Origin of the sequence: Vibrio sp. STUT-A11, from assembly GCF_026000435.1 — a bacterium.
GTDB lineage: Bacteria > Pseudomonadota > Gammaproteobacteria > Enterobacterales > Vibrionaceae > Vibrio.
Window position 1 is genome coordinate 1,209,091 of the sequence record NZ_AP026763.1, and the last position, 115,343, is coordinate 1,324,433.

Annotated in this window: 114 protein-coding genes, 4 tRNA genes, 1 pseudogene and 1 other annotated feature (1 of these 120 running past the window's edge); of the genes and pseudogenes, 75 read left to right on the forward strand and 44 right to left on the reverse strand. The window is 45.6% G+C overall.

Translation table 11 applies throughout. The features are described from left to right. Positions 1-25: 25 nt before the first annotated feature. Positions 26-1,294 carry a dicarboxylate/amino acid:cation symporter gene (locus OO774_RS05665; protein ID WP_264905434.1) on the reverse strand — a complete coding sequence of 423 codons (1,269 nt, stop codon included), beginning with the start codon at positions 1,292-1,294 and terminating at the stop codon, positions 26-28. Positions 1,295-1,836: 542 nt separating this feature from the next. Between OO774_RS05665 and OO774_RS05670 the strand changes: the two genes are divergently transcribed. Next, positions 1,837-3,378, forward strand: a complete 1,542-nt coding sequence (locus OO774_RS05670; RefSeq protein WP_264905436.1) for a long-chain fatty acid--CoA ligase — start codon at positions 1,837-1,839, stop codon at positions 3,376-3,378. 82 nt (positions 3,379-3,460) lie between these two features. Here the strand turns inward: OO774_RS05670 and OO774_RS05675 are convergent, their stop codons facing one another. The 8 genes from OO774_RS05675 to OO774_RS05710 form a co-directional block, all read right to left on the reverse strand. Further along, positions 3,461-4,153 (reverse strand): Crp/Fnr family transcriptional regulator, encoded by a 693-nt coding sequence (locus OO774_RS05675; protein WP_264905438.1) that lies wholly within the window; start codon positions 4,151-4,153, stop codon positions 3,461-3,463. A gap of 274 nt (positions 4,154-4,427) precedes the next feature. Continuing rightward, positions 4,428-5,234, reverse strand: coding sequence for a tryptophan synthase subunit alpha (gene trpA, locus OO774_RS05680; protein WP_264905440.1), 807 nt, complete (start codon positions 5,232-5,234; stop codon positions 4,428-4,430). Continuing rightward, the gene (gene trpB, locus OO774_RS05685; RefSeq protein ID WP_264905442.1) at positions 5,234-6,424 is read right to left on the reverse strand and encodes a tryptophan synthase subunit beta; all 1,191 of its coding nucleotides are present in this window, start codon (positions 6,422-6,424) and stop codon (positions 5,234-5,236) included. Before trpB ends, trpA begins: the two co-directional genes overlap by 1 nt. Before the next feature lie 40 nt (positions 6,425-6,464). Next, complete coding sequence (gene trpCF, locus OO774_RS05690) at positions 6,465-7,904, reverse strand: bifunctional indole-3-glycerol-phosphate synthase TrpC/phosphoribosylanthranilate isomerase TrpF (protein ID WP_264905444.1); 1,440 nt, start codon at positions 7,902-7,904, stop codon at positions 6,465-6,467. 13 nt (positions 7,905-7,917) lie between these two features. Next, on the reverse strand, positions 7,918-8,916 hold the full coding sequence (gene trpD / locus OO774_RS05695) for an anthranilate phosphoribosyltransferase (protein ID WP_264905446.1): 999 nt from the start codon (positions 8,914-8,916) through the stop codon (positions 7,918-7,920). 19 nt (positions 8,917-8,935) lie between these two features. After that, a complete protein-coding gene (locus OO774_RS05700) occupies positions 8,936-9,526 on the reverse strand; it encodes an aminodeoxychorismate/anthranilate synthase component II (protein WP_264905447.1) in 591 nt (196 codons plus the stop codon). 6 nt (positions 9,527-9,532) lie between these two features. Beyond that, positions 9,533-11,113, reverse strand: coding sequence for an anthranilate synthase component 1 (locus tag OO774_RS05705; RefSeq protein WP_264905448.1), 1,581 nt, complete (start codon positions 11,111-11,113; stop codon positions 9,533-9,535). Between the two features lie 124 nt (positions 11,114-11,237). After that, positions 11,238-11,341, reverse strand: a sequence feature (Trp leader region). Beyond that, complete coding sequence (locus OO774_RS05710; RefSeq protein WP_014232405.1) at positions 11,288-11,413, reverse strand: trp operon leader peptide; 126 nt, start codon at positions 11,411-11,413, stop codon at positions 11,288-11,290. (Overlaps the previous feature by 54 nt.) A 95-nt stretch (positions 11,414-11,508) precedes the next feature. Here OO774_RS05710 and OO774_RS05715 point away from each other — a divergent pair, with 95 nt between their 5' ends. Next, complete coding sequence (locus OO774_RS05715) at positions 11,509-12,378, forward strand: PHP domain-containing protein (protein WP_264905450.1); 870 nt, start codon at positions 11,509-11,511, stop codon at positions 12,376-12,378. Between the two features lie 38 nt (positions 12,379-12,416). Then, positions 12,417-13,037: an L-threonylcarbamoyladenylate synthase gene (locus OO774_RS05720; protein ID WP_014232403.1), complete on the forward strand. Its 621-nt coding sequence runs from the start codon at positions 12,417-12,419 to the stop codon at positions 13,035-13,037. Positions 13,038-13,124: 87 nt separating this feature from the next. On the opposite strand, the gene OO774_RS05725 is transcribed toward OO774_RS05720, so the two are convergent. Then, positions 13,125-13,835: a calcium-binding protein gene (locus OO774_RS05725; RefSeq protein WP_264905452.1), complete on the reverse strand. Its 711-nt coding sequence runs from the start codon at positions 13,833-13,835 to the stop codon at positions 13,125-13,127. A gap of 343 nt (positions 13,836-14,178) precedes the next feature. Here OO774_RS05725 and rluB point away from each other — a divergent pair, with 343 nt between their 5' ends. Beyond that, complete coding sequence (gene rluB, locus OO774_RS05730; protein WP_264905453.1) at positions 14,179-15,117, forward strand: 23S rRNA pseudouridine(2605) synthase RluB; 939 nt, start codon at positions 14,179-14,181, stop codon at positions 15,115-15,117. A 340-nt stretch (positions 15,118-15,457) separates the two neighbouring features. Here rluB and OO774_RS05735 read toward each other — a convergent pair whose 3' ends face one another. Continuing rightward, positions 15,458-15,778: an HI1450 family dsDNA-mimic protein gene (locus OO774_RS05735; protein WP_014232400.1), complete on the reverse strand. Its 321-nt coding sequence runs from the start codon at positions 15,776-15,778 to the stop codon at positions 15,458-15,460. 2 nt (positions 15,779-15,780) lie between these two features. Next, positions 15,781-16,347, reverse strand: a complete 567-nt coding sequence (gene yeiP, locus OO774_RS05740) for an elongation factor P-like protein YeiP (protein ID WP_264905455.1) — start codon at positions 16,345-16,347, stop codon at positions 15,781-15,783. 192 nt (positions 16,348-16,539) lie between these two features. On the opposite strand from yeiP, the gene OO774_RS05745 reads away from it, so the two are divergent. After that, positions 16,540-17,307, forward strand: coding sequence for a nucleotidyltransferase domain-containing protein (locus tag OO774_RS05745; protein WP_264905457.1), 768 nt, complete (start codon positions 16,540-16,542; stop codon positions 17,305-17,307). 13 nt (positions 17,308-17,320) lie between these two features. Here OO774_RS05745 and OO774_RS05750 read toward each other — a convergent pair whose 3' ends face one another. Next, positions 17,321-19,684 (reverse strand): DNA polymerase II, encoded by a 2,364-nt coding sequence (locus OO774_RS05750; RefSeq protein ID WP_264905459.1) that lies wholly within the window; start codon positions 19,682-19,684, stop codon positions 17,321-17,323. Positions 19,685-20,415: 731 nt separating this feature from the next. On the opposite strand from OO774_RS05750, the gene uvrY reads away from it, so the two are divergent. The 10 genes from uvrY (at position 20,416) to nspC (ending at position 30,523) form a co-directional block, all read left to right on the forward strand. Then, entirely contained in the window at positions 20,416-21,060 is a 645-nt protein-coding gene (gene uvrY / locus OO774_RS05755; protein ID WP_237316149.1) for a UvrY/SirA/GacA family response regulator transcription factor, read from the forward strand. A 1-nt stretch (position 21,061) separates the two neighbouring features. Then, positions 21,062-22,894, forward strand: coding sequence for an excinuclease ABC subunit UvrC (gene uvrC / locus OO774_RS05760; RefSeq protein ID WP_264905461.1), 1,833 nt, complete (start codon positions 21,062-21,064; stop codon positions 22,892-22,894). A gap of 46 nt (positions 22,895-22,940) precedes the next feature. After that, entirely contained in the window at positions 22,941-23,498 is a 558-nt protein-coding gene (gene pgsA / locus OO774_RS05765) for a CDP-diacylglycerol--glycerol-3-phosphate 3-phosphatidyltransferase (RefSeq protein WP_264905462.1), read from the forward strand. A gap of 430 nt (positions 23,499-23,928) precedes the next feature. Next, positions 23,929-24,002, forward strand: a tRNA-Cys gene (locus OO774_RS05770). A 37-nt stretch (positions 24,003-24,039) separates the two neighbouring features. Then, positions 24,040-24,115, forward strand: a tRNA-Gly gene (locus OO774_RS05775). A gap of 79 nt (positions 24,116-24,194) precedes the next feature. After that, positions 24,195-24,281: transfer RNA gene (locus OO774_RS05780), tRNA-Leu, on the forward strand. Between the two features lie 7 nt (positions 24,282-24,288). Further along, positions 24,289-24,364 (forward strand) — tRNA-Gly (locus OO774_RS05785). A gap of 761 nt (positions 24,365-25,125) precedes the next feature. Then, positions 25,126-28,002: a pyridoxal phosphate-dependent class III aminotransferase gene (locus OO774_RS05790; RefSeq protein WP_264905463.1), complete on the forward strand. Its 2,877-nt coding sequence runs from the start codon at positions 25,126-25,128 to the stop codon at positions 28,000-28,002. 18 nt (positions 28,003-28,020) lie between these two features. Beyond that, positions 28,021-29,274: a carboxynorspermidine synthase gene (locus OO774_RS05795; RefSeq protein ID WP_264905464.1), complete on the forward strand. Its 1,254-nt coding sequence runs from the start codon at positions 28,021-28,023 to the stop codon at positions 29,272-29,274. Between the two features lie 115 nt (positions 29,275-29,389). After that, positions 29,390-30,523: a carboxynorspermidine decarboxylase gene (gene nspC, locus OO774_RS05800; RefSeq protein ID WP_264905466.1), complete on the forward strand. Its 1,134-nt coding sequence runs from the start codon at positions 29,390-29,392 to the stop codon at positions 30,521-30,523. Positions 30,524-30,622: 99 nt separating this feature from the next. Here nspC and OO774_RS05805 read toward each other — a convergent pair whose 3' ends face one another. Both OO774_RS05805 and OO774_RS05810 read right to left on the reverse strand, forming a co-directional pair. After that, positions 30,623-31,135 carry an ACT domain-containing protein gene (locus tag OO774_RS05805; protein ID WP_264905468.1) on the reverse strand — a complete coding sequence of 171 codons (513 nt, stop codon included), beginning with the start codon at positions 31,133-31,135 and terminating at the stop codon, positions 30,623-30,625. A 211-nt stretch (positions 31,136-31,346) separates the two neighbouring features. Beyond that, the gene (locus OO774_RS05810; protein ID WP_264906071.1) at positions 31,347-32,249 is read right to left on the reverse strand and encodes a DUF3943 domain-containing protein; all 903 of its coding nucleotides are present in this window, start codon (positions 32,247-32,249) and stop codon (positions 31,347-31,349) included. Positions 32,250-32,614: 365 nt separating this feature from the next. Here OO774_RS05810 and OO774_RS05815 point away from each other — a divergent pair, with 365 nt between their 5' ends. Then, a complete protein-coding gene (locus OO774_RS05815; protein ID WP_264905470.1) occupies positions 32,615-33,847 on the forward strand; it encodes a CinA family nicotinamide mononucleotide deamidase-related protein in 1,233 nt (410 codons plus the stop codon). 84 nt (positions 33,848-33,931) lie between these two features. On the opposite strand, the gene yfaE is transcribed toward OO774_RS05815, so the two are convergent. The 4 genes from yfaE to ubiG all read right to left on the reverse strand — a co-directional run bounded on the left by yfaE (position 33,932) and on the right by ubiG (position 38,917). Then, positions 33,932-34,213: a class I ribonucleotide reductase maintenance protein YfaE gene (yfaE, locus tag OO774_RS05820; RefSeq protein WP_264905471.1), complete on the reverse strand. Its 282-nt coding sequence runs from the start codon at positions 34,211-34,213 to the stop codon at positions 33,932-33,934. Next, positions 34,213-35,346, reverse strand: coding sequence for a class Ia ribonucleoside-diphosphate reductase subunit beta (nrdB, locus tag OO774_RS05825; protein ID WP_264905472.1), 1,134 nt, complete (start codon positions 35,344-35,346; stop codon positions 34,213-34,215). The genes yfaE and nrdB overlap by 1 nt, the downstream gene beginning before the upstream one ends. Before the next feature lie 92 nt (positions 35,347-35,438). Further along, on the reverse strand, positions 35,439-37,721 hold the full coding sequence (gene nrdA / locus OO774_RS05830) for a class 1a ribonucleoside-diphosphate reductase subunit alpha (RefSeq protein ID WP_264905473.1): 2,283 nt from the start codon (positions 37,719-37,721) through the stop codon (positions 35,439-35,441). A 488-nt stretch (positions 37,722-38,209) separates the two neighbouring features. Further along, entirely contained in the window at positions 38,210-38,917 is a 708-nt protein-coding gene (gene ubiG / locus OO774_RS05835) for a bifunctional 2-polyprenyl-6-hydroxyphenol methylase/3-demethylubiquinol 3-O-methyltransferase UbiG (protein ID WP_264905474.1), read from the reverse strand. Positions 38,918-39,227: 310 nt separating this feature from the next. On the opposite strand from ubiG, the gene gyrA reads away from it, so the two are divergent. From gyrA to OO774_RS05885, 10 genes are all read left to right on the forward strand, one after another. After that, positions 39,228-41,852, forward strand: a complete 2,625-nt coding sequence (gyrA, locus tag OO774_RS05840; protein ID WP_264905476.1) for a DNA gyrase subunit A — start codon at positions 39,228-39,230, stop codon at positions 41,850-41,852. Positions 41,853-42,525: 673 nt separating this feature from the next. Next, positions 42,526-42,702 (forward strand): hypothetical protein, encoded by a 177-nt coding sequence (locus OO774_RS05845; RefSeq protein WP_264905478.1) that lies wholly within the window; start codon positions 42,526-42,528, stop codon positions 42,700-42,702. A gap of 219 nt (positions 42,703-42,921) precedes the next feature. Then, positions 42,922-43,569: a GTP cyclohydrolase II gene (gene ribA, locus OO774_RS05850; protein ID WP_264905480.1), complete on the forward strand. Its 648-nt coding sequence runs from the start codon at positions 42,922-42,924 to the stop codon at positions 43,567-43,569. A gap of 175 nt (positions 43,570-43,744) precedes the next feature. Further along, a complete protein-coding gene (locus tag OO774_RS05855; RefSeq protein WP_264905482.1) occupies positions 43,745-45,007 on the forward strand; it encodes an imelysin family protein in 1,263 nt (420 codons plus the stop codon). 93 nt (positions 45,008-45,100) lie between these two features. Further along, the gene (locus OO774_RS05860; RefSeq protein ID WP_264905484.1) at positions 45,101-46,501 is read left to right on the forward strand and encodes a di-heme oxidoredictase family protein; all 1,401 of its coding nucleotides are present in this window, start codon (positions 45,101-45,103) and stop codon (positions 46,499-46,501) included. A 10-nt stretch (positions 46,502-46,511) separates the two neighbouring features. Continuing rightward, positions 46,512-47,549, forward strand: a complete 1,038-nt coding sequence (locus OO774_RS05865) for an imelysin family protein (RefSeq protein WP_264905485.1) — start codon at positions 46,512-46,514, stop codon at positions 47,547-47,549. After that, on the forward strand, positions 47,530-48,612 hold the full coding sequence (locus OO774_RS05870) for a DUF1513 domain-containing protein (RefSeq protein ID WP_264905487.1): 1,083 nt from the start codon (positions 47,530-47,532) through the stop codon (positions 48,610-48,612). Before OO774_RS05865 ends, OO774_RS05870 begins: the two co-directional genes overlap by 20 nt. Before the next feature lie 152 nt (positions 48,613-48,764). Continuing rightward, positions 48,765-50,306: a L,D-transpeptidase family protein gene (locus OO774_RS05875; protein WP_264905489.1), complete on the forward strand. Its 1,542-nt coding sequence runs from the start codon at positions 48,765-48,767 to the stop codon at positions 50,304-50,306. 173 nt (positions 50,307-50,479) lie between these two features. Beyond that, on the forward strand, positions 50,480-51,028 hold the full coding sequence (locus OO774_RS05880) for a YcbK family protein (RefSeq protein ID WP_264906072.1): 549 nt from the start codon (positions 50,480-50,482) through the stop codon (positions 51,026-51,028). 121 nt (positions 51,029-51,149) lie between these two features. Then, positions 51,150-51,806 carry an MBL fold metallo-hydrolase gene (locus OO774_RS05885; RefSeq protein ID WP_264905491.1) on the forward strand — a complete coding sequence of 219 codons (657 nt, stop codon included), beginning with the start codon at positions 51,150-51,152 and terminating at the stop codon, positions 51,804-51,806. A gap of 57 nt (positions 51,807-51,863) precedes the next feature. Here the strand turns inward: OO774_RS05885 and OO774_RS05890 are convergent, their stop codons facing one another. Further along, positions 51,864-52,544: a DUF2982 domain-containing protein gene (locus OO774_RS05890; protein WP_264905492.1), complete on the reverse strand. Its 681-nt coding sequence runs from the start codon at positions 52,542-52,544 to the stop codon at positions 51,864-51,866. 335 nt (positions 52,545-52,879) lie between these two features. Here OO774_RS05890 and OO774_RS05895 point away from each other — a divergent pair, with 335 nt between their 5' ends. From OO774_RS05895 to OO774_RS05920, 6 genes are all read left to right on the forward strand, one after another. Further along, positions 52,880-53,281 carry a hypothetical protein gene (locus OO774_RS05895; protein WP_014232370.1) on the forward strand — a complete coding sequence of 134 codons (402 nt, stop codon included), beginning with the start codon at positions 52,880-52,882 and terminating at the stop codon, positions 53,279-53,281. Between the two features lie 533 nt (positions 53,282-53,814). Further along, positions 53,815-54,903 carry a TRAP transporter substrate-binding protein gene (locus OO774_RS05900; RefSeq protein ID WP_264905493.1) on the forward strand — a complete coding sequence of 363 codons (1,089 nt, stop codon included), beginning with the start codon at positions 53,815-53,817 and terminating at the stop codon, positions 54,901-54,903. Between the two features lie 129 nt (positions 54,904-55,032). Then, complete coding sequence (locus OO774_RS05905) at positions 55,033-55,572, forward strand: TRAP transporter small permease subunit (protein ID WP_264905494.1); 540 nt, start codon at positions 55,033-55,035, stop codon at positions 55,570-55,572. A 12-nt stretch (positions 55,573-55,584) separates the two neighbouring features. After that, on the forward strand, positions 55,585-56,871 hold the full coding sequence (locus tag OO774_RS05910) for a TRAP transporter large permease subunit (RefSeq protein WP_264905495.1): 1,287 nt from the start codon (positions 55,585-55,587) through the stop codon (positions 56,869-56,871). Between the two features lie 97 nt (positions 56,872-56,968). Next, a complete protein-coding gene (locus tag OO774_RS05915; RefSeq protein ID WP_264905497.1) occupies positions 56,969-58,324 on the forward strand; it encodes a cache domain-containing protein in 1,356 nt (451 codons plus the stop codon). Next, the gene (locus OO774_RS05920; RefSeq protein ID WP_264905498.1) at positions 58,317-58,955 is read left to right on the forward strand and encodes a response regulator transcription factor; all 639 of its coding nucleotides are present in this window, start codon (positions 58,317-58,319) and stop codon (positions 58,953-58,955) included. Before OO774_RS05915 ends, OO774_RS05920 begins: the two co-directional genes overlap by 8 nt. A 37-nt stretch (positions 58,956-58,992) precedes the next feature. Here the strand turns inward: OO774_RS05920 and cosR are convergent, their stop codons facing one another. Then, positions 58,993-59,481: a MarR family transcriptional regulator CosR gene (gene cosR, locus OO774_RS05925; protein ID WP_264906073.1), complete on the reverse strand. Its 489-nt coding sequence runs from the start codon at positions 59,479-59,481 to the stop codon at positions 58,993-58,995. Positions 59,482-59,871: 390 nt separating this feature from the next. Between cosR and OO774_RS05930 the strand changes: the two genes are divergently transcribed. After that, a complete protein-coding gene (locus tag OO774_RS05930; protein WP_264905500.1) occupies positions 59,872-61,443 on the forward strand; it encodes a BCCT family transporter in 1,572 nt (523 codons plus the stop codon). Positions 61,444-61,653: 210 nt separating this feature from the next. Further along, positions 61,654-63,537: a methyl-accepting chemotaxis protein gene (locus tag OO774_RS05935; RefSeq protein ID WP_264905501.1), complete on the forward strand. Its 1,884-nt coding sequence runs from the start codon at positions 61,654-61,656 to the stop codon at positions 63,535-63,537. A 72-nt stretch (positions 63,538-63,609) separates the two neighbouring features. Here OO774_RS05935 and OO774_RS05940 read toward each other — a convergent pair whose 3' ends face one another. Together OO774_RS05940 and OO774_RS05945 are read right to left on the reverse strand one after the other, a co-directional pair. Continuing rightward, on the reverse strand, positions 63,610-64,329 hold the full coding sequence (locus tag OO774_RS05940) for a 3'-5' exonuclease (RefSeq protein WP_264905503.1): 720 nt from the start codon (positions 64,327-64,329) through the stop codon (positions 63,610-63,612). Positions 64,330-64,337: 8 nt separating this feature from the next. Next, the gene (locus tag OO774_RS05945) at positions 64,338-66,227 is read right to left on the reverse strand and encodes a DUF294 nucleotidyltransferase-like domain-containing protein (protein ID WP_264905505.1); all 1,890 of its coding nucleotides are present in this window, start codon (positions 66,225-66,227) and stop codon (positions 64,338-64,340) included. A gap of 208 nt (positions 66,228-66,435) precedes the next feature. Here OO774_RS05945 and OO774_RS05950 point away from each other — a divergent pair, with 208 nt between their 5' ends. Continuing rightward, positions 66,436-67,077, forward strand: a complete 642-nt coding sequence (locus tag OO774_RS05950; protein ID WP_264905507.1) for a porin family protein — start codon at positions 66,436-66,438, stop codon at positions 67,075-67,077. 74 nt (positions 67,078-67,151) lie between these two features. On the opposite strand, the gene OO774_RS05955 is transcribed toward OO774_RS05950, so the two are convergent. Both OO774_RS05955 and OO774_RS05960 read right to left on the reverse strand, forming a co-directional pair. Next, positions 67,152-68,342 carry an amino acid aminotransferase gene (locus OO774_RS05955; protein ID WP_264905509.1) on the reverse strand — a complete coding sequence of 397 codons (1,191 nt, stop codon included), beginning with the start codon at positions 68,340-68,342 and terminating at the stop codon, positions 67,152-67,154. A 696-nt stretch (positions 68,343-69,038) separates the two neighbouring features. Beyond that, positions 69,039-69,299, reverse strand: a complete 261-nt coding sequence (locus tag OO774_RS05960; protein WP_264905511.1) for a hypothetical protein — start codon at positions 69,297-69,299, stop codon at positions 69,039-69,041. A gap of 174 nt (positions 69,300-69,473) precedes the next feature. On the opposite strand from OO774_RS05960, the gene OO774_RS05965 reads away from it, so the two are divergent. Further along, entirely contained in the window at positions 69,474-70,871 is a 1,398-nt protein-coding gene (locus tag OO774_RS05965) for a PLP-dependent aminotransferase family protein (protein WP_264905513.1), read from the forward strand. A gap of 86 nt (positions 70,872-70,957) precedes the next feature. Beyond that, a complete protein-coding gene (locus OO774_RS05970; RefSeq protein ID WP_264906074.1) occupies positions 70,958-71,176 on the forward strand; it encodes a hypothetical protein in 219 nt (72 codons plus the stop codon). A 73-nt stretch (positions 71,177-71,249) separates the two neighbouring features. On the opposite strand, the gene asnS is transcribed toward OO774_RS05970, so the two are convergent. After that, the gene (gene asnS, locus OO774_RS05975; protein ID WP_264906075.1) at positions 71,250-72,650 is read right to left on the reverse strand and encodes an asparagine--tRNA ligase; all 1,401 of its coding nucleotides are present in this window, start codon (positions 72,648-72,650) and stop codon (positions 71,250-71,252) included. A gap of 512 nt (positions 72,651-73,162) precedes the next feature. On the opposite strand from asnS, the gene queD reads away from it, so the two are divergent. After that, entirely contained in the window at positions 73,163-73,525 is a 363-nt protein-coding gene (gene queD / locus OO774_RS05980; protein ID WP_264905515.1) for a 6-carboxytetrahydropterin synthase QueD, read from the forward strand. Positions 73,526-73,658: 133 nt separating this feature from the next. Here the strand turns inward: queD and OO774_RS05985 are convergent, their stop codons facing one another. The 4 genes from OO774_RS05985 to pabB all read right to left on the reverse strand — a co-directional run bounded on the left by OO774_RS05985 (position 73,659) and on the right by pabB (position 79,091). After that, positions 73,659-75,020: an L-serine ammonia-lyase gene (locus tag OO774_RS05985; protein ID WP_264905517.1), complete on the reverse strand. Its 1,362-nt coding sequence runs from the start codon at positions 75,018-75,020 to the stop codon at positions 73,659-73,661. Between the two features lie 97 nt (positions 75,021-75,117). Then, positions 75,118-76,371, reverse strand: coding sequence for an aromatic amino acid transport family protein (locus tag OO774_RS05990; RefSeq protein WP_264905519.1), 1,254 nt, complete (start codon positions 76,369-76,371; stop codon positions 75,118-75,120). A 365-nt stretch (positions 76,372-76,736) separates the two neighbouring features. Next, positions 76,737-77,336, reverse strand: coding sequence for a CoA pyrophosphatase (locus OO774_RS05995; protein ID WP_264905521.1), 600 nt, complete (start codon positions 77,334-77,336; stop codon positions 76,737-76,739). Positions 77,337-77,729: 393 nt separating this feature from the next. Further along, positions 77,730-79,091 carry an aminodeoxychorismate synthase component I gene (gene pabB, locus OO774_RS06000; protein WP_264905524.1) on the reverse strand — a complete coding sequence of 454 codons (1,362 nt, stop codon included), beginning with the start codon at positions 79,089-79,091 and terminating at the stop codon, positions 77,730-77,732. Positions 79,092-79,379: 288 nt separating this feature from the next. Here pabB and OO774_RS06005 point away from each other — a divergent pair, with 288 nt between their 5' ends. From OO774_RS06005 to OO774_RS06040, 8 genes are all read left to right on the forward strand, one after another. Continuing rightward, a complete protein-coding gene (locus OO774_RS06005; RefSeq protein WP_014232348.1) occupies positions 79,380-80,897 on the forward strand; it encodes a fumarate hydratase in 1,518 nt (505 codons plus the stop codon). 174 nt (positions 80,898-81,071) lie between these two features. Further along, on the forward strand, positions 81,072-81,257 hold the full coding sequence (locus OO774_RS06010; RefSeq protein WP_140359279.1) for a hypothetical protein: 186 nt from the start codon (positions 81,072-81,074) through the stop codon (positions 81,255-81,257). A gap of 190 nt (positions 81,258-81,447) precedes the next feature. Further along, positions 81,448-82,824 carry a YcjX family protein gene (locus OO774_RS06015; RefSeq protein ID WP_264905528.1) on the forward strand — a complete coding sequence of 459 codons (1,377 nt, stop codon included), beginning with the start codon at positions 81,448-81,450 and terminating at the stop codon, positions 82,822-82,824. After that, the gene (locus OO774_RS06020; protein ID WP_264905530.1) at positions 82,821-83,861 is read left to right on the forward strand and encodes a YcjF family protein; all 1,041 of its coding nucleotides are present in this window, start codon (positions 82,821-82,823) and stop codon (positions 83,859-83,861) included. Before OO774_RS06015 ends, OO774_RS06020 begins: the two co-directional genes overlap by 4 nt. Before the next feature lie 100 nt (positions 83,862-83,961). Then, positions 83,962-85,506 carry a transcriptional regulator TyrR gene (tyrR, locus tag OO774_RS06025; protein WP_264905532.1) on the forward strand — a complete coding sequence of 515 codons (1,545 nt, stop codon included), beginning with the start codon at positions 83,962-83,964 and terminating at the stop codon, positions 85,504-85,506. A 36-nt stretch (positions 85,507-85,542) separates the two neighbouring features. Then, positions 85,543-86,127 carry a ribosomal protein S5-alanine N-acetyltransferase gene (rimJ, locus tag OO774_RS06030; RefSeq protein ID WP_264905533.1) on the forward strand — a complete coding sequence of 195 codons (585 nt, stop codon included), beginning with the start codon at positions 85,543-85,545 and terminating at the stop codon, positions 86,125-86,127. Between the two features lies 1 nt (position 86,128). Further along, entirely contained in the window at positions 86,129-86,716 is a 588-nt protein-coding gene (locus tag OO774_RS06035) for an HD domain-containing protein (protein ID WP_264905535.1), read from the forward strand. Positions 86,717-86,729: 13 nt separating this feature from the next. After that, complete coding sequence (locus OO774_RS06040) at positions 86,730-87,203, forward strand: DUF2947 domain-containing protein (protein ID WP_264905536.1); 474 nt, start codon at positions 86,730-86,732, stop codon at positions 87,201-87,203. 53 nt (positions 87,204-87,256) lie between these two features. Here OO774_RS06040 and OO774_RS06045 read toward each other — a convergent pair. From OO774_RS06045 to OO774_RS06100, 12 genes and pseudogenes are all read right to left on the reverse strand, one after another. Beyond that, positions 87,257-87,361: pseudogene (locus OO774_RS06045) on the reverse strand (integron integrase); the annotation flags it as partial. Positions 87,362-87,413: 52 nt separating this feature from the next. Further along, the gene (locus tag OO774_RS06050; RefSeq protein ID WP_264905537.1) at positions 87,414-88,649 is read right to left on the reverse strand and encodes a site-specific integrase; all 1,236 of its coding nucleotides are present in this window, start codon (positions 88,647-88,649) and stop codon (positions 87,414-87,416) included. Continuing rightward, positions 88,649-88,879, reverse strand: coding sequence for an excisionase family protein (gene xisR / locus OO774_RS06055; RefSeq protein WP_262582478.1), 231 nt, complete (start codon positions 88,877-88,879; stop codon positions 88,649-88,651). Before xisR ends, OO774_RS06050 begins: the two co-directional genes overlap by 1 nt. A gap of 103 nt (positions 88,880-88,982) precedes the next feature. Next, positions 88,983-89,198 (reverse strand): hypothetical protein, encoded by a 216-nt coding sequence (locus OO774_RS06060; protein ID WP_264905540.1) that lies wholly within the window; start codon positions 89,196-89,198, stop codon positions 88,983-88,985. Continuing rightward, positions 89,191-89,796: a 3'-5' exonuclease gene (locus tag OO774_RS06065; RefSeq protein ID WP_264905542.1), complete on the reverse strand. Its 606-nt coding sequence runs from the start codon at positions 89,794-89,796 to the stop codon at positions 89,191-89,193. Before OO774_RS06065 ends, OO774_RS06060 begins: the two co-directional genes overlap by 8 nt. Positions 89,797-89,805: 9 nt before the next feature. Continuing rightward, positions 89,806-90,048, reverse strand: coding sequence for a hypothetical protein (locus OO774_RS06070; protein WP_264905543.1), 243 nt, complete (start codon positions 90,046-90,048; stop codon positions 89,806-89,808). A gap of 3 nt (positions 90,049-90,051) precedes the next feature. Continuing rightward, positions 90,052-90,255 carry a hypothetical protein gene (locus tag OO774_RS06075; RefSeq protein ID WP_264905545.1) on the reverse strand — a complete coding sequence of 68 codons (204 nt, stop codon included), beginning with the start codon at positions 90,253-90,255 and terminating at the stop codon, positions 90,052-90,054. A 1-nt stretch (position 90,256) separates the two neighbouring features. Then, complete coding sequence (locus OO774_RS06080; protein WP_264905547.1) at positions 90,257-90,634, reverse strand: hypothetical protein; 378 nt, start codon at positions 90,632-90,634, stop codon at positions 90,257-90,259. 50 nt (positions 90,635-90,684) lie between these two features. Next, on the reverse strand, positions 90,685-91,503 hold the full coding sequence (locus OO774_RS06085) for a YfdQ family protein (RefSeq protein ID WP_264905549.1): 819 nt from the start codon (positions 91,501-91,503) through the stop codon (positions 90,685-90,687). Between the two features lie 40 nt (positions 91,504-91,543). Next, on the reverse strand, positions 91,544-91,936 hold the full coding sequence (locus OO774_RS06090) for a hypothetical protein (RefSeq protein WP_020335506.1): 393 nt from the start codon (positions 91,934-91,936) through the stop codon (positions 91,544-91,546). Positions 91,937-92,279: 343 nt separating this feature from the next. Next, the gene (gene bamE, locus OO774_RS06095) at positions 92,280-92,663 is read right to left on the reverse strand and encodes an outer membrane protein assembly factor BamE (protein ID WP_264905552.1); all 384 of its coding nucleotides are present in this window, start codon (positions 92,661-92,663) and stop codon (positions 92,280-92,282) included. A gap of 152 nt (positions 92,664-92,815) precedes the next feature. Continuing rightward, positions 92,816-93,616: a helix-turn-helix transcriptional regulator gene (locus tag OO774_RS06100; protein WP_264905553.1), complete on the reverse strand. Its 801-nt coding sequence runs from the start codon at positions 93,614-93,616 to the stop codon at positions 92,816-92,818. Positions 93,617-93,895: 279 nt separating this feature from the next. Here OO774_RS06100 and OO774_RS06105 point away from each other — a divergent pair, with 279 nt between their 5' ends. From OO774_RS06105 to OO774_RS06150, 10 genes are all read left to right on the forward strand, one after another. Further along, a complete protein-coding gene (locus OO774_RS06105) occupies positions 93,896-94,405 on the forward strand; it encodes a phage regulatory CII family protein (RefSeq protein ID WP_264905555.1) in 510 nt (169 codons plus the stop codon). Continuing rightward, entirely contained in the window at positions 94,402-94,593 is a 192-nt protein-coding gene (locus OO774_RS06110; RefSeq protein ID WP_020335499.1) for a hypothetical protein, read from the forward strand. Before OO774_RS06105 ends, OO774_RS06110 begins: the two co-directional genes overlap by 4 nt. Positions 94,594-94,772: 179 nt before the next feature. Further along, positions 94,773-94,946 carry a hypothetical protein gene (locus tag OO774_RS06115; protein ID WP_020335496.1) on the forward strand — a complete coding sequence of 58 codons (174 nt, stop codon included), beginning with the start codon at positions 94,773-94,775 and terminating at the stop codon, positions 94,944-94,946. Beyond that, positions 94,946-95,143: a hypothetical protein gene (locus tag OO774_RS06120; protein WP_264905556.1), complete on the forward strand. Its 198-nt coding sequence runs from the start codon at positions 94,946-94,948 to the stop codon at positions 95,141-95,143. Before OO774_RS06115 ends, OO774_RS06120 begins: the two co-directional genes overlap by 1 nt. Beyond that, positions 95,143-96,684 carry a DNA cytosine methyltransferase gene (locus OO774_RS06125; protein WP_264905557.1) on the forward strand — a complete coding sequence of 514 codons (1,542 nt, stop codon included), beginning with the start codon at positions 95,143-95,145 and terminating at the stop codon, positions 96,682-96,684. The genes OO774_RS06120 and OO774_RS06125 overlap by 1 nt, the downstream gene beginning before the upstream one ends. Continuing rightward, positions 96,684-97,670 carry a helix-turn-helix domain-containing protein gene (locus tag OO774_RS06130; RefSeq protein ID WP_264905559.1) on the forward strand — a complete coding sequence of 329 codons (987 nt, stop codon included), beginning with the start codon at positions 96,684-96,686 and terminating at the stop codon, positions 97,668-97,670. Before OO774_RS06125 ends, OO774_RS06130 begins: the two co-directional genes overlap by 1 nt. Before the next feature lie 159 nt (positions 97,671-97,829). Further along, positions 97,830-98,024, forward strand: coding sequence for a hypothetical protein (locus OO774_RS06135; protein ID WP_264905561.1), 195 nt, complete (start codon positions 97,830-97,832; stop codon positions 98,022-98,024). Further along, positions 98,021-98,329, forward strand: coding sequence for an endonuclease domain-containing protein (locus OO774_RS06140; protein ID WP_264905562.1), 309 nt, complete (start codon positions 98,021-98,023; stop codon positions 98,327-98,329). Before OO774_RS06135 ends, OO774_RS06140 begins: the two co-directional genes overlap by 4 nt. After that, positions 98,326-98,631 carry a DUF4406 domain-containing protein gene (locus OO774_RS06145; protein WP_264905564.1) on the forward strand — a complete coding sequence of 102 codons (306 nt, stop codon included), beginning with the start codon at positions 98,326-98,328 and terminating at the stop codon, positions 98,629-98,631. Before OO774_RS06140 ends, OO774_RS06145 begins: the two co-directional genes overlap by 4 nt. Before the next feature lie 11 nt (positions 98,632-98,642). After that, the gene (locus tag OO774_RS06150) at positions 98,643-99,614 is read left to right on the forward strand and encodes a DUF968 domain-containing protein (protein ID WP_264905566.1); all 972 of its coding nucleotides are present in this window, start codon (positions 98,643-98,645) and stop codon (positions 99,612-99,614) included. Between the two features lie 54 nt (positions 99,615-99,668). Here the strand turns inward: OO774_RS06150 and OO774_RS06155 are convergent, their stop codons facing one another. Together OO774_RS06155 and OO774_RS06160 are read right to left on the reverse strand one after the other, a co-directional pair. Continuing rightward, the gene (locus OO774_RS06155) at positions 99,669-100,298 is read right to left on the reverse strand and encodes a hypothetical protein (protein ID WP_264905568.1); all 630 of its coding nucleotides are present in this window, start codon (positions 100,296-100,298) and stop codon (positions 99,669-99,671) included. 185 nt (positions 100,299-100,483) lie between these two features. Beyond that, positions 100,484-100,858 (reverse strand): hypothetical protein, encoded by a 375-nt coding sequence (locus OO774_RS06160; RefSeq protein WP_264905570.1) that lies wholly within the window; start codon positions 100,856-100,858, stop codon positions 100,484-100,486. A 94-nt stretch (positions 100,859-100,952) separates the two neighbouring features. Here OO774_RS06160 and OO774_RS06165 point away from each other — a divergent pair, with 94 nt between their 5' ends. From OO774_RS06165 to OO774_RS06255, 19 genes are all read left to right on the forward strand, one after another. Continuing rightward, positions 100,953-101,642 (forward strand): hypothetical protein, encoded by a 690-nt coding sequence (locus OO774_RS06165; RefSeq protein ID WP_264905572.1) that lies wholly within the window; start codon positions 100,953-100,955, stop codon positions 101,640-101,642. Positions 101,643-101,712: 70 nt separating this feature from the next. After that, positions 101,713-102,003 (forward strand): hypothetical protein, encoded by a 291-nt coding sequence (locus OO774_RS06170; RefSeq protein WP_264905575.1) that lies wholly within the window; start codon positions 101,713-101,715, stop codon positions 102,001-102,003. A gap of 52 nt (positions 102,004-102,055) precedes the next feature. After that, positions 102,056-102,343 (forward strand): D-Ala-D-Ala carboxypeptidase family metallohydrolase, encoded by a 288-nt coding sequence (locus OO774_RS06175; RefSeq protein ID WP_264905577.1) that lies wholly within the window; start codon positions 102,056-102,058, stop codon positions 102,341-102,343. Positions 102,344-102,384: 41 nt separating this feature from the next. Then, positions 102,385-102,564: a hypothetical protein gene (locus OO774_RS06180; RefSeq protein WP_020335482.1), complete on the forward strand. Its 180-nt coding sequence runs from the start codon at positions 102,385-102,387 to the stop codon at positions 102,562-102,564. A gap of 254 nt (positions 102,565-102,818) precedes the next feature. Then, positions 102,819-103,334: a hypothetical protein gene (locus OO774_RS06185; protein WP_264905579.1), complete on the forward strand. Its 516-nt coding sequence runs from the start codon at positions 102,819-102,821 to the stop codon at positions 103,332-103,334. Positions 103,335-103,435: 101 nt separating this feature from the next. Further along, positions 103,436-103,978, forward strand: a complete 543-nt coding sequence (locus tag OO774_RS06190; RefSeq protein ID WP_020335480.1) for a terminase small subunit — start codon at positions 103,436-103,438, stop codon at positions 103,976-103,978. After that, positions 103,950-105,845 carry a terminase gpA endonuclease subunit gene (locus OO774_RS06195; protein ID WP_264905581.1) on the forward strand — a complete coding sequence of 632 codons (1,896 nt, stop codon included), beginning with the start codon at positions 103,950-103,952 and terminating at the stop codon, positions 105,843-105,845. Before OO774_RS06190 ends, OO774_RS06195 begins: the two co-directional genes overlap by 29 nt. A gap of 250 nt (positions 105,846-106,095) precedes the next feature. Next, positions 106,096-107,538, forward strand: coding sequence for a phage portal protein (locus OO774_RS06200; RefSeq protein ID WP_264905583.1), 1,443 nt, complete (start codon positions 106,096-106,098; stop codon positions 107,536-107,538). Further along, the gene (locus OO774_RS06205; RefSeq protein ID WP_264905585.1) at positions 107,516-109,339 is read left to right on the forward strand and encodes a phage major capsid protein; all 1,824 of its coding nucleotides are present in this window, start codon (positions 107,516-107,518) and stop codon (positions 109,337-109,339) included. The genes OO774_RS06200 and OO774_RS06205 overlap by 23 nt, the downstream gene beginning before the upstream one ends. A gap of 71 nt (positions 109,340-109,410) precedes the next feature. Continuing rightward, positions 109,411-109,587, forward strand: coding sequence for a hypothetical protein (locus tag OO774_RS06210; protein ID WP_020335472.1), 177 nt, complete (start codon positions 109,411-109,413; stop codon positions 109,585-109,587). A 5-nt stretch (positions 109,588-109,592) separates the two neighbouring features. Beyond that, entirely contained in the window at positions 109,593-109,892 is a 300-nt protein-coding gene (locus OO774_RS06215; RefSeq protein ID WP_264905587.1) for a hypothetical protein, read from the forward strand. A gap of 17 nt (positions 109,893-109,909) precedes the next feature. Beyond that, a complete protein-coding gene (locus tag OO774_RS06220; RefSeq protein ID WP_264905588.1) occupies positions 109,910-110,332 on the forward strand; it encodes a hypothetical protein in 423 nt (140 codons plus the stop codon). 3 nt (positions 110,333-110,335) lie between these two features. Further along, entirely contained in the window at positions 110,336-110,860 is a 525-nt protein-coding gene (locus OO774_RS06225) for a phage tail tube protein (RefSeq protein WP_264905589.1), read from the forward strand. A 49-nt stretch (positions 110,861-110,909) separates the two neighbouring features. Beyond that, positions 110,910-111,338, forward strand: a complete 429-nt coding sequence (locus tag OO774_RS06230) for a phage minor tail protein G (RefSeq protein WP_264905591.1) — start codon at positions 110,910-110,912, stop codon at positions 111,336-111,338. 38 nt (positions 111,339-111,376) lie between these two features. Then, positions 111,377-111,670: a hypothetical protein gene (locus tag OO774_RS06235; RefSeq protein ID WP_264905592.1), complete on the forward strand. Its 294-nt coding sequence runs from the start codon at positions 111,377-111,379 to the stop codon at positions 111,668-111,670. A gap of 32 nt (positions 111,671-111,702) precedes the next feature. Continuing rightward, positions 111,703-111,960, forward strand: coding sequence for a hypothetical protein (locus tag OO774_RS06240; protein WP_264905593.1), 258 nt, complete (start codon positions 111,703-111,705; stop codon positions 111,958-111,960). 58 nt (positions 111,961-112,018) lie between these two features. Beyond that, positions 112,019-114,370 carry a phage tail length tape measure family protein gene (locus OO774_RS06245; protein WP_264905594.1) on the forward strand — a complete coding sequence of 784 codons (2,352 nt, stop codon included), beginning with the start codon at positions 112,019-112,021 and terminating at the stop codon, positions 114,368-114,370. After that, positions 114,360-114,833, forward strand: a complete 474-nt coding sequence (locus OO774_RS06250) for a hypothetical protein (protein WP_264905596.1) — start codon at positions 114,360-114,362, stop codon at positions 114,831-114,833. The genes OO774_RS06245 and OO774_RS06250 overlap by 11 nt, the downstream gene beginning before the upstream one ends. After that, on the forward strand, positions 114,833-115,343 hold the beginning of the coding sequence (locus tag OO774_RS06255) for an SGNH/GDSL hydrolase family protein (RefSeq protein WP_264905598.1). It continues 2,177 nt past the right edge of the window; only the first 511 of its 2,688 coding nucleotides appear in the window; the start codon lies at positions 114,833-114,835; its stop codon lies beyond the right edge, outside the window. Before OO774_RS06250 ends, OO774_RS06255 begins: the two co-directional genes overlap by 1 nt.

Consider the following 115,343-nt stretch of genomic DNA (forward strand, 5'->3'; position numbering starts at 1 on the left):
ACTTTGAAAAATAGCGTAAAGAAAATTAAGCTTCTTGCTTACTCAGCTCAACTTCTTTATTTGCTTGTACTTCTTCTTCTACAAGTGCGTCAACAATAACTGCACATGCCGCATCACCAGTGATGTTAAGCGCGGTACGAATCATATCGAAGATACGGTCAAGAGCGAATAGTAGTGGCAGGCCTTCAATTGGAATGCCAGCCGCTAGCAGAACCGCAACAACCAAGAATGATGGGCCTGGTACACCAGCCTGGCCAACCGCACCAAGCGTAGAGGTAACGATGATAGCGATGTAAGCGCCCATGCCTAGATCAATGTTAAATAATTGAGCGAAGAAGATGGCTACTAAGCCGTAGTAAATCGCGTTACCAGACATGTTGATCGTTGCACCAAGAGGCAGAACAAACGAAGCAGTAGAGTTTCTAACGCCCAGATCTTTTTCACAAGTGTCCATCGTTACTGGCAGTGTCGCCATTGAAGAAGCTGTTGAAAGTGCAACCGCTTGTGGCTTCTTCATTGAAGAAAGGAACTTCTTCGCTGAGGTCTTAGTGAAAATGTGAACCATTGCGGGGTAAACAACGAAGCCGAAGATTAGGATTGCTGCAACGTAGACCACGAATAGTTTGAATACCACCATTAGTGCGCCAAAACCAAACGTACCAACCGCTTCAGCCATTAGGCCAAATACACCAATAGGCGCAATGACCATCACTTTGTTGATCATCCAAACCATCGCGTCAACAATGCAGTTTACACCGTTGATGATAGGATCGCGGCGCTCTTTAGCTTGTTGAGAAATCGCAATACCGAAGAACATACAGAATACTAGGATCTGCAGAATGTTCGCATCATTTAGTGACTGGAAAACGTTGGTTGGGATCATACCAGTGATGGTTGCCCAGAAAGATGGTAGTTCACCTTTAGATGCGTATTCAGCAGAGAACATGCCTTCAACACCTGAAACGTCGATGCCGATGCCCGGTTGGAATACTTCACCCATAAATAGAGCAAGTGCTACTGCAAGAGCAGATGTTAGACCAAAGTAACCTAGTGTTACTAAGCCAACTTTGCCTGCAGATTGACTGTTACCAAGACCAGCAGCACCAGAAATCAAAGCGACAGCAACCAGTGGGATTACTAGCATTTTGATAAGGTTGATAAAGATAGCACCAAGTGGCGCGAAGACCGTAGCGTCGTGACCCATTAGAGCACCAGCGGCTGTACCCACGATCATTGCAATGACGACTTGCACGCCAATGTTATTTAGTAAACTCTTTTCTTTTAACACTTCCATAACCTCTGTGCTAATAAAATTTAAAATCCTAAAATTACCCACTATTTATCAGTAAATGAGTGGGTAATAATTTCGCCCTTGTTTTTACACTTATCATTCACAATTGGCAATATGTGCAGCAGGGTTATTGATGAAATAATCGATATTTTATTGACGAATGCTAATTTTTTGCCCAATAGCAAACGTTTGCTATTCAATATTGAAATGTAAGCATGGGCTTTTTATTGCTTTGGTTGATGCTTTTGGCGTTTGATGATTAAGTGTTTGTTAACACTTTGTTTACCGATTCTTGGTTGGGGAAGATCTTATTTATTGTCTGATATTTCTGACAATAAATAGGACGCAAGCTCACATTTTAGTGAATTCACGCTAAAGAATGTTAAATATTTTACATTCTTAGCATGACAACTCTTGTAAATATAATGTTAACAAGTGGCAGGTTAAAGATGCAAAGAACCGTCGAAAGCCACTCTATCGTTAACTTTTTGTTGTTGAATACTTAAGAACAACGTGAATGCCTATAATCTAGAGGTGGAGTCATTATGATGAATCTTGCTGCTGCGTTGCAGCGAAATGCTGCCAGTAAGCCTGATAAGACAGCGCTGATATGCGGTGACTTGGAAATTTCTTATTCTCAATTTGATGCGATCGCAGGCAAAATTGCTGCGTCGTTGATTAACCATGGCGTCAAACCGGGAGACCGAGTCGCATTGTCTTGTCCGAATCTGCCTTTCTTTGCGTTTATTTATTTCGCTGTGCAGAAAGCGGGTGCCGTTGCGGTACCGCTGAATGTGTTGTTGAAAGCGAGAGAAATCAAGTATCACCTAGAAGACTCAGACGCTAAGTTTTATTTCTGCTTTGAAGGTACGCCAGAGTTGCCCATGGCCAGAGAAGGTGTCAAAGCCTTTAAAGAAGTGGACACGTGTGAAAACATGGTGGTCATGACCCAGTCACAGGCTGAATTAGAGTGGGGTAGCGTACCAACCCTAAATGCGTTTATTCGTGATGTTGAACCGTTGGACGATTACGTGCCACGCAATGCGGATGACACCTGTGTTGTATTGTATACCTCGGGTACGACCGGCATGCCAAAAGGAGCGGAATTAACGCAACAAAACATTGTCATGAACGCGATTGTTGGGCAGAACATCATGGCTGCTCAAGCTGACGATGTACACCTGGTGACTTTGCCTCTGTTCCACACATTTGGTCAAACCGTACATTTGAATGCGAGCGTGTTGAGTGGTGCAACTCTCGTTCTTGTCCCTCGATTTGAACCGTCTCATGTCCTTGAATTAATCGAAAAACACAAGGTCACCATTTTTGCTGGTGTACCAACAATGTATATCGGACTGCTTCATGCGGACACAAATTATGATATCTCGTCGTTACGCGTGGCAGCAAGTGGTGGTTCATCGTTACCGACTGAAGTGTTCCGTGCATTTGAAGAAAAGTTCAACGTGCCTATTTTGGAAGGTTACGGTTTGTCTGAAACCAGCCCTATTGCTTGTTTCAACCATTTAGACCAAGAGCGAATTCCTGGCTCAGTTGGTCAGCCTATCCAAGGTGTTGAGGTGAAGCTTGTCGATTTAGAAGGTAATCAAGTCCCTGTCGGTGAAGAAGGCGAAATCATTGTACGTGGCCACAACGTTATGAAAGGTTATCTCGGTCGCCCAGAGGTAACAGAGTCTGTGCTGAAAGACGGCTGGTTCCATACCGGAGACGTTGGTCGTTTTGATGAAGCTGGCAACCTGTTCATTGTGGATCGAATCAAAGACTTGATCATTCGTGGCGGTTTTAACGTTTACCCTCGTGAAATCGAAGAAGTGTTTATGACACACCCTGCAGTTGCCATGGTCGCGGTCATTGGTATTCCTCATCAAGAGTACGGTGAGGAGATTAAGGCTTACGTGGTCCTTAAACCCGATCAGTATATTGAAGCGTCAGAGCTTCAGATTTGGGGAAGGGAGCATCTGGCAGCATTTAAATACCCTCGATTTGTTGAGGTACGAGACCAACTTCCGATGAGTGCAACGGGTAAGATCTTAAAGCGCGAATTGAAAGCAGAACTCAAAGTTGCTTAAACACGTATAGCAAGTATCAAGCCAGCTGACTCATCGCTGGCTTTTTTCTCTTCTGATACATGGTATGATGCAGCAGTCAGGTTTATTCGAGTTGTTTTAGATACTCTTCCATCTTAAGCGGATTAAGAATCGTAATACTGCCATAGCTTAGATTGAGAATGTCTAAGGCTTCCATTTTCTTTAATACTTTGTGTACGCTTTGTCTTGTCAGCCCCATCATATTCGCGATGTGTTCTCGTGTTACGCGAACAACACAAGGCTCTGCGCTTATTGCCCGATTAGTCTGATATGTCGCGAGCAAAAGCAGCCGGCGACCAATGCGCTCTTCAATGCCTCGAATCGCATCATCTTCTATCACGGATATGGCTGACCATAGCCTTCGACTCATTAGATCCAGAATGACCGGATAGCTTTGCGGATACTTAGCTAACAACTGACGAAACTTATCCCCTGGCAGCTCCAAAAGTGTTACATCGGAATGAGCCGTTGCGCCAAATATACGCGGCATACCGGGAGAAAACACATTGTCACCGAACCAGCCGCCAGCATCGAAAATCATTAGCGTGACTTCCTTTCCTTTTGTACTTATCGAGTTGACTCTTACTGCGCCTTTGGCAATCACCATCAGCGATGAATGCTTGTCCCCTTTATTGCAGATGAGCGCTTTTTCATCGAAATGTCGAGTTCTTACAATTTGTACCGCGTCATCAATGCCCTCAGTAGGCAGTCCAGATAACACTGGGCATTGAAGCAACAGCTTTTTTAACTCTTCCATGTCGGTACCTTAGTGCTGCACTGTAAAGATCGATATTTTAACATTTTCTAATTCGGTGCTCTCAAGGAGCACATCTTGTGAAGGTGTTATGATCTGAAATTGTGATGCGTCTCTATTTGAATGAGCAATTTTTGTTTAACAAGTGGTTTATTTGGGAACCGGTTTAGCTGAGAAGTTATTGGCCAGAATAGACAGCTTCCTCATTTATCCGTCAAACAAAAAACGCCCACTGTTCGTCGAACTGTGGGCGCTTATTTACCATATAGGAGAGAGATTATTTTTGAGTTGCTGCCTTCATTGCCGAAACAAACTCACTAAGCTTGTCCAGCATAATTTGTGGCTGCTCAACATTGGTCTCGATAATTTTAACCACTGCAGAACCAGAAATTGCACCCGCAGCACCAGCCTCTATTGCCTGTTTCACTTGTTCTGGCTCAGAGATACCGAAGCCAAGTAATGCTGGTGGAGCATCGAACTGGTTCAGTCTCTCTAACAACTGTCCAACAGGCATATTTGCCTTCGTTTCTGTCCCTGTCACACCCGCGCGTGAAAGCAAGTAGGTATACCCGCCACTCAATTCTGCAACTTGTTCTAAGGTTTCATCACTGGCTGTTGGCGGCGCAATAAAGATCGGATGAATGCCAAACTTCTCTGCTGCTGCGACGAACTCTGCGCTTTCATTGGTTGGTACATCAGCAATCAGAACAGAGTCGATACCCGCTTTGGCACAGTGTTCGTAAAAGTTCTCAATACCACGCGAGTAAACTAAGTTCGCGTACATCAATAGACCAATAGGCAGTTCTGGGTATTGGGCGCGAATCTTGCCGATTTGCTCAAAGCAGATACTTGGGGTTGCACCAGACTCAAGTGCGCGTTTATTTGCTCCCTGGATTGTCGGGCCATCTGCAAGTGGGTCGGAGAATGGAATACCTAACTCAAGCGCGTCAGCACCTGATTCAACCAAGGTCTCCATAATCTTGTATGACTGCTCAGCATTTGGATCACCTACCGTTACGAACGGTACAAACGCGCCTTGCTTCTTTTCGTTCAGGCGAGCAAACATCTTCTCATAACGACTCATTAGATCACTCCTTTTTCTTCTAGGATGGCGTTTACGGTGAAGATGTCTTTGTCACCACGACCGGATAAATTGACGACTAAAAGCTGCTCTTTTTCTGGATTTTCGCGAGCCATACGCAACGCGTGTGCAAGTGCGTGAGACGATTCAAGTGCCGCAATGATACCTTCACTACGCGCAATTTCCTGGAAAGCATCCAAGGCTTCATCATCGGTTACATTGGCGTATTCCGCGCGGCCAATGGAATTCAAGTAAGCGTGCTGAGGCCCGACAGATGGAAAATCAAGACCAGCAGAAACGGAGTAGGACTCTTCGATCTGTCCGTTTTCATCTTGCATGATTGGCGCTTTCATACCGAAATAAATACCTGTCTTACCGTGTTTCAACGGCGCACCGTGTTGGTCGGTATCGATACCTTTACCGGCAGGCTCTACACCAATAAGGCGAACACTTTTTTCTTCAATGAAATCAGCAAACATACCAATGGCGTTAGAGCCACCGCCAACACAAGCGATAACTGCATCTGGAAGACGTCCTTCACGAGCCAGAATCTGGTTCTTGGTTTCTTCACCAATCATGCGTTGGAATTCGCGAACGATAGTTGGGAACGGGTGAGGGCCCGCTGCCGTACCAAGCAGGTAGTGCGCTTCTTCGTACGTTGCTGACCAGTCACGCAGAGCTTCATTACACGCATCTTTAAGTGTTGCCGAACCAGAATGAACCGGAATGACTTCAGCGCCCATGAGTTTCATACGGAATACGTTTGGGCTTTGTCGCTCAACGTCTTTCGCACCCATATACACACGGCATTTAAGACCAAGTAGTGCACATGCAAGTGCGGTCGCAACCCCGTGTTGACCCGCACCGGTTTCAGCAATAATTTCTTTCTTGCCCATGCGCTTAGCGAGTAGAGCTTGGCCTAGCACCTGGTTAGTTTTGTGTGCGCCGCCGTGGAGTAAGTCTTCACGCTTTAGGTAAAGTTTGGTTTTTGTACCTTTAGTTAAGTTGCGAGTAAGCGTCAGCGCCGTAGGGCGACCTGCGTATTCCTGCAGAAGTGTCATGAATTCGCTACGGAACTCTGGATCTTCCTGTGCATCAATAAACGCTTGCTCTAGTTGCTCCAATGCAGGAACCAGGATTTGCGGAACGTACTGACCGCCATATTCGCCAAAGTAGGCATTCAGTTTTGCCATCGTGATAGTCCTTCTCGTAATTTTTTTGCTACGAATAATTCTAGTAGTTGCGAATTGCGTTAAACGCGGCCTGCAACTTCTGTGCATCTTTTTTACCTGGCGCGCTTTCTACACCAGAGTTTAAATCTAATCCCAAGCAACCTAGTGACGCTGCTTGTTGAGCATTCTCAGGCGACAGTCCACCTGCTAACATGATTTGACTTGGGTCGCCGATAAGAGACCAGTCGAAAACTTGTCCGGTACCACCAGATTGATTCCCTACTTGTGCATCCAATAGGTGGCGATCAACGTTTTCAGCAAGCAAAGTTGGCGCGCTCTCTTTGACGCCATACGCTTTCCAAACTTCAACGCCAGCAGGAAGTTCAGCTTTTAACTGGTTGACGTAGCTTTGATCTTCAGCGCCATGCAATTGAACGGCTTTTAAACCAAGCGATGTCACAATGGCAGCCACAAAATCAATCTCATGATTTTGGAACACGCCTACGTATTGAAGTGGTGCGCCACTCATTGTCAGTCGAGCCGTCTCTAAATCCACCGCTCGTTTAGACTGTTCGACAAAAATCAGCCCGCCGAATACCGCTCCCGCTTTATAAGCTTTTGCTGCATCGTCAGGGTGGGTTAAACCACAAACCTTATTTTCACCCAATGTGACTTTACGAACTGCGAGATCCAGATTGTCTTCGGACATAAGCGAACTGCCAATCAGGAACCCGTCTGCGTAAGCTGCTAAATCTCGAACCTGTTGGTGTGTGTAAATGCCTGACTCTGAAATCACGGTGGCTTTTGGCGCGAGTTTTCGAATCAACGGTGCTAACTCTTTGGTACGGTTAAGATCAGTACTCAAGTCACGTAAGTTACGGTTGTTGATACCGATAACCAGGGCTCCCAAATCAACCGCACGGTGCAGTTCTTCTTCGTTGCTGACTTCTGTCAGAATGCCCATGTTGAGGCTGTGTGCCACTTCGGCTAACGCTTTGTACTCTTCATCATTGAGCACAGACAGCATCAATAAGACAGCGTCAGCCCCGTAGTGACGTGCCAGGTAAACTTGGTACGTGTCCACCATGAAATCTTTACATATCACCGGCTGAGTGACCTGATTGCGCACTTGCGGAATAAAGTCGAAGTTGCCCTGAAAGTATTTCTCGTCAGTTAAAACGGAAATGGCATCAGCATGATTGTTGTAAACCGATGCGATGTAATCCAGGTCAAAGTTATTTCTTATAAGCCCTTTTGAAGGTGAGGCTTTTTTACACTCAGTAATAAACACGGTTTTATCACTACTAAGCGCATCGTAGAAGCTACGATCTGAAGGTTCTAAATCGGATTGGAAAGTACTCAAATGCTGAGAAGCTTTGCGTTCTGCGACCCACTGATATTTGTCGCGAACGATCTTAGCGAGTACTTCCGCCATTTCTGCTTCTTTTTTTGACACGTGCTCAGAAAGGTTGTCAGCTTTTTGAGTGTTGAAATCCGTCATCTTGATTATGTCCTTAAGCGTGTGCGGCAAGCTGCTGAACTAACTGGTAAGCCTTGCCTGAATTCATTGCCTCAATCGCTTGTTGCGTGTTGGCTTTTAAATCTTCGTGACCGAACAGACGCATGAGCAATGCAACGTTCGCAGCGACAGCACCTAGCTGAGCATCGGTTCCTTTTCCTGTGAGAATGTTAGTGATGATTGCTTTGTTCTCTTCAGGATCGCCACCTTTGATCGCTGCTAGTGGGTGTGTCTCTAAGCCGAAGTCGTCAGGGCTCAGTGTGTACTCGACAATTTGACCGTCTTTGATCTCTGCCACTGTGGTTGGTCCATGAATAGCAACTTCATCCAAACCACTACCGTGCACCACTGCTGCGCGCTTCATACCCATTTGTAGCATGGTTTCTGCGATAGGACGAACTAGTTCTTCGCTGTAAACGCCCATTAATTCAATATTAGGGTGCGCTGGGTTAATCAATGGGCCGAGAATATTGAAGATCGTGCGTGTTTTCATCGTTTGACGTACTGGCATCGCATGACGCACGCCACCGTGGTATTGAGGGGCAAACAGAAATGCCACGCCAATTTCGTCCATGGCTTTACGCGTGTCTTCAGGGCTCATGGCAAGGTTGATGCCGAAAGAGTCCAATAGATCAGAAGAGCCTGACTTACTGGATACACTGCGGTTGCCGTGTTTGGCGACTTTCAAACCGCAAGCCGCAGCGACAAATGCTGCCGTGGTGGAAATGTTGATAGTATCGTGACCATCGCCACCAGTGCCGACAATATCGGCAAAGTCATACTCAGGACTCGGAAACGGCTTTGCGTTGGCGAGCAGGGCTTTTGCTGCGCCGGAAATCTCGTCAGGCGTTTCGCCTTTAATCTTGAGTGCCGTTAGCGCTGATGCCATCAAAATTGGGTCGAGTTCACCACGAATAATGGTGTCGAACAGTTGCTGACTTTCTTCTTGAGTCAAAGCCTGTTGGTCATAAAGTTTGTTGATAATCGCTTCCATAATTCCTCTCCCTATTTCTTTATGCATTGTTTTTCTCAAGCGCCCATTCGATAGCATTGGCTAATAGGGTTGCTCCATAAGTGGTCATGATTGATTCCGGGTGGAACTGGAATCCGCAAACTTTATCTTGCTCGTGTACCACTGACATGGTTAATCCATCCACTTCAGCGGTAATGGTCAGCGTTTCTGGAACAGAGGTTGCGACCAATGAGTGATAACGGGCAATGGCCAGTGGTGATGGCAAATTGGCGTAAGTGGCGTGATTGTCATGTTCCATCATCGACACTTTGCCGTGAATGATCTCACCTGCGCCCGCAACCGTGCCACCATAGGCTTCAACGATAGCTTGATGGCCAAGACAGATGCCGATCATTGGTACTTTGCCTTTCATGCGCTGAATTAAGTCTGGCATTGAGCCCGCTTCAGAAGGAGCCCCCGGACCTGGAGAGAGCAGAACAACTGGGTTTTCTAGCTCATTGACCGCGTCTTCTATGGTCTCGGCAGCAATGTTATTACGGTAAATGGTGACGGAATGACCAAGCGACCGAAATTGATCAACCAAGTTATAGGTAAAAGAGTCAAAGTTATCGATAAATATAATGTTAGCCATGCTCTGCTACTCCTCCTTCTTTGTAGGTTGAGAATGGGCTGCTTGAATAGCAGAAATAACGGCTTGTGCCTTACCACGGGTTTCGTCCGCTTCCGCTTGTGGATCTGAATCGAAAACTACCCCTGCACCTGCTTGTACTTGGGCGATACCGTTTTCAACATACGCAGAGCGAATCACGATACAAGTATCTAGCGTGCCTTCTCCGGTTAGGTAGCCAACCGCACCGCCATAGCTTCCGCGGCGAACACCTTCCACGTCACGAATTAACTGCATAGCACGAATTTTTGGCGCGCCTGTCAGTGTGCCCATATTCATGCTTGCCTGATAAGCATGCAGGGCGTCTAAATCTTCGCGTAATTGACCGACGACGCGTGAAACTAAATGCATCACGTGGCTGTAACGGTCTACCTTGAGTAGATCAGCCACATAGCGGGTGCCAGCCGTAGATATACGTGCGACGTCGTTACGTGCCAGGTCAACTAGCATCATGTGTTCTGCGTTTTCTTTCATGTCGGTACGCAGTTCAAGTTCGATACGGCTGTCGAGATCGAAATCGATTTCTCCATTCGGGCGCTTACCGCGGCGGCGAGTGCCTGCGATTGGGTAAATCTCAACCTGATTGGTGTCGGTTTCGTACTTCAAAGCACTTTCTGGCGAAGCGCCAAATAGAGTGAATAACTCATCTTGCATGTAGAACATGTATGGGCTCGGGTTGCTCTTCTTCAGCTCTTTGTATGCCGCTAGTGGGGAAGGGCACGGAAGTGTGAAACGGCGAGAAGGAACAACCTGGAATATATCCCCTTTCACTACGTACTCTTTTAAATCACTGACAATCTGACAGAAGTCTTCATCCGAGATGCTTGGTTGAGCTGTCACATCAGTCAGTTTAGCCGCACTAGGCAGATGCTTAGGTGCGCTACACTGTTCGCCGATTTCTGCAATGCGAGCTTCTAAGGTTGCTTGTTGTGAGTTATCGACAAATAGCGTTGCTTGCAAATGACAAGACTCAGTCTGATGGTCAACGACGAGTAGAGTCTCGGCTACGTAAAAAACGTAATCTGGACATTGATTGGTCGCATCTGCATGACCCAAAGGTTCGAAACTTGCCACTAAGTCGTAAGCGAATAAACCACCGAGGAAAATCGCGTGCTTATCTTTATCTGCTAGATCAAAACTGTGTTGAACCAAACGCAGTGCATCAAACGAAGATGCTTCACGTAAACGCGAATCTTCATCCAGAGAGTCGCATGGATGGGCAAATTCTAGGGTGAGAGTCTCACCATCAAATTGAGAGCTGACGTCATCGCGTACGTTCTTGTAAAGATGATCAAGCAAGTTTTTACCGTTGTCGGTCAACGCATGCATGGTCACGGTATGGTCAAAACAAACGATGCGAACCGCAGAGTCGACAATCAACAGCGACTTTAGATCCTGTTTCGATTCGATTTCCGCAGATTCCAGAAGTAAGCTATCCGTCTTGTTTTCACATAGGGTGTGAAACAAGCGGGTTGGGTCTTGAGTGTAAGGAACAGAAGCCGTTAACACTTCCAGTTGTCCAAGATTCTTTATTTCAATGGCCTTGTTCACAAGACCTCCTTATAGCTATTTTAATCTTCCTGCCGAACATAGTGGCATAAACCAGGCATAGGCCCAATTAAGAGTTTACGAGATCCGGTTAATGTTTAAGCAGTTGAACGTAAAAAGGGCGAAAAATAAAAAGCCCGCTTTGGCAGCGGGCTTTTAAACGTTTGAATTTCTTAACTAGAAGTACACGTTTGCCCACCAAGAACTTGTCCAAGTGCGCCACCAAGCAACGTCTGCCGAGCTTGTCTTATTCAGACAAACTGCAACTTTCGCTTTTTGGTTTTGCTTCAATTCTTGTAACATAGTGAGCCTTGAATAATGTGTTCTGTATTTGTGTACTAGTTAACTAGTGCGGAGATAAAAAGTCAACCCCAAAACAGCATTAAAACGATAAAAATATGAGAATTGATTTACATAGCCATACCACAGCCTCTGATGGCCGACTGGAACCGAAAGATTTAGTGGATAGGGCACTGAGTTTTGATATCGAAGTTTTGGCGATTACAGACCATGATACCGTTGACGGTTTATTGCCTGCGAAACAGTATGTAGAAGAGAATCAGTTGCCGATACAAATCATCAATGGCATCGAAATCTCAACCGTTTGGCAAAATAAAGATATCCATATCGTGGGTCTGAATATTGACCCCGATAATCCAGCATTGAAGACGCTCATTGAACAACAAAAACAGCATCGAATCACTCGTTCAGAGTTGATCGCATCGCGTCTGCAGAAAGCAACCCGTGAAGGCGTTCTGGAAGAGGTACAGCAGATTGCAGGTGATGCGCCAATTACACGTGCCCATTTCGCGAAATGGTTGGTGGACAATGGCTTCGCTAAAAATATGCAAATGGTGTTCAAAAAGTTCCTAACGCGTAACAACCCTGGTTATGTGCCACCGAATTGGTGTTCGATGAAAGATGCGATAGATGCCATTCACGCTGCTGGTGGCCACGCGGTGTTAGCTCATCCGGGTCGATATCAGTTGACAGCAAAGTGGATTAAGCGTCTTCTTGCGGCATTCGCGGAAGCAAATGGTGACGCGATGGAAGTCGCTCAGCCACAACAAGCACAACAAGAAAGACGCAATCTGGCGGATTATGCTATACAATACAAACTATTAGCGTCCCAAGGTAGCGACTTTCACTATCCGTCTCCTTGGATGGAGTTGGGTCGAAACCTCTGGTTGCCGTCAGGCGTAGAACCAGTTTGGAAAGATTGGGGCATTGACCCTTCGTTGGATCGCAACGAAGTCCATGCTCCATAAGGATATAGAGCCGAGAGGCTCGATAATGAGGAATTACAATGAGCCAGTTTTTTTACGTTCATCCAGAAAACCCACAGGCTCGCTTGATTAATCAAGCAGTAGCAATCATTCGTAACGGCGGTGTCGTGGTTTACCCAACCGATTCGGGTTACGCACTTGGCTGTCAACTGGAAAACAAACAGGCGTTAGAACGTATCTGTCAAATTCGTCGCTTGGACGATAAGCACAACTTCACGTTGTTATGCAGAGATTTATCCGAGATTTCGCTGTACGCACGCGTAGACAACGGCGCATTTCGATTACTGAAAAATAATACTCCGGGGCCTTACACATTCATCTTCAAAGGTACAAAAGAAGTGCCTCGTCGTTTAATGAATGCAAAGCGTAAAACCATCGGTATCCGTGTTCCTGATAACCAAATCGCGCTTGATCTTTTGGAAGCATTGGGTGAGCCTTTGATGTCTACGTCGTTGATTTTGCCTAACAGTGACGTAGCTGAATCTGATCCAGAAGATATCCGTGACAAGTTAGAACATGCGGTTGACGTAATACTTAACGGCGGTTATTTAGGTGAACAACCGTCAACGGTTATCGACTTTAGTGAAGGTGACCCTGTCGTGGTTCGTCTTGGTTCGGGTGACCCTGCGCCATTTGAATAAGTGTGGTGGTAGCTTGATGTGATAAAGGAGGCAGAGGTGCCTCCTTTTTTGTGTCTAGTGTATCGATTCGAAAACGAAGTAAATTCTTTAAGCGAACTCGAAAAGATCGATACCTTTGTGCTCCGCATAGTCAATATAATTTGATGTGATTCCGTTTAACGTCACTTCAACATTGTATTCATCGCTGGAGAATACCGCCCAGCCGCATTCGTTGTATGAAAGCGTCAGATCATCGGCGGAATCGAGGAACGTATCGCGAATGCCGTCATCATTGGTATCACGCCCGAAATCAAACACCAATTTATCGTGGAAAATATTAAAATCCAGAACTTCTGCTTTCACATCGATGTCATTGGAAGAAACGGGTTGGTCGGGAACACCAATCGCCATACGGTTGGTAAAAACAAAGGAATCTTTGCCAAGCCCCCCACTTAGAACGGACTCACCATCACCGATAACAATGGTGTCACTTCCCCAACCGCCGCTGATGAAGTTATTCCCTGAATAATCAAAAATAATGTCGTCTCCGAATCCACCATATAGAGAATCATTTCCTAAACCACCCGATAGGTAGTCATCACCGAAACCACCAGAGACAAAATCATTTCCCCGCCCACCAAATAAGCGATCTTCATTCCAGCCGCCGAAGATATAATCATCACCATCGAAGCCGACAAAATTATCTTTACCGCCAAAACCGAAGAAGATGTCGCTCGTATCCGAGCCATTTGTTCCCTTTATATTGTCATCGTCGCAGGTACCAAATATCCAATTGAGGGTAATCCCTATGTTTGACATTTTGTTGTCCTTTTATCTGATTATCGTCGCAGGTAAGTCAGTAGATTGTTGATCTAGCAACCATGATAATTTTATCAGCTGAAGCTTCTGTTCTACGGGCAATAAAGTTCTAAATTAGTGTGGTTATTGGACTGAATGTCGACCAACAGTAGGAAAAAAGTGGTAAATAGGAGGATGGATTAAGTTAAATTTATCAGGCTGAGAATAGAGAGGATTTCGCTTACATTAAGCCATAAAGTTACGTATAATGGCCGACTGAAAAAATCCCGTGAAGATGGGTAGATTGCATAATACAGACCAATCCTGGTCTAGACGTCTGTGAAGACGACACATAGGTAAATAAATGAGCGAAAAGTTACAAAAAGTATTAGCACGTGCTGGTCACGGTTCTCGTCGAGAGATTGAATCGTTAATTAAATCCGGCCGCGTAAGCGTGAACGGTAATGTCGCTAAACTTGGTGAAAGACTTGAAGATGAGAGCAGTGTCGTTCGTATCGATGGTCACATTGTATCTGCGAAGATACAAGAGGAAGTGGTCTGTCGTGTGCTGGCATACTACAAACCTGAAGGTGAACTGTGTACTCGTCATGATCCGGAAGGTCGCCGTACTGTGTTTGATCGCCTGCCAAAAATTCGTGGCTCGCGTTGGATTTCAGTAGGTCGTCTGGATGCAAACACTTCAGGTCTGTTGCTTTTCACTACGGATGGTGAACTGGCAAACCGCCTAATGCACCCAAGTCGCCAGGTTGAGCGTGAATATCTAGTACGTGTGTTCGGTGAAGTAACTGAACAAAAAGTTCGTAATCTAGTAAAAGGCGTTGAGCTAGAAGATGGTATGGCACGTTTTGAAGACGTTGTTTACGCTGGTGGTGAAGGTATGAACCACACCTTCTATGTTGTAATCAATGAAGGTCGTAACCGAGAAGTCCGTCGTCTATGGGAATCTCAAGATTGTACCGTAAGCCGTCTGAAGCGTGTTCGTTACGGTGATATCTTCCTGGACAAAAAGCTGCCACGTGGCGGATGGATGGAACTCGATCTGAAAGAAGTCAACTATCTGCGTGAGCTCGTAGAACTTCGTCCAGAAAAAGAAACCATGCTTGATCTGGACAAAGATAACACTTCTCGTAAGCGTGAACGCGCACGTAGCCAAAAAATTCGTCGTGCAGTTAAGCGACATGAAGAGCGTGTAAATACGCCGAAAGGCCGCAGCAACAATCCTGCTCGTCGTAAGCCAAAGAAAAGTGCTGGTGAGCAAGGTGTTCGCAACAAGCATCGTTAAGCGTTGTTAAAAAATCAGAAAGGCTTGCCAAATTGGGCAAGCCTTTTTCTTATCTGAAAAACGGATAATGGGAGTAATGCAGTTCACTTAACAGCCTGCAGAATATTCCAGTCAACCGTCATCCTGGACCGCGACGAAGGAGCGTGATTCAGGATCTTCTATCCGAGCACTTTGTTATCAAAGGTATTTCTAGCTATTCTCAGCGCGCTGATACTAGATTCCTAGTCTCGCTATGGCTCGCTGGAATGACTCTATAAGAGCTGTTAAGTAATGGGAATCTCTTTAGAAATAAAAAACACCAGCGTGAAGGCTGGTGTTTTTACTTGTGATAGGGGAGGCGTTAGTCGCGCTTCCAAAGCATATGACAGAACTTATGGTCTGGGTCTCGGCTGATTAGCATACGAGCAAATACGTCATCCAGTACGTCATTTTCCTCGTTCACTAAGCCAATTCGCACTTCTGCGTACACTTCTTTGTCGATCTCGAAGCCCACATGTTCAACCCAGTCTTCACCGGTTTCGACAAGTTCTGCGGCACCACGATCTTCAAACTGTGCAGTAAACAGAATGACATCAGCTGGCTCTAGATTATCCGGAGCCATTTCAAGAAAAATGTCGTACGCTGCGTCGATAACATCGTCGTAAGAAATCAAATCAGACATACTTATGCTCGGCTCATGTATTTACGTTCTGCAGTGTTAATCACTACTCGGTCACCCGTCGCGATGTATTCTGGAACTTGAACAGTAAGACCAGAAGCGAAGCGCGCTGGTTTAGTACGTGCAGAAGCTGACGCGCCTTTGATTGAAGGGTCAGTTTCTTCTATGACTAGCTCAACAGAAGATGGCAGTTCAAGGCCAACAGCTGAACCGTCTACCAAGATAACGTGGATACCTTGCGTGTCTTCGTTAATGAACAGCATATCATCTGCTACATCATTCTCTTTAAATGTGTATTGTGAGTAATCTTCGTTATCCATGAAGATGTGCTCATCACCGTCTGCGTATGAGTACACAACGGCACGCTTGTTCATTTCTACTGTTTCTACAACGTCATCAGACTTATAACGCTCGTCTACACGTGCACCTGTTGTTAGATCAGTACAACGCATCTTGTAGATTTTCGCGCCACCACGGCCGCCTGGTGTCGTTACTTCGATGTCTTTAACGAGAAGAGTTTTACCATTAGACTCGATTGCGAAGCCTTTTTTGATTTCACTTGCCTTTGGCATTGTATTTTCCTATTGATACTTATTACGCAAAACTTGATGATTATAGCGTTAAGTTGTCTTGCTGGCATCAAAATTCATCGCTGAAATTGGCTTCATCTCTCATGAATAAACGCGTTATTAAGCTTGATCCAAATTCAGTGCTGGTAGATCATATTGTTCTTGAATCTTAAGCTTTAGATCGCGTTACTTTCAATGTCTCTTCCTGTTATCGACTCAAAACAACCTTTTCAAACCGAATTCGAACCTCTGATCAGAGAAGTTCTTATGTGCCTTAAAAGTGGGCTAGGGCAAAACTTACATAGTGTCTATGTCTATGGCAGTGTTGCGCGTAAAACGGCGGTGGCAGGTAAGTCGAACCTCGATTTAGTGGTTGTAACCAAAGCGGCATTTGAGTCTAACCGGGCCACGTTATTGAACACTATCAAGTGGCGTGCACAGCAAGGCTACCCGCACGTAAATGGCGTTTCAGTACGAACCGCGCTGGTGAGTGATGTGGCGAATCTCGACAGCATTTTCACCTGGGGATTTATGCTCAAGCATTGCTGTGTCTGTATTTATGGTGATGACTTAGCGGACTGCTTTGGCGATTATGTTCCAAGCTGGGAGATTGCTAAACATTGGAACATGGATGTGGAAGAGTGGCTCTCTGTCTATCGAACGAAAATTGCGCAGGCAAAAAGTGTTGAAGAGCAAACTCAAGCTCAAACGGTAATAGCCAAAAAGTTGTTGCGGGCGTCGTATTCTCTGATTATGTACCGCGATAAACGCTGGTTTGACGACCCTGTGGAATGTGGTCAGGTATTTTTGACCTACCATCCAGAAAAGCACTTGGAGATCGAACGTCTGAGTATATTGCTTGCGGGACGGGCTATCCCAAAACGCTCGGTGATAGGCCTTTTAGATAGCTTTGGCAGTTGGCTAGTCAAGCAGTATCAAAAAACAGAGTTTCGTATTGGCTAGCTAAAGCCGATTGTTAAAACAAGCCCATCTGCGGCGCAGATAACGTCTCAAAATCAGTGCCAATAAACGGCAGAATGGCATCAGCAACGGGCTTCAGCTGTTTATCAATATAATGTTGATAATCAATGAGGCTATTACGATATTCATGTGGCTCCGGCCCATTGACGGTAATCACATATTCAATTCGACCACGGTTCTGATACTGTAATGGTCGACCGAGTTTGGCATTGATTTCGTCAGCCAATCGAGCGGCACGCACTTGGGGCGGAATGTTCTTTTGGTATTCGTGCAGTTTGCGACGCAGGCGTTTCTGATAAACCAGCTGATCGTCGAATTCACCGCTATTGGTTTTCTCAACCATTTCGCGTACGTAGTCACTTGGATCTTCGCCATGGAAGATCATGCTATAAAGCTTGTTTTGGAATCTTTGCGCCAGTGGCGTCCAGTCTGTACGAGCGCTCTCTAACCCTTTGAAAATAATCCTCTCTTGCTCACCTTCTCCAATTAAGCCCGCGTAGCGTTTTTTCGAGCCTGTTTCAGCACCACGAATGGTTGGCATCAAAAACTTTCGATAGTGAGTTTCGTACTCTATTTCAAGCATTGAAGTGAGGTTGTATTCCGAACGAAGATGCTCTTGCCACCAAGTGTTAATGTGTTCGACTAGCTGATTCCCGACTTTATCGGCTTCTGTCTGAGTGTAGGTGCGGTTTAACGACACAAAGGTGGAGTCCGTATCACCGTAAATGACCTGATAACCTTGTTTTTCAATCAGCACTTTGGTCTGTTTCATGATCTCATGACCACGCATGGTGATACTGGATGCCAGTCGGGTATCAAAAAATCGGCAACCGGAGGAGCCTAATACGCCGTAAAACGAGTTCATGATGATCTTAATCGCCTGAGAGAACGCTTTTTCGTTGTTCTTCTTAGCAACATCACGTGCTGCCCAGAGCTTTTCAATCATCTCGGGTAAAAAATGTTTTGTGCGATGAAATTGGCCACCACGAAATCCGGGAACAGCCTGATAGTCTTCTTTTCCTAGCTCGAGCTGAAGCCCTTCAACCAGACCCATTGGGTCAATCAGAAAGGAGCGGATGATAGAAGGGTAGAGGCTCTTAAAATCCAGCACTAAAACTGAGTCGTAAAGGTTGGGAATTGAATCCATTACGTACCCGCCGGGGCTGGCTATCCAGTTTTCCGGGTGTAAGTTGGGGGCAACATAACCCGCGCGGTGAATTTGCGGCAGATAGAGGTTAGTAAACGCGGCGACCGAGCCACCAACTCGATCCAGCTCTACACCGGTTAATCGTGAGCGTTCAATCGCGAATGCGAGCAGGTGAGTATGCTCAAAGATCTTATTAACCAGCACGCAGTCCTGAAGATTGTATCTAGCCAAAGAAGGCTTGTCAGAGCGATACATTCGATTGATCTCATCCATACGATCATGCACATTGTGAATTTCTTTACCTTCGCCGAGTAATTCCTGGGAGACGGATTCCAAAGACCAAGAGCGAAAGTGATAAGTCGCAGTTTTGAGCGTGTCGATACCATCCATCACCACGCGGCCGGGAATAGAAATGAACCCCTGTTGGCTTTGTGAAGAACTGCGAAAGAAACTCGCCTGGTCCGCTCTGCCAAGTTTGAGTTTCATCTTGTGCCATTCGGCTCTTTTGTGCAGTAAACGGAAATCGAAGTCAATCACGTTCCAGCCGACAATGACGTCAGGGTCGAATTGTTTAAACCAGGTTATCAGAGCGTCCAGTAACGCTTTCTCGTCTGGTACCCACTGGATAGGAGTGTCCGCGGGTTCGGCTTCACCAATCATGATGACGCGCGAGTCCATTGGACTGTCTAAACCGATAGAGTAGAGAATGCCTTTCTCGGAACACTCTATGTCTAAAGAGACCACATGTAATCTAGGTTCAAAGTGACCGGAACGACATTTGGCGTTTTGAATGCGTTGAAATCCGCTCCGAGCTTGATGGTTCCCCGTAAACTCGATGCTGCCTCTAATAAAGCGCTCCATCAAATAACGATCTGCAAGCCGGATATCGCCTTCGTAAGTGGTAACATCGCATTGTGAAAGGTGACCTTGTAACGCAATGGCATCTCGAGTCGTTCGTGTATAACAAGCGACAAGAGCCGTGTGCTCGAAGGTTTTCATGTCCAGCACACGGAACTCGGCGTGAATGTTGTTTGACTGAGCGATCTCTCTGGTTTGCTCTGCGTCTGATTGGGCAATAAAGAATACAGGTTTTTCTGCGTGAATGAGCAACTGGGTAGGGCCAGCTTCTGTTGACAGCCATAGTTCAATCTGAGTTTGACCCTGGATATCTCGCGCCTGACGAGTGAGTAAGAATCCTTGCTGGATGTTCAAATGAGAAAAACCTTATCGATAACTTAAGCCCTGTATTCTAGCACCATGCGATAAGAAGAAAACGTGCGGTGATGATGGTTGTTGTTTTTGTCATCGAGCCAGTTTTGCTTCAGATCCGGGCTCTGAAAAATAAAACACACCAAAGAGTGTAATACCAGTCACTTAAGGACTCCTATACGGTCATTCCAGCGAGCCTTAGCGAGACTAGGAATCTAGTAACAGCTCGCTGGAATATAGAGAAATACACTTGAAAACAAAGTACTCGGATAGAAGATCCTGAATCATGCTCCTTCGTCACGGTTCAGAATGACGGATGACTGGAGTATCTGCTTACTGTTAACTGATTAGCATTACGCCAAAGTGTGGCCTAGATCTTAAACGTAAACATTCTTTGGTACGGTAACACGAGAATAAGTGGCCAGACTAAGGTTGCTTGTCTAAAGGTTAATCATTTGACGGGGGATATTGGTTTGCTCTAGGAAATATAAAACCTAGTTGCTTGATTTATTACAATTAATGTTGTTAATTAGCTTGTATTATATTTCGGTTCTGCAAACGACTCTGTGAAATTACGGAGTGGTTTATGAATAAGTTCTTGCTAAAGTTTGCGTTTGAGCACATATTCATAGAAAGCAATTTTTCGTCAAATACGTTAGTATTAGACGTCATACTGATACCCACGTTGAATATCATGTGGGTGCAGAACCAATAGAAAGTGTGGAGATACAAGTTTGATAAATGTTTTCCTTGTAGATGATCACGAGCTGGTTCGCACAGGGATACGACGTATTATTGAAGACGTCCGTGGAATGAACGTAGCAGGAGAAGCTGACAGCGGTGAAGAAGCAGTAAAATGGTGTCGCAGTAATCATGCTGACGTCGTTTTGATGGACATGAACATGCCGGGAATCGGTGGTTTAGAAGCCACTAAAAAGATTCTACGCTTGAACCCAGATGTAAAAATCATCGTACTTACCGTTCATACGGAAAATCCGTTTCCAACCAAAGTGATGCAGGCAGGTGCTTCTGGTTATTTAACCAAAGGTGCAGGCCCGGACGAGATGGTAAATGCGATTCGTGTGGTAAATAGTGGTCAGCGTTACATCTCTCCAGAGATTGCGCAGCAGATGGCATTGAGTCAATTCTCACCAGCCTCTGAGAACCCGTTTAAAGATTTATCTGAACGTGAATTGCAGATTATGTTGATGATCACTAAAGGTCAGAAAGTAACGGATATTTCTGAACAACTTAACTTGAGTCCAAAAACGGTGAATAGTTATCGCTATCGATTGTTTAGTAAGTTGGACATTAATGGCGACGTTGAGTTAACGCACTTAGCGATTCGTCACGGAATGCTGGACACCGAGACGCTTTAGTGTGAATCCTCCTTTTGATTCGGCTTCCTTTCTCAAGACAGTAACTCATCAGCCCGGCGTGTACAGAATGTACAACGCCGACGCTGTTGTTATTTATGTCGGAAAAGCCAAAGACCTCCAAAAGCGCCTTTCGAGTTACTTTCGTAAAAAAGTCGACAGTGAAAAGACTCGTGCGCTTGTGCGTAATATTGCCAAAATTGACGTTACGGTCACTCATACCGAGACCGAAGCGCTGATCCTTGAGCACAATTACATCAAGCAATACTTACCAAAATACAACGTACTGTTACGTGACGATAAGTCCTATCCCTATATCTTTATCAGCGGGCACAAACACCCGAGATTATCGATGCATCGCGGGGCTAAAAAACGTAAAGGCGAGTATTTTGGTCCTTACCCCGATTCTGGTGCAGTGCGGGAAACGTTACACCTACTGCAAAAGATATTTCCGGTTCGTCAATGTGAAGATACCGTTTACTCTAACCGAACTCGTCCCTGCTTGATGTACCAGATTGGGCGCTGCGCGGGACCGTGTGTTAGCTCAATCATATCAGATGAGGAATACGCTGAACTGGTGGGTTTTGTTCGCTTATTTCTCCAGGGTAAAGATCAGCAAGTGCTTAAGCTGCTGATTGAAAAGATGGAGCAGGCTAGCCAGCAGCTCCGCTTTGAAGATGCGGCCAAGTTCCGCGATCAGATTCAGGCAATTCGCCGGGTTCAGGAACAGCAATATGTATCTGAAGACAGCATGGATGACATGGATGTACTCGGGTTTGCTCAAGAGAGCGGTATTGCGTGTATTCACATTCTGATGATTCGCCAAGGTAAGGTGCTCGGTAGTCGCAGCCACTTCCCGAAAATCCCACAAAATACCAGTCAGCAAGAAGTGTTTGACAGCTTCTTAACTCAGTATTATTTGAGCCACAACGAAGCACGTACCATTCCTGCCCGGATTATTCTCAATCAGGAGCTGGCAGAGGATATTGAACCAATTCAAAAAGCGCTGATCGAAGTAGCGGGACGCAAGGTTCATTTCCATACGTCTCCAAGTGGTGTTCGAGGTCGCTACCTCAAATTGTCTAATACCAATGCACTGACGGCAATTACCACTAAAATTAATCATAAGATGACCATCAATCAGCGTTTTCATGCCTTACGTGAAGAGTTGGGTATGGAATCGATAACGCGCATGGAATGTTTTGATATCTCCCATACGATGGGAGAGAGCACCATCGCGTCGTGCGTGGTCTTCAATAATGAAGGTCCGGTTAAACAAGAATATCGTCGCTACAACATCACAGGCATTACCGGTGGTGATGATTATGCCGCAATGGGTCAAGTACTGGATCGCCGATACTCAAAGCAACTGGATGTGGAGAAGATCCCAGACATCATTTTCATCGATGGTGGTAAAGGCCAGCTAAACCGAGCTCATGAAATCATTTCGCAACATTGGGGAGATTGGCCAAAACGACCAATTTTGATCGGTATAGCGAAAGGCGTCACGCGTAAGCCCGGGTTGGAAACCTTAATTACTGTGGATGACCATGAGTTCAATTTGCCAAGTGATGCTCCAGCGCTTCACCTTATTCAGCATATTCGTGACGAAAGCCATAACCATGCGATTGCCGGACATCGAGCGAAACGTGGTAAAACTCGCCGCACGAGTGCCTTAGAAGGGATCGAAGGCATTGGACCGAAGCGACGCCAGGCTTTGCTAAAATATATGGGCGGATTACAGGAACTTAAACGTGCAAGTGTCGAAGAAATCGCCAAAGTACCGGGGATTAGTCACTCTTTAGCAGAAATTATTTTCCAAGCATTGAAACAATAAGGAAAATCCCGCAACATTAGCACGCAATGTGTAAGAGAATAATAAAATGCGATTGAATATCCCGAACATTCTGTCTCTTCTTAGACTGTTCTTAATTCCAGTTTTTGTGGTTGTTTTTTATCTGCCTTATTCATGGGCACCGTTTGCTGCGGCAATGGTGTTTTGGGTCGCGGGCTTTACCGACTGGTTAGACGGTATGCTGGCTCGTAAACTTGGCCAAACTTCTCGGTTTGGTGCGTTTATCGATCCTGTGGCTGATAAAGTATTGGTTGCGACAGCGTTGATTTTAATTACCGAATATTACCATTCTATTTGGGTAACGATTCCTGCGGTCACCATGATTGCCCGAGAAATTATCATTTCCGCTTTAAGAGAGTGGATGGCTGAAATTGGTAAACGCGCTAGTGTTGCCGTCTCGTGGGTAGGTAAAGTGAAAACTCTGGCACAGATGTTCGCTCTCTGGGTGCTAATTTGGCACTATGATGATTGGATGGTGTGGCTTGGTTTTGCAGCACTATATATCGCGACATTCCTAACGTATTGGTCAATGATTCAGTATCTTGCTGCTGCCAAAGACGATTTACTCGACGAGCAGCATCATTAATAAATTAAGTATTTATACTAAGCAGGCGCTCAAAGCCTGCTTTTTTCTACCCGTCGTATATCTACATTAATTCTAGCCATTGTTATCACAGACCGGGTGGTATAGAAAATTAGTGTGACATGGATCTTGTTTTTCTCGCTGTTGCTTATCTGGCAAAGCAGATAACGCGATTATGAACGGTTGATATGGGCTGACTATCCGGTTTCTTTGGCTGGTGAGTAGTCAAAGTTTCATGATAAACAAGTGTATTTGAGCAAGTTTTCGTATTAAAACTAAGCAATCTTCCGTGTTTCGCACAAAATCTAGTCAAACGATTTAAAAAAATAAAAATAGTGTTGACTCGATCGCTCGAATCCGTAGAATGCATCCCGTACCCAAGAGAGCATGGCTCAAAAGGGTGGTGAGGAAAGGTTAACTTTTCTTGCAATGAGGCGCCTTGGCAGAGTGGCTATGCAGCGGATTGCAAATCCGTGGACCTCGGTTCGACTCCGGGAGGCGCCTCCATTATTCTTTAGAGAGAAAGCAACTTTCGAGAATAAATGCGACACTAGCTCAGTTGGTAGAGCGCAACCTTGCCAAGGTTGAGGTCACGAGTTCGAACCTCGTGTGTCGCTCCAAAATTTAAAGATATGGCTGATAAGCGGTATCAGATGGTGTTTTACTTTTCTGTAAAGGCATCACAAAGAATATTTGTGTGCCCTGGTGGTGGAATTGGTAGACACAAGGGATTTAAAATCCCTCGGCGTTCGCGCTGTGCCGGTTCAAGTCCGGCCCGGGGCACCATCTCAATGCGACACTAGCTCAGTTGGTAGAGCGCAACCTTGCCAAGGTTGAGGTCACGAGTTCGAACCTCGTGTGTCGCTCCAAAATTTTAAAACCCAGCATGTTTATGCTGGGTTTTTTCGTTTCTATCGTGGGTCAATGTAACCTGTTTATACGTTTACACAAATCTGGCACATTCCAACAGAACTTCTCTGCTTACATAGGGACGCGCATCTGAATCCAGTTCTCTTGCTGTACAGGATGAGCTTTCAGTGAGGTTATTTTCTTGATATTTTCAGCTTGTTGCGTGTTTTTCATTCAGACTCATTACCTTATATAGAAGATGGTTACAAGTTCTGTGGCTATTAGAAAAATATAATTGCGTTTGAGATCAATAAATCAATGATGAAAAATCATTGCCAGAAGATTTTATTTTGTGATAAATTCGCGCGCAATCTCGGAGCGTAATTTACGCCTTTGGTTCTCTGGGGGATACGCGTAGTGACCATTCAAGCTGATTGTGACACTACGTAGGGTAGGTATCGGCAAAGCCTTTTGTTGATAGACGGGATACTAATGCTGTAAGTGCAGCATATTAATGGGAAACCCAACATTGAAACCTTTGAATAAACATACACTAATCAGCTTCATACTGCCGAAATGTCCTGTTTTACAAAACAGATGCATTACGGAACCTTGATTACGTCCCAGCGCATATAGAAGTCACGAATGTCGTGACAGGATTATCTGTGTTTGTCATCTAGGCTATGGCAAATGCGGAGGTTTACTTATTTCTCCTGTAACTTTTTTCTAATGATAATTAATACAGGATGAAGAACTAATATAATTCAAGGGATTACCTAGTATGACCACTGCCTTTGAAGTCGATAACAATATCGCAAACATTTTTTCATCACAGGTTCCAGTTGTTGAGGGAACGTACGACTTAACTCCAGACCAAGTGTTACTTGATCAGGCTGAGCACGAATCTGCGGTTCGCTCTTACCCTCGTCGCTTGCCGATCGCGATTAAACAGGCTTATGGCTGTTTAGTTGAAGATACTCGAGGTCAAATCTTTTTGGATTGCCTTGCGGGTGCGGGTACTTTGGCACTGGGTTATAACCACCCAGAAATCAATCAAGCATTGAAAGATCAGCTAGATTCTGGCTTGCCTTATCAGACTCTTGATATCGCTACCTCGGCGAAAACGCATTTTATTCAGTCTGTGAAGTCTTTTCTTCCTCAAGAGCTAGGTGATAACTGTGTGATTCAGTTCTGTGGACCATCTGGTGCCGATGCAGTTGAAGCCGCGATCAAACTGGCAAAACAGACGACTGGCCGTAACACCATGTTCGCATTCCGTGGCGCTTACCATGGTATGACTAACGGCACGATGGGCATGATGGGTAACCTAGGTACTAAGGCTCGTCGTACAGGTCTGATGTCTGATGTGCATTTTATGCCATTCCCGTATAACATCCGCTGTCCGTTTGGCCTTGGTGGTGATGACGGTGCTAAAGCGAGTATCCGTTACATCGAACGTCTATTAAACGATGACGAATCTGGCATCATGAAACCAGCAGCTATCATCGTTGAGCCTGTGCAAGGTGAAGGCGGTGTAATGCCAGCGCCTGCGTTCTGGTTGCGTGAATTACGCCGCATCTGTGATGAGCACAGTATTCTGTTGATCTTCGATGAAATTCAGTGTGGTGTAGGTAAAACTGGCTACAACTTTGCTTTCGAAGAAGCGGGTATTGTTCCTGATGTGTTGTGTTTGTCGAAAGCGATCGGTGGTGGTATGCCGATGTCGCTTCTTGTTATCAACAAGCAGCACGATACCTGGAATCCGGGCGAGCACACCGGTACGTTCCGTGGTAACCAGCTCGCTATGGTGAGTGGTGCTAAAGCGCTGGAAATTATTCAACGAGACAACCTTGTTGAGCATGCGAACATTGCTGGTCAATACCTACGTTTTGGTTTGGAAGGGATTCAGAAGCGTGTTAATTGTATCGCAGAAGTTCGCGGCAAAGGTTTGATGCTGGGTGTTGAAATCAAGAACCCTAATGGCGAATTGAACAAGTTCGGCGAGCCTCTAGCTGACGGTGAACTCACGCTTGCGATTCAACGTGCGGCGCTAGAGAGTGGCTTGATGGTAGAGAAAGGTGGTCGTGACGGCTCAGTGATTCGTTTCCTTCCACCACTGATTATTTCATTTGAGCAAATTGACTTCGCTCTACGTGTGCTTGAAGAAGCCATCATTACTGCTGGCGGTAACCATGTTGAAGCTGCACCACAAGAAGAGTGGAAAAAGCACTTCGTTCACACTGGTGAATTGGGTAGTACTGAGTTTGCATCAGTGATGAACCACACGACTGCAGCGATGAAGTCTGTATTCGAACAAGTGAGTGCGCCATATTCCGGTATGGACCCTAAAGCGTTAGAAGAAGCGATTAATGCTGTCGACCTAGACAACAAAAATGCGCCTCTTAAATCAGTAATTGACGACGCTGCAGAGCTTGTTGCAAAAAATGCTATCTTTACACAACACCCTGATTGTATTGCACACTTGCATACACCACCATTGATGCCTGCGATTGCGGCTGAAGCGATGATTGCGGCTCTGAACCAGTCTATGGATTCTTGGGATCAAGCATCTTCTGCGACTTACGTTGAGCAGAAAGTGGTGAACTGGCTTTGCGATAAATACGAGCTAGGCGAGCAAGCTGACGGTATTTTCACTAGCGGCGGTACTCAAAGTAACCAAATGGGCTTGATGCTGGCGCGAGACTGGATCGCAGACAAACTAAGTGGTCACTCTATTCAGAAGCTAGGTCTTCCAGAGTATGCTGACAAATTGCGAATCGTATGTTCGAAGAAATCACACTTCACGGTTCAAAAGTCAGCGTCTTGGATGGGACTGGGCGAAAAAGCAGTCATGACTGTTGATGCTAACCACGACGGCACGATGGATGTAAACAAACTGGATGACGTGCTGACTCAGGCAAAAGCTGAAGGTTTAATTCCATTCGCGATTGTTGGTACAGCTGGTACAACCGATCACGGTGCGATTGATGATCTAGACTTCATTGCAGACATGGCTGAAAAACATGAACTGTGGATGCATGTCGACGGCGCATACGGTGGTGCTTTGATTCTTAGCAGCCAAAAAGCTCGCCTGAAAGGTGTTGAGCGTGCGCAGTCTATCAGCGTTGACTTCCACAAGTTGTTCTACCAAACAATCAGTTGTGGTGCGCTTCTTGTTAATGACAAGTCAAACTTCAAGTTCCTGCTTCATCATGCAGATTACTTGAACCGTGAACACGACGAACTACCAAACTTGGTAGATAAGTCTATCGCAACAACTAAGCGTTTTGATGCTTTAAAAGTGTTTATGACAATGCAAAGCGTAGGGCCAAAAGCTCTAGGCGACATGTACGACCATCTGCTTGATCAAACGCTAGAAGTAGCAGATATGATCCGCGATAACGACAACTTTGAGTTGTTGGCGGAACCATCACTATCTACGGTTCTGTTCCGTACGACACATAAGTCCGCAGATCTTGATGAATTGAATAAAGCGTTGCGTTTAGAGGCGCTGACTCGCGGAACCGCAGTACTGGGTGAAACCATTGTTGACGGTAAAACCGCACTTAAATTTACGATTTTGAACCCGTGTCTAACGACGGCGGACTTTGAATCTTTGCTCTCAAAAATCCATATGCTAGCAGTTGAGCTAGTTTAACAAAGGTAACGGAAAACTATGGCAATTCTACAGATTGGTGCAGGCGGCGTTGGCTGGGTAGTTGCACACAAAGCAGCACAAAACAACGACGTTCTGGGTGATATCACAATCGCATCACGTACCGTAGGTAAGTGTGAGAAAATCATCGAATCTATTCAAAAGAAAAACAACCTGAAAGATTCAACTAAGAAATTAGAAGCTAGAGCAGTTAATGCTGACGACGTAGATTCTCTTGTTGCTCTGATTAAAGAAGTGAAGCCTGATCTTGTGATCAACGCTGGTCCTCCATGGGTAAACATGCCAATCATGGAAGCATGTTACCAAGCGAAAGTGTCATACCTAGATACATCAGTAGCAGTTGACCTGTGTTCTGAAGGTCAGCAAGTACCTCAGGCTTATGATTGGCAGTGGGGTTACCGTGAGAAGTTCGAACAAGCGGGCATCACAGGTATCCTAGGTGCTGGTTTCGATCCAGGCGTAGTATCGGTATTTGCAGCGTACGCAGTTAAGCATCTGTTCGATGAAATCGATACTATCGACGTCATGGACGTAAACGCTGGTGACCACGGTAAGAAGTTTGCGACAAACTTTGACCCAGAAACCAACATGCTAGAGATCCAAGGCGACTCTTTCTACTGGGAGAATGGCGAGTGGAAACAAGTACCTTGTCACTCTCGTATGCTTGAGTTTGAATTCCCTAACTGTGGTTCACACAAAGTGTACTCAATGGCGCACGATGAAGTTCGTTCAATGAAGGAATTCATCCCTGCAAAACGCATTGAATTCTGGATGGGTTTCGGTGACCGTTACCTAAACTACTTCAATGTAATGCGTGATATCGGCCTATTGAGCCCAGACCCGCTAACGCTGCACGATGGTACAGTAGTACAGCCTCTGCACGTATTGAAAGCGCTACTACCAGATCCAACTTCTCTTGCACCAGGCTACACCGGTCTAACGTGTATCGGTACCTGGGTACAAGGTAAGAAAGACGGTAAAGAGCGCAGTGTCTTCATCTACAACAATGCTGACCACGAAGTGGCATACGAAGATGTAGAGCACCAAGCGATCTCTTACACCACAGGTGTACCAGCGATCACTGCGGCACTACAGTTCTTCCGTGGCAAGTGGGCAGATAAAGGCGTGTTCAATATGGAACAGCTCGACCCAGATCCGTTCTTGGAAACCATGCCTTCTATTGGTCTGGATTGGCATGTTCAAGAGCTTGAAGCAGGTCAGGGACTTCCGGTTATCCACGAACTTAAAAAGTAACTATTTAAGCTCGTAGCAAATCTGGAAATAACTTAAATCTAAGCCGATGCGATTGCGTCGGCTTTGTTCGATTTTATAGTGCCTTCGTTTAGGCGAGGGGACTCAAGGTATTACAATGCAACACAACGAACTAAAAACCCCGTACTTCATGATCAATGAAGACAAGCTGGTAGAAAACCTGGAGAAAGCGAAACAGCTGAAAGAGATCTCAGGTGTTAAGCTGGTTCTTGCACTGAAGTGTTTCTCAACTTGGGGTGTTTTCGACATCATCAAACCTTACCTAGACGGAACAACAAGTTCTGGCCCGTTCGAAGTCAAGCTTGGTCATGAAACGTTTGGCGGTGAAACGCACGCTTACAGTGTGGGTTACAGTGAAGACGACGTACGTGAGGTTGCTGACATTTGTGACAAGATGATCTTTAACTCACAATCGCAGCTTGGTGCTTACCGTCATATCGTCGAAGGTAAAGTGTCAATTGGTCTGCGTTTGAACCCCGGTGTAAGCTACGCAGGTCAAGACTTAGCTAACCCTGCACGTCAATTCTCTCGTCTTGGTGTGCAAGCGGATCACATCAAACCGGAAGTATTTGACGGTATTGATGGCGTGATGTTCCATATGAATTGTGAGAACAAAGATGTAGATGCATTCATCGGCTTGCTTGATTCAATCTCAGAGCAGTTTGGTGAATACCTAAACAAGCTGGATTGGGTAAGCATGGGCGGCGGTGTATTCTTCACGTGGCCTGGTTACGATATAGAAAAGCTTGGCCTTGCTCTGAAAGCATTCTCTGAGAAACACGGCGTACAAATGTACCTAGAGCCTGGTGAAGCGATCATTACTAAGACAACGGATCTGGTTGTGACTGTGGTTGATATCGTTGAGAATGTGAAGAAGACGGCAATTGTGGATTCAGCAACAGAAGCACACCGTTTAGATACGCTGATTTACAACGAGCCAGCATCGATTCTAGAAGCGTCTGAGAATGGCGAGCACGAATATGTGATCGGCTCATGCTCTTGTCTTGCGGGTGACCAGTTCTGTGTGGCGAATTTTGAACAGCCGCTAGAAATTGGTCAACGTCTACACATTTTAGATAGTGCTGGCTACACCATGGTGAAACTAAACTGGTTTAACGGTTTGCGTATGCCTTCGGTTTACTGTGAGCGTTCAAGCGGCGAGATTCAAAAACTGAACGAGTTTGATTATTCAGACTTCAAACGTTCACTTTCGCAGTGGTCAGTAAAATAAGGTCAGTGAAATAAGCGTTCGGCTTTCTGTACCATAACAACGACAAAGAGCAGCTGAGGCTGCTCTTTTATATAGGTATATAGGATGCGGGGCAGGTTACTAGTCTTCTATGATAACCCGAGTATCCTCACTCAGCGCTTCTAGCTCATTCGCTACATCTTCAATTTCCATTTCGCTTGGCAGTTTAATCGCGATCTTTGCACTAAACAGGCTTGAGCTGACACCACCACCGCCAGCGATAAAGACACGTTGACAGTCCATATCTAAAATCGAAATGCCTTGATCATCAAGAATATGGGTTATCTCGTTTACGATACCCGCTCTGTCGTTGGCGTCGAGCCTGAGCTGAAATATAGTATCCGCACTATGTGAATAAGGTTCTGAGTCTACGAACTTAACCACCAGAGTCTGACAGGCTGAGAAAGCATCTTTAACGATCGCGGCTTTTTCTTTGGGTAATTCAATTTTAATCACCCCTGCCACTTGGTCTTCAATAAAGTTAACTTTACTGATTAACCACTTACCGCCATTTTCATGAGTGATAGCAGCAAGTTCCTTGATAGTCGCGGGTGATGCTTGACCAGCAAAATTAACGATAAACACAGTGTTCATATGGTCCCCTCCTGGAAAAGGTTTGGACGCGGCACGGGATTACGTAGCGCTTAAGTTATTGGAATAAATCCTTTTATTCAGTGTAGATGCTAGATGGGGTATATGTTTGATGAAGGTCAATTTTTTGGGCTAATTCTTGACGCGAATATTTAAAACTGTGTTTGAACCACAAAAAAGTAACCTTCTGTCTGTTTGTTACGTCAACGTAACTCTAGAACGTCACTTTTAATTCGACGCCATAGAACTGACTGTCGTAACTGACTCCTGCATTTTTGGCAAAATCAGCCGCATCCTGATTGCCAAACCAAGGGGATGAGCTAAATTGCAGATCCGCACTGCCACCCCATGCGTCGGTGACCCAGTGGTGGACATGGCCGACAGGGTTTAGGAAGAAAAGTGATACATCACCGACGGTTTCCGAACCGAGTACTTCACCACCGTTGGCCAGTATATCTTGTTCTGCAGTGACCATCATCTCACCAACAACCGCGCCAAAAAATGGCGTAATGAAAAGGTCTTGCCAAGAAGGAACTTCCGCAAAAGCTTCCACACCATACTCCCAGAAGAAAGCGGACATTGTCGCCGAATACAAGAACGATTCAAACTCGTTGTAACCAGAATGTCGTGCTGCGGTGTAGTAAACACCGCCAAAATAGGGGTGCATAATATAGTTGAGAGCATGTTCATCCCGGTCCCAAACCGGACCAGCAGAAACATTATCTTTCCACTTTTGACCCAGCTTGCTCATATCACGGTCTTCTTCATCCCACTTGGTAACGCTTTCAGGTAGGAAGGTCATCAAACCGACGGTCGCTACACTCAAGCCAAGAATGGTATAGGTTTGACCCATCAAGTAATCCCAATCTTTGTCCTGAGGAACAATAAGGTGTTTGGGTTGAAGATCGGCGTCAAGGTTTAAAGAACCATCACTATCCTGTTCAAAAGCCAGACTGCGGTTTTGAGCTTCAAAGGTATATAGGTTTGTCGTTGCGCAGTAACCGGAAAGGCAATCCGGCGCGTACGAAAACTCTGAATGTCTGGCCATATCGTATTGGTTTGCATTTGCAAGGCTTGTGGTTATAAAGCCGAGCCCTGCTATTGTGTTCTTGAATATGGATAATTTTGACACAAAGGTCTCCGAGTCCTTGATTTGATGAGCTAACATAAATTATCCATTAAAAAAAAATCCATTGAAATACTTGAGCTTAATTTATATCAAAATGATTTCATTACTCGATCCTGTATTTGACGTGATTGGCCGACCATCGCTAAGTGTTTCGAGTGACAGTACGTGGTCCTTTTTTACGTTTTGAGAACGGTCGTATTGGATGCTTTGTTGTGGTTACTCTCGTTGAACCATGCATTTCAAGCGGATTTGTGTATAGTTAACACCAGTACACTCAAACTAATTCAATAAATAGAACATGATATGGGTACAGCCAATAAAAATAGAATGGTACTCATAGTGAGGAGTCAGTTGTGAAAATAGCAATGTTGAGTACCGGTGAAGAAGTCCTTCATGGTGATATCGTAGATACAAATGCCGCTTGGATGTCCAGTTTGTTTTATCAGCAAGGGTTTGGTTTAACGAAACGCTCTACGGTCGGAGATAAGCTATCAAGCTTAGTCGAAGAATTTTTAATGCTGAGTTTTAACAATGACGTAGTAATCGTTAATGGGGGTTTAGGCCCAACGACCGATGACATGAGTGCAGCAGCGGCAGCTAAAGCGGCTGAGTGTAAATTGGTATTGTTTAAGGAGTGGCTGGAACAATTGGAGAGCATGTATGCTCGACGTGGCAGAACGATGCCGGATAGCAACTTAAAGCAAGCTATGTTACCTGAAACTGCAGAGATATTAGACAACCCGATAGGGACCGCTTGCGGCTTTAAAATGCGGATCAACGATGCGGTTTTCTATTTTACGCCAGGCGTACCCAGTGAATTTAAACTGATGGCAGAAACTCAGATTCTACCAGATCTGAAACGCTCGTTCCCTCAAGTTAAAGGCTCTTCATGTAGCCGCATTTATACTTTTGGTCTTTCTGAGTCCGGAATTTCAGATAAGTTAGATCCGCTCAAGCTCCCTCAAGGGTATGAACTTGGCTATCGTTCCTATATACCTTTCATCGAAGTTAAGCTTTTTGGCCCAACAGACCAATTCGAGCAGCGTGTAAAGTTAATGCAGATGATTAATCAACATCTGGAGTCGAACACGGTCAGTATCGATATGCCAATGGTTGAGAATGTGGGTACAATGTTGGTTGAGAAAGGTTTAACCGTGTCGGTATCTGAAAAGAGCAGTGCAGGGTATTTGACCTATTGGCTCAATGGTGATGAAAACGCCGAAAAGCAACTTGGCTACAGCTGGGTTTTATCAGGTAGTAATCAAGCTATTAAAGACGAAGGTGACCCACTAGCTGCAACGTTTGCACTATCGGGAGCCACTCGTGAAAAGTGCCGAACTGATTTGTCGTTAGTTACAGGCGAATTCGATGATGGTCTGTTTTCTGTCGCGCTGTCGACGCCTAAAGGGGAATGGGGAGCTGTCTACAAGCTGTCGAGAAAATATCAGCGCGATGATCAAGTAAAAGTCATCAGTACGGCTGCTCTCGATCTACTGCGTCGTTACCTGGAAGGTAAGCCGATGTTTGCCCACTATGCATTTTTAGAAAAAGTGAAAGAGATGCACATTCCATCCAGTGCAATTTAGACGAATGATTTTTGCTGGTATGTAGATAAACAAAAGCCAAGGTATCACCTTGGCTTTTTTACGTTCGATGCTTCTCAGTTGACGTCAGGCACGCTGCTTTTCTTTCATCGTATAGTTAACGCCACTGAGTGAAACATTGGATTTCGCTTTACAGATACAAGGCAGAATTTCTTCGCCTTGGGTGTAAGCCATGGCAAAACCAACATACTCAACTTCACCAGACTCTAACGTACAACGACAGGCACCGCAGTGACCGTCACGGCAGTTATACTCTGGTTGCAAGCCTGCTTGCTCCATCGTTTCCAAAATCGTGTTGGAAGGGTTAGATTCAATGCTGATAAGTTTGTTGATTTTGATTGTCGGCATTACAGCTCAAATCCTTCAAAGTCGTCTGCGTTTACTTCGTTGTCAATCTGACCCACTAAGTAAGATGAAATTTCTGCTTCTTGAGGTGCAACCTGAACGTTATCTGAAGACAACCAAGCATTAATCCATGGAATTGGGTTGCTGGTTGCTTCCGGGTACGCTGCTGGCAGGCCTACCGCATTCATACGAATGTTGGTGATGTACTCAACGTATTGGCTAAGAATGTCTTTGTTCAGGCCGATCATTGAGCCATCTTTAAACAGGTATTCTGCCCATTCTTTTTCTTGCTCTGCCGCTTCTTTGAAGAGATCAAAACACTCTTGTTTTGCTTCTTCTGCGATCTGCATGAAAGTGAAATCATCCTGACCGTTACGCAGTAGGTTGATCATGTGCTGAGTGCCGTTCAAGTGAAGCGCTTCATCACGTGCAATCAGTTTGATGATTTTCGCGTTACCTTCCATTAGCTCACGCTCTGCGAAAGCGAATGAACATGCGAAACTTACGTAGAAACGAATCGCTTCTAGAGCGTTCACAGACATCAGACAGATGTACAGTTTCTTCTTAAGCTCGTACAGACTTACCTTGACAGTTTCACCATTGAGGACATGCTCACCTTCGCCGTAACGATGGTAATCATTCGTCGCTTGAATCAGATCGTCGTAATAGTGCGCGATGTCTTTCGCACGCTTTAGAATGTGTTCATTCTCAACGATGTCATCAAATACCACAGCAGGATCGTTGACGATGTTACGAATGATGTGCGTGTACGAACGAGAGTGAATCGTTTCAGAGAAAGACCAAGTCTCAATCCATGTTTCTAGTTCAGGCAGAGAAACAAGAGGAAGCAGCGCAACGTTCGGGCTACGGCCTTGGATTGAATCGAGAAGCGTTTGGTACTTCAGGTTAGAAATGAAGATGTGCTTCTCGTGATCTGGCAACTTGTTGTAGTCGATACGGTCGCTAGATACGTCAACTTCTTCTGGACGCCAGAAGAAAGAAAGCTGTTTTTCGATCAGTTTTTCGAAAATTTCGAATTTTTGTTGGTCATAGCGAGCAACGTTTACTGATTGACCCAAGAACATTGGTTCTTTTAGTTGGTCATTTTTTTTCTGATTAAAAGTACTGTAAGCCATAATGCCTCAATTCCTTTTAAACCTCCCCAAAAGGGAGGTTTTCGATATTCTGTTTCTAATACTGGTTCTGGGGATTGTCAGGGTGGTGCAGATTAAATCTTACAACCGCCGCCTGCGCAATCTTCTTCTTCCGGTTGAACTGCGTCTTTCTGTTCATCCTTCGCACCATCGCGAGTGTTATGGTAGTAAAGCGTCTTCACACCAAACTTGTACGCAGTAAGAAGATCTTGAAGCAGTTTCTTCATTGGTACCTTACCCGTTTCGTAGCGCGATGGGTCGTAGTTAGTATTTGCCGAGATCGCCTGGTCAACAAACTTCTGCATGATACCGACAAGGTGAAGGTAACCATCGTTAGAACCAATGTTCCAAAGCAGCTCGTAATTGTCTTTTAGCTCAGTAAATTCTGGCACAACTTGCTTCAGGATACCGTCTTTCGATGCTTTTACGGATACGAAACCGCGTGGTGGCTCAATACCGTTTGTCGCGTTAGAAATCTGAGAAGAGGTCTCAGAAGGCATCAGCGCCGTCAGTGTTGAGTTACGTAGACCGTGTTCCATGATTTCTGTACGCAGGCTATCCCAGTCGTAGTGAAGTTCTTCTTCACAAATCAGGTCGATATCTTTCTTGTACGTATCGATCGGCAGCAGGCCTTTCGCGTAGTTGGTTTCGTCGAACGAAGGACATTTACCTTGTTCTTTTGCCAGCGCTACTGAAGCTTTCAACAAGTAGTATTGCATCGCTTCAAATGTACGGTGAGTCAGGCCGTTTGCGCTGCCGTCAGAATACTTCACGCCGTTCTTCGCTAGGTAGTAAGCAAAGTTGATCACACCCACACCCAGAGTACGACGGTTCATAGTCGACTTGTATGCCGCTGGTAGCGGGTAATCCTGGTAGTCCAATAGAGCGTCTAGCGCACGAACAACCAGATCAGACAGCTCTTCGAAATCATCCAGAGACTTAATAGCACCTAGGTTGAACGCAGACAGCGTACAAAGTGCGATCTCACCAGAATCATCTTCCACGTTTTTTAGTGGTTTGGTCGGAAGTGCGATTTCCAGACACAGGTTAGACTGACGAACTGGCGCTACTTCAGAATCAAATGGGCTGTGAGTGTTACAGTGGTCCACGTTCTGAATGTAGATACGACCGGTAGATGCGCGCTCTTGCATTAGCAGAGTGAACATCTCAATCGCTTTCACGGTTTCCTTCTTGATAGAAGGATCGTTCTCGTATTTCACGTATAGACGTTCGAATTCTTCTTGGTTTTCGAAGAATGCGTCGTAAAGACCTGGTACGTCTGAAGGTGAGAATAGGGTGATATTGCCGCCTTCAACCAGACGCTGGTACATCAGCTTGTTGAGCTGTACGCCGTAGTCCATGTGACGAACACGGTTCTCTTCAACACCACGGTTATTTTTAAGCACCATCAGCGAACGTGCTTCACCATGCCACATTGGGTAGAACACAGTTGCAGCACCACCACGCACGCCACCTTGTGAACAACATTTCACGGCAGTTTGGAAGTACTTGTAGAAAGGAATACAACCAGTGTGGAATGCTTCACCGCCACGGATCTCTGAACCTAATGCGCGGATACGACCTGCGTTGATACCGATACCTGCACGTTGAGACACGTAACGCACAATAGAGCTTGCCGTTGCGTTGATAGAGTCCAGGCTATCGCCACACTCGATCAGTACACATGAGCTGAACTGACGGGTAGGCGTACGTACGCCCGACATAATCGGCGTAGGTAGAGAAATCTTGAATGTTGACGTCGCATCGTAGAAACGCTTGATGTAGTCAAGACGTGTTTCTTTCGGGTACTTAGCGAACAAACACGCCGCTACAAGAATGTACAAGAACTGGGCACTTTCGTAGATTTGGCCCGTTACACGGTTTTGTACAAAGTACTTACCTTCCAGCTGTTTTACTGCTGCGTAAGAAAAGTTCAGGTCACGCTTGTGGTCGATGTACGAGTCAAGTTCGTCCAGCTCTGCCTTTGTGTAATCTTCTAACAGATGTCCGTCGTATTTACCCATATCAACGAGTCGAGCTACGTGATCGTAAAGCTTAGGTGGCTCATATTGGCCGTAAGCTTTTTTACGCAGATGGAATACGGCTAGACGAGCCGCTAAGTACTGGTAATCCGGTGTCTCTTCAGAGATAAGATCGGCCGCAGATTTGATGATAGTCTCGTGTATATCTGACGTTGTAATACCATCATAAAACTGGATGTGAGCTCGTAGCTCTACTTGAGATACAGAAACGTTGTGCAGACCTTCTGCAGCCCAAGTGATAACGCGGTGGATTTTATCCAGATCGATAATTTCTTTACGGCCATCACGCTTGGTGACGGTAAGTTGTTGGTTCATTCTGCTTTATTTCCCTAAGAAAACTGATAAAAGCCGTGTTTTTGTCTATTTATGTGCAAAGCTTGCGAGTCTTGCGGTGGCTTTGTGATCGAATTTTATCTATATATTGTAGCTTAAACACAATATATAGGGGTTAATCTGTGTGCGGGTTACAAGATAGTGCTATTGCTCAGATTGATCAAGGTACATATTTGGGATGACTTGTGGATAACTGTTCAAATAAAAAAAATCAGTAAGTGAACACTAACCGATGAGAAAAGGGCGGACTTGAATAGGTAAAATTACAGATTTGAGATTGGTTTAGAAATAACCGTACAGAAAAATATTTTCCTTGATCTTTGGACATTTTTATTTCCGAAAATCAGGTTGGTCAAAATGGTATCGACTGCACAAATCTTACACACAAAAGCGGTAACTTTGTGCTACCGCTTTTGGCGAGTTTCTTAACTGAATGGTCAACAACAACAAGGTTTTTAACGTTTTGACGTTCAGTATTTTTGAGTATGAACGATGTAGTTTACATCTACGTTACGACCAAGTTTATAACTGTCGTTAAGTGGGTTGTAATGCAACCCTGTGATACCCAACTCAGTCAGATCGGTTTGGTCAATCATCTTCATCATTTCTGCGGGTTTGATGAATTTCTCGTGGTCGTGGGTGCCTTGCGGAACAATCTTAAGCAACTTCTCTGCGCCAACGATGGCAAACAAGTACGATTTAATATTGCGGTTTAAGGTTGAAAAGAACACGTGACCACCTGGCTTCACCAGCGCTGCACAAGAGCGGATAACAGAAAGCGGATCGGGAACATGTTCCAGCATTTCCATACACGTGACGACATCGTAAGTTGCGGCGTTTTCTGCTGCATGGTCTTCGATGGTACTTTGGATATAGGTTAGCTTTGTTCCGGTTTCCAGAGCATGCAGACGCGCGACTTCCAGTGGCTCTTTACCCATATCGAGCCCGGTGACGATGGCACCTTCTTTTGCCATGCTCTCTGCAAGAATACCACCACCACAACCCACATCGAGTGCGCGTTTGCCAAACAAGCCATCTGCTTTTTCGAGTACATAGTTCAAACGAAGCGGGTTAATTTGGTGAAGCGGTTTGAATTCACCTTCTAAATCCCACCAACGAGAAGCCATGTCCTCGAATTTCTTTATTTCACTAGGGTCGACGTTTTGTGCTTTAGTCATAATGGTTGTACTGCATTCAATCTGAGTCCTTTAGAGGGCGTCAGTATACTCCAACGTTTTATCAGGATTAAACCGATTAATCGCCGTTTTGCCCACCATCAATCTCATTTTGCGTAATGTTGACCAAAATATAGCCAGTTATCAGAAAGATATCGGACGAGTGTGCAAATTCTCGACATTTGAATCTCAACAAACCTCACAACCTGATAAAAGGAGAGGGAAAGGGATGCCGAAGTGATGAAATGTATGTTATATTTTTCGCCTTACACGTATCGTAATTACGATCAGATAATAGAGGGATAATGGCTCTATGAGCGATTTAGCTAAAGAGATCACGCCCGTAAACATTGAAGACGAGCTTCGAGGTTCATATCTAGACTACGCGATGTCAGTAATCGTGGGTCGTGCTCTTCCAGATGTGCGTGATGGCCTAAAACCAGTACACCGCCGCGTTTTGTTCGCGATGAACGTACTAGGCAACGATTGGAACAAACCATATAAAAAATCAGCCCGTGTTGTCGGCGACGTTATCGGTAAATATCACCCACACGGTGATAGCGCTGTGTACGATACAATCGTACGTATGGCTCAGCCGTTCTCACTTCGTTATATGTTGGTTGACGGCCAAGGTAACTTTGGCTCGATCGATGGCGACTCTGCTGCGGCAATGCGTTATACCGAAGTTCGTATGGCAAAAATTGCCCACGAACTTTTGGCTGATCTAGATAAAGAGACCGTAGACTACGTACCGAACTACGATGGTACGGAGCAGATTCCAGCGGTTCTTCCAACCAAGATTCCGAACCTGCTGGTCAACGGTGCTTCTGGTATCGCGGTAGGTATGGCAACCAACATCCCGCCACACAACCTTGGCGAAGTGATCGATGGCTGCCTTGCATACATCAATAATGAAGCAATCACTATTGATGAACTAATGGATTACATCCCTGGTCCAGATTTCCCGACGGCAGCACTAATCAGCGGCCGTAAAGGCATTGTAGACGCGTACAAAACAGGTCGCGGTAAGATCTACATGCGTTCAAAAGCGGAAATCGAAACAGAGAAGAACGGCAAAGAAACCATCGTCGTTACTGAAATTCCTTACCAAGTAAACAAAGCTCGTTTGATCGAGAAGATTGCTGAGCTGGTTAAAGATAAGAAAGTTGAAGGCATCAGTGCGCTACGTGACGAATCTGACAAAGATGGTATGCGTATCGTTATTGAATGTAAGCGTGATGCAGTAGGCGAAGTGGTTCTTAACAACCTGTACGCACAGACTCAGCTGCAAACGACTTTCGGTATCAACATGGTCGCGCTTAATAACGGTCAGCCACAGCTATTCAACCTGAAAGATATGTTGAAGTGCTTCGTGGATCACCGTCGTGAAGTGGTTACTCGTCGTACTATTTTCGAATTACGTAAAGCTCGTGAGCGTGCCCACATCCTCGAAGGTTTGGCGCTTGCACTAGCGAACATCGATGAAATCATCGACCTAATTCGTAAAGCGCCAACGCCAGCAGAAGCGAAAGCAGGTCTTATCGCTCGTGGTTGGGATCTAGGTAACGTAGCGGCAATGCTTGAACGTGCTGGTACTGACGCCGCTCGCCCTGAGTGGCTAGAGCCGCAATACGGTATCCGTGACGGCCAGTACTTCCTGACAGAGCAACAAGCGCAAGCCATTCTAGACCTACGTCTACACAAACTGACTGGTCTTGAGCACGAGAAGATTCTGGCTGAATACAAAGAGCTTCTAGACGAAATCGCTGAGTTAATGCACATTCTTGCAAGCACTGAGCGTTTGATGGAAGTGATTCGTGAAGAACTAGAAGCGGTTCGTGACGGCTTTGGCGATGCACGCCGTACTGAAATCACTGCAGCGAGCCATGACATTGACATGGAAGAGCTGATTGCACGTGAAGACGTAGTGGTCACTCTGTCTCACGGCGGTTACGTTAAGTACCAAATCCTGAGCGATTACGAATCACAACGTCGTGGTGGTAAAGGCAGAAGTGCAACTAAGATGAAAGACGAAGACCATATTGAGCGTCTTCTCGTGGCAAATACTCACGACAACATCCTGTGTTTCTCCACTCGTGGTAAAACTTACCGCTTGAAAGTTTACCAACTGCCGCTTGCGAGCCGTACTGCTCGTGGTAAGCCTATCGTTAACATTCTTCCTCTGGAAGATGGTGAACGTATCACGGCGATCCTGCGAGTAGATGAGTTCTCTGAAGATAAGTTCATCTTTATGGCGACAGGTGACGGTACGGTTAAGAAGACACCGTTGAACCAATTTGCCAACGTTCGTGCAAACGGTCTAATCGCAGTGAACCTACGTGATGACGATTCGCTAATCGGTGTTGATATCACCAATGGTGACAGCGACATCATGCTGTTCTCTAAAGCAGGTAAAGTCGTTCGCTTCAGCGAAGATAAAGTACGTGCTATGGGTCGTACCGCTGCTGGTGTTCGTGGTATGAAGTTGGGTGAAGATGACCAAGTTGTGTCTCTGATTGTTCCTTCAAACGAAGGCGATATCCTGACAGTGACCGAAAATGGCTATGGTAAACGTACCGAGCTTGCCGAGTACCCAACCAAGGGTCGTGCAACTCAAGGTGTCGTCTCTATCAAAGTATCTGAGCGTAACGGTCCAGTTGTTGGCGCAGTGCAAGTCGAAGAAGGTGATGAGATGATGATGATCACCGACGCTGGTACTCTGGTTCGTACACGTGTTGCAGAAGTTAGCCAAGTTGGTCGTAATACTCAGGGTGTTACCTTAATTCGTACGGCTGAAGATGAGTCAGTAGTAGGCTTGCAACGCATTGATGAAATTGAAGAGGCCGATTTACCTGAAGGTGAAGAAAGCGAAGCGATTGAATCAAACGCAGAGCAGCAAGATCCTGAATCACCTCCTACGGAAGACAGTGAAGATTAATCTTTAAATCTACACCTCTTATAATTAAAAGCCGAGCGTTATGCTCGGCTTTTTAGTGCCTGCTTTTTGATACAGTAAATATACTGATCTTATTAGTATCAACTTATATGAATATAGTTGGTCTTAATGAGTGATAAATAGAGTTACCGTTTATTATTTAGCTACTTTTATATTTATCAATATCTGAGGTTTTAATTTAAATCCTCGTACGTATGCGGGACTTATTAACTTTGATTTCATCTCATATATAAAGGCGTTTGTATAGAGCAGGTATTCATTTTGTTAAAATTGTTGCATATTTTATGGTTGCTTTTATATCCAAATAACCTCGAAATACTGGGTTCGGTGAGAATGAAGCTATGCTCAGGTGTGGCAAGGCCTCATTATGATAATTGCAAGTTTCGTATGCATGAGTGTGGATGAGCTGCGGCGGAATTAGCCTACGTCGAAGAACATAATATGTCGGTGTTTGATTTAACCTTTAATCATTGGTAATAATAAAGACAAGTCAAATTAGTGTGAGTTATGTGACTGTAATTCCATAATTTAAAACAAACTGTGAAAATAACAAGCAGAGTGTTATTCTTTCTTGAGATTCCTGAACGAACCAGCACATATTTAAAATTAGAACTTTAAGTTGGGTACGTAATAAAAGATGTAAGTAGGTATACCAGTGGATTCAGTTATATCGCAGTTAAGAAAGGACTTTTATGCGCATATTCGCGCTTTTCAGGCACCAAAGTTACCACAAGTTACTTCGACACTTGCCGTTTTGACCGACGAGGAAATTCAAGAACTCGAAACAGTATGGATAGAGTTTGCCGTATGGAAGCGTCGTCAGGCACATTAAGCCTCTTCTTTTTAAACCAGAATTTATCAACCCCAGACAAACTTTGTCTGGGGTTTTTTATTGTAGTTTTACAGAAATGTTATATTATAACACTTCGTCAGCGTGGCAGAGGGAAACCATTGCCCTGTATAGCTGAGAGGAAAAGATCTAAGATATAGTGATCTATGCATTGAAAAATGTGGTATCAATCCCCATAGTTGAAGAGCATGAGTTCATCCCATGAATGTAATAACGAAAGTGCATCAAGAATTAAATCGAGTGAGTGTAGATATGGCTGAAGTACGTGCCAGAGTAGATTTTAAAGTCGGGGCTAAAAGTGATATTGATGCTGAAATCCTGTCTTTCCGTGGTTTGAAGACGGATAAAGAGCATGTGGCAGTTATCTTTAATCAAGCAGACCAAGTTCAAGAAACGCCATTAGTGCGTATGCATTCTGAGTGTCTGACCGGCGATGTTTTTCACTCTTCTCGTTGTGACTGTGGTGAGCAGTTAGAAGAGACGATACAGATCATGGGAGAGTCTGGCGGCATTATTCTTTATCTGCGTCAAGAAGGGCGCGGTATTGGTCTATATAACAAGATTGATGCGTACCGACTACAAAGCCAGGGTATGAACACCTATGAGGCGAATAATCACCTAGGCTTTGATGACGATCTGCGCGATTTCACTGAAGCTGCTCAAATGTTACAAGCTTTAGATGTTAATAAGATCCGCTTAGTAACGAATAACCCTAAAAAAATCCGTGAATTAGCTGAATACGGTATCGAAATCGTTGAAGTGGTTAACACTTCTGCTCACATCAAAGATGGTAACGAAAACTATCTCAAAGCTAAAGTCTCTCACGGTAAACACAACCTGAAAGTTTAGCCGCAATAATAGAATGATTAGTTAATACTTGTTAAAAGCCTCACATTGATGAGGCTTTTTTTGCACCTTAAGTTGCAAAAAAATTGTAAATTTGTATTATCTCGTGACTAAAAGTGCAAATAAGAATAATTAGCACTTAGAATACAAAACAATTTGCTCAACAAGGATGCTTCTCATGAATGCAAAAACAGTATTAGTTCAAGCTATTGCTGCTTCACTTTTTATTTCCAGTGGTACTGCCGTTGCTGCTCAAGTAACCAAGCAAGACGTTGTCGAACATTATGCAGATGTTGCACATGCGGTATTCTCAGACTCATTAACAACGGCTAAAACGTTAGACGTTAAAATCGATGAGTTCCTAAAAGCCCCTTCAGCTAAAAAGCTAGAAGACGTGAAACAAGCATGGCTTGACTCTCGCGTTCCATATCAACAATCTGAAGTATTCCGCTTTGGTAACGCGATCGTCGATGATTGGGAAGGTCAGCTTAACGCATGGCCGCTGGACGAAGGCCTGATCGACTACGTAGCCGCAGATTACCAGTATGAACTTGGTAACGAAGGCGCTGCGGCAAACATCGTGGCGAACACCAGTCTGACTATTGGTGCTACCAAACTAGACGTATCAAAAATCACACCTGAACTGATTGCTGATCTAAATGAAGTGGGTGGTTCTGAAGCGAACGTCGCTTCAGGTTATCACGCGATTGAATTCCTACTTTGGGGCCAAGATCTAAATGGTACAAATGCAGGAGCTGGTCAACGTGCTTACACTGATTTTGTAGTGGGCTCTGACTGTACTAATGGCCACTGTGACCGTCGTGGCGAATACCTCAAAGCCGCTGCCGAGCTGTTAGTTCAAGATCTTGAATGGATGGAGAAACAGTGGTCAGCGGACGCGAAAGATAATTACCGTCAGGAACTGCTTGCAGATTCAGCAGACAATGGTCTTCGTAAGATGATGTTTGGTATGGGATCGTTATCTCTTGGTGAGTTGGCTGGTGAGCGTATGAAAGTAGCGTTAGAAGCGAACTCAACAGAAGACGAGCACGATTGTTTCTCAGATAACACACACAACTCTCACTACTACAACGAACAGGGTATCTATAACGTGTACATGGGGCTGTATAAGCGCCAGGACGGTACGTTATTGACTGGACCAAGTATTGCAGACCTTGTTACACAACAAGATGAGCAAGCCGCGAAAGAGATTCAGAAGCAATTTGATGATACTCGTAGTCAAGTGGGTGAGTTGGTTACTTCAGCAGAGAAGAATAACCAACATTTCGATCAGTTGATTGCTGTCGATAACGTTCAAGGCAATGCGTTAGTGAATGAAACTATTATGTCATTAGTGGCACAAACAGGTGCAATTGAACGTGCTGCAAGCATTATTGGCATTGATAGCCTGAGTCCAGATACTGCCGATCACGAGTTCTAAGAAAAACTATAATAAATAATCAAGGGCTCAACTAATAGGTTGAGCCCTTTGCTGTTTGAGCTCGCTGTTATCAATTTACTTAAGAGCAATGATATGAAGCCATCACCCCTTAATTACTTTCACTTAGCGCTATTCTTTACTGCTGCACTTTCTACTTCTGTTTCCGCTTATGAGGTTCGTTCGGGCGGAAAAACCAGTGTTAAAAAAGACGGCGCGAACGCCTATTCGCTTCCCGCGGCAAACTTACCCATGAGTAAACGACTGGATTTTAGTGTCGGGAATAGCTTTTTTAGAAACCCTTGGGTGCAAGCACCAGCGACGACGGATGCACGAGATGGACTTGGCCCACTATTTAATACCAACGGTTGTCAAAACTGTCATATTAAAGATGGTCGCGGTCATCCGCCGGAAGAAGGGGATATTCACGCCGTTTCAATGTTAGTGCGTTTGAGCATCCCTGCGATGACAGCAGAGCAAAAAAAAGCCTACATCATTGATGGTGGCATTCCTGAGCCAACTTATGGTGGTCAGCTTCAAGATTTTGCCCTCCAGGACCAAATTCCAGAAGGTAAAATATCGATCACGTATAGCGATGTTCCGGTGCAATTTAATGACGGCACAACGGTGACACTAAGAAAACCAACCCTAAAAATCACCAACTTGGGATATGGTGAGATGCACCCGGATACCCAGTTTTCGGCGCGTGTCGCACCACCTATGATTGGCTTGGGTCTATTGGAAAGCATTCCTGACGAGACTCTACTTGCCTGGGCGGATGAAAACGACAACGACAAAGATGGTATTTCCGGGAAAGTAAACAAAGTTTGGGATATCGAAAGAGGGGACTTCGCACTAGGTCGCTTCGGCTGGAAAGCGGGTCAGCCAACATTGATGCAACAGAACGCAGCCGCCTTTAATGGTGATGTCGGCCTCACAAGTCATTTGTTCCCGAACGAAAACTGTACATCAAAACAAACCATTTGTGATGAGTTACCAAATGGTGGTGAACCAGAAGTTAGCCAGAATATTCTCGATTTCGTAGAGTTTTATAGTCAGCACTTAGCCGTTCCAATTCGTCGTAATGTAGAAGACCCGCAAGTGCAACTAGGTCAGAAAATCTTTGCCTCAGCAGGTTGTGAAAGCTGCCATAAAACAAACGTTAAAACCGCCAAGCGAACTGACTTACCGGCGCTTTCAGAACAGAAAATTCACCCATATACCGACTTATTGCTACACGATATGGGGGAGGGATTGGCAGATCACCGACCTGAATATCTGGCGAACGGTCGCGAATGGCGTACCCCACCTCTTTGGGGACTTGGTTATACCGAAGAAGTCAACGGACACACCTACTATTTGCACGATGGTCGAGCACGCAATGTGATGGAAGCGGTACTTTGGCATGGTGGTGAAGCAGAGGCTGCAAAGCAGAATGTACTGGCTTTAAGTAAGCGCGAGCGCGATGCGCTGGTGGCTTTCCTGGGCTCGTTATAAGGAACCTATTGTGAATAAAAAACTATTAGTTAGCGCTGTCGTTACTGCGTTAAGTTTGACGGGGTGCCAGTCAACACTGAGTGAAGAAGCCAGTCTGGCAGAGAAAACGAATCATATTTCACAAAGTGTGTATGAAGTCGAGCATCAATCCGCTTATGCCTTTCTAGTTCAAAGCTCGTCTTTAGAACAAGCTTTCAATGATTTTTGTGCTTCTGAGGCTAAAGATTCATCTGCTGTTAAACAACAATGGCATGAAACCATGCGTGCCTGGATGGCATTGCAAGGTCAGGAGCGCGGGCCAGCAAGTGCGTTGGAGCAAAGTTGGAATGTGCAGTTCTGGCCGGATAAAAAGAACACGACCGGACGAAAAATGTCGGCACTTACAAAATCGGATCAGGTTTGGAGTGCACAAGAGATATCAACGCAGAGCGTGACGGTACAAGGCTTAGGCGCGCTTGAGTGGTTACTTTATGACAGTGCATCAACGCTGGAAACGAACAGTAATACTTGTTCCACCGGGGTTTCTATTGCACAAAACCTTAACGCTAAAGCAAAGATGATTGCGGATGCTTGGAGCATGAACCCATGGAAAGCAATGCAAAAAACGCAGTGGGAGTCGGAATATATTTCGTTACTGTCGAACCAGCTTGAGTACAGCATGAAGAAGTTGAGCCGTCCGATGGCGAAAATTGGCCACCCGAGACCGTACTTTTCGGAATCCTGGCGTTCGGGCTCCTCTCTGGCGAATTTGAAAGCGAACGTGCAAAGCATGCAGACATTATATTTCGCCAATGGTCACGGTTTGGATGCACTGTTACGCGAACAGGACAAATCGTCCCTGGCAGATCGAGTTTCTCGTCAGTTTGCCATGACACTTGATACCTGGCCTGAAGAGCAAAGTTTATTTGCCGCACTACAAACGGTTGAGGGTTACCGAACTGTTTTGGCACAGTTCAACAAGTTAGAACAATTGAAGTACCTCATTCATGAAGAGGTGGCTATCGAACTCGGCGTGGTTATAGGATTTAATGCTACCGATGGTGACTGATCAAACCCGACGAACCCTACTTAAAGCCGCTCTGTTTGGAGCGGCAACACCATTATTACCCTTTGGTTGTGCGAGTACTGCTCCGCGTAAACCTGCTTTGATTGGGTGTTCCATTATAGGCCGTGAAAAGTATGCAGCTGTTGTTGCCGATGAGCACGGTATGCCGATTTCTAAATTGCCAATCCCAGAGCGTGGCCATGGTGTAGCAACCAATCAACAAAGTCATGCGGTCGTTTTCGGTCGTCGGCCAGGTACCTTTTTTATGGTGTTTGACTATCGAACAGGGCAAGCCATAAAACTGCACCCTGCAAAAGCAAACCGTCATTTCTATGGTCACGGCGTGTATTCCCATGACGGGGATTACCTGTTCGCAACAGAAGGTGAAAGGGGCACAAGCCGAGGCATTATTGGCGTTTACGACGTGCGCAAGCAATATCAGAAGATGGATGAGCTGTCAGGTTTTGGTATCGGACCACATGAAATCATCATGATGCCCGATGGTGCATTAGCGATCGGTGTTGGCGGTGTGCATACTAATGGAAGAGAGCCTCTGAATCTCGACTCCATGGCCCCAAGTCTGAGCTACCTGTCTCAAGATGGTGAGTTGCTCGATCAAGTTTCTCTGCCCGATCACAAGCTGAGCATTCGTCATCTTGCGCACGATGGTTCAGAGACAGTGCTATGTGGCCAGCAATATCGAGGAGAGCCTGATGAATACCCTGCGCTGATCGCGATGCATACGCGCGGTGGAGAAATGTCAGCACTACACGCAGAGCCAGAGGAGTGGGCTCGGTTCAATCATTATGTCGCTAGCATTGCTGCGACTGAGGAGTGGATATTAGCCACATCGCCTCCTGGAAGTTGCTATGGCATCTGGTCTAAATCGACGGGCAGGTTGGTAGAGTTGAACGCGTTACCCGACGCCTCTGGTGTCGTGCTCTACGGCGATGAGTTCCGCATCAGCTCTGGTGCTGGTAAAGTCGTAGAACAACGACCTACAGAGTTCAAAAATACATTTTCCAGCGGTATACAGTGGGATAACCATTGGTCTAAAGTTGTATAAAATGAGAGCTAATTGGTGGTTTTATTTGAAACTTATCTGAGAAAATATTGTCCCGTTCTTATTTTTAAAGCAGCAACCTGTGAAATATTTGCCATACTTTCACATAAGGCAAGTAGGTAAGGGTTGTATCAGTGATTGCTAGGCTTTTAATTATGACGGCACTTTTAGTGCCGTTTTGCAGCTTTTCTACCGCAGTTTCTCTTGATAATGCGTTACAAGCAGAGCAAGAAGGCGCGGTTAAACAGCTATCTATTGAAAAAATGATCCACTACCCATCAGTGGTGGAGCAATTGTATCAGAGTACCAATTACCATTTGAATTGGGAAAATGAAAGTGACGTTGAGCAGTTCATTTATCAGTTAAATATAGTTGCGCTTGCCGACGTTACGAAAGAGTTTGATGACCAGCTGCATAGAATCAACCAGATTAGATGGCAAGGCGACAACCTTGACTTTGATTTGGTGATGACTGATTCGCTCTTAATGTATTTGAGTTACCTTGAGCAACTGCCTCATGAAGGGGTTAACTGGCTGTTTGCCAATAAAGCTCAAGTTGAACTCCCACCGCCAAGTATCGACACGTTATCGGTTCTGAGCAACGAGCTCACGGTTGGTAAGCTTGATCAGTTCCTATTAAGCCTACGTTCTCCTCTTCAAATGGAGCGAGATTTCAATTCGGCTTTCTCAACCTTATCTGAGCAAGCTCAATACCAATACCCGATATACCAACAACAAGGATTACTTCGTTTCGGTGATCCAATAACAGATAAAGCCGCTTTGATCGAACGTGTTGCGATCGTCGGCGTTGATGTCAGTTTTGTTGATCTTAACTCACCGCGCTATGATGAGAACTTAGAATTAGCAGTGAAAGAATTTCAACGTATTCATGGTTTAAAGGAGGACGGAGTTATCGGGCCAAATACGATACGTTGGATTAACTTTTCTCCTAAACAGAGGCTGCATTTACTTGCTTTAAATGCTGAGCGCTCAAGAATATGGGCGAAAGAGCGAGATAATGTCGTATTCGTCAATGTGCCAGGGTATCAAGTGACCTACTGGCATGAAGGTCAACCACTGTTTGAGTCAAAAGTCGTCGTCGGTAAGAGTTCGAGAAAGACGCCTATTATGACCGTCAATATGGATTCGGTTATTTTGAATCCGACTTGGAATGTACCATGGAAAATCATGGTCAAAGACATCATTCCTAAAGTAAAACGTAACCCAATGTATTTGATTCATCATAATATTCAGATTATTCGTTCATGGACTTCACGAGAGATCATTGATCCTACCACTATCAATTGGGCTGCGGTTAATCCCAGAACTTTCCCATACCGTATGCGTCAGGCATCGGGATCGCAGAATGCACTAGGCTTGTATAAGTTCAATATGCCAAATCCACAAGCCATTTATTTGCACGACACACCTAGTAAGAACTTGTTTGAACAAGATCGTCGCGCGTTTAGTTCTGGTTGTGTCAGAGTGGAAAATGCGGATCAATTAGCTGAACTGCTTTTCAAAACTCAAGGTCTGGAAGAACGCTTTGCGAAGAAACGTCAAAGCGCCAGCCGCTCTAACACGTCGGTTCCACTAGGTGAACGTATTGCTGTTCACATCATCTACCAAACCGCGTGGTTAGAAGATGGGACGCTTTATTATCGAGATGATATTTATTCTTACGATAAGCAAGGGTAATGGCATGGTAGACTTTTAACTAAATTTACACTTCTGAAAATTTACTTCTTGTTCAACCAGTAAGCTAACCATGGTGGTTGCGTACGACATTCCAGACTGATATAGGCAATTGACGAAATGCACCAGTTTGGATAATGTCCGCTGCTCGTGTAGTTTTTGAGCAGTATTTCTATATGGTAAGTCGTAACTTTTCCCGTCGTGATTTTCTTAAAATGACCGCTGGTGGTGTGGTATTAGCTTCTGCTATGCCAACGCTATCGTGGGCGTCACTCCCAGACGAGCCTCGCGTGTTAGCGATGAATAACCTCAATACTGGAGAGCAATTAGAGACGTGCTACTTTGATGGAAGCAGCTACGTTAAAACTGAGCTTAAAAGGTTAGATCAGTTCTGTCGTGATCATCGACGTAATGAAACCTTCCCAATGGATCGACGTTTGTTTGATCAGATCAGTCAAATTCAAAAGCTTATTGGCACGGAGTCAGAAGTCATTGTGATCTCGGGCTATCGTTCGCCAAAGACGAATTCTTCATTGCGAAATGGCTCTTCTGGTGTAGCGAAGAAAAGCCTTCATATGGAAGGAAAAGCCATCGATTTTCGTTTAGACGGGGTTAAGTTGTCCACCGTGCGTGATGCTGCTTTAAGCCTGAAAGCGGGTGGCGTCGGCTACTACCCAGGCAGTAACTTTGTTCATATTGATACTGGTGCGGTTCGTTCCTGGTAATTGAGATTGCCTGAGTGGCCAAAGAGTCGAGTTGCTTGGATTCTACAAATCTTGAAGTCACTTTAGCTTAGTGTCATAGTTGCGGCAGTTCTAACAATATTTATGTGGTGATAGGTTATCCATGGCTCTGAAATACCAAATTGTCCCGGTGACATCTTTTTCTCAAAACTGTTCTATCGTCTGGTGTGATGAAACGATGAAAGGCATCGTGGTTGATCCTGGCGGCGATGAGAAGCAGCTTGCAGCGTTAGTCAAAGAGCTAGGCGTTGATGTGGTTCAATTGGTTTTGACACACGGTCATCTGGATCACGTCGGTGGTACTCAACCATTGGCGGTTTTGCTTGGTGGAAAGGCAATTGTTGGGCCTCACAAAGCGGACAATTTCTGGTTACAAGGCTTAGAAGGGCAGAGCAAAATGTTTGGCTTCCCGCTAACTGAAGCATTTGAACCTGATCAATGGCTTGATGAAGGTGACACTGTCACATTTGGTAACCAAGTGCTGAAGGTGATCCACACTCCGGGTCATACACCAGGTCACGTAGTGCTTTACAGTGAAGAAGCTCGCGTAGCATTTGTTGGTGACGTCTTGTTTAACGGCAGTATTGGTCGTACAGATTTCCCACAAGGCGACTTCAATACCTTAATTAAGTCGATCAAAGAGAAGCTTTGGCCACTGGGTAACGATGTTACCTTTATTCCTGGCCACGGCCCGCAATCAACCTTTGGCCACGAACGTAAAACCAACCCATTTGTCGCCGATGAGATGCCGCTTTACTAGCGAGTATCGATTCGGAAAATAACGGGTAATTGAATGACTAACCCGGGGAGAACAAAGCTATTTTGTCTCGAGTAAGTCTGGCTCGGCGGCCGCTAAATACCGCCGAGTTAATCCGACAAAATCTTCTGCTTCTCGATCTAGATCGCCAGCTGAGATGAATACGTCGTAACCGTAGAAACTTCGCTGATACTTCATTCTATTCGCTAGCATTGCGAGCAAGCCTTTGTACTGTTTTCCGCTACTACTCTGGTATGGTTTTGGGTCTAGCACTATATCTTCGAATTGTTCTTCACATTGATTCTGCCTGGCACCCAGATAAAGCAGAGCGCGTTGGTTCAGCAGGATTTCTGTCGCTATGCGAGGGCAAATCGCATCCAGGTAGGGCGAGTAGTGCTTTAAACGCACGCCTACCCAAGGCAATGGTTGATACCAGCCTTCTTGCTGATAGCTACAAATACCTATCGATTCAATATTGCACCAGCGAACAACCCAACCACCTTTAAAAAGGTGTTGTTGAAAGTGGGTTGCAGTTAGCGTAAATGAGACTTGGCTTTTTTTGATCATCATTACGGCAAATCCCACGATCACCGCCATTAATATCACAGACAACATTGCTTGCTTCCATCCAGGAGATATTAACACCAGAAACAACGTTATCAGAGCGATAAGAAATAAGGTTATTCGGGTAAGAACAGAGCCTGGCTTAAAATGTGAGTTTGTGAGATGCAATGTTTCCATACTCTTCACCTCATTTCGGTGTGAAAATGCCTTAGTGACTGCCATGATCGCTATGTGATCTAATCTCGCTTCTAGACTCTTTACGAAGGAGAGATTAGTGCACTTAATTGTTGTGAAATAAAATGATTTGGTGGATAAAAACCCTCTGTTTTTATACCCAGTATTCAATGAAACTCCACACAAATTACCTGTATAAATAGTAGACGCTCTAGGTTTCCAGCGCATTTTTCATCGCAATTCGGCGCTAAAACCTACAAATTACTTACGAATTTTGGTATAAAACGCGCTTCAAATTTTCATCCCTGCTGAGATGCAGTGAACTGGAGACATATTCAATGAGACTTGCTCATAAGCGTAAAGTGCAAATGAAGTTGCAAAAGCGCATTAAAGCGACAGTAGCAAACATTGCTGCAGTACAAAAAGCAGCGAAGCCTGTTGCTGAGAAAGCAGCACCTTCTGTTACTGAGAAAGCTGTTGCCGAGAAAGTAGTAGCTGAGAAGAAAGTAGCTGTAGCGAAAACAGTAGAAGTTGCGCTAACTCCAAAACAGCAACAAGTGCTAGATATCGTTGTCGCAAATGCGGACGGCATTAACCCTAAAGGCATCGGCCTTGCTGCAGGTCAAGAAGACACTAAAGCGGCATCATGGGCAACTGGCGCTCTGAAGAAGCTTCTTGAAGAAAACCTGGTTCAAAAAGAGCAATTGGCAGGTAACAAAGTTATCTACAAAGCGATTTAGTTTTTAAATCCTCGATCTTATTAAGATACCGCTCTCCAATACCTCGACTATTGTCGGGGTATTTTTTTCTTTTTTTTCCAAGCGCTCTAAAGTCTCGTCAACTCCATGTTTTAGCTCCTTCTTCAGTGAGTCTAGCGACGTCTAAATGGCAATTGTCACAATTCTTTAAATAGTTTGTAAATTTTTTGGAAAGATACTACTTACGTGGTTTTTTACTTTCGTGAGTTTTAATATCAACTTAACTTACTGTTTTAGCGAGGCATAGGTTTTTAGTTGGTTAAACTCCTACGTATAAATACGTAATACCAATGGCTAATATGTGAGTAGTAAGCAGTAAAAATTGCGTGTTCCTGCCCATTTCAGAATCAACGTTATTGATACATCTTTAGCATCAAGTTACGCCCTGTAACTCAAATGATGCTGCGCTATTTTAAGAGTCAACTTTAGACAAGCACATTGTTCGTTACTTGGTGTAATACAAATCCTTGTGAAATGGATGATAACAATAACCTTGGTGACAAAGGACGTGAACGATGAGTTTGATCCAAAAATCTCTTAAAAGAGTGCTGAAAACGACTGCTGTGGTTGCCGCGATGGCCTTCGCTGCAACGTCTGCAAATGCTGCGGAAAAAGTATATCGCCTGAAACTGGCAGAGACGTGGGGACCTAACTTCCCTGTTTTTGGCGATACAACAAAAAATATGGCTAGAATGGCAGAAGAAATGTCAAACGGCCGTCTGCAAATTCGCATTGACTCAGCAAACAAGCACAAAGCACCTTTTGGTGTATTTGACATGGTGAAATCAGGTCAATACGACATGGGCCATTCGGCGTCTTACTATTGGAAAGGGAAAGTGCCAAACACACTTTACTTTTCTTCTATGCCTTTCGGTATGTTACCTACAGAGCAGTACGCTTGGTTCTACTATGGCGGTGGCATGGAGCTGATGGACAAAGTTTACGCTCCTCATAACCTGATGTCGTTCCCTGGTGGTAACACAGATACTCAAATGGGTGGGTGGTTTCAAAAAGAAATCAAAACACTGGATGATCTTCAAGGTCTGAAAATGCGCATCCCTGGATTTGCGGGAGAAATCTTAGCTGAACTGGGCGCTAAACCAACCAATATCGCACCGGGTGAACTGTACACGTCTCTTGAGCGTCGCACTATTGATGCACTTGAGTGGGTTGGTCCTTCGTTAGACCTTCGCATGGGCTTCCACAAAATTGCGCCTTACTACTACACTGGTTGGCATGAGCCAGCGACAGAGCTGCAGTTCCTAGTCAACAAGCGTACTTGGGAAAAACTACCTGATGACCTGAAAGCGATCTTAAAAGTGGCGATGAAAACGGCTGCTTACGATATGTACACGCAGTCTAAACACGAAAGTGGTAAAAACTGGGCGACGATCAAGTCAGAGTACCCGAACGTAGAAGTGAAGGACTTCCCGCCAGAAGTCATGGCAGCAATGAAAGAAGCGAATGATCGCCTGCTGAAGAAACACGCGGAAGAAGATGCTTTAGCGAAAGAGATTCAAGAGTCTCAAGCTGCCTACATGGAGCAAGTTCGTCAATGGACTGATATCTCACAACGAGCGTATCTAAACAGTCAAGCTGACTAATACGTCAGTATGCTGCCCAAGCTAATTGGTTTGGGCAGCGAGTGAAGCCCAAGAAAAATACCTATTAAAGATCATAATAAATGCTCCGCCACTTAGCGGAGCTCAACCATACGTTCCACGGAGTCCGGAATGAGAAGCCTTATTTATATTGAGCGGATGTTTAACCGTTTCAGTGATTTTTTGGGGTGGTTGTCCAGCATCCTCTTCATCTTACTGCTACTAAATGTAGTCTACGACGTTGTCATGCGCTATGTGTTCAACGATGTCTCTATCGCATTTCAGGAAATGGAATGGCACCTGTTTGCTTCAGTATTTTTGCTGGGTGTTCCCTACGCCATCAAAGCTGGTGGTCACGTTCGAGTTGATATTTTCTACGAGCGTTTATCTTATAAAGCGCAATCCATTATTGACATGATAGGCACACTGTTTTTCCTGCTTCCTTTTTGCTTGTTGGTCGCCTGGTTTGGTATCGACTTTGCCAAAGAAAGTTATGCGCTCGGGGAAACATCTGGAGACCCAGGTGGTTTGCCTTACCGTTGGATCATTAAGGCAATGATCCCGTTATCATTCTTTTTTATGGCAGTGAGTGGTGTTGGCTTGCTACTGCACTCTATCAATAAAATTGTTAATCCTCATCTTATCTATGCCGGCAATAACGGTAAGTCGTAAAAGGAAGTTATTATGATCGGTATAGTCATGTTTTTTGTAGCCTTATTTGCGCTACTTTTGGGTTTTCCTGTTGCTTTTACATTTGGCGGCATTGCACTGATCTTTGGTGTTTGGGCAGAAGGCGTTGAAATGTTTGCCTTTATGCCATACCGCATTCAATCGATTATGCAAAATACGGTGCTTATGGCCGTGCCGTTGTTTGTGTTCATGGGGCTGGTTTTACAGAAAACAAAGCTCGCAGAGCAACTACTTGAATCAATGGGTCGCCTTTTCGGTGGCGTTCGTGGTGGTATCGCGATTTCTACCGTATTAGTCGGCGCACTGCTTGCGGCATCTACCGGTGTTGTTGGCGCTTCTGTTGTGGCAATGGGTCTTATCTCTCTGCCTGTGATGCTCAAGTACAATTATGATAAAGGTCTTGCCTGTGGCACCATCTGTGCGTCCGGTACGCTAGGGCAGATCATTCCTCCTTCCATCGTTCTGATTCTTTTAGGGGACGTATTAGGTGTGCCTGTCGGTGACCTATTCCAAGCAGCCATATGGCCGGGTATCACTTTGGTTGCTGCATACGTAATATACATCCTTATCTACGCAAAAATGAATCCAGACGCGGCTCAGCCAATTGAGCGTGATGAATCGGTCAGCCGCAAAGAAGAAGTTATCAGCGCGCTCAAAGCGGTTCTACCGCCTCTGGCCCTGATCATTGTCGTATTAGGCTCTATTTTCGCAGGTATTGCCACACCAACAGAGTCAGCGGCCTTGGGTGGTGCCGGCGCAATTGTACTTGCTGTGCTGTACAAACAGTTTAGCTGGTCGATGGTTTATGATGCTTCAAAAGAGACGGTAAAAGTGACGGCGATGGTATTTGCCATATTGCTTGGCGCGACCGCATTCTCTATGGCCTTTACTTACACTGGTGGGGATTACTTAGTCGAAGAGTGGATGCTGAGTATTCCGGGTGAAAAATGGGGCTTCCTGATCATAACTATGCTGGTTATTTTGATTCTGGGCTTCTTTATCGATTTCGTTGAAATCTGTTTCATCATCGTTCCTATCCTTGCGCCAGTCGCTGAGCTGCTAGGTATCAATATGACGTGGTTTGCGATTCTGGTTGCGATGAACTTACAAACCTCTTTCCTAACGCCACCATTTGGTTTTAGTTTGTTCTACTTGAAAGGGGTAGCACCAGCAGGGGTAACAACGCGTGATATTTATAAGGGTGTCATGCCGTTTATCGCAATTCAGGTAGTCGTGCTAGCGTCAATCCTGTTCTTCCCTGGCTTTTACGGAATGGGCTAAAAGGAGATTTTGTGACCTGAGAGTTTCCACCTTTTGAAACAAGTTGTTAAGCTGCTTATTCGGTGACGCTTAGAGCAGCGTTTCATGGAGGGAAGGGATGCCTCTCAAAGCTAAGTTAATTCTGCTGGCACTGATACCTGTGGTATTGGTGTCAGCCAGTATCAGTTGGATTTCTATCTATCAGGCTAAGACTCTCGGTCAGAGAGAGGTAGAGTTATTCCAGCAAAACCTCATTCAGTCCAAAGAGGCAGCGTTAAAGGACACTGTTGACGTCGCTTTCGACTCCATCATTCATATCTATAACGACAGCACGATTGAAGAAGGCGTTGCTAAAGCGCGTGTAAAAGCGATTCTAAACCGCTTAACCTATGGCTCTGATGGGTATTTCTTCGCTTACGACAAATATGGTACCAACCTTGTCCATCCTGCCCAACCAGGTTTAGTTGGGGAGAACCTGCTTGGTTTGCAAGATGAAAATGGCGATCGACTTATAGAGGCACTGTTGTATCAAGCGCAAACTGGAGGAGGATTTCACCAGTATTTATGGCAAAAGCCTTCGACAGGTGAGGTCGTTCCTAAGCTCAGTTATGCTGGTTGGTTAGATAAGTGGGAATGGATGGTCGGCACTGGTTTGTACATTGAAGATGTCAGTCAGGAAGTCGCTAGCATGCGCGCAGCAGTGAATAAAAATATCGAAACCACCTTCTTTTCGGTGGTTGTTATTCTGGTCGTCACCGTTGCAGTGATTATTGTCTTAACCCTTGCGATTAATTTGCACGAACATCGCTTGGCAGATAAGCACTTGAAAGAACTCGCATATAAAACCGTTATGTTTCAGGAGGATGAGAAAAAACATTTGGCGCGAGAGTTACATGATGGCATTAATCAGTTATTGGTCTCTAGCAAATGCCATTTAGATCTGATGAGCCATCGCCTGGAAGATGAAAAACTTAAGCAACACTTAGGTAAGTCTTTACGGTCTCTGGTCACGGCGATCAATGAAGTTCGACATATTTCTCACCAGTTGAGGCCCAGTGCGTTGGACGATATTGGCCTAGAAGCCGCGCTCACTACCTTACTACAGGACTTTCACTCTCACTCTGGGATTGATATCGATAGTCACTTTGATACCCAGCAGCAGAAACTGACCTCAGAAGTCGCTACTACCTTGTATCGAGTGGCTCAAGAGTCATTGAACAACATCGAAAAACACGCGAAAGCGAAAACAGTGACGGTCACTTTGCAAAAAATGGGCAATATGCTGCAATTACTTATACGTGACGATGGCGTCGGCTTTGTTGTCAACCAAGCTATTCATCGCCAAGGGATAGGGCTGCGAAACATGCAGGAGCGTGTGGAGTTTATTGGAGGAGAGTTTGAACTGATGAGCGAGCTTGGTTTAGGGACCGAAATTACCGTGTTGTTAAATTTGGACGAAGACGTTTATGGATAAGCCGATTAGTGTGTTGATCGTTGATGATCATCAGGTGGTATTGGATGGTTTTATGGCGCGACTGGAGCTAGAACCAGATATTGACGTCATTGGTACGGCCAGCAATGGCTTAGAAGCAATAGAAGTAGCCAAACATCTTCATCCGGATGTGATTCTAATGGATATCAGTATGCCAATTATGAACGGTATTGAGGCGACGGGCATCATCAAAGAGGAACTGCCTGAAAGCAGAATCCTGATGCTAACCATGCATGATAATCGTGAGTACATCATGAAGGTGATGCAAGCGGGCGCGGTTGGTTACATGTTGAAAGAGATTTCTGCAGAGAAAATGGTTCAAGCAATTAAAACTGTGAACCAAGGATCAACCTATTTTTGTGAGTCAGTCACTCAGACGCTATTCACGCAAGATGTCATGCCCATCAATCAAAGAACTAATCCACTTAGCCGCAGAGAAGAGGCGGTACTGAAACTCGTAGCGCAGGGGAACAGCAGCAAAAAAATAGCCACGTTACTCAATATCAGTTATAGAACAGTCGAAACACATCGTCACAATATTAAGCATAAACTGGATCTACATTCGACTGCAGAGTTGGCCAAATATGCATTTGAGACCGGGCTTACGAAATAGAATAGTGCTCACTCCAAGCGAGCACTTTTAGATAAGGTTACTCTGCTTTTGGGAATGTACCAGTAATACTGCCAATCTCAAGCATCGGCGCAACGTCAATATCTTCTGCATTCATCATAGTCGAAATGCGCTGAACGGATGACAACAGCAGGGTTTGTTCCCACTCTTCCAATTTCTGGAAGCGATTAATGAAATGCTCTTGCAGCGGCGTTGGTGCTTGTTTTAATGTTTCAAGCCCTTTATCTGTCAGCACGGCGTGCACTTTACGCTTATCCTCAACACTACGACGGCGTTCGACCAGTTGGTTACGCTCTAATCGATCGAGAATGGTTGTCGCTGTTGCTTGACTCATATTGGTATGGCTAGATAATTGTTTGATAGTGACATTGTCTAGCTCGTTGATAGCACGCATTAAAATCAGCTGAGGTGCAGTCAGACCAGACTCTTTACTCAGCTTTTTAGAGTGTAAATCAATAGCGCGGATGATCTGACGAATCGAGACCAATACTTCTTCGTACTTTTCCAATTTTTTCATCCAGTCTGTATGAACATTTAACGTGGCGACACTAACTCAAATACTCTGTTATTTAAAGAGCTGCGTAAAAAAATTCGCTTGATACTTTGTCTAGATGTACTTAGTTGTTCCAATTTCTATTTATAGCTTGTTGCAGAGAGTCAGTACGCTTTAAAATTATTATAGCAATAATTGTTTGTGGTCTAATTATTGCTGCAGCATGTTGCATGCTTTTTGTAAGAAATTTCTTATTGAAATGTAATAAATTGGGATTTTCATTGGAAAATCTAGACAAAAATACCTCAAATGTTAGGATCTTAGCCCTTCACGGGATTTAAAACGTATCGTGTTCGAACGATTTTTTGTTTGGTGCGTAAAGATTAGAAGAATTAGAGAGGAACGATGACAAAAGGTATAGATAAGTACAGTATCGATAGTACCGACTATACGGTAGGTCAGGATAACGTTCAAAAATGGGGGTTTGATGTACATAACCCTGTTTTTGGGATCAGCGCAGGTTTAATTGCACTGTTTCTTGTCGCTGCATTGGTTCTGGATGCACATACTGCTAAGACAGTACTTGATGGGATCAAATGGCAGATCATAGGCTCATTTGATTGGCTGTTTATTATTTCAGGTAACATTTTCGTTATCTTCTGTCTGGCGTTGATTGTATCTCCGCTAGGTAAAATCCGTTTAGGTGGGAAAGACGCCGTTTCTGATTACTCATTTTTATCCTGGCTTGCCATGTTGTTTGCTGCGGGTATGGGTATCGGTCTTATGTTTTGGAGTGTGGCAGAACCCGTTGCTTACTTCACTGGGTGGTATGAAACGCCATTAGGTGTGGAAGCGAATACGCCTGAAGCAGCGAGATTAGCACTCGGTGCAACCATGTTCCACTGGGGTCTGCACCCGTGGGCGATTTATGGTGTTGTGGCACTTTCCTTAGCATTCTTTGCATACAACAAAGGACTTCCACTGTCGATGCGCTCGATCTTTTACCCATTGCTGGGTGACCGTGCGTGGGGCTGGGCTGGTCATATTGTTGATATTTTAGCGGTACTTGCAACCCTGTTTGGTCTGGCGACATCTCTGGGCTTGGGTGCACAACAAGCAGCAAGTGGTATCCACCATGTGTTTGGTATCGAGGCAGGTATTGGGCTGCAAGTGGTTGTGATTACAGTGGTTACCTTACTTGCTGTGGTATCAGTTGTTCGCGGTATCGATGGCGGTGTAAAAGTCATCAGTAACATCAACATGCTTGTCGCTTTCTTACTGCTGATTTTGGTTGGTTTGATTGGCTGGGCAGCAAGTCTGGGTTCAATCCCTACGACATTGATGGCATACGTAGAAAACATCATTCCACTAAGCAACCCGTTTGATCGTACCGATGAAGCATGGTTCCAAGGCTGGACTGTATTCTACTGGGCTTGGTGGATTTCGTGGTCACCATTCGTGGGTATGTTTATCGCACGTGTTTCTCGCGGCCGTACAGTCCGTGAGTTTATTACCGCGGTTCTACTTGTACCAACTGCAGTCACGGTTATTTGGATGTCTGTATTTGGTGGTCTAGCTATCGAGCAGGTTGTTGATAAAGTGGGTGACCTAGGTGCGAATGGTCTGACTGACGTATCGCTGGCTATGTTCCAAATGTTTGATTCATTGCCATTTGGTAATATCTTGTCGTTCATTGCTATCGTTCTGGTTTTGGTGTTCTTTATTACGTCTTCAGACTCTGGTTCGCTGGTTATCGACAGTATTACTGCGGGTGGTAAAGTGGATGCTCCTGTACCACAACGTATTTTCTGGGCGTTGATGGAAGGTGCTATTGCTGTTGCGTTGCTTTGGATCGGTGGTTCTGAAGCTGTACAAGCGCTCCAAGCGGGTGCTATTTCAACGGCATTACCATTTACGATCATCTTGCTTGCGATGTGCGTGAGCTTATTGATGGGTATGAGAACCGAGCGTCAATAAACGCGAACCAATAATACATGTATAAAAAGCCAGCTCAGCTGGCTTTTTTTGTGCTATTTTTCTGACGATAGACAAAAGAATGACACTGTTAAAGTATATATCTTACAATGAGTTAGCTTTGTATCTGATTGTTTGAAACTTGGTGATTAGTGCCAAAAAAGTGTGTAATATTCATGCTCCTAGGTTGTCCTCCCAAATCAAATAAAAATTATGAAACTTACACTTAAACAAAAACTTATCGGCGCGAGTCTTTCGGCTGTTGTCATCATGGCAGCTGCACTGACTTGGTTGTCGGCTGGTCAATTGTTTGACCAGACTTCTGCAGGTGTTTATTCAAGAGCACAAAGCCTGAGTGCTGTAGCATCAGAAGGTATTTCAGACTGGGTTACGATCCGTAAAGAAATTGCTACTGCATTTAACGATTACTCGGGTGAACAAGATGTGGTTCCGTTTCTGCAGCAAGCACGTAAAGCAGGTGGCTTTGATGATATCTTCCTTGGTACACCACGTGGAGATATGTACCGTTCTCACCCCGAGCGTAACCGCGCGGATTATGATCCACGAACTCGTCCTTGGTACCAAGATGCAAATGCCGCTGGCAAGCAAATCATCACTGGAGCTTATCAGGATGCCATTACCAATGCTCTGTTAGTGACCATCGCTGAGCCAGTGATGAAAAATGGCCAGTTTATTGGTGTCGTGGGTGCTGATGTGCTTATCGATCAGTTAATCAGTGATGTTATCAATATAGACGCGGGTGAAAATTCTCAAGCTATGTTGATTGATATGAATGAAGGAACGTTTCTCGCACACCCTGATAAAAGCTTAACGCTTAAGCCAATCACCAGTTTATCAAAAGATTTTTCTCGACAGGCTATCGAGCGTGCTGCTGAAGAAGGTAAAATCGAAAATACCTCGGTCAAAGGTGTAGAGAAACTTTACTACTTCAACAAGGTGCCAGGCACACATTGGATGTTCGCCATCGAGATGGATAAAGCAACCGAAGAAGCGGGTAATGCGCTTTTACTTCGCGATTTGCTGATCACGGCGGTCATGATTACCATCGCTGTGATTGTGGCGGTATCTTGGTTAGTGGGCTTCTTGTTCCGTGATCTAAACAGAGTATCTCATGCACTGGAAGAGATTGCTTCTGGTGAAGGTGACTTGACTCAGCGTTTGGAGCCTCGCAGTGACGACGAAGTGGGTAAACTGGCAGAAAACTTTAACCGTTTTGTTGGCAACATGCATACCATGGTAACAACATTAAGCCATGTTTCATCATCATTGTCTGAACAAGCGCGCACCACGGCTCAGCAAGCGGAAGAGCGAAGTCAGCGTATTTCTTATCAGCAAGATGAAATCAACATGGTGGCGACGGCGGTTAACGAAATGGCGGCGGCTACACAAGAAATTGCGGGTAATGCGGATAGTACGGCGAATAATTCGGAAGAAGCCGTGCAGGCTTGTGCGCATGGTTCTAGCCAAGTAGTGCAGACACAAAATTCTATCCAGAACCTAGCACAAGAAGTGCAGGTTGCAACTGAGGTCATTCAGGATCTGGAAGCGCATGGCAATAGTATCAATACGATTCTTTCAACAATTCAAGATATCGCCGAACAAACCAACTTGCTGGCACTTAATGCGGCGATTGAAGCGGCGCGGGCAGGAGAGCAGGGACGTGGTTTTGCCGTGGTTGCCGATGAAGTTCGTGTATTGAGCCAGCGTACACACGCTTCAACAAAAGAGATTCAAGAAACCATCGAAATGTTACAGGGTACGACGAAGAAAGCGGTTGGCATTATGGGTGACAGCCGAGCTCTGGCTGATACTAGCGTTGATGATGCGAACTCTGCTGCGGCGAGTCTGACTCAAATTCATAGCGCGGTTGAGCAAATCAACGACATGGCAACACAGATCGCTTCTGCTGCTGAAGAACAAGCGTCGGTAACGACAGAAATTACGCGTAACACTGAAGGCATTCGTGACGTCTCTAATGAGCTTTCCGCGGAAGCCCATCAAGCAGCGGAACAGGCCGCTTACTTGTCTGAGCTATCTCATGAGCTTGAGCAAGAAATAAAACGCTTTAAGCTTTGATTCTATTAGCTTTTAGTATGCAATAATTAAAAAGGAGCCATTTGAGCTCCTTTTTGTTTTACTGTTGTAGCGTTAAAGCCAGAACTCGCTTATCGTTTGACTATCATCGTAATAATGCGCGATTTGTGCCTGAAGCAGCTCAGCCGTCGCTATCGCATCAGTCAACGCATGATGAGGAGTATAGTCCGGTAAACCATAGCGGCGTCGGGATTGAGCTAATCGCAACGACTCTGGTTTTTTACCTTTTATCTTTTCCAACAGATTTCCCGGACGCTTTTTCTGAATATCTTCTTCTATTTGAAAAGTATCCAACACAGGGAATTCTATGCCTTCACCAATACGATCTCGCAGTGCTTTATCGAGAAACTCCCGCTCTATGCGACGGTAATGCACCACCACGATCTTACCGCTTAAACAGGGTAAAAGCTCATTGAGAATATCCCCTAAATCGGGCGCATCAATAAGCTCGCTATGGGTTATGCCGTGTATGATGACAGAGTCTTCATCCAGCTTTTGCTTTGGTCTTACTTTCCAGTGGTGCGCCTTTCGCAAAAAAATACGATTCAAGTTGAAAGGGACCAAGCCAATAGTAATGATATCGTTCTTATCAGGATCCAAGCCGGTGGTTTCGAGATCCAATGCAACGAACTCCACTTCTGAAAGCGGCGTGTCTGGAGCAGGTAATTCAGTACCGTAGAAGGCAATCAAATTTTCATCCTTTGCCATCTCAACTTTTTGTTTAAACTTGGTGTGCCATTGGATAGTCGGCTTTTGAAAGAGCTTTTTTAACATGTTAAGCCTCACTTAAAGCTCTTGTTTGCTTGATAGCGAAACTTAAGGAAGTTTTGGCCATTACTCAGAATTTGGAAAGCATCCTTAAGGTTTCGACGCTCAAAGTCCGACAGATTTTCTGGTTCAATATTGTTGTCAGGCTCAATGCCCATTTCAACATCGTACGCTTGGTGGCGAATTCGCACCATGGAGATGAACTCCAGCGCATCTTTTAAATCCTGAGCGCGACCTTTTGGCAAAATACCGGCGTCAATAATGTCATCAAGACGTTCGAATGAGTTCTGTGTACGGGAACCAACAGCCAGTGCGTGTACCCTGATCAAGTCGACCAGAGGAGCGGTGCCGCGACGTTTGAGGTTGATGGAGTTTTTATGCTGCCCATCCTTTTCCACCACAAAGCTCTTAAAGAAGCCGAGTGGAGGCGTTCGATTTAACGCGTTACGTGCAAGACAAGCCAAGAAGCGATTGTTTTTACGTGCACGACGAACGATAAAGCTCGTTAGCTGTTCTGCCCATTTTAGGCGCCCATAGACACCGTCTAAATCAAAGAAGATGGAAGCGTTGAGCAGTGCCTTCGGGTTTGGATCGTCAATCCAGTCAGCGAAACACTCTTCCCATTGTGAACGTGTCATTCTCCACATTGGGTTGGTTGCCATGATGTCGCCAGTACAATATTTGTAGCCACACGCATCTAAGCCATCACTGACAAACTGCGCCAGCTCTTCAAAATATTTACCATGTTTGTTCTCTTGATAACTTTCGTCGAGAATGATTGCATTGTCTTGATCGGTAACCAGAAGTTGCTCATCACGTCCCATGGAGCCGAGTGCAAGGAAACAGTAAGGAATTGGCGGTGGACCTAATTTTTCTTCGGCCATTTCCAGTAAACGTTGTTTGAAGCTTCGACCAATGACTGACATGGCACTTCCCACCATGTGAGAATTCGCATCTTCGTTCACCAAGCGCACAAAACTGCTTTTGACTTCTTCCGCAACGGTGGCTAAGTCTTCAATCGTATGCTGGTGGAAGATACTGCTGACGAGAAGCAAAGAGTTCTGCGACTCATAACGGACAATGTCTGTTGTTTCGATGATACCGATCGGCTGTTGATCTTTAACCACGGGAAGGTGATGTACGTTATAACGCAGCATTTTTAACATGGCTTCATAAATGTAAGCGTTATGATCGAGTGAGATAACTTCCGTTGTCATGACCGTCGCAACATCTTCTTGTGGAGATAAGCCCTCGGCCAAAACTCGTGCGCACAAGTCACGATCGGTAACGATGCCTAATACTGGCGATTGAGGATCGTCTTCATCACTCACAAAATCTGGGTCAACGATAAGCAGAGATGAGATGTTATCATCCGCCATAATTTTCGCCGCCTGTTGGATGGACTGGCCGCGTTCAATCGTTGGTGCGTCACGTGTTAGCAATGTCTTCACTTTGGAGGTAGTAAGATCATTGGCGTCTTTATTTTCTGAAATCGCCATGCGCAGTCGCGCGCTGTTTTCTACCTCGACGAAATCAGCAAATGAGTCATAGTTATCGTACATTTCCTGGAAGACATCGCCGGGAATACAGTAGATCAAAGCGTCATCGATAGCTTTTACGGGAAAGCGTACTTTGTTATTAGTAAGCAGCCCCATCTGTCCAAAGAGATCGCCTTCATCAAGTCGGCTGTAAAGCTCTCCTTTACGTCGGTAAACTTCAACTACGCCACTTCTTACCACGAAAAGCTCTTGAACTTCGTCTCCAAAGTGGATTATTGGCGTGTCTTCTCGGTAATACGAAATTTCGACACTCTCTGTGACTTTGCTCAGTGCTTCTTCTGGGAGCTCGTTGAAAGGAGGATACTTGGCGAGAAAGTTATATATCTCGAGAAGTTCTGCATCCATAAGGTTGCCTTTTGATTTTCAAGTAATAAAGTAATCTTAACTTAGTTTTAAAACAGAGTCTTACTCGTTCGTGGTTTTGAGCACTTAATCATAAGATTCCGACATGCAACACGACAATGACAACCTCATTCGGCTAATATCGTAGACGTCTAATGGGTATAAAAATCGGATTACAAAGCATCTATTGATTCTCATGAAAGGAAATTGAATGTTGAGAAGTTTATTATTTGTACCGCTTTGTGTTTTTCCCGCATTAAGCAGTGCTTCAGAGGCGGAACAAGCGGACAAATTTGGTTATGAGCACATTTACCTGAACGTTGGTGCAGGCACAACTAATGAAGATTGGTTAGAAAATGCGAATGTCACGACGATTGATTTGGGTGGTAACTATTTGTTTACGGATAACTGGCTGTTTCATACAGACTATTCCGCACAGTTTTTTCACCCGGATAGTTATACGCTGCGAATAGACCGTTTAACGTTTGGTGGTGGTTACCGGTATGGCATAACTCAACAATTTGATCTCTACGGTATTTATCGATTAGGGGTTATTAAAGCAAAAGCGAAAGACGATGATACGGACAAAACACTGCTCTCAGACTCGGAGTTTATCCATGCCGTCGCCGTTGGCGCTCAGTACCTTGTGGGTGAAAAACTGATTGTTAATGCTGAGTTAGAGGCGAATCGCAGCGATGTCGTTGATGAAAATAAATATAAAATTGGCTTTAACTATCAGTGGCACGATGTCATTGGTACAGGTGTTTACTACCAATACCGAGATACGGAATACTCGGGAGCAAGATCCGATTACATCAATGAGGTGGGTTTAAGCCTCAGGTTCGTTTACTAGCTATAACCGCTAAACGAATACAAGAAAGGTCAGCGAGCGCTGACCTTTGTTATTTATTTTTATCGCTCTGCCTATTAAAGTACAGCCGCAATGCCTTTACATAGTGGACCCATGTTTGACTTCGTCATACCAGCCACACTGATGCGGCCAGAGCCGACAATGTAAATAGCGAATTCTTCTTTCAGACGGTTCACTTGCTCTTTAGACAGGCCAGAGAAAGAGAACATGCCGTTTTGACGTTCGATAAAGCTAAAGTCTGCATCTACACCTTCTTCTTTCAGTGTTGCTACAAACAACTCACGCATCTCTTGGATACGATCACGCATTTCGGCTACTTCTGCTTCCCACTCTGCACGAAGATCAGCATTGTTTAGAATATGCGTAACCACTGCGCTGCCGTGAGCTGGTGGGTTAGAGTAGATAGAACGGATGATTGCTTTAACTTGAGAAAACGCAGTTGTTGCTACTTCTTCCGACTCAGCAACAAGAGTGAAGGCACCTACACGCTCGTTGTATAGACCGAAGTTTTTAGAGAACGAGCTAGCAACTAGGATTTCTTTGTTGTACTTAGCAAACGTACGTAGACCTGCTGCATCTTCCTCAACACCTTTCGCGAAACCTTGGTATGCGAAGTCGAATAGAGGAAGCAATTTCTTCTCTGCAACGAGCTTAGCCAGTGTTTCCCATTCTTCTGCAGTTGGATCGATACCAGTAGGGTTGTGGCAGCAGCCGTGTAGAAGAACGATATCGCCTTCAGATGCCGCTTGAAGATCGTTAAGCATTGCATCGAAGTCTTTGTCTTTTGTTTCTGCGTTGTAGTAGCTGTATTGAGCCGTTTCGATACCAGCCGCAGTGAACACACCATTGTGGTTTGCCCAAGTAGGGTTGCTGATCCAGATTTTCACATCGCCTAGCTGACGTTTGATGAATTCACCAGCAACACGCAGTGCGCCTGTACCACCTGGCGCTTGAGCTGTTTTTGCACGTTTGTCTGCAACCACTTCAGCGCTCTCACCGAATAGCAGTTTTTGTACCGCTAGGGCGTATTCTGCAGTCCCTTCGATGGTTAGGTAAGATTTCGTTTTCTCAGTCTCAATTAGAGCTGCTTCAGCTTTCTTTACCGTAGCAAGAACAGGGGTTTCACCTTGTTCGTTTTTATAAATACCTACGCCAAGGTTGATTTTTTCTGCGCGAGTATCTTTTTTAAATTCTTCAGTAAGACCAAGAATAGGGTCGGCCGGAGCGGCTACTACTTTTTCAAACATAATCTTCATCCATGTTAATCGAAGGGTGTGCCCGTATTTATACCTTTCAGCATTACTTGTTACAACACCTTCTGGTAAGAAAACCTAAAAAAGATGCTATTAGAAATCGAATTCAAAGATAAACCAGACTTTTGGCATGCTAACAGTGCTAAGAAGGGGAGTTACAAGCAAGCTTTATCGAGAATTGATGCTGTTTTGTACATTGAATGCAATCGTTTACTTCGAAAGTGTCTATGTGCCAAATTGTTATGGAAAAGTTGCATATTTCTGCTTAAATGATGGCATAGAAAGCCTAGGTAAACTCTTTACAAAACAAGAACGCAAAACTAACACCAGAGAATCAGATAGAGATGTTTTTGGGTTCAATGTCTTGTTCTTCTTTTTTAGTGGCTTCTGTAAGGTTATTGTCGGGTTTGACTGGATTGGGCTAGAAACCCGATTAGACGTTGTTTTTTCTATGTCAGGATATCTCTATTTGATTCAAAATGACGTCAACTAGAGGTCATTGGGTGGAATATTGGCAAACTTAACAGAGCATAGCCGATTAACGAAAACACTCTTGTCGTAGTGACTTGGAGGTGTGCATCATCAATGACTCAATATAACCAAGATATTTAAGATAGCACTGATAACCAGTGAGCCGACCTACTAGTCGGCCCATGATGATGCACCGAATTTTACCGATGTGTGCGTCTTCTAGTCGTCTTGTTTTTCTTCTTTGCTAGCGTTTTCCTCGTTGAGGTGTTTCAAAATCGCTTCTTTAGCATGTTCTTTCGTTGCTGTTTCACCTGGTGGCACAACAAGATCCGCCATTTTGTGTACACCCATTGCATCTTCAGCAATATGTAACCAGTCTGGGTGCCAATAATAAGGATCGGTCGCACCAGGGTGGTCCCAGCTATGGACACCTTTATGCGCTCCTCGGTATGAGAGATCATCCATGGTAAACACTTTCATCACTTCCTCCTGAAAAACATCATTTCTTTGAAAGTATGGAACATAATTCTCCACTTCGGATCGAGAATTCGTATTACCACATTTGACTAATAACCTTGCAATAACACGAGGTGTACTATCAGAATATCGGCGCGAAGTATGCTATGGTGCGCTCGAAGTCATAGTGAGATACCGATGAATCGATACCGTCAATTAGCCGAGTTGTTTAAAACTCAGATCCAGCAGAATACCTGGAGGGCAGGGGAAAGGCTGCCATCCGTGCGTGTGACCAGCCGCAATCATTCCGTCAGTGCGGGTACGGTATTGCAGGCATATCAGTTGTTGGAAGCGCAGGGCTGGGTCAATGCTAAGCCTCAATCTGGCTATTACGTCACGGCTGAATTAGAGCGTTTTGAGGCAAGTAATGAAGTCGTGCCTGCTTATCGCTCTAGTTTCAATGATGAGCTGTACGATTATCTTAAACATCAAGGATTGTCTGACGCTTTGCGTTTGGGCTCGGCTTTTCCCGACGCCACGTTATTTCCTTTCGAAGCCTTAAACCGCAACCTTGCCAGCTCTGGCCGTAAAATGGGACCAGAAAGCTTGCTTGATAACATGCCTCCGGGGAGTGAGTCATTACGTCGATTGATAGCACAACGTTATATACAGCAAGGTATATCGACTACGCACGAAGATATTGTGATCACCTCTGGCGCGCTTGAGGCGTTGAATCTGAGCTTGCAAGCGGTTACACAGCCCGGAGATACGGTTGTTGTGGAGTCACCGGCTTTTTATGGTGCGCTTCAAGCGATAGAACGTCTTGGGCTGAAGGTAATCGAGGTTTCTGTAGACAGCCGTAAGGGGCACGATCTTGAACAGCTTGAAGCAATATTTGCTAAACATGCTGTTCGCGCTTGTTGGCTGATGGTTAATTTTCACAACCCGACGGGTGCATTGCTGTCAGATGACCAAAAGGAACGTATTGTCCGAATGGCGGAACAACACGATGTCTACTTAATTGAAGATGATGTGTACTCTGAGCTTTATTTCACGGCGAGCAAACCGACGTCTCTTAAAACTTTTGACACTCAAGGGCGAGTGCTTCACTGCTCCTCACTCTCTAAGAGTCTCTGTCCGGGGTATCGGCTGGGATGGGTTGTGAACCATCGCTTTAACGAACCGATTCAAAAGCTACAACTTATCTCTACTTTGTCGGGGAGTGCACCGATTCAGCAAGGTATCGCACATTATCTGCAAAATGACAGCTACGACAATCACTTGAGAAAGCTGCGAAAAATCATGCAACAGCGCCAAAGTTTGTTCATTGAACTTATACAGCGTTACTTGCCCCAGGACGTGACCTATAACGTACCTGAAGGTGGTTACTTTGTATGGGTTAAGTTGCCAAACGGGACGGACAGCAAGTCGATTTATCAAGCTTTGTTGCAACAACAGATAACCGTGGCATATGGAAATCTGTTTGCAAGCGATACCAAGTTTAAAAACTACCTGCGACTTAATACTTCCATGCCTGTTGATGAAGCGTTAGAAAATGCCATCGAGAAAATAGGCGAGTTACTGACAACTGTTTAGGCATTTATGGCATTAACTGTATCAGTTCATCTTACTCGGAGTGTGGTTTAATCAACGCAATAACAACCTCTTACCTCGGAGTGATGATGAAAAAGCAGTTGGTGAAACATGAATTAACACTGATCATTGTGGCGATATTTAGTGCTTTCTTACTTGTGTTTGCACACCTTATTTTGGCTAAATCATTTGCACATTATGCGTGGGTTGAATACACCGCTGCGGTCATTCCGTTTGTTATCTTTGGTTTGTGTTTTGTCGGTGTGAGGTATGCGGTGAAAGCCGATCAAGAGGAAAGTAATACTTAATTTAGTGAGTGCCAGATAAAATAAAAGACCTCCACTTGGGAGGTCTTTTTAATTCTGTTTCACTAAAAAGTGATTAGAAGTTCGCAGAACGAGGTGTACGTGGGAATGGGATCACGTCACGAACGTTGCCCATACCAGTTACGTAAGAAACCAGACGCTCGAAGCCAAGACCAAAGCCTGCGTGTGGTACTGTGCCGTAACGACGTAGATCGCGGTACCAGTTCATGTGCTCAGGGTCGATACCCATTTCGCGCATACGTGAATCCAGAACGTCCAGACGCTCTTCACGTTGAGAACCACCGATGATTTCACCGATGCCAGGTGCTAGAACGTCCATCGCTGCTACCGTCTTACCATCATCGTTCATACGCATGTAGAACGCTTTGATGTCTTTCGGGTAGTTCTTCACGATGACTGGTGCTTTGAAGTGTTCTTCCGCTAGGAAACGCTCGTGCTCAGAAGACATATCGATACCCCATTCAACCGGGAATTCGAACTCACGACCAGAATCCAGAAGGATTTGGATTGCGTCAGTGTAGTCTACTTGTGCGAAGTCAGAAGACACGAATTGCTCTAGACGAGTGATCGCTTCTTTATCGATACGTTGTGCGAAGAACTCAAGGTCATCACGACGCTCTTCTAGTACTGCTTTGAATACGTACTTCAGCATGTCTTCAGACAGCTTCGCTACGTCATCTAGGTCTGCGAACGCAACTTCAGGCTCAACCATCCAGAACTCAGCCAGGTGGCGGCTTGTGTTTGAATTTTCAGCACGGAAAGTAGGGCCGAAAGTGTAAACTTTGCTGATTGCACAAGCGTAAGCTTCCGCGTTTAGCTGACCAGAAACTGTCAGGAACGTCTCTTTACCGAAGAAGTCTTCGTTGTAATCTACTTTGCCTGCGTCTGTGCGAGGTAGGTTTTCCATGTCTAGCGTAGAAACGCGGAACATTTCACCTGCACCTTCTGCGTCAGAAGCGGTGATTAGTGGCGCAGATACCCAGAAGTAACCTTGCTCGTGGTAGAAACGGTGAATAGCTTGAGACAGGCAGTTACGTACACGAGCTACCGCGCCAATCACGTTAGTACGTGGACGAAGGTGCGCGACTTCACGTAGGTACTCGATTGAGTGACGAGTTTTTGCCATTGGGTAAGTTTCAGCATCTTCAACCCAACCAACCACTTTAACGTCAGTTGCTGCCAGCTCGAAGTCCTGACCTTTCGCAGGAGACTCAACAATCTTACCAGTTACTTCAACAGAGCAGCCTGTAGTCAGCTTTAATACTTCGTCGTCGTAATTATTAAGATTATTAGGGACCACGGCCTGAATCGGGTCGAAACAAGAGCCGTCATAAATGGCAAGGAAAGAGATTCCAGCTTTGGAATCACGACGTGAACGGATCCAGCCACGAACAGTCACTTCACTGTCTACTGCTAGCTGACCTTTCAAAACGTCTGATACAGGCGCGTAAGTCATGTTTTCAATATTCTCCATAGAGGTAAAAATTCAACGCAACGCTCTTTAAAGTCCTTGTTTCATAATCTTTTTGTTTAAAAAACAAGCAAGGCGCTGGGTTGGGTAGAATTTTACAGATTCAACGAGACATATTACCTGTCAATTCGTCAGCTTCAACCTTTATATTCATTTTGAAGGTCAGAAAAAGATGATTTCATCTTAGTTTTACTCAGGATGAAAACGAGAATAGCGAAAAACGTTCAGGCAGAAATGCAAGTTGACACTGATATTCAGTTTATGGGAGTCCGACACTACGTTTTTATAAACATGCCGCGTTAATCACACTGTTTTCTTTGTGTATTCATAACGTGATTATTATGTAATCAAATAACTGGCGAATGGCAAAACTCGACGTTCGGGTATCATTCACTTAAATAAAAAACCTGATTTATGACTCAATAATGGACTAATGCTTGTCTCTTGGCAGTGATTTCCTTAGTATATCGCGTCTTTTTTAAAGCCTGAGAATCAAGATGAAAACAGAATTGTACAAAGAGTTCATGTTCGAAGCGGCACACCACTTGCCACATGTACCCGAAGGTCATAAGTGTGGTCGTTTGCACGGACACTCTTTCCTTGTTCGTCTTTATGTAGAAGGTGAGGTAGACCCGCATACGGGTTGGGTTGTGGATTTTGCAGAAATCAAAGCCGCTTTCAAACCAATTTACGATCGTTTAGACCATTACTACTTAAACGATATTGAAGGCCTGGAAAACCCAACCAGCGAAGTGCTCGCGAAATGGATTTGGCAGCAACTGAAACCAAGCCTTGCGCTGCTAAGCAAAGTAGAGATCAAAGAAACTTGCACAGCAGGTTGTATCTACAAAGGCGAGTAATCGCAACAAGCGTCATTTACACAGGCAAGCTTATCGGCTTGCCTTTGTTGTATCTGGGCGATGAAAACTACGCTAAGCGCAGATACAAAAAAGCCCGAGCAGATGGCTCGGGCTTGGTGTTCAGAAGGTAGGATTAGCAGATAACTTTTATTGCCAGACCGCCTTGAGAAGTTTCGCGGTATTTCGCGTTCATGTCTTTACCTGTCTCTAGCATGGTTTCGATAACCTTATCCAGAGATACGGTAGGAGCTGAAGAACGACGCAAAGCCATACGAGTCGAGTTGATCGCTTTTACCGCCGCAATACCATTACGCTCGATACATGGAACCTGTACCTGGCCAGCGACAGGGTCACATGTCAGACCTAAGTTGTGCTCCATTGCGATTTCTGCTGCCATACAAACCTGTTCTGGGCTACCACCCATCAGTTCTGCAAGGCCAGCTGCTGCCATTGAGCACGCCACGCCAACTTCACCCTGACAGCCAACTTCTGCGCCAGAGATAGATGCATTACGCTTGTAAAGGCCACCGATTGCACCAGAAGCCGCAAAGTAACGGATGTAGTCTTTCTCTGAAACGGTTTGTATGAACTTGTCATAGTACGCCAGTACCGCAGGGATAATGCCACACGCACCGTTGGTTGGTGCTGTTACAACACGACCACCTGCTGCGTTTTCTTCGTTTACAGCAAACGCAAACATGTTTACCCAGTCAACCACAGACATCGGATCGTTGGTTGTCTTTTCAGAAGTAAGCAGTTGTTGGCGAAGCGCTGCAGCACGGCGAGGCACACGCAGTGGACCCGGTAGAATGCCTTCTTCGTTCATGCCGCGATCCATACACTCACGCATGGTGCGCCAGATGTTTGCAAAGTAGGTACGCGTCTCTTCATCAGAATGAAGCGCTTGTTCATTTTTCATGGTTAGCGCACTGATAGAAAGGCCACTCTCACGACACTGGCTAACCAGTTCTTCTGCCGTTGTGAATGCGTAAGGAACCTTAATTGGGTTTTCGACTTCTTTACCGAAGTTTTCTTCATCAACGATAAAACCACCACCGATAGAGTAGTAGGTTTTTGAGTATGCTTTTTCTTCGTCAATCCAAGCGTGGATTTGCATACCATTTTCGTGAAGTTCCAAATTGGTTTTGTGGAAGTTCATTCCACCGTCGCGTGGAAACGATACTGTATGACAGTGCATGCCAACAGGAAGACGTTCAGTTTCTTCTACGCGAGCAATAAAGCCCGGAATAGAATCGATATCAACTTTCTCAGGGGAGTTACCTGCAAGACCCATGATAATAGCGATATCTGTGTGGTGACCTTTCCCTGTCAGTGATAGCGATCCATAAACGTCAACGGTGATTTTAGTGATGTCGCGTAATTTTCCCATTGCGCGAAGATCATCAATAAACTCTTTACCCGCTTTCATTGGGCCTACAGTGTGTGAGCTTGAAGGTCCAACACCGATTTTATAGATATCAAATACACTAATCATATCGATTACCTCAGAAGAAAGCCTCCCAAGGGGATTTGGGAGGCTTAATTTTTATCGTTATATTTTTCGATTAATCACGCTGGTATTTCAGCTGAGATTAAAGAGCGCCGTAGATTACAGAACTAATCGCTGCAAGACCACAGATAGCTGTGAAAATTTGCACAGGTGCTGAAGTTTTGTACTTCGCCATTGCTGGCACTTTCTGCATAGCGAAAACAGGCATCAGGAATAGGATTGCCGCAATCATTGGTGCACCCATTGTTTCAATCATACCTAGGATGCTTGGGTTAACGATAGCAACCACCCAAGTCGTCACAACGATGAAGATTAGCGACACTTTTTCAATCTTGCTTATTTGAGTGTTAGAGCGAGATTTGATTAGACCAACCAGACCTTCGTGAGCTCCCAAGAAGTGACCAAAGTAGCTAGAAGTGATTGCTGCAAACGCAACCAGTGGACCTAAGTATGAGATCAGAGGAGACTCATGAACGTTCGCCAGGTAAGAAAGTACCGAGATGTTTTGTGACTGTGCTGTTGCTAATTGCTCTGGAGACAGAGAAAGAACCACAGAGAACACGAAGAACATCACGAAACCCATTAGCATCATTGCTGCGCCGCCAGTGATAGCATCAGTTTTCTTCACTGCGTTTTCACCGTACACACGACGTTGCTCTTTAGAGAATTGGGAAATGATAGGGCTGTGGTTGAATGAGAACACGATGATTGGAATTGCCAGCCAAACGATAGAAGGCATGTCACCCCAGTTTGGCGCAACTTCTATCATGGATGTGTTCCAGTCAGGAATTAGGTAGAAAGACAGCGCTAGCAGGATAAATACCAGTGGGTAAACCATCGCTGATGTTGCTTTCAGCATGAGCTCTTTACCGAATACCACGCCTGCTGTCATTGCTGCGATAAGAGCACCAGACAGTAACCAGCGAGGAATAGATTCCATGCCCATTTGGTTAACCAGGAATGAGTCAACCGTGTTAGTGATGCCGACACCGTAGATAAGTACGATAGGGTAAATAGCGAAGAAGTAAGCGAAAGTAATAAGGTTTGCGCCAGTTTTACCGAAGTGTTCTTCTACTGTGTCAGTGATGTCTGCTTCTGGATTCTTAGCTGAAAGAACGAAACGAGCCAGAGATTTGTGTGCGAACCAAGTCATTGGAGCCGCAATTAGGGCTAGGATTACTAATGGCCAAAAACCACCCGCACCTGCTTTGATTGGTAGGAATAGTACACCTGCACCTACTGCTGTACCGAATAACGACAGACACCAGGTGAAGTCTTTGTAAGAAAACTTACTAGACGATTGTGCGGTAGAAACCGCTGAATTGATTGAATTCATTTTTTGTTTACTCATTTTGGGAACAGGAAATAAGTCGGGTGCAATTTTGCAAGATTTTGCATTGAGAAAATTAGATCTAGGTCATGTATTGATTGGGCTTATTGAATAATATGTCAAAAACCTGTTTTTTATCACGAAAATGATGTGCTACTAGTGATTATTGTTAATGTGTCGAATTAGAAAATCTAATTGATAGTCTTGTTTGTACATATTTTTATCAGTGCAAACGCTTGCGGTGGAAATGACAAATTAAACTAATGTAAATGAGAGGTTACGAATAGATTTTTTGAAGTGAAATGTTGGATGGAAGGGCTGCTAAGGAGCCTCATGCTTGCTCGGAAATCATACTTATTTGTAAATCACCGCTACTTAGCGATGATGTGCCTTTGCATCGACTCAATAATTTGAGCGGTCATGCCCCAAATAAAGTGCTGACGATACGGAATAGCAAATACACGGTGGCTCGTTTGTTTAAGGTTAAATTTGCTGCTGTAGAGTTTGCTCGGATTTAAAATATGGTTTGCAGGTACTTCAAACACATACTCAACTTCATTAGGGTCAATATGAGTTTTGTAGTTTGGCGATACAAAAGCCAAAAAAGGAGTCACATTAAAGCGGCTAATGGTAGGCAGTTTGGGCAATTGGCCAAAGATGTGTATGTCATTATTTGCGATACCAATTTCTTCTTTTGTCTCACGAAGCGCGGTATTCACTAAGTGAATGTCTTCTGTTTCAAATTTACCGCCGGGAAAGCTGATTTGTCCTGGATGATGGCGCAAGTGCTCGGCTCGCTTGGTTAAAATGACTTGCAATCCTTCCGGGCGTTCCACAAATCCAATCAATACTGCAGCGTCACGCAGTGGCTTATCTTTTAAAAAGCTTAACCGAGCGAGTGATTCTTTGTGATAACCGGTAGGCAACTGCAGTTGAAAGTTTTGTAGTAGCTTTGTTTTATTGATGACCAAATTGCGTCCTTTTGTCTAACATCTATTGATAATTATAGAGGAGCCGCATCCTCACTTAATGTGTTGTCAAGATTATAACGATGGTGAACCGGAGTAAATCAGACGTTAGGGTAATAATCCTGAGTACAAAAATGCCCATCGCCTAACGATTTTTTTCGTGTCATTCCAGCGAGCCATAGCGAGACTAGGAATCTATTAGCAGCGCATCGACAGGTTTAAGAAATAACTTTGGTCAGAGAATGCTCGGAAAGAAGATCCTGAATCATGCTCCTTCGTTGCGGTTCAGGTTAACGGGAGACTTAAACATGCCGTTCGCTGTAAAACGAACGGCATTATCTGTGCTAGGAGCGGTTTTGTTTTCGAATGTGAGCTTTGGAACCGAATACTGATGGATTACTTCAATGCTGGTAAAATTTTCGACAGTTTATCCAGTGTCTCCTGATACTCGGAAGTGCATTCACTGTCTGCCACGACGCCACCGCCAGCCCAAGCATACAAGTTGCCTTTTTCTGCAACTAAAGTGCGAATGGTAATGCTGGTGTCCATGCGACCATGGCGAGATAGGTAACCAATACTGCCACAGTAAGCGCTGCGTCGATGAGGTTCTAGCTCTTCAATAATTTGCATCGCACGCACTTTGGGTGCGCCAGTGATTGAACCGCCAGGGAAGCAAGCTCGCAACAAATCCGCAGGCGAATACTGTTCATCCAAGTCTGCACGAATAGTACTTACCAAATGGTGAACTGCAGGGAAGCTTTCAATATCGAATAATTTTGGTACATGAACACTACCCGGTGAGGCAACGCGGCCAATATCATTTCGCAACAGATCGACAATCATTAAGTTTTCAGCCTGATCTTTCTCTGCGGTCTGCAAATCATGGGCGTTTGCCTTGTCTTGCTCTGCATCCAGGCTGCGTGGGCGTGTCCCTTTGATCGGCTTAGTTTCGATGACTCTCTCTTTTAGCTCCAGAAAACGCTCTGGTGAGATACTCAAAATAGACGATTCAGGCATACGAATAAACGCAGAAAAAGGCGCTTGGTTGGCGGATTCCAGCCGCAGGTAGGCTTGCCACTCGCTGCCAGAGTATGGCGCATTGAAACGTTGTGCTAAGTTGATTTGATAACAGTCACCGCTTAGCAGGTACTCTTGCACGCTATTAAAGCGAGTAGCGTAAGATTGCTCGGTCATGTTCGATTGCCAAGCGCCAATCAAACTAAATTCATCATCTTGTACGGCGGTTTGTTTATCGAGCCAATCCCAGACTTGAGCAATATTTTGCCCAACGATACAGGCTTTGCTTAGTTTATGATCGACAATGATCGCCCATTCATAAAGGCCAACCGCCATATCCGCTGTTTTGAGGTCCTTTTCGGCGAGCTCTGGCATAGCTTCTATGCGGCGACCTAAATCGTAGCTAAAGTAGCCAAGCGCACCGCCTACGAAAGGCAGATCCCACTCTGAACCGAGCTCAATACTCGGTAGCCATTGCTGTTGCAATTGACCGAGCAGGGCAAACGGGTCGTCAACCGACACATAATCGTCAGATGGTGTCTTGATACGTGTGTTATCGGCAATGGTTTCTAACGTAGCGACCGGGTTCGCCACGAGAATGTCAAAACGGCTGTCGATGTGAGTTTCGGACGCAGAACGCAGCAACATCGCCCAAGGCTGATGCTGAATACGCGAAAAAAGGTGAAGTGCTAAGTCTGGTGCGTAATCCAACGCTTTAAAATCAATGAATTGATTATCCATGTTGTTCATTTGTGTAATTTGTGACAAAGAGATCGTTCACTGCATGGCATGTCATGGGCAGCAAGAGTATCATATTCCACCGTATAGCCAAACTTCCTCTCTACAAAGGGTTCTGAGGAGGTTTCACTATACAAGAAGGCGACTTCAGTAACTCGTGTGTCGATATCAGCCATTCGACAACCGTTTATAAAATGTGTTTATAAAAATGAAGCTCAAAAGAGCAACTCGCTCAACAAACACGATTGAAGCCAAGCCAGTAATGGAAGCATAACTATAACGAGGCATGTAATGACGGTAATTCGCAAGCAGGATGTCATCAGCAGTGTTGCTGATGCGCTACAGTACATTTCTTACTACCACCCGCTAGACTTTGTTCAAGCCCTTGAAAAAGCCTACCACCGAGAAGAGAGCCAAGCCGCGAAAGACGCGATTGCGCAGATCTTAATTAACTCCCGTATGTCGGCAGAAGGCCACCGCCCAATCTGTCAGGACACCGGTATCGTAACGTGTTTTGTCAACATCGGCATGGGCGTTCAGTGGGACTCGACGGACATGACGGTGCAGCAAATGGTAGATGAAGGCGTTCGACAGGCCTACACGAATCCAGATAACCCATTGCGTGCATCGGTTCTGATGGATCCTGCTGGTAAACGTATTAACACTAAAGACAACACGCCAGCGGTAGTACACATCAACATGGTACCGGGCGATAAAGTTGAAATTCAGATTGCGGCTAAAGGCGGCGGCAGTGAAAACAAAACTAAGATGGTGATGCTAAACCCATCTGACGATATTGCCGAGTGGGTAGAAAAAACACTACCAACGATGGGCGCGGGTTGGTGTCCACCGGGTATGCTTGGCATTGGTATCGGCGGTACGGCTGAAAAAGCAGCGGTACTGGCTAAAGAATCGCTTATGGAGCACATCGATATTCAAGAGCTTATCGACCGTGGTCCACAAAACGCAGAAGAAGAACTTCGTCTTGATATCTTCAATCGCGTCAACAAGCTTGGTATCGGTGCGCAAGGTCTTGGCGGCCTGACGACAGTCGTTGACGTTAAGATCAAAACAGCGCCAACACATGCTGCGTCTAAACCAGTATGTCTGATCCCGAACTGTGCGGCGACTCGTCACGTACACTTCACGCTAGATGGCTCAGGCCCGGCAGACTTAACGCCACCTAAGCTTGAAGAGTGGCCAGATATCACTTGGGAAGCGGGCGCGAATACTCGTCGTGTGAACTTAGACGAAGTGACACAAGCTGATGTTGAGCAGTGGAAGACAGGCGAGACAGTACTTCTTTCTGGTAAGATTCTTACTGGTCGCGATGCGGCACACAAACGCATCCAGACTATGTTGCAGAATGGTGAGGGGCTGCCAGAAGGTGTCGATTTCAAAGGTAAATTTATCTACTACGTTGGCCCTGTAGACGCTGTGGGTGATGAAGCCGTAGGTCCTGCTGGCCCGACAACGTCAACTCGTATGGACAAATTCACCGACATGATGCTTGATGAAACGGGCATTATGGGCATGATCGGTAAAGCGGAGCGTGGCCCTGCAACCGTTGAATCTATCAAGAAGCACAAAGCGGTTTACTTGATGGCGGTTGGCGGGGCAGCTTACCTGGTTGCGAAGGCGATTAAGAAAGCGCGCGTAGTAGCATTTGAAGATCTCGGTATGGAAGCGATCTACGAATTTGAAGTAGAAGACATGCCAGTGACAGTCGCGGTAGACTCTAACGGTGTGAACGCTCACCAGATTGGTCCGGACACTTGGAAAGTGAAAATTCAAGAGATGGAAGCTTAATGTAAATGGCATTTTGTCACGTCTCTACTTTGAGAATGTGACAAGGTGCTGATTTACCTAGCAAACAATTGACAAAAGTGCAGCGAAAACTGCACTTTTTGTCTATATACTAGGTATATAAACCTTTGGGCATAGCAACAGACGTTATGCGAACAATAATAATTAGGAGACGGCATGCCTCGTTTTATTCAAATTCTACAAATTATTCTTGCTGTTGTGGTGGGTGGCTTTGTTGGCTATGACTTGATTCTTCACGGTATCAGTATCTTTGATGAAAAATACGTCACGATTACGTGTGTATTGTGGTTCGTACTAGAGGTGGCGCTATTCGTTATCTACAAACTGATTGAAGAAGATTAGAACCTTTACGCTTAAATCGTTTGAGCGATAGTTAGAATGCCGAAGCCTCTGAGAATTCTCAGGGGCTTTTGTGTTTTTGGGCAATGCCTGTTGCTGTGAGTCGTTTGTTCATCTTTGATTAATGTATGTAAAATTAGACTCATAGCTACGTCATATTGGTATGGCAGAACGAATGAGATAAATAAAAAGCATGAAAAGAATTACAAAAGAAGTGAATGACTTTATTAGCCGTGGCATGGACTCTAATGTCCGAATTGCTGTCACAGGCTTATCCCGCGCGGGTAAAACGGCGTTTATTACTTCTCTGGTCAACCAACTGCTTTATACCGCAACTCACGATAATCTGCCTTTATTGACTGCAGCCAGAGATAAACGTCTTATTGGTGCTAAGCGCGAGCCTCAATCGAATATGATGGTTCCTCGCTTTGCCTATGACGACGCGATCAACCAGATTCATGCCACGCCACCTGAGTGGCCAGTGCCAACTCGAGATGTGAGTGAAATTCGTTTGGCACTTAAATACAAACCGAATAAAACCAGCAAAAAGTTATTGAGCAAAACCGCAGTACTTAATGTGGATATCATCGATTATCCGGGTGAGTGGCTGCTCGATTTACCATTGTTGGATATGGATTTCGCGACCTGGTCGCAAACGCAGTTTAATGCATTAAAAGGTCAACGCAGTGAGTTAGCAAAAGCGTGGTTAGCCGAGCTCGAAAGCATCGACCTTAACGAGAGTGTCAATGAGAAGCAGCTAGAAAGCGTTGCCCATGCGTACACGGAATACCTTCACGCTTGTAAAGGTGCAGGGCTGCATTGGGTACAACCGGGGCGATTTGTTCTGCCGGGCGAACTCGCCGGAGCGCCGGTTCTGCAATTTTTCCCTTGTCGGGTTGATGCAGATACTAAGCCGATTAAAGGCAGTAATTTAGCGATGCTAGAAGCGCGTTTCCAGGAATATCAGCAAAAAGTAGTGAAGGCATTTTATAAACATCACTTTGCGACTTTTGACCGTCAGATCGTGCTGGTGGATTGCTTGCAGCCTTTAAATGCCGGAGATGAGGCGTTTTACGATATGCGTCAGGCGCTGGAGCAAATCATGCACAGCTTCCGCTACGGACGCAGCAGCTTTATTCGTCGACTTTTTTCGCCAAAGATCGACAAAGTTCTCTTCGCTGCTACCAAAGCAGACCACATTACGCCCGAGCAGCACCCGAATTTGGTCACTTTACTTCAGCAGATGGTACATCCCGCGTGGCAAAGCGCAGCATATGAAAATATTGAGATGAGCTGTATGAGCATTGCTTCTATTCAGGCCACGACGCCTGGGTTTATTTCGTCCGGCGACAAGACCGTTCCGGCTTTGCAAGGCACAACGCTCGATGGCGAACCAATGACGATGTTCCCCGGTGAGGTACCAAGGAAATTACCGAATACGGCGTATTGGCAAAACAGTGGTTTTGATTTCACTTCCTTCCGTCCAATGCCATCAGCAAGTGATGAACCAATGAAACACATACGTTTAGATAAAGCTCTGGATTACCTGATCGGAGATAAGTTGAAATGAGTGAATTCAAACAAAAGCAGGTCTTCTCAGACAATGTACTAGAAAAAGATCAGGATTCTGTATCTGAAGATTTAACTTCTCAACAAGCCTTTAGTGACAAAGAAACCTTTGTACCTGTAGCAGTGCAAGAAGAGCCGCAAGAAACAGAGCAGGAATTACAGCTTGAGCATGTGATTCGCCCTAAATCTGGTCGAAAATGGTTGGCGACTGGGTTACTTACCGCGTTTTCTGGTCTGGTGGGGTGGCAGGCGATCGATTCAGTTGTCACCGCGGTTCAAACGTCCGACTGGCTTGCATTGGGCTGGGCTGGCTTTATTACGACTGTCGCCTCTTTCGGTTTAGGCGCACTGGGCAAAGAGTTGTGGAAGCTACGTAAACTGAGAAATCACTTTAGCATTCAGGAAGAAAGCGAATTGCTTGTTGGCAGTGATAGCGTTGGCAAGGGTAAAACGTTTTGTGAAAAAGTGGCTGAACAAAGTGGGGTATTGGCAGAAAATCCGGGCTTTGACCGCTGGAAAAACAGCGTTAACCCTGCACACAGCGACGCTGAAATTCTCGATATGTACGACTCAATGGTGGTGAGCCAGCAAGATAAACTCGCAACTAAAATTGTGTCTCAACATGCCACTGAATCCGCTGCTTTAGTGGCAGTCAGCCCGCTTGCCGCCGCAGATATGTTGCTGGTCGCTTGGCGCAACTTCAAAATGATCGATAACTTATCCAAAGTCTATGGTGTTGAGTTGGGTTATGCGTCGCGAATAAAACTGCTAAAAGCGGTCTTTGTGAACATGGCTGCCGCCGGTGCGAGTGAGCTAGCCATTGATGCTGGTATGGATTTAATGTCGATGGATCTTGCGGGCAAAGTATCCGCTCGCGCAGGTCAGGGGCTTGGTGTTGGTATTCTTACCGCGCGTTTAGGCTTAAAAGCTATGGCGCTGCTGCGTCCGTTACCTTGGTCTCCTGAGCGTCAGGTTAAACTGGGTACGATTCGTAAAGCAGTAGTGGCGAAAGTTGCATCAATTACGATGAAACCGTAACCAATATCACCATTGATGAATAGGATTGCTTGACGCCATTCCAAGCTTGATAGAAACTACTGTCAACTTTTCCTGACAGTTGTGAATTGGGATATTTTCAGTGCGTCTTGAAGTCTTATGTGAAGATAGACTCGGTCTTACCCGAGAACTGCTCGATATTTTAGCATCTAAGAGTATCGACTTGCGTGGTATCGAGATTGATATCAGTGGCATTATATATTTGAATTGCCCGGATATTGATTTTGATACCTTTAGCGAACTAATGGCCGAAATCCGTCGTATTTCGGGGGTTAAAGACGTACGTAAAATCCAGTTCATGCCTGTGGAGCGCCATAACACTGAGCTTCTTTCGCTGGTGGATAACTTACCCGACCCTGTCTTTGCGATCGACCTTAGAGGTGCGGTAGATATGGCGAATATGTCTGCGCTCTCTTTACTTGGTTTGCATAAAAATGAGGTGATTGGCACTCAAATTGGTACGCTATTGCCGAGCATGCGTTTTTCTCGCTGGTCTGAAGGTGTGAATGCGAGAACTCGTGAAAATCTGGTTATTGATGGTCTGGATTACATTCTCGAGTTAATGCCGGTTTACATCAAAGATGAAGCGCAGAACTCGACACTGGCGAGTACGTTGATCACCATTCGCTCCAGCCAGCAAGTTTCGCGAATTGAAGAAGCCGTTCCGCTGCATAACCCGCTTGGTTTTGAACACTTTGTCGGATTATCTAACCGCCATAAAGCATTGATGAACCAAGCCAAGAAGTTGTCTGTCCTTGATCAGCCTTTATTGATAGAAGGTGAAACCGGCACTGGTAAAGAAATGCTGGCAAAAGCGTGTCACAGCCGATCTAGCCGAGCGAGCAAGCCTTTCCTCGTACTGAGCTGTGCGTCTATGCCGGATGATGTAGCTGAAACTGAACTGTTTGGCCATGCGCCAGGCTCATTTAACCACGAGCAGGGGCACAAAGGCATTTTCGAACAAGCGAATGGCGGTACCGTTTTCTTGGACGAAATTGGTGAGATGAGCTCACACTTGCAAATCAAGCTACTGCGTTTTCTTCAGGATGGTAATTTCCGTCGAGTTGGCGCAGAGGATGAAATGCACGTTGATGTGCGCATTATCGCCTCTACCAAGCACAACCTTGCTGAGTTGTCGGAAGCGGGTATGTTCCGTGAAGATTTATACTATCGCCTGAACGTTCTTACGTTGACGATTCCTCCTTTACGCAAGCGCTCTAATGATGTTGCTCCACTATTAGAGCTGTTCGTGACCAAGCACGCGCATCAATTAGGTATTGATAAACCGGATTTCGATGAAGATTTGATCGACGGACTCGCAAACTACCAATGGCCAGGCAATATGCGTCAGCTGGATAACATGGTTCTGCGAGCGTTAACCGAGATGGATGGTCATTTATTGAAGGTTGAACACTTTAATTTGCCTCAACCTCAATCTGTCGGTGGTGGTAGTGCGACACTCAACTTAGATGGCTCTTTGGATGAGATCATGCGTGATTACGAGTCTCAGATCCTTGAGCGTTTGTATCAGTCATTCCCATCAAGCCGCAAGCTGGCGAAGCGTTTGAATGTATCACATACGTCAATTGCCAATAAACTGCGTGATTATGGGATTCGTAAGAATTAATCCTGAACGAAGAGAAAACGGACGTTGTCATTTGTAATGGAAGATAAAAGTTCATCCGTCACCGTTCATAAGTTGGACGGCGACTTACTTCTGCGTACTGCTGAAATCGCTGATGCAGATATGATTGCCGAATATTTTCAGGTGAATCGCGATTATTTAAAGCCGTATGAACCAACCCGCGAGGACGCCTTCTTTACCGTCAATGGTTGGCTACAAAAGCTGATTAAACTGAGCGAACTCCACCGTCAGGGGCTCGGCTATTACTGCCTTCTTATTGATACCCAAAAACAATGCATGTTAGGGACAATTTCCTTCAGCGGTCTGGTTCGTTTCCCATTCCACTCATGCAGCGTTGGTTACTCTCTTGCCCAAACGGCGCAGGGTAACGGATACATGCGTCGCGGTCTAAAAATGGCTTGTGATTACATGTTTGACGTGCAAAATATGCATCGAATTCAGGCAGGGTACATGCCACATAACAAACGTAGCGAAGCGGTTCTGGAACATGTTGGCTTCAATAAAGAAGGCTATGCGAAGGATTATCTGTTGATAGATGGCGAGTGGCAAGATCATATCTTAACCTCACTGACTAAACCTGACTGGCAACCAAAGGCTCGATGATATGGAAAGACTAGAGAAGCAGCTAAAGCTATTAATAGAGTTGGATCAGTTGAAAAATGTGCTTCGCCGAACCCGTGTAAAAAGCGCGCAAGGCCGATTGGAAAACAGCGGAGAACACAGTTGGCACGTAGCCCTGATGGCCGTCTTGATGGAAGAACATGCCAATGCCCCGGTCAATATTTGCCGAGTCATGAAAATGCTGTTGATCCACGATGTCGTAGAGATCGACGCGGGCGACACCTTTGTTTATGATACCGCGGCTTCAAAAGAGCAGGCGGAAAAAGAAATCAAAGCCGCAGAACGTTTATTTGGCATGCTACCAAGAGAGCAAGGTAAAGAGCTATTGGCACTGTGGCATGAGTTTGAAGCCGCGCAGACTGACGATGCAAAGTATGCAAAAGCCCTCGACCGTTTAATACCAATGCTTCTGAATTATCATAATGACGGTCAAAGTTGGCAAGAACATGGCGTAACGCGTGAACAAGCGCTTACTATTAACAAAAGAATTGAACTTGGCTCTGTCACATTGTGGGACAAAGCGAAAGAAATAATTGAAGATGCCACCGATAAAGGTTGGCTGAAATCGTAATAAAGGAGACTGAATGTCTTATTTGCCTTTGGACGAATACCAAAGAAAATGGATTTTTACTCACCAGTCGATGCCGGTACTAGAAGAAGACTTAGCGCAGATAAAGCCAATGAGTCAGGCTCGCTCCGCTCAGTTCTGGAAAGAGAACATCAGTGCACAAAGCCCTGATATGGACCGTTTGAGCTCTCAAGATTGGCCGATGAAAGAGTCCAATTGGTCAGAAACTGTCGACTGGATGGCCGCTTGGGAATCAGACGAGCCAGAAATGCCAACCGAAGTGGAAACACATATCGATTGGCAAGACGATGTAACGGTTTATTTCTGTTACGAGAAGTACAACGTCATCGAAACCAAGTGGTCTATTTTCAAAAAGCACTGGAAGAACTTTCTGTTCTATGATGATGGCCCAATGCTGATTGGCCGCCGTCGCTCTCAAGCACTTTGGTTTGACTCAAAAGGCAATGTTAAGCTGGGCGAACGCCACTAGTAATATGCTGAAATTATTATATTAAGCCACCAATTTGGTGGCTTTTTCTTTTTTTAAAGGTTTGATAGAGGGCTTAGCACGCCACTTGCTCCTCTTTCTATGACGTGAGTGTATATTTGCGTGGTATATACACCCACGCTATAAGTGATTGTTTTTATTGGTGGGTATCACGCCCCGAGTAAAGTGGGGCGCTGGTGGGACAATCGAAAATTATTTATTTGAAGCCATGATCCCATTTAAGTATTCGATCTGTTCGTGGGAGTGAGATTTCATGAACCTGCCGTAAACGCGCTCCAACATCATTGTGCTTTTGTGACCCATCTGTTCCGCAATAAAGGACAGGTTTGCCCCTTTGGTGATCAGCCAACAAGCGTAGGTATGTCGAGATTGATATGAACAGCGATGGCGAATGCCAGCTCGTTTAAGCGCGCGTGACCATAGACGATTATATGTTGTCGTTTTATAGGTCTCGCTAGGTGCTTGGCCATTACGACGTTCTGGAATAAACACGAATCGAACGCTTTCCTGGCGAAAGGTGTTTGAGCCTTTTACTTCTACAAAAATATCTCTTACCGGGCTAAACATGGTTAGCTCTCTTTGAGACTTAAGGGCGAGAAGGGCTGGTTCAAGCAGGTGAATAGTTCGCTCTGACTTCTTATTCTTTGGTGTTGTGAATTTTCGTTCAATCGTGACGTTGCGAGTAATCTCGATCGTCCCTTTATCTAGATCAACATCTTCCCAGGCTAACGCACAAAGTTCACCAGTTCGCATGCCGGTGTAAATGGCCAAGGTGAACATATTCCGTTGCTGTAAGTTTGTCGTTGATTCTATTAGCTGGTGGAACTCTTCTAGTTCCAGTGGGTCCGGTTCACCAGATCCACCACTAAGCAACTCAACATGCAGAAATGGATTGTCATCGATAAACTTTGATTTCACCGCTAAGTCAAAGCATCGGCGCAGAAGTTTGATCATATTATTGATCGTCTTTGCACTCCGTGATGCGCCAGATCGAGTAGGGGAGTCGACCATTAACTTTTGGCACTTGAGTGCATCCATGATCGTAATGGTGGAAATTGTACGTTCTTCCCCAACAAACAAGCAGCATGCTCTTGCGGTAGTACTCAAAACATAGAGTGACTGTGAGGCCATTGTCGTTTGCTTCAATTGAATATAGTCGTCAAACAACTCACGAACGGTAAGGTTCTTGCCTCGCTGTTCTGGCGTCGCAAAAAGTTGTGCTTTCTTTGATGTTGGAAAGCGTGACAAGTAATCAAAAGTGCCTAATGAAATTTCAGAAAGTATAGAAGCGCGTAGATGACCTGCTTTTTTGAGATTGCCTTTAGTGACTTCCCAACCTTTTAGTGTCTCCCGACAACGCATCTCGCGGTAAGTAAAACTAATGCGGATAGACTTACCACGGATCTCTACACCTTCTGGTGTGTTCATTACGCAACCCTTTCTCTTGCTGAAAACTCATCAATGGCAACACGGTCATACTTAAAACTTTTGCCACCACCACTACTTTTACCGGATGCTTTTTTAAAGTGAACGCCTTCAATCCAACGAAACTGACGATAGTCTTTGATTTCATTGGTGGACATGCCGGTTAAATCCATCAAAAGATCTTCTTTAACCCAGCGGTTAGGCTCGAGTTGAATCACCGTAAATGTTCTCATCGGTAAAACCTCCAATAAATAATGAAAATAAAAATCCTGCAATGCCCCTTAATCAAGAGATGGGGCATAGGCGAATTACATAAAATGAACTATGACCGAGAAGTTAAAGAGACATTAATGCGAGCTTGGCAAAGTTAGTCACCAATTCTGGAGATAGGTTGGTGTCACTCGAAATCTCAGCTACGAACCCATACCCACTGTCTTCGATCCCTGGCTTGATGAATTTCAGTTCAGTAACCTCACGGCCTTGAATAAAACTGAAGTAGGGGCCTTTAGCGGTAACCGCGCCCAGTTCGGTTTGGAAAGTTGCGTTAGCCATCACTCACCTCTGTTCTCTTCTCGGGCATAAAGTTCATCCAAATGTCGCTTACATAGCGGGCTTGGAACTTGGCGTCATCTAGCGCGGAGTGGTGCACACCTTCGCGTTCTAACGTGGTTTTGGGATCAATGCCTAGAATGTCTCGTCCCATTTTTACGATGGTGCGAACATCACTATCATTCCAGTGTGAGAAGTTTGGTCTGATGCGGCAGGCTTCAAAGGCATTGCGGACGATGACGTTGTCGAATTCTTTGCCATTACCCCATAGATAGAGGTCGTTTGGCTCGCCTTGAGCTGAAAGCCACTCGTTGAACTGATTTAATGCGTCTTTAAGCGTTAATTTAGGAGTGCCTTTGGCGTAAATGGCGCGAGCTTCATCGCTCTGTTGTAACCACCAGGTCACCGTTGAAGCGTCTATTTCACCGTAATAAGCGGAGCTGTTTAGGTTTACCACTACTTCAAACTCGTTACCAAGTTCGCCAGTATGTGGGTTGAATACAACTGCACCTAAACTTGTGATTGGTGCTTTGCTGCCTTTGCCCATGCATTCAATATCGATCATGATTTCTTTTTTAGGTGTGTTTTCATTAGCCATCATTTTTCTCCACTAAAAACGGTCTGGTCTTGCTACTGAACGAACCAAAGCCATAATTCCTTTTTGCAAGTCGGTCTTACCTATGGCTACCCAACGCATATCAATCGCATGACTCCCCGCTAAAGCATGTGATGCTTCTAGCTTTAAGATGAGGGCGTTGAGGTTTTGACCTTGCTCTTTAATCTCATTCATTAGGTCGATTTCGTCTTGAGTTAAGTCTCTGTACCCTTTGATTTTCTGATGTTGATTTTCCATTGATTAATGTGCTCCTTTAACATATTGCAGTGCATGGTTAACACAGCATTGAATGGTATTTGCTTTGTCGTAAGTACCGTAGTGGTAGTACTGGATACCACGCTCAATGGCTTCATCCAGCTGGTGGCCAGAGATGCCTTGTGTTTTGAGCTTGTTGATTAAGTGACGTAAAACAAAGTGTTCGTTTGGCTTTTTGTTGTCTGGCATTTCACGCTCCCCACTGCGGTAATAAGACATTTGGCTTGAATGGATGGGCCTTTTTGACAAAGCGGAAGCCTTCACAAGTAGACGCGCCTCTCATAGGCGTTTTCTTACCTGGCAAGTTGTCTTTCTCATCCATCGTTAGCTCGTAGTAAGGGTGGAGTGATCTTGGCTCAGACTTAATACCAACACCCTTACCACGCAGGTAGTAGACGGCTTTGCAAATCAGTTGCGACTTGACCCCTAAATCATTGCTAATCTGATAGGTCGGGTTTTTACCCGGATGTTCCAGCAGGTACCTTCCCACCATTTTTGATCTTCCACTGCCATTTATGGAATCAATGATGCGTTGTGCCTCGATGTATTTTTCCTTGGTCAGTGCCATGATCCCTCCGTTAAGAAAACTGGCGGTAACGCTCTTCACCGCCAACATGATTAGCTGGAGAATGAACCAATAAAGGTATCAATCTCGATTTCACCGACTTTGAAACAGTCTTGCAGTTTGGTTTGGAACTCTTCGCCCATCTCTTCTTCGTGCTGCTCCAGCTTTTTAATTCGAAGGATCAAGGTTTCGTTACCAATGGTGCTCATACGCATTTCAAAGGTGCGTTCTGCTAGACCTAAATACGGAATACAAGTGAACTTGAAGACAGCTGGCATCGGGAACTCTTCTTTGGTGCGAACAGCTATCGACTCATATTCAGATTGGTGATGGCTGAAGTCATCTACGTTTGATTCACGCCCAGCCTTTGCTTCAAACTTCATATTACGAATAGCGGCAGAGGCCACTGCATTCTCTATAACTTCACCAGTGGTAGAGAACACCTGAATAAAATCGCTGTAGTCTTCTACCCATTCAGCCAGTTGTTTCTGGTTGCTTTTTTTCTCATCCATATTGATGAGCGCTTTAAATGCAGCGGTTTGGCGCAACACCAATTTTGCCTGGTGCTTACAGTGACCAGGAACAGTTTGAGTACCAAGGTCAAAGATAGTGACTGCGGCCATTTGGTCAGCGTCAATAAAGCATTGGTTACCTTCGGTTTGGTAATGCTCGTGATAGCGCACAAACTCGTCGATATTTGCCGTCTTCATCGTGCCGCGGAATTGATTGCGGTTTGGCATGTACTTCTCTAAGTCATGCAAATCGAAAGACTCTGGTAAGGCTGCAACAGGGAAGCCTCCCTTTTGTAACTGTTCTAAGAATTGTGGGGCATTCGCTGATTCTTGAATCTGTTGGATTGCTGATTTATCCATTTCTGTGTTCTCTCTTTAGAGTGATTGCTGGTGGACTGGGTTAGCCGCGCACTTCGCGAAGCTGACCTTCTTCAATAACGGCTTGGCCGTGAATGTCTTCTTTCGGTCGGTCGTAGGAGAGTTTTCCGCCTTTGCCGACGTAGGCGATAGAGGTGTACTGAAAGTCCTCACTCTTGGAACCAAAGCCAGATTTAGGTTCCTTCACCGACATATTGGCCGTGATTTCTACCATTTCGTTGTTGGTACCCATTGGCTTGAGCTTTAGGTTCAGTTTTACTTCGCCTTGTTTATCGCTGTACGAAACAGCGCGTGAAACGTTAGAGAGTGCAAGGCCAATAACGTTGGAGATGACGCCGCCATCTAGCTCTTGCATCAATTTAGGAAAGTTGGTTGTACGGTCTTCTATGCTTAGGTTGCCTGCTTCTTGGCTCATGATTCGTTCCTCAAGTTTGGTTATCCACACCCTAAAACCCTTGCTCTGAAAGGCTTTAGGGTGTGCCCTTAGTAAGGGCCTCCCCGTTCCCATCCTTGGATAGTCACTTCCGGTCACCGTTTCACTTTTCGTCGTAAGACAGACATAGGCAGAAACGCTCCGGTGCAGTGGTTATTCGCCCCACCAGCTGCTGGGGTAAGTCGTTGGTATGAACTAAATGTACCATAAGTACATATTAAGTAAAGAACCAAAAGTACATTATTTCTGTCGGACACAAAAAAACCGCCCGAAGGCGGCTATCTAAAAAGGGATATTTCTCTAACGAGCGAACTTATAGTGTTATTTATTCTGACTTAATGGTGACTTCGGTTTTTATGGGGTTACTGTATAATTTTTGTTGTTGCTCGTAGATCTCTTCCATGTCTGGAACTAGGTTTGCTTTACCCCATTTTGCCACTTCCCCATCTTCGAATGTCACCACAAGACTGTCACTAGATAACAATTCATTGTCGAAGGTAGTAAACCCGTAGGTTTCAGGATTCCAGTAGACCCAACGTGTGCGGCTTTCGGTTACATCGGTTCGTTTCGGCTCGCCAAGAATATTTATCACTTCCTGTTTTGACATGCCAAGCTCAAGCTGAAGTGAGGCTTTTCCATAGTCAACTTTATTTTGTGCGCAGCCAGTAATTAATAAAGCAGCAATAAAACTAAAAATTATATTTTTCATATGTATACCAGAATCCTAATGATCAATAAAAATAGAACTTTAGTATCTCAATATATAAACAAAGATCATTAGGTTTTTGATGCATATGTGATTGGGCTCAATACCCAGAAAGCAATTGTTACAGATACAAAAAACCGCCCGTAGGCGGTGAGTTACAACATGACCGAATACCAAAATACTCTGCCGAGCACGACGATATCTTTAGCTTGTTCCTGCGAGTAGCGTTCTTCTGGGTGTTCTTCTGAGTTATAACTACGAACCCTTAAGCCACCACCTGGTGTTTTGTACAAGAGCTTCACGCGAAGTTCACCACAGTGATTAATGGCGTACATTTTTCCGTCTACCACCCCAGTGCTAGAGGTATCAATCCCGACGGTTGAACCGTCCGGTAATACGGGTTCCATACTATTGCCTGTCGCTTTTACGCATACCGCGCATTCTGGCGGAACGTTGTAACGGCGTAACGTCGATTTGGCAAAACGCAGTTTAAGACCGGTATGTTCACGTTCGGCTACTTCACCACTGCCAGCTGAAAGGCGAATATCTGCAAAAAATGGCACTTCTACCTCGTCATCTGAAAGTGGGGTTTTACGATCCCAGGCGTCAATTTCTCCTAAAATTTCCGCATTGGCTTCGTTTGGCTTTTGAGATGCGTTCGAGGCTGAGCTGTCATGATGCTTTCCGTACTGGAGCCAGAACAGATCAACTTTGAGGAGGTTTGCTAATTCTTCTATTTTATTTTGGCGTGGCATTGACTCCGCGTTTAGCCATTTACTTACAGCTTTTGGCGTCACTTTAAGTGCTTTAGCTAAAATAACACCCCTTCCATGTTCTTCTATCCCAGCTTTTGTACAGGCCTGTGCAAGCCTTTGGGCGAAGTTTGAACGCACATTTTCACTATGAACCATAGGTTCAATAGTAAAACTTCTTGATTGTACTTTCAGTTCCGTCATAATATGTACTTATAGTTCATTGTAAGGGCGAAATTATGTTAAAACAGGTTATTACTCAGATAGGTGTACCAAAAGTAGCGCTAGCTTGCTGCGTTAGTAATAGAGCTGTTTATAAATGGTGTGAGAGAGGTGTACTTCCTAGAACGGATTTCACTGGTGAAACCAATTACGCCTCGATCATTTCGGAATTATCTCAAGTGACAGAAACACCAGTCACTAAAGAAGAACTTCTCAATATTCCACGGTAGAACAATCTACAGATTGCCAAGGAGGTACTCCATGACCCACACACAAAGCAGGGGGAAATTCCCTCGCTTCTATGAAGGCGTTATTCGTTTTAAGAACCACCACAGCCTGCGCGCTATTGCGCTAAGGCTTGGTTACTCAGAAGTGGATTATAGCAACCGACTAAAGAAACGCTTTAACACCAATCAACCGGAATCGAAGTTGTTTGTTGATGACGTTATCGCGTTCACCAAAGAGTCTGGTGACTACAGCATGATAGACGGCCTATGCAAAGAGGTCGGGCTGTGTACCCCAATGCCGTTTAACTACAACTCACAGGCCAATCTCAATACCGAGTTTTTGGTCGCAACTAAGGCGCTTGGTGAGATGGCCGAGCAACTTAACGTAACCAAGCTTTCTGCCAATGGGGTTAGCCGTTTGTCTTCATCCATTCATACGCTGGTGGCTTCGGCCATGACGATTGGCTATGCCGCAGAGAGCCGCTTTGGTGGTATCAGCATGGCCATGATGTTTGGCGATATGTCTTCGGGAGTCTTGTCATGAATGTGATGGAAACGCTCAACACCATAGAGCAATTAGTGCAGATGTATCGCAGTTCTATTGCACTGGAGCAGAACGCCGCAGTTAAGCAGCAACTGGAAAAGGAAGCACTAAAGGCGATTAACACCAAGAGTCAGAGATATTTGGCACATCTAGAAATGGAAAAGCCCCAACAAGCGGCAACTTGTTAGGGCTATGAATCAGCAAACGAAGGTCGATTCAATGGAAAGAGTAACACAGCAGTGCGATCGCGCAAAGATTAAGGCCGTCTTAGTTTTTGATAACTACGTCTATTTTTTAGCAACTAAGCCAGGCGATTGGAAGTGGGTAAGTAAACGAACTGTAAGCCGAATGACACAGGAGCAGGGTTATGGAATTAAGTGAGCGTTTAAAGCAGGTTGATAACCTCCGTCGCGCTGCGATGGGAGACGCCAAGTTTAAGGCGAAAGCCAAGCAGCATGAGGCTGCATTAAAACCAAAATCACGAGCTCTGCCAAAGAGTAAGCCACGCAGTTCGTTTGCCGATTGGGCAGGGGGTAAGTGATGCATTTTTCTGCTGCGTATTTTGACTACGACGGCCAAGAGCTGACTACGGGCGGTTTCTCGTTTCTTACACGTTCGCGCTACAAGGCAGTCGTAGACGCTCAAACTATTACGGGGTTCATGTTGATTCTATTTGCTAAGAACTTTGTTGTTTTGGGGAAAGGAAAGGCGCGTTTGGTTGTAGGGAGGATTGTTTGATGCTTTATCCAAATGAGATTGTTGTAGACAACTTTGCAGGTGGTGGGGGTGCGTCTACAGGTATGGAGTTAGGGCTAAATCGCCACGTAGATATTGCCATTAACCATGATCCTGCTGCCATTGACATGCATCGAGTAAACCACCCAGAGACGAAACATTACTGTGAATCGGTGTGGGACGTTGACCCAGTTGAAGCATGTTCAGGCAGACCAGTAGGCTTAGCGTGGTTTTCACCTGATTGTAAGCACTTCTCAAAAGCTAAGGGGAATCGTCCGGTTGACAAGAATATTCGCGGATTGGCGTGGGTAGCCGTTCGTTGGGCAGCGCTGGTGCCAGTTCGAATGATGATGTTGGAGAATGTTGAAGAGTTCATGACATGGGGACCTGTTGTTGAAACTGAAAACGGAAAATTCAAACCATGCCCAGAGCGGAAAGGTGAAACGTTTGACGCATTCGTAAAAGTGTTAACGACAGGTCTCCATCGTGATCATCCTGCATGGCCTGAAATTGTTGGAGCTCTAGGTAGCGAATTTCCTCACTATGACCGCTTGGAAAAAGGGTTAGGTTATCAATTGGACTATAAAGTTCTTCATGCTTGCGACTATGGGGCTCCTACCATTAGAAAGCGATTTTTCTTAGTTGCCAGAAACGATGGCAAAGACATTGTGTGGCCGGCTAAAACTCATGGTCCAAAAGGTAGTGGTTTAAAGCCTTACGCATCTGCTGCTGACATTATTGATTGGTCTATCCCTGTTAAATCAATATTCAATCGTAAGCGACCGCTAGCAGATAAGACAATGGAACGTATTGCCAAAGGGTTAAACAAATTTGTGCTGTCAGCAGAAGCGCCATTTGTTGTTCCAGATCACTGCACCACACCATTTTTGACTGAATGCGCCAACGCTTCAAGCCAAAGAAACATGCCAGCTAACGAACCATTGCGAACCATATGCGCTCAAGTCAAAGGCGGTCATTTTGCGTTGGTGACGGCATTTATGACGAAATTCAGAGCAGGTAGCGTTGGTTATGAAGTAGATAGCCCTGTTCATACTATTACGTCAGGAGGCGAACAGAAAAGACCAGGTACAGCGAACACCCAAGCGGTCGTAACTAGCCATATGGTAAAGATGCGCGGCACTAACATCGGCCACTGCACTGATGAACCAGTACATACCATTTCTGCCGGTGGGTTTCATATTGGTGAAGTAAGAGCGTTTCTACTCAAGTATTACGGCACTAGCTACGGCGAGGCATGTGATAGCCCAATTGGCACGGTCAAGACTAAAGACCGCTTTGGGTTAGTCACGGTTAAAGGTGAAGAATACCAAATCGTAGATATTGGTATGCGAATGTTAGAACCGCATGAACTGTTCGCTGCACAAGGTTTTCCAGAAGACTACAAAATTTCGCACAACAGTGAAGGCAAGAAACTATCTAAAGCTAGCCAAGTAGCAAGATGTGGTAATGCAGTATGCCCACCAGTTGCCCAAGCACTAGTAGAAGCAAATTTAACATCAGTTATGAAATTAGAGGTGGCTTAATGTCAGTCAAAGTAATGAGCTACGTTTGGGACATTCCGAGTTTTAAAGGTTCTGATAAGTTGGTGATGCTTTGTCTGGCTGACCATTCAGACGATAGCGGCCTTTGTTGGCCGTCTATCGATACCATTGCACGTAAATCTGGTGTTTCACCTACTACCGTTAAATCGACGCTTAAGAAACTGGAAGCGGGTGGTTGGCTATTCAAAAAGAACCAATTCAAAAAGGCGGATACAGGTCGTTTAGTCCGTTCGAATAACCAATACCAACTACCAGTGATGCTTTTGAAAAAGAAAGCAGATGAACAGACGGATTTTGAACAGTCGAATTTCGTCTGTTCAAAAGTCGAACGTTCGAAACTCGAACAGACGAAAGAGCATAGGGGGGTAGGTCAAATTCCGGCTGGGGGTAGGTCGGAATCCGGCTATAAACCACCAATAGATCCACCAATAGAACCATCAAGTAAAGATCTTGCTCCGAGCGAGCTCGAAGCCAGCGAGCTTCCGGTAATTTGTTTGCCTACCAATCGCAAAGATCAATTCTACGAAGTCAGCACCACTCAGGTGATGGAATGGAAACAGACCTACCCAGCGGTGAATGTGCTCGATCAGCTGCGCAAAATGAAAGTTTGGAGTGACGCAAATCCACGTAAGCGCAAGACCCAAGGCGGTATGGTTCGATTCATCACTGCATGGCTAGGCCGTGAGCAAGACAAGGGGCGTTACTTGGCGCCAGAGCAGCAACCGCAGCAAACCAAATCCGATGGTGACGAGATTAAATCTAAGGTTCGTCATCTTGAGATGGATATCGACAGCGAGAACCAACACCTCATACGGGTGATGAGCCACGGCGGGACTGAACAGGCGATTCAAGCCAGTAAGAACAAAATCAAACGTCTATCGGACGAGCGCAGGGAATTGTTAACTCAACTAGCGGAGGTGAATTCAGATGGTGGAGAAGTTAGTTGGGGTGATGGTTTCGCGGCCTAAGGTTTGGGTACCTGCAGAGCTTTGCAAGGAGTTAGGTATTTCTACTTTGGAGTTAACTCAGTTGATTACCAAGGCTCGCAAGCAGGGAGTGGAAATTAATCGGATGTCGGACACAAGAACCGGCAACACAAACAAGATTTGGATTGTTCAATAGGGTGGATGGACGTGCTTAAGATTCGAGTGTTACCCAACAGCAAAGCGGTAGATGCCCTGTGTATTTGTTATGAGAACAAACGGGTTTATACCCATGAGGGCAAACAGTATTTCGTCACTGAGTTGGATGTGGAAGGAAGAGGTCGTTCGACTCGCTTAATGGCAAAGCTAGAGCCTGTATTTGGAGAGGAGTTGGCATGAGTGCGTTAGAGCAAACCCTTCTTTTCCAAATCAAGGCGATGGGGTTAGAACTGCCAGAGAAGGAATACCGTTTCCATGAAACACGACGCTGGCGTTTTGATTTTGCTTACCCAGAACAGCAGTTGGCGGTGGAAGTGGAAGGCGGTACGTGGGCGGGTGGTCGCCACACTCGCGGCAGTGGTTATGAGAAAGATTGCGAGAAATACAACGAAGCAGCATTACGAGGTTGGTCAGTACTCCGATTCACCGGAAGTATGATTAAGAGCGGAAAAGCAGTAGAGACATTAAAGGAAGCATTATCGTGAAGAAAGTTTACATTGCAGGCCCAATGACGGGATTACCAGAGTTTAACAAGCCAGCGTTCTTCGCGATGGAAGATGAGTTGAAACGCCGCGGGTGTATTGTCATGAACCCCGCTATTCTGCCTGATGGTTTTGATTGGGAAGAGTACATGCATATTTGTATTCCAATGCTGGCCTGCTGCGACACGGTGGTGTTTTTAGATGGTTGGCAACTTTCGAAAGGCGCTCGATTGGAATACGACAAAGCGGTCGAGATGGGTAAGCAGCTGGTGACTAAGCCGTTGCTTGAGTCTAAAGTCGCTTAAAGGTAGGGATAATGCTAAAAGTCAGCTTAGATGTTGTCCCTACACTGAATGCCGCCCTCATTCCATTAAGCCCAAACAAAGAAGCCATTCAACGTTTGCTGGTGGACGGTAAGATCGGGTTGGTTTCTCCTAATCAGCGTTTGGCCACAAAGACTGCAGGAGGGTTGTCTTCGGATGACCTTTCTTTGGTGGCGTTCTTCGCTCATGAAGACGTTCAACTGCTTATCGGTAGTACGGCTAAGTACGTTGATACGATTTCTGAGTGTCAACTGCAGGATGAAGGTTACTGCAATCATAATTTGAAAACTCGAGTAACCGGAGAGGGAGCGATTCGTTTGTGTTGGCATCACGACAACATGGCCGATGACAGTCACCAGGCGTTTTCCATAGCCCGAAAGAATACGGTTCGCCATGGTCTGATGGTTGTCTCTCGCCAGCTGCATGGCGAAGTAAGGCGTATTACAGATGTTGATTTGTGCTGGTGGGCCGTTCGCAATGAAGTGTATTCACTATTGCCGCAGTCTGTTATCGATCGTCAGTTCAAACGAGAGGAGGGTAGCAAGCGAGTGGGTGTGCTTGGAAACGTGGATACAGATGCCAGGTATGTATTCGAAGGTCAGCGTGAACAACTAGAACGATTGGCCAAGCCAGTTCTGAAATTGGTCATCGATGACGATCCACCAGCCATGTATTTGAGAAAACCAAAGCCTATTCGTTGGGAGAGCGAAAAGTACCTCTCTTTCGTACGTAAGTTACCTTGCCGTGTTTGCGGTAAGACTGCCGGTATTGCCCATCACCTAATAGGGCACGGAGAAGGAAAGATGGGCAGCAAGGCCTCGGATATATTCACCATCCCGTTGTGTCATGATCACCACCAAGAGCTACACCGTGATGTGAACCGTTGGGAACGTCAACACGGCGATCAGCTCTGGCATGTGAAAGAAACGATTAATAGGGCATTGGTGGTAGGGGCTTTGGGTTGAGCTAGTTTATTGGAGAAGGGTTGGCTGCTAACGCAGCCAATAGACTAATATGTGTTATTCCTTTGAGCTTAAGAAACGTTCCCCATTTCGGAATTGGACAAAGTAATCAAATTCCTTACAAACGCTCTTGTCATGTTTCGCGCCATGTTCAAACAGTTTTTTAACAAGCTGAAGGTGGTAATGAAAGTGCTCTTCAAATTGCTGTGGAGACTGTAATGGTTTAATCGAGTTATTGAGGTCAGAGATTTTTGCTTCAAGGTCGGGAATTTTCGCCCAAATTGTTGCCCGCATTTCATGAAGCATTGGCACCTCGTCTGGATTGGCACACCGCATATAACCCAATCGGCATTTAAGCCCAGTCGGCGTATTAGCCACGAAACTAAACATCCAGTTTGTAGTTTCTCTCCAGTAGCTTGGTTGATCGGACGAATATTCGGAGATATCTTTCGCTAAGTCCAATATTTGATCTGTGGTAGTTATGTTTGTTTTACTAAGTCTAGATTTGAGTTCGCTAAGTAATGGAACATAGCCACTACCCGTCACAACTCCTGCCCCCCAATCTACGAGCTTATCTACATTGTCGCTAACAACCGAGACAACCTCTCCATTTACTACATATGTTTCGCGTTTGTCGGCTGCTACTAGGACATAATCACCAAGATGTAGCCCCACTATCATTGTCATTAGTAATTTCTCCTTAAAGCAATATAACGGTTTGTTCAACTGCTTAACGCAGAATTAACCATCAAGGCTATGCAGCCTTCTATATTAAATATCAGTACTTTAGTTTATAGTGCTGGAGGTAGAATGCATCATGTAGATCAATTCGTGAATTGTATTGATCACAATTTAGATATTCAAATAGGCACTTATATCCAAACCACGTTGTTCTTAGTGTCTTGCTCAGCGTTCTTGTCCAAGTAGTGCTTTACCTCTCCATCATAGAGCAAGATGAAACACTTTCCGTTAAGGTACGTTCCCACCAGGTAGTGGTATCTAGGAACGGTATAAACAACTTTGTAGCCGTCATCATCGGAACATAGTGCTGACACATCCATTATCTTGAGCCGCCTTACACCCACAACGTTACCCACTTCCATAAAGCCGCCAAAAGAGATTGTTTTCCAGTCACCGTTGGCCATCATCACCGAAACCTTATCTTCGGTACTGTTGTAACCGCACGGGCCACCAGGTCCAATTCTGTATATACGGTGTCCTACTAGGCGTTGAATCGTCTTATACATCTCAAAAAGGAATTACCATTTAACTGTATATATATACAGTTTATCATTGGTTGTTGAGCTGTCCAATTTGATTGTGGTGAGGGGAGATAACATTATGGGTTTGTGTGTAAACATCGAAAAGTGGCAAATGCCTGCGGCGATTGGTATGGCTACGGAGGCTATTCGTGCCAAGTACAACGAAGGTGCTGGTGGCGGTGGTTTTGGAATGGCTGATATTGAAATGGGCTCGAAGCTGGATGCTGGTAAGGTGCTTTCTACATTGGAGCAGATTAAGACCGTACACCCTCACTTATCTGATTGGGCGTTCTTTGCCTATGCTTCGCCACTTTGGAACTCTCAAAGCCTGACTCAATGCTTTGTTGAACACTTACTGAATGATTGGATCGTGGAATGCGCTTTCACTGGTGTTGCACTACAAGCCAAAGTGGTGAAACGTATCGAAGCTATTCTTCCTTTGATTGCTGGTGGATTTGCGCTCGAGCAAATGGCAGGGGCTGATGTCCAGTTCGTAGCAGGTGAGGGGCACTACAAGCCAGTAGCGAGTCGAACCTCAATCATCAATGCGCTGGTGGAACATGATTGTGCCGCTAACCAGGTTAGCTCAGAAACGTATAAGAAAAAGCGCAAGCGTTACTACCAGACCCACTTCGATGTGATCCAACCTCACATTGAGTCCATCAGAACGATATTGTTAGGCTATGACTCTTTATGTCAAAAACTCTTTAGGATTGGGGTTGAAAAACAAAATGGGTCAAATTACTATGCAAATATCCAGTATGGATAAATGTACATGAATTTTGAAAGCCGCCTTTTTGGCGGTTTTTTTATGCCTGAAATTTGAGTCGAGGGAGCTGATGTCATTCTGTTTTTCTGAAGTGTGGCTCAAGCTGCACGACTTCAAAGGCCGTTTAATTGCTTACGGTGGAGGTAGTGGGGTTAGCTTTTTCAGTAATGAAGTGGCAGCAAAAGCCCAACAAGCTGCAGAAACAGCTTCATCTACACCAGATATTACCCTCGCAAACTTGATCTCTTTGGGTGGCTTAGCTCTGATAGCTGCTCGTTTTATCTTTGATGTTTATGTCTATTTCGACAAAAAACGTTCTAAAGGAGGTGCTCGTGGCACTTGCTCAAACCAAGAACTTTAACCCCAAAACAGATATTAAGCTGAACTGCTCCTGTGGATGTGGGAGCAACAAAGTGAGCCAGTCAGCATTAGACCAGCTGCAGAAGGTCCGTGACGAATTTGGTAAGGCGATGGTCGTTCGCTCTGGTTTTCGATGTGAAAAGCATCCGAGTGAAGCGCGTAAAGAAAAGCCCGGGCAACATTTCAATGGCGTGGCTTTTGATATTGCTTGTAACAACGGTTTTGATCGTCTTCGTCTTGTAGAGATTGCCCGCAAGCACGGCGCGAAAGGGATTGGGATTGCCAAAACCTTTGTTCATCTGGATTGGCGGGAAGGGTTACCCGTAATGTGGACTTACTAACAAGCGATCAGAACGGTCGCTTTTTTAATGGAGAAAACCCAATGAAAATTTTTCTACTCTCATTAGCTAAGAGCCTGATCGGTTATTGGGCTGCAAAGCTACTAAGCCCCGAAGCAGTCACCGAAGTATTACTAACTGTTGCTAAATCGCACGCCAAGAACACAAAGACAGATACGGATGATCGTTTGGTTGCTGTAGTTGAGAAACACATTAACGGTTAAGCGAAAGTGACCGCCGGCCAACCTTTGGAGGATGCATGCAAATAAATGTTGCACTCGATAATGTCGACCAATTGCTGGGTAAGCAATTCTCCAGGCTTGGTAATCAAATGAAATATGCCATGGTGCGTACAATCAACTCGTTGGCTTACGAAGATGTAAAGCCTGCGTTCATCAGTGAGATGAAGCGTAAGCTCGATAATCCCACGAGGTTTACCCTTAATAGCGTTGGCATTGCGCCCGCCAAGAAATCAAGCATGGCGGCAAGAACCTTTGTTCGTAATGAGGCTTCCAAGGGGACGCCACCTGCCGACTACCTAGCGCCCAACGCCACTGGTGGACCTGCTCACCTTAAGCGTAGTGAAAAACTATTGCAGCGACGTGGAGTGCTCAAACGTTCGCAGAGGCTCATTCCGGGTCGTAGAACTAAGTTGAATCGCTACGGGAACTGGTCAGGCGCCCAGATGAATAAGGCGCTATCGAACATCGGTCATCAGCATGACCGATGGCAGAACACTAACCGTAATACCCGTGTGAAGAAAGGCAGGGCTCGCTATACCTACTTCTTGATCCGTAACGGTCACCCTAATTTGACTCCTGGCATTTGGAAGGAGGAGCGCGGCTGGGCTTATCCATGGGTGCTCTTTGCTGATAATTCACAACAGCGAAAGCGAGTGCTTGACTTCCATTCTACATCCGAACGTGTGGTGCGCATGAATGCTACTCGTCGAGCCAAGCAAGCCATTAACCACGCCTTGGCAACGGCGAGGTGAGTCAACTGAAGTGGGTCCTTCCCCGTCGGGCCTGTTGCGGGTGTTTCGATGCCCGACGTTTCTCTATTTACGAAATTTTTTGAATCGAGGTTGTTGTTTAAATGTCGATGATCAAAACAGCTTCAAAAGTCGAACCTCACTGGCTCAATAAATCCACGATGGCTGAGAGTCTTGGCATTAGTGTTCAAGCCTTTGACAAGTGGGGCGTGAAGCCGGTTGCTAAGGTGGGGAGGTCGGTCTATTTCACCGTTGCTGATGTGCTTTACAACCGCAAGCAAAATGAAGTCGAGAAACACCAACCTAAGCACACCGAACAGCAAGATCCGGATGAAGGTTGCCTTGAGTACGAGCGCTACCGATTAACGAAAGCTCAAGCCGATAGTCAGGAACTCAAAAACGAAATCGCGACACAGGAAGTGGTACCTGTAGATTTTGCTACATACGCATTAGCCAAAGTTTCAGCCGAAGCATCAGGGGTTATCGATAGTTTGCCTTTGAATATCATCCGAAAGCATCCAGAGCTTACGACGATTCAGACCGAGAATATTAAGCGCGAGTTGGCCAAAGCTCTGAATACATTAAGCCGGTTAGAAAGATCTTTGCCTGAGATATTAAATGACTATATCCGAGAAACAACTGAGTAACTTTCAAGCTGCAGTGAAAAAAGGACTGGCCACCTTCTGGCGCCCAATGCCAATGACTGCAGTTGAATGGGCAGATGAGCACTTCTTTTTGTCTGCTGAATCATCTTACTTGGAAGGTCGTTGGGAGACTCTGCACTTTCAGGTAGCGATACTTAACTGCATGGGTAACGATGAAATCAGAGTCGTGAACCTGATGAAGTCAGCCCGTGTTGGTTATTCGCAAATGCTCAAAGCAGCGATTGCCTACATGTTGGAGCACAAGAAGCGAAACCAGTTATTGTTTCAGCCGACTGATGCTGCAGCTACAGGTTTTATGAAAGCTCATATCGAGTCAATGATCCGCGACGTTCCGGTCGTCAAAGCATTAGCTCCCTGGTACGGAAAGAAACATCGAGACAACACGCTCGACACTAAGAAGTTTTCAAACCGTCGACAACTTTGGTGTTTAGGTGGAACTGCTGCTAAGAACTATCGCGAAAAGTCGGTAGATACGGTGGTCTATGATGAGCTCGCAGCCTTTCCTGCAGATGTTGAAAAGGAAGGCGCACCTACGTTCCTTGGTGATCGTCGTTTAGAAGGTTCTGTATTTGGTAAATCTATTCGCGGTTCTACACCAAAGAATAAGCATGAATGCCAGATAGAAAGAGCATGCAAAGAAAGCGGCATCATGATGCGCTATGAGATCCCATGTCCTCACTGTGGCGAATATCAGTATTTACAGTGGGGTGGTCCAGACGCTGACTTCGGTATGAAATTCGATAAGTCGGATCCATCCAGTGTTGCTTACTTATGTCCTCATTGCGCAGCGCTTGGTACCTATGCGGAATGGATGCCACAGCAATACAAAGGAATTTGGCGAGACCGACTTTCTGACCTCGCAACCAAAGACGGTATGGAGTGGACAACTATCGATGGTAAACCTGTCGACGCTCCTGAATTTGTCAGCTTTCACATTTGGTCCGCGTATTCACCATTTACCGATTGGCGCCGCTTGGTTCAAGACTGGCTAAAGGCTAAGGATGATGTCGGTAAGCTCAAAACATTTGTGAACACCATATTGGGTGAAACATGGGAAGAGCAGGGTGAAAAACTCGACTCGGACGAACTGTACCGACGCAGGGAAAACTATCTGTCTGATGTGCCAGCTGGTGGTGTCGTGCTTACTTGTGCGGTGGACGTTCAGGATGACCGACTCGAATGTGAAGTGAAAGCATGGGGTAAAGGGGACGAAAGCTGGGGCATTGATTTCAAAATTATCTATGGCGATCTAGCCAAACCTCAGATTTGGGAAGAACTCGACCAGTTCCTTTCGCAGAACTATCAGCATGAATCTGGCAACAAACTTCATATCGCTTGTACTTGTATCGACTCCGGTGGTCACTTTACCCAAGAGGTGTACAAGTTTGTTAAGTCGCGTGAGAGCCGCCGAATCTTTGCCATTAAAGGTGTTGGTGGTGTTGGGCGTCCGATAGTTTCTCGCCCATCAACATCCAATAAAGCAAAAATCAAACTCTTTGCTGTCGGTACCGATACCTGCAAAGAGTTGGTCATGGCCAGACTTCAAATTCTTGATAGAGGCTTTGGTTATTACCACTACCCGATAGATAACCGCTTTGATGAAGAGTTCTTCAAACAGCTTACTGCTGAAGAACGAAGAACTCGGTACCAAAAAGGCCACGCCATTCTCGAGTGGGTGAAAGTACGTAAACGGAACGAAGCATTCGACTTGGAAGTTTACAACCTGGCAGCGCGAGAAATCCTTAATCCAAATTACGACGCTTTGGCTTTACACCTCCAAGAAGTAGAGGAGGTCGAAGACAAACCGAAAACCAAGCCAAGACGTCGATTCAAAATGAAAGGTTTTTAGATGGCACTAACTGAAAGTGAAGCTACGCGAAAAGCGTGGTTGGTAGAAGCTATAAGCGCCATCCAGAACGCGCAGCTTGGCAACTTAACCTCTGGAAAATCTTCCCTGAGTTTTAACGGACGGAACGTGACAAACATGTCGCCAACCGAAATGGAAACACTTCGTCGCAGCTACGCAGCAGAATTAACGAAGTTGGAGCGAAAAGAGCAAGGCGTCAGAACACGAACCATCAGATGTATAGGGTAACCACATGAAGAAATCACCAATTCAGCGCATGGTGGTGAATGAAATGCGCCGTATGTACGACGCAGGGAATCCTGATCGAATGTCGCTATCGTGGGACTCCACACCATACACCGCCGACCAAGTGATTTACCACCAGTTGGAAATGTTGCGATCTCGGTCTCGTCAGCAAGCCAGAAATAACGACTACGTGATTCGGCTGATTCAGGTGATGCAGGACAACATCGTTGGGGCAACTGGTTTTAAGCTGCGCTCGAAGGTCAAAACGAAACAAGGTAAAGCCAGCTATAAAGCGCGTCAGATGGTTGAGTCACTTTGGAGTGAATTTGAAGATGTAGTTTCGCTGGTGGAATTCGAAAAGCAAATCGTTGCCGCTCAAATAACGGATGGTGAAGCGTTTGTCTTTTTGCGCGTTGGAGCTTCTGGTCAACTGTATCCGGAGCTAATCGAGCCAAGTCGAATTGATATCAATTACAACAGTGAGAGAGGAAACAACTCGATCATCATGGGGATTGAGTATGACGATAACCTCAACCCCGTGGCTTATCACGTTAATGACACTTACGAAAAGCAGCATCCAGGTGTAGGAAGTCAGATCCAATACTCAGGTAAGCGGACTCGTATCCCTGCTTCAAACATGCTGCATGTATTCCGAAAAATGTTTGTCGGTCAAAAACGCGGTGTGCCTTGGGTTGCTCCTTCGCTTGGTCGTTTGTTTCAACTTGGTGAGGCAGAAAAAGCAGCGCTCACGGCCTTTCGGATAGGCGCTGCCAAGATGGGCTTCTTCCGTTCTGAAGGGGACGATGAATACACCGGTGATGAAGAGTCCGGTGACATGATGCTAAACGCCGAAGCGGGTACCTTTGAAAATATCGGCAACCTGCATTTTGAATCGTTCGACCCAACTTTTCCCTCTGGTGACTTTGCCCCGTTCGTTGAGCGCATCCTGAAAGGGGTCTCTTCGGGTTGGGGTGTGGATTACCACACCGTAGGTAATGACCTCGCTGGGGTGAACTACTCCAGTGCGCGGGTTGGCTCTCTTGATACCCGGGAACATTACAAAAGCCTTCAGACGTGGATGATCAAAACGTTTGTTAAGCCACTGTTCAAACGCTTTGTTGCGTTGAGTCACTTTAATGGTAGGTTTGGAGCCTTACCGCATCCGGTTTCCTCCTATTACGATGCTCAATTTGTCGGACGACGATGGGACTGGGTTGACCCGCAAAAAGAAGCCAACAGCAAAAAGATCCTTTACGAAATTAAAGCCATGTCGCTTTCACAAATCATCCGGGAGCGAGGCGACGATCCTGAGGATGTATTCAACGAGATTGCTGAAGAAAACGCATTAATGCTGAAGCTTGGCATTACACCAACACAAGTATTTTCCGCGATAGCGCCGGAAGAAGACGACGATGAGGAAAAGGCCAATGCCAAGTCCAAAGCCACATGAAATCAAAATAGGGGAATCCTTCGAACGCTCGATGATCATCGATGCCAGCCGAGGCATTGACGAAGAGAAGCGTACCGTTGATGTGTCATTTTCCTCTGAAATCGAAGTACCTCGCTGGTTCGGTACTGAAGTTCTTGACCATTCGCCCGGTGCGGTTCGACTGGAGCGCCTGAATGACGGCGGTGCAGTACTGATGGACCACAATCGAAGTGATCAGGTTGGCGTTGTAGAGGTTGCCTCTATCGATGCTGACCGTAAAGGCCGAGCCACACTGCGATTTGGTCGCAGTGAAAGGGCAACCGATATTTTCAATGACATCGTTGACGGGATCCGAAAGAAAGTCAGCGTGCACTACAAAATTTTTGCTTACGAACGACGCGAAGGTGAAAACGGTCAACCTGACACCATCAAGGTTACCGATTGGGAGCCTACCGAAATTTCTATTGTTGCTGTTCCTGCCGACGCCAGTGTCGGTGTCGGTCGCAGTGACGAACCATCAACTAAAAAGGAGGCAGAAATGCCAGCTCCAACTAATGAACAAGTGGAACAGCAACGTGACGGTGGTCAGCAAACTATTCCTGCGCCAGCTGCTCCGGCTATCACCAATGAGCAGGTACGCTCAGATGAACGTAAGCGTATCGCAGAGATTTCCCGTGCGGCAGAAAATGCCCCCTGGGATTTAAGTGCGCTACGCGACGACGCTATCGAGAATGGTATGTCGATCGAACAATTCCGTGCAGCCGCATTCGAACAAGCGTCAGCACAACCGAAGCCAGCCGCCGCTCGTATGAGTGACGAGATGATGCAGCGTGAAAATCGCGAATACTCACTGGTTCGTGCATTGAATGCTCAGATGTCTGGCGACTGGTCAGAGGCAGGGTTTGAGCGTGAAATGTCTCAAGAACTGCGTAGCCAAGGTGGCTCTGTTGTCGGTGGTGGTCTGATTGTGCCGGTGAGCATCTTCAGTTCTCAACGTGCCGATACCGCCAACAACTCTGGCCTGATTGGTACCCAGCACATGGCGAATCAGTTCATTGATATCATGCGTGCCAATACCTTGCTGGGTAAACTGGGCGCTCGATTCCTTCCTGGTCTTAACGGCAATGTGTCCATGCCGAAGAAAACCGCTTCAGCAACCTTTGGCTGGTTAGCAGAAAAAGAGAATGCGACAGAATCAGACGTAACGACTGGTAACGTGACGCTAAGCGGTAAACACGTTGGTGGTATTGTGCCACTTACGTTTGAGTTGATGCGTCAGTCGTCTCCGGCCATCGAGCAGATTGTGCGTGAAGACATGCTAACTGGTATGGCTTTAGCAATTGACTTGGCTGGCTTTAGCGGTACCGGCTTAAACAATCAGCCACTGGGCATTTTGAACACTGCAGGTGTCCAAACCGTGGATATCGCAGACAACGTCAACCTTATTCCGACGTTTAGTGAAGTTGTGAAAATGGAAGGCGTGTTAGATGACGCCAATGCGCTGATGGGCTCACTCGCGTATGCATTCCGTCCTACCGTGTACTCAGCACTGAAAACCGCGAAAAAAGATGCAGGTTCGGGTCGATTCGTTATCGAAGGCGGTGAATGTAATGGCTACAAAGCACATAGCTCAACTCAAATGCCTGCTGGTGGCTCACTGTTCGGTAACTTCTCTGATGTGATGATTGGTACCTGGGGAATGGTAGAGCTGATCCCAACTCGCAATAGCCAAACGGGTGGTTTGGATATCGGCTGTCACCAAATGGCTGATGTCGCTGTCCGTAACCCTCAATCCTTTGTGAAAGGTGTCCCAGCGGCATAACCAAACCGTGATTTTCATTAATTAATGCCTCAGCAGCGCTGGGGCGTTTTTGTCTTAATCAGGAGCAAAAGATGGACAAAGTAAAACTCAAGCTGACTCGCGGTACCGTGATTTCAAAAGGTGTGCATGGCGTCAAAGATGAAATCGTCGAAGTAGACCCACAAACCGCATTGAATCTTCGTCAGGCTGGTGCTGCGGTTATCGCAGAAGACGACGCAAAAGTCGGCAAGCCAACTACTAAGAAGTAATAGCTATGAGTGACTGGTCTCAATCGGTGGCTGAAATGGACGCCACCTTATTTGGCGCGTTCGGCACGTCTGCCACGATTGCTGGTATTCCGGTATCGGTGATCGTCGATGAAGGGGAAGTGGTTTTTGATGGGACGGTGCAAGGTACTCGTCGCACTGTCTCACTCACTAAAGCTGAGGCTAACGCAGCTGGCTTAACACCAGCGCGCGGACAAGTTGTGGTCGTTCCTGGTGAATCGATAGAAAGCCGAATAGCGCAACCGCCAATCATAGAAGACGGGTTATACATATTGGTCTTAGATTGATTTAGAGGGCATCACCTGTGAAGCAAAACTCACTTATTCGCAATGCAATAGCAGACCACCTGAGGAATAACATTCCAGACCAACCAGCGCCAGATGGATCGGGGGTGTGGGTCAAATCGGTCTTTCCGACCTTTTTGATTTTGGATGGCCAAAAGGAAACACCGGCTATTTTAGTTCACGTTAACGACGGCACCCGAGATGACCGTTATTCCGACATGCCAGAGCGGTATGAGGGTAATTTGTTTGTGTCAATTTACCTCGACGGCACCGCCAGTGATGACGATATCGATGACATCGGCGAAGCGGTAAAAGCGCTTTTGCCGGTAGGAATTCGATTTCCTGATGTGGTCACGTTGTCACGTTCTGGCTTTACCTATGAACGCAGCCCCGACAACAGCTACCGGGCACTGCATATTAATCATCAATATAATTGGGAGTAACCAATGGCAGCAACACATGGCATGATCCCCATCGCTGGTAAAGGCAATTCGGTTTGGATCTTAAAAAAGGGCGTCGCTATCGATGCTGCAATCGCTGCAGGGGAAGAAGACGACACCAATTGGGATAAGGCAGGGTATGTCTCGGGTATCACGCCCGTTAACATGACCAAGGAAGTCAACACTGAGGTGTATCTGGATAGTGAAGACGGCTATGCGAAAAAATCCACCGGTATGAAAGACGCGGGCGACTTCAGTTTTCAGCTCGGTTATGCCCCTGGCCAAGAAGTACAAAAGCGCATTGTGGACATTTATGACGGGGCGAACGGTGAGAGTGAGAAAACGTGGTTTCGCGTAAAATCGCCCTCTGAGGTCGCGGGTAAGTTTTCCGTGAACATGTACTACGGCCCGATCAGTAGCTTGGGTGTGCCAAGTTCAATTGAAAACTCGACCGACATGAAGCGTGACATCACCGTCGCGGTAGAGGGTCGTCCGAGTCTGGCAGAAGATTTCCTACACGCCGCGCCTTAAACCTAGACTACCGATACGCCGCCCATCGGGGCGGCCTATAGGAGACCAAATGAGCTTTCTCAACACCTTGCCACTTTCTATTGGCAAAACCACTTTTTTCATCAGTGAGTTCACTGCCCTCGATCGATTGCATGATCTAGAGTACACGGTCGACCAACCCGAGGAAGAGGCGCCAGGGGAAAGCGCCTCAAATAAAGAAAAAATGGCATACGGCCTGCGTCGTGAGCAAATCATACTTGATCAAGTGTCGCACTCTATTGCGTTGTCACTAGCTCATCATCATCGCAGCGAAGATAACAACGTGCATGAATATGCTCACGTTTTAGAGTTGCAAAACACAGTAAAAGCACAGTGGCCTAACCGAAAAGTTAACGAGGCTTACGAATTACTTAAAAAGCTCAACGACCCAAACTTTGAGCCAGATGAAGATAGCGAACCACAAGAACCCCAAGAGCCACCGACGCCGGAAAAGTCTTAGCCGCCGCCTGGGACTTTGCTTTTGACCTAGCCACTGAAATGAAACACCCAAGCCCAACCCGTATGCTGGCTGAAATGCCGCTTTCGGATTACTGGGGTTGGATCAAGCGCCGTAAGAAAAACGGATTTTCATTCCGCAATTCAGAGTGGCTCTTGCAGCAACTCAATGCCAACGTGTTGAATGCATCAGGGCGAGCCTCGAAGTCGTTCACGGCGGACGATTTCAGTCTGCATCAGAGGCAAGAGAAAACCCAAGCACCAGCATGTAAACAATCCGTATTAAATCAGATCCTTAGTGAGCAATCCTCCCTGTCATTTCCTCCTGTTGCATAGTAAAGTGCAATGTGTTCAATATAGGAGTGATTATGAACAACGTAATGATTGATTTGATGCGAGGCTGTTTGTTAGTGCTGGTTATTATTTGTGTTGGAGGTGGAGGTATTATTGGGTTCGCATTTGCAGTTAGCCCACACACACCGCTTTTACTCAAGATGCTGGCAGTTGGTGGCGGATTATTGGTCGGGTTGATAGTGGCCAGTATTGTGACAGGTATTTGTTACTTGTTAATCAATATTAACGATAACCTCGAAAAGTTAGCTAATCAGCAATCCAACGAATCGTAATAAAAAATTAATTATTTGGAAAAACCACGCTTCGGCGTGGTTTTTTTATGGGAGTCGTATGGCTACAGCACACGTTGCCGATCTTGTCACCACGATGCGTGCTGACACGGCCAAATTCGACAAAGATGTAGAAAATACCAAACAGCGCCTTCGGGGTTATACCACCGAAGCGAAGAAAAGCACCAAGCAAAACAGCTCGCTGTCTGACAGTTTCAAGCATGCATCAGGTCAGGCGGCGCAGTTACCTGGTCCGCTGGGTTCGATCAGTGGCCAGGTCGACAGCATGGTCGGCACGGTAACCAGTTTGGGGTTTGCCTGGACGGCGGCGGGTACCGCTGTGGCGGCGGCCATTGGTGCTTTCGCGGCTGGTTTACCGACCTTGGCTGAAACCGAGCGCCGCATGCTGCAGCAAGAGCAGTTGATCAAGGCGACGGGGTATTCCAGCGGTTACACCGCCACGCAGCTCGATGAGCTCGCGCGTTCGGTCGCGATGGCCACCCTAACCAGTACGCAGGAAGCCAGCAAGGCGATTGGTGTCATGCTGACGTTCCGCTCAGTGATGAACGACCAAAACAACACCTTTGAGCGCACCATCTATCTGGCGCAGGACATGGCCAGTGTCATGGGTGGCGATATCACCAGTGCGGCCAAGCAGCTGGGCAAAGCGTTAGAAATGCCGTCAACGGGCATGAGCGCGCTGAAAGAGTCTGGGGTGTCCTTTACTCAGGCCCAAATCGACATGGTGAAAGCCATGGAGGAATCAGGCCGAATTGCAGAGGCGCAGGCGTTCATTCTCGATGAGCTCGACAATCAAATTGGTGGTGCTGCAGGGGCCGAAGCAGGTGGTTTGATTGGTACGGTCGACACCTTTGGCCAGTCGGTTGAAGAAGCGTTTGAAGCCTTCGCTACCTGGACGGAGATGAAACCCGTTGTTCAGGACGTGATCAACGAAATCAATGAAGGCTTAAAAGTCGTTAAAGATTTCTTTGCGCCCACGACGACCGATGAAGCGTTAGACCTGATGTCTGAGCGCGTCAAAATCATGCACGAGATGAACAAGGCCACCAAAGAAGCCGGTGGCCAGCAGAACCTCGGCAGTTATTTTGGCTACACCAAAAGCGACTGGTTTAACGATCAGCGCCGTTTAACGGAAATTGATGCGCGCTTAAAAGAGCTGTCAGACGCGCGTGACCAACGATTAAAGGAAGAGAAAGAAGCACAAGAAAAAGCCGAGCAAGCCGCTGCCGATCGTCAAAAGCAACGTGACGCCGACAAGGCCGCGAGGGACAAAAAGCTCGCCGATGAAAAAGCTGAGAACGAGCGAAAGCATCGTAAGGCGAAAGAGGCCGCAGAGAAAGAGGCGGATGAGAAAGAGCGAGACCGAAAGCAGGCGCAAACTGACAGTTGGTTGGATCAGCTCAACCGTCGAATCCTGAGCGAACAAGACGCCTTAAAAGCGGCGAGGATGGACGAGGTAGACCGCCTCAATGAAGCCTACGAAGAGAAGTTGATCAGCGCTGAAGAGCATGAAGAAGCGATGAATGCGATCAGACAGCATTACTCTGAGCAGCGCCAAGAAATCATCAAGAAAGAGTTGGAGGCGCAGGAAGAGGAGCAAAAAGGCTTCTGGGATCGCTACTACGAATCGATGCAGGAATCGGCGACCAATACCGACGAACTGTGGCGCCAGACCTTCGACAACTTTACCACCGGCTTTGGTAATGCGTTTGCCTCCGCGATATTAGACAGCCAAAACGCGGGCGATGCGTTTAAGAACATGGCCAGAGGCATGGCGCAATCCATGCTCGCCGCGCTTGGTAAGATCATGGCGCAGCGACTGGTGATGTGGGCGCTGGAAAAAACGCTGATGAAAAGTGAGGCGGCTTCAGAAGTCACCCGCGTCACCTCAGAAGCCACGACTGCGTCAATTATGTCTGGCCTTCATGCTTACAGTTCCACTGCAGCGATCCCAGTATATGGTCCGGCAGCAGCGCCAGCTGCTGCAGGGGCTGCCGTTGCCGCCACCGCGCCTATGGTGGCTTCTGCCGTTTCCGCCGCTTCTGCTGGTTTCGCTGGTGCCTTTGATAATGGTGGTTATATTCCCGCTGGCCAATGGGGTGTGACGGGTGAATACGGTCCAGAAATCACCCTCGGGCCTAGCCATATCATGGGACGCAAACAGACCATGTCGATGCTGCAGCAGGCCAGCCAAGGCGACAGTCATTCAGGCCAAGCCAGTGTGGTTGTAAACCTGATTGAAGACGCCAGCCGCGCCGGCACCGTAGAGCAGTCGAACGATGGTGACCTGGTCACCTTAGACATTAAGGTCGCCAAGATCCTGCAGTCGTCATCCACTCAGACCTCGCAGGTCATGCAAACCCGATACAGGACTCAGCAATATGGCAGTTAAATTTACTTACCCCAGTATGTTGCCGGTGCCCTTGTTGTCTAGTTATAGCCTCAATCAGAAACCAGGCGTGATTGCGACCGATTTCAGCACTGGCCGAATGCGTACCAGGCAGTTGAAAGACCGCCCGAGCACCATGAAAGCGACCTGGCGTATTGAGGAATCAATGGCCGAGATGTTTGAAAGCGCGCTCGAAAACTGGCTGTTAGGTCGCTGGTTCCTGATCAAGATTAGGCTTCCACGAAGCGAACGCATGCAGGAAGTGGAAGCGCTGATCACCCAAGACCCCAGGGAGAACCGAAAGCCGACCAGTAACCACCTTACCCGATGGGATTACACCGGCGAATTGTTAATTAAACCGTTGCCACAAATGGATGAAGGCGCCTTGCTGGATGCCATGTATGCACCGAGCACCTTTGCTGAGCTGATCGCTCAATTAGAAACTACCATGACGGAGTTACCTTAATGTCCAGTTTTCCAGATTTATTAACCGCATTTGAAGAAGCGGTGGAAGCGCTTAAAATCAAATTGAGTCAGGACGAATCAGCTTCTGGCACTTATAACGGTGCACCTATCCAGTCAATCGCGAAAGACGTTGTGGATAGGTTTGCTGCATTATCTGCACTTGCGCAAGGTAGATTGACATATAAAACCAAAGCTGAAATGGATTTGGCAGGGGCACCTCCTGTTGATCAGTTGGCTGAAGTCTGGAATGACACTATTCCAGAATATAATGGTCTTTATGGCTGGGATGGAGCTGTTTGGGTTATTGCGCCTTATTCCAGCACTATCAATAAAATATTAAAGGATAACCGGACATCTCCCATTACAGGTAAAGCCGTCTGGGATATTCAAACATTACGTGCACTAGGTAAAAACCGATTCAGTAAAAATGACGCTGAGCGAGGGTACTTGCCGGTTTTAGCGCCATATGATGGCGTTGTCGTCGATGTGACGAATAAGGCTTGGACATCTG

Excerpts from the sequence above, each read along its gene's own strand:
- OO774_RS05965 (WP_264905513.1), top strand. The coding sequence starts at position 69,474 with ATGAATCGATACCGTCAATTAGCCGAGTTGTTTAAAACTCAGATCCAG.
- asnS (WP_264906075.1), bottom strand. The coding sequence starts at position 72,650 with ATGACTTACGCGCCTGTATCAGACGTTTTGAAAGGTCAGCTAGCAGTA.
- OO774_RS06135 (WP_264905561.1), top strand. The coding sequence starts at position 97,830 with ATGGACGTGCTTAAGATTCGAGTGTTACCCAACAGCAAAGCGGTAGAT.
- OO774_RS05885 (WP_264905491.1), top strand. The coding sequence starts at position 51,150 with ATGGCTCTGAAATACCAAATTGTCCCGGTGACATCTTTTTCTCAAAAC.
- OO774_RS05890 (WP_264905492.1), bottom strand. The coding sequence starts at position 52,544 with ATGGAAACATTGCATCTCACAAACTCACATTTTAAGCCAGGCTCTGTT.
- OO774_RS06140 (WP_264905562.1), top strand. The coding sequence starts at position 98,021 with ATGAGTGCGTTAGAGCAAACCCTTCTTTTCCAAATCAAGGCGATGGGG.
- OO774_RS06105 (WP_264905555.1), top strand. The coding sequence starts at position 93,896 with ATGACCCACACACAAAGCAGGGGGAAATTCCCTCGCTTCTATGAAGGC.
- gyrA (WP_264905476.1), top strand. The coding sequence starts at position 39,228 with ATGAGCGATTTAGCTAAAGAGATCACGCCCGTAAACATTGAAGACGAG.
- OO774_RS05725 (WP_264905452.1), bottom strand. The coding sequence starts at position 13,835 with ATGTCAAACATAGGGATTACCCTCAATTGGATATTTGGTACCTGCGAC.
- OO774_RS05930 (WP_264905500.1), top strand. The coding sequence starts at position 59,872 with ATGACAAAAGGTATAGATAAGTACAGTATCGATAGTACCGACTATACG.
- trpD (WP_264905446.1), bottom strand. The coding sequence starts at position 8,916 with ATGGAAGCGATTATCAACAAACTTTATGACCAACAGGCTTTGACTCAA.
- OO774_RS06100 (WP_264905553.1), bottom strand. The coding sequence starts at position 93,616 with ATGACGGAACTGAAAGTACAATCAAGAAGTTTTACTATTGAACCTATG.
- OO774_RS05905 (WP_264905494.1), top strand. The coding sequence starts at position 55,033 with ATGAGAAGCCTTATTTATATTGAGCGGATGTTTAACCGTTTCAGTGAT.
- OO774_RS05710 (WP_014232405.1), bottom strand. The coding sequence starts at position 11,413 with ATGTTACAAGAATTGAAGCAAAACCAAAAAGCGAAAGTTGCAGTTTGT.
- OO774_RS05875 (WP_264905489.1), top strand. The coding sequence starts at position 48,765 with ATGACGGCACTTTTAGTGCCGTTTTGCAGCTTTTCTACCGCAGTTTCT.
- bamE (WP_264905552.1), bottom strand. The coding sequence starts at position 92,663 with ATGAAAAATATAATTTTTAGTTTTATTGCTGCTTTATTAATTACTGGC.
- OO774_RS06120 (WP_264905556.1), top strand. The coding sequence starts at position 94,946 with ATGCATTTTTCTGCTGCGTATTTTGACTACGACGGCCAAGAGCTGACT.
- OO774_RS06200 (WP_264905583.1), top strand. The coding sequence starts at position 106,096 with ATGAAGAAATCACCAATTCAGCGCATGGTGGTGAATGAAATGCGCCGT.
- OO774_RS05880 (WP_264906072.1), top strand. The coding sequence starts at position 50,480 with ATGGTAAGTCGTAACTTTTCCCGTCGTGATTTTCTTAAAATGACCGCT.
- OO774_RS06210 (WP_020335472.1), top strand. The coding sequence starts at position 109,411 with ATGGACAAAGTAAAACTCAAGCTGACTCGCGGTACCGTGATTTCAAAA.
- OO774_RS06170 (WP_264905575.1), top strand. The coding sequence starts at position 101,713 with ATGTCATTCTGTTTTTCTGAAGTGTGGCTCAAGCTGCACGACTTCAAA.
- OO774_RS06190 (WP_020335480.1), top strand. The coding sequence starts at position 103,436 with ATGTCGATGATCAAAACAGCTTCAAAAGTCGAACCTCACTGGCTCAAT.
- OO774_RS05860 (WP_264905484.1), top strand. The coding sequence starts at position 45,101 with ATGAAGCCATCACCCCTTAATTACTTTCACTTAGCGCTATTCTTTACT.
- OO774_RS05950 (WP_264905507.1), top strand. The coding sequence starts at position 66,436 with ATGTTGAGAAGTTTATTATTTGTACCGCTTTGTGTTTTTCCCGCATTA.
- OO774_RS05970 (WP_264906074.1), top strand. The coding sequence starts at position 70,958 with ATGAAAAAGCAGTTGGTGAAACATGAATTAACACTGATCATTGTGGCG.
- OO774_RS05870 (WP_264905487.1), top strand. The coding sequence starts at position 47,530 with ATGCTACCGATGGTGACTGATCAAACCCGACGAACCCTACTTAAAGCC.
- OO774_RS06125 (WP_264905557.1), top strand. The coding sequence starts at position 95,143 with ATGCTTTATCCAAATGAGATTGTTGTAGACAACTTTGCAGGTGGTGGG.
- OO774_RS06160 (WP_264905570.1), bottom strand. The coding sequence starts at position 100,858 with ATGTATAAGACGATTCAACGCCTAGTAGGACACCGTATATACAGAATT.
- OO774_RS06225 (WP_264905589.1), top strand. The coding sequence starts at position 110,336 with ATGGCAGCAACACATGGCATGATCCCCATCGCTGGTAAAGGCAATTCG.
- queD (WP_264905515.1), top strand. The coding sequence starts at position 73,163 with ATGAAAACAGAATTGTACAAAGAGTTCATGTTCGAAGCGGCACACCAC.
- OO774_RS06235 (WP_264905592.1), top strand. The coding sequence starts at position 111,377 with ATGAAACACCCAAGCCCAACCCGTATGCTGGCTGAAATGCCGCTTTCG.
- OO774_RS06075 (WP_264905545.1), bottom strand. The coding sequence starts at position 90,255 with ATGCCAGACAACAAAAAGCCAAACGAACACTTTGTTTTACGTCACTTA.
- trpCF (WP_264905444.1), bottom strand. The coding sequence starts at position 7,904 with ATGACGGATTTCAACACTCAAAAAGCTGACAACCTTTCTGAGCACGTG.
- OO774_RS06230 (WP_264905591.1), top strand. The coding sequence starts at position 110,910 with ATGAGCTTTCTCAACACCTTGCCACTTTCTATTGGCAAAACCACTTTT.
- OO774_RS06245 (WP_264905594.1), top strand. The coding sequence starts at position 112,019 with ATGGCTACAGCACACGTTGCCGATCTTGTCACCACGATGCGTGCTGAC.
- nrdB (WP_264905472.1), bottom strand. The coding sequence starts at position 35,346 with ATGGCTTACAGTACTTTTAATCAGAAAAAAAATGACCAACTAAAAGAA.
- yfaE (WP_264905471.1), bottom strand. The coding sequence starts at position 34,213 with ATGCCGACAATCAAAATCAACAAACTTATCAGCATTGAATCTAACCCT.
- OO774_RS05715 (WP_264905450.1), top strand. The coding sequence starts at position 11,509 with ATGAGAATTGATTTACATAGCCATACCACAGCCTCTGATGGCCGACTG.
- pgsA (WP_264905462.1), top strand. The coding sequence starts at position 22,941 with ATGCGATTGAATATCCCGAACATTCTGTCTCTTCTTAGACTGTTCTTA.
- OO774_RS06115 (WP_020335496.1), top strand. The coding sequence starts at position 94,773 with ATGGAATTAAGTGAGCGTTTAAAGCAGGTTGATAACCTCCGTCGCGCT.
- OO774_RS05945 (WP_264905505.1), bottom strand. The coding sequence starts at position 66,227 with ATGGATGCAGAACTTCTCGAGATATATAACTTTCTCGCCAAGTATCCT.
- OO774_RS05745 (WP_264905457.1), top strand. The coding sequence starts at position 16,540 with ATGTCTCTTCCTGTTATCGACTCAAAACAACCTTTTCAAACCGAATTC.
- OO774_RS06205 (WP_264905585.1), top strand. The coding sequence starts at position 107,516 with ATGCCAAGTCCAAAGCCACATGAAATCAAAATAGGGGAATCCTTCGAA.
- OO774_RS06185 (WP_264905579.1), top strand. The coding sequence starts at position 102,819 with ATGGCGGCAAGAACCTTTGTTCGTAATGAGGCTTCCAAGGGGACGCCA.
- OO774_RS05900 (WP_264905493.1), top strand. The coding sequence starts at position 53,815 with ATGAGTTTGATCCAAAAATCTCTTAAAAGAGTGCTGAAAACGACTGCT.
- trpA (WP_264905440.1), bottom strand. The coding sequence starts at position 5,234 with ATGAGTCGTTATGAGAAGATGTTTGCTCGCCTGAACGAAAAGAAGCAA.
- OO774_RS05805 (WP_264905468.1), bottom strand. The coding sequence starts at position 31,135 with ATGAACACTGTGTTTATCGTTAATTTTGCTGGTCAAGCATCACCCGCG.
- ribA (WP_264905480.1), top strand. The coding sequence starts at position 42,922 with ATGAATGTAATAACGAAAGTGCATCAAGAATTAAATCGAGTGAGTGTA.
- OO774_RS06130 (WP_264905559.1), top strand. The coding sequence starts at position 96,684 with ATGTCAGTCAAAGTAATGAGCTACGTTTGGGACATTCCGAGTTTTAAA.
- OO774_RS06155 (WP_264905568.1), bottom strand. The coding sequence starts at position 100,298 with ATGACAATGATAGTGGGGCTACATCTTGGTGATTATGTCCTAGTAGCA.
- OO774_RS06240 (WP_264905593.1), top strand. The coding sequence starts at position 111,703 with ATGAACAACGTAATGATTGATTTGATGCGAGGCTGTTTGTTAGTGCTG.
- OO774_RS06020 (WP_264905530.1), top strand. The coding sequence starts at position 82,821 with ATGAGTGAATTCAAACAAAAGCAGGTCTTCTCAGACAATGTACTAGAA.
- ubiG (WP_264905474.1), bottom strand. The coding sequence starts at position 38,917 with ATGACTAAAGCACAAAACGTCGACCCTAGTGAAATAAAGAAATTCGAG.
- OO774_RS06035 (WP_264905535.1), top strand. The coding sequence starts at position 86,129 with ATGGAAAGACTAGAGAAGCAGCTAAAGCTATTAATAGAGTTGGATCAG.
- pabB (WP_264905524.1), bottom strand. The coding sequence starts at position 79,091 with ATGGATAATCAATTCATTGATTTTAAAGCGTTGGATTACGCACCAGAC.
- rimJ (WP_264905533.1), top strand. The coding sequence starts at position 85,543 with ATGGAAGATAAAAGTTCATCCGTCACCGTTCATAAGTTGGACGGCGAC.
- nspC (WP_264905466.1), top strand. The coding sequence starts at position 29,390 with ATGCAACACAACGAACTAAAAACCCCGTACTTCATGATCAATGAAGAC.
- OO774_RS06040 (WP_264905536.1), top strand. The coding sequence starts at position 86,730 with ATGTCTTATTTGCCTTTGGACGAATACCAAAGAAAATGGATTTTTACT.
- trpB (WP_264905442.1), bottom strand. The coding sequence starts at position 6,424 with ATGGCAAAACTGAATGCCTACTTTGGCGAATATGGCGGTCAGTACGTT.
- OO774_RS06195 (WP_264905581.1), top strand. The coding sequence starts at position 103,950 with ATGACTATATCCGAGAAACAACTGAGTAACTTTCAAGCTGCAGTGAAA.
- OO774_RS06065 (WP_264905542.1), bottom strand. The coding sequence starts at position 89,796 with ATGATGGCTAATGAAAACACACCTAAAAAAGAAATCATGATCGATATT.
- OO774_RS06250 (WP_264905596.1), top strand. The coding sequence starts at position 114,360 with ATGGCAGTTAAATTTACTTACCCCAGTATGTTGCCGGTGCCCTTGTTG.
- OO774_RS06070 (WP_264905543.1), bottom strand. The coding sequence starts at position 90,048 with ATGGAAAATCAACATCAGAAAATCAAAGGGTACAGAGACTTAACTCAA.
- OO774_RS06110 (WP_020335499.1), top strand. The coding sequence starts at position 94,402 with ATGAATGTGATGGAAACGCTCAACACCATAGAGCAATTAGTGCAGATG.
- nrdA (WP_264905473.1), bottom strand. The coding sequence starts at position 37,721 with ATGAACCAACAACTTACCGTCACCAAGCGTGATGGCCGTAAAGAAATT.
- OO774_RS06150 (WP_264905566.1), top strand. The coding sequence starts at position 98,643 with ATGCTAAAAGTCAGCTTAGATGTTGTCCCTACACTGAATGCCGCCCTC.
- OO774_RS06010 (WP_140359279.1), top strand. The coding sequence starts at position 81,072 with ATGCCTCGTTTTATTCAAATTCTACAAATTATTCTTGCTGTTGTGGTG.
- OO774_RS05855 (WP_264905482.1), top strand. The coding sequence starts at position 43,745 with ATGAATGCAAAAACAGTATTAGTTCAAGCTATTGCTGCTTCACTTTTT.
- OO774_RS06180 (WP_020335482.1), top strand. The coding sequence starts at position 102,385 with ATGAAAATTTTTCTACTCTCATTAGCTAAGAGCCTGATCGGTTATTGG.
- OO774_RS05675 (WP_264905438.1), bottom strand. The coding sequence starts at position 4,153 with ATGGAAGAGTTAAAAAAGCTGTTGCTTCAATGCCCAGTGTTATCTGGA.
- OO774_RS05700 (WP_264905447.1), bottom strand. The coding sequence starts at position 9,526 with ATGGCTAACATTATATTTATCGATAACTTTGACTCTTTTACCTATAAC.
- OO774_RS05735 (WP_014232400.1), bottom strand. The coding sequence starts at position 15,778 with ATGTCTGATTTGATTTCTTACGACGATGTTATCGACGCAGCGTACGAC.
- OO774_RS05985 (WP_264905517.1), bottom strand. The coding sequence starts at position 75,020 with ATGATTAGTGTATTTGATATCTATAAAATCGGTGTTGGACCTTCAAGC.
- OO774_RS06015 (WP_264905528.1), top strand. The coding sequence starts at position 81,448 with ATGAAAAGAATTACAAAAGAAGTGAATGACTTTATTAGCCGTGGCATG.
- OO774_RS06050 (WP_264905537.1), bottom strand. The coding sequence starts at position 88,649 with ATGAACACACCAGAAGGTGTAGAGATCCGTGGTAAGTCTATCCGCATT.
- OO774_RS06165 (WP_264905572.1), top strand. The coding sequence starts at position 100,953 with ATGGGTTTGTGTGTAAACATCGAAAAGTGGCAAATGCCTGCGGCGATT.
- OO774_RS06080 (WP_264905547.1), bottom strand. The coding sequence starts at position 90,634 with ATGGCACTGACCAAGGAAAAATACATCGAGGCACAACGCATCATTGAT.
- OO774_RS05795 (WP_264905464.1), top strand. The coding sequence starts at position 28,021 with ATGGCAATTCTACAGATTGGTGCAGGCGGCGTTGGCTGGGTAGTTGCA.
- OO774_RS05895 (WP_014232370.1), top strand. The coding sequence starts at position 52,880 with ATGAGACTTGCTCATAAGCGTAAAGTGCAAATGAAGTTGCAAAAGCGC.
- OO774_RS05790 (WP_264905463.1), top strand. The coding sequence starts at position 25,126 with ATGACCACTGCCTTTGAAGTCGATAACAATATCGCAAACATTTTTTCA.
- OO774_RS05960 (WP_264905511.1), bottom strand. The coding sequence starts at position 69,299 with ATGAAAGTGTTTACCATGGATGATCTCTCATACCGAGGAGCGCATAAA.
- OO774_RS06090 (WP_020335506.1), bottom strand. The coding sequence starts at position 91,936 with ATGAGCCAAGAAGCAGGCAACCTAAGCATAGAAGACCGTACAACCAAC.
- OO774_RS05955 (WP_264905509.1), bottom strand. The coding sequence starts at position 68,342 with ATGTTTGAAAAAGTAGTAGCCGCTCCGGCCGACCCTATTCTTGGTCTT.
- OO774_RS05665 (WP_264905434.1), bottom strand. The coding sequence starts at position 1,294 with ATGGAAGTGTTAAAAGAAAAGAGTTTACTAAATAACATTGGCGTGCAA.
- OO774_RS05990 (WP_264905519.1), bottom strand. The coding sequence starts at position 76,371 with ATGAATTCAATCAATTCAGCGGTTTCTACCGCACAATCGTCTAGTAAG.
- yeiP (WP_264905455.1), bottom strand. The coding sequence starts at position 16,347 with ATGCCAAAGGCAAGTGAAATCAAAAAAGGCTTCGCAATCGAGTCTAAT.
- rluB (WP_264905453.1), top strand. The coding sequence starts at position 14,179 with ATGAGCGAAAAGTTACAAAAAGTATTAGCACGTGCTGGTCACGGTTCT.
- OO774_RS06085 (WP_264905549.1), bottom strand. The coding sequence starts at position 91,503 with ATGGATAAATCAGCAATCCAACAGATTCAAGAATCAGCGAATGCCCCA.
- OO774_RS06215 (WP_264905587.1), top strand. The coding sequence starts at position 109,593 with ATGAGTGACTGGTCTCAATCGGTGGCTGAAATGGACGCCACCTTATTT.
- OO774_RS06005 (WP_014232348.1), top strand. The coding sequence starts at position 79,380 with ATGACGGTAATTCGCAAGCAGGATGTCATCAGCAGTGTTGCTGATGCG.
- OO774_RS05920 (WP_264905498.1), top strand. The coding sequence starts at position 58,317 with ATGGATAAGCCGATTAGTGTGTTGATCGTTGATGATCATCAGGTGGTA.
- OO774_RS05915 (WP_264905497.1), top strand. The coding sequence starts at position 56,969 with ATGCCTCTCAAAGCTAAGTTAATTCTGCTGGCACTGATACCTGTGGTA.
- OO774_RS06060 (WP_264905540.1), bottom strand. The coding sequence starts at position 89,198 with ATGGCTAACGCAACTTTCCAAACCGAACTGGGCGCGGTTACCGCTAAA.
- xisR (WP_262582478.1), bottom strand. The coding sequence starts at position 88,879 with ATGAGAACATTTACGGTGATTCAACTCGAGCCTAACCGCTGGGTTAAA.
- OO774_RS05910 (WP_264905495.1), top strand. The coding sequence starts at position 55,585 with ATGATCGGTATAGTCATGTTTTTTGTAGCCTTATTTGCGCTACTTTTG.
- OO774_RS05940 (WP_264905503.1), bottom strand. The coding sequence starts at position 64,329 with ATGTTAAAAAAGCTCTTTCAAAAGCCGACTATCCAATGGCACACCAAG.
- OO774_RS05670 (WP_264905436.1), top strand. The coding sequence starts at position 1,837 with ATGATGAATCTTGCTGCTGCGTTGCAGCGAAATGCTGCCAGTAAGCCT.
- OO774_RS05720 (WP_014232403.1), top strand. The coding sequence starts at position 12,417 with ATGAGCCAGTTTTTTTACGTTCATCCAGAAAACCCACAGGCTCGCTTG.
- OO774_RS05935 (WP_264905501.1), top strand. The coding sequence starts at position 61,654 with ATGAAACTTACACTTAAACAAAAACTTATCGGCGCGAGTCTTTCGGCT.